115 protein-coding genes and 1 pseudogene (1 of these 116 only partly in view) are annotated in these 111,992 nt (G+C 64.6%); 42 read left to right on the top strand and 74 right to left on the bottom strand.

The features are described 5' to 3' along the window. Positions 1-844 carry the 3' portion of a PLP-dependent transferase gene (locus ACSMXN_RS02180; RefSeq protein ID WP_027139515.1) on the top strand. 269 nt of this gene lie to the left of the window's left edge, so only the last 844 of its 1,113 coding nucleotides appear in the window; its start codon lies off the left edge, out of view; it ends in the stop codon at positions 842-844. Positions 845-851: 7 nt separating this feature from the next. On the opposite strand, the gene ispF is transcribed toward ACSMXN_RS02180, so the two are convergent. The 3 genes from ispF to ACSMXN_RS02165 are packed head-to-tail and all read right to left on the bottom strand — an operon-like array spanning position 852 to position 2,583. Next, entirely contained in the window at positions 852-1,328 is a 477-nt protein-coding gene (gene ispF, locus ACSMXN_RS02175) for a 2-C-methyl-D-erythritol 2,4-cyclodiphosphate synthase (RefSeq protein WP_022913628.1), read from the bottom strand. After that, entirely contained in the window at positions 1,325-2,053 is a 729-nt protein-coding gene (gene ispD, locus ACSMXN_RS02170) for a 2-C-methyl-D-erythritol 4-phosphate cytidylyltransferase (protein WP_022913627.1), read from the bottom strand. The genes ispF and ispD overlap by 4 nt, the downstream gene beginning before the upstream one ends. A gap of 38 nt (positions 2,054-2,091) precedes the next feature. Beyond that, positions 2,092-2,583 carry a CarD family transcriptional regulator gene (locus ACSMXN_RS02165; protein ID WP_022913626.1) on the bottom strand — a complete coding sequence of 164 codons (492 nt, stop codon included), beginning with the start codon at positions 2,581-2,583 and terminating at the stop codon, positions 2,092-2,094. Between the two features lie 410 nt (positions 2,584-2,993). Between ACSMXN_RS02165 and ACSMXN_RS02160 the strand changes: the two genes are divergently transcribed. From ACSMXN_RS02160 to disA, 3 genes are all read left to right on the top strand, one after another. Then, a complete protein-coding gene (locus ACSMXN_RS02160) occupies positions 2,994-3,728 on the top strand; it encodes a hypothetical protein (RefSeq protein ID WP_155958398.1) in 735 nt (244 codons plus the stop codon). Between the two features lie 105 nt (positions 3,729-3,833). Continuing rightward, positions 3,834-5,228 carry a DNA repair protein RadA gene (radA, locus tag ACSMXN_RS02155; protein WP_022913624.1) on the top strand — a complete coding sequence of 465 codons (1,395 nt, stop codon included), beginning with the start codon at positions 3,834-3,836 and terminating at the stop codon, positions 5,226-5,228. Positions 5,229-5,386: 158 nt separating this feature from the next. Beyond that, entirely contained in the window at positions 5,387-6,466 is a 1,080-nt protein-coding gene (gene disA, locus ACSMXN_RS02150) for a DNA integrity scanning diadenylate cyclase DisA (protein WP_022913623.1), read from the top strand. 22 nt (positions 6,467-6,488) lie between these two features. On the opposite strand, the gene ACSMXN_RS02145 is transcribed toward disA, so the two are convergent. Then, positions 6,489-7,139, bottom strand: coding sequence for a hypothetical protein (locus ACSMXN_RS02145; RefSeq protein ID WP_155958397.1), 651 nt, complete (start codon positions 7,137-7,139; stop codon positions 6,489-6,491). A gap of 87 nt (positions 7,140-7,226) precedes the next feature. Between ACSMXN_RS02145 and ACSMXN_RS02140 the strand changes: the two genes are divergently transcribed. Further along, on the top strand, positions 7,227-8,159 hold the full coding sequence (locus tag ACSMXN_RS02140; RefSeq protein ID WP_081649156.1) for an A/G-specific adenine glycosylase: 933 nt from the start codon (positions 7,227-7,229) through the stop codon (positions 8,157-8,159). 66 nt (positions 8,160-8,225) lie between these two features. On the opposite strand, the gene ACSMXN_RS02135 is transcribed toward ACSMXN_RS02140, so the two are convergent. The 3 genes from ACSMXN_RS02135 to lysS all read right to left on the bottom strand — a co-directional run bounded on the left by ACSMXN_RS02135 (position 8,226) and on the right by lysS (position 13,167). Next, entirely contained in the window at positions 8,226-10,733 is a 2,508-nt protein-coding gene (locus ACSMXN_RS02135) for an ATP-dependent Clp protease ATP-binding subunit (protein WP_022913620.1), read from the bottom strand. Between the two features lie 445 nt (positions 10,734-11,178). Next, positions 11,179-11,523, bottom strand: coding sequence for a histone-like nucleoid-structuring protein Lsr2 (locus ACSMXN_RS02130; protein ID WP_022913619.1), 345 nt, complete (start codon positions 11,521-11,523; stop codon positions 11,179-11,181). A gap of 126 nt (positions 11,524-11,649) precedes the next feature. After that, the gene (lysS, locus tag ACSMXN_RS02125; RefSeq protein ID WP_051148902.1) at positions 11,650-13,167 is read right to left on the bottom strand and encodes a lysine--tRNA ligase; all 1,518 of its coding nucleotides are present in this window, start codon (positions 13,165-13,167) and stop codon (positions 11,650-11,652) included. Positions 13,168-13,285: 118 nt separating this feature from the next. Between lysS and ACSMXN_RS02120 the strand changes: the two genes are divergently transcribed. The 4 genes from ACSMXN_RS02120 to ACSMXN_RS02105 are packed head-to-tail and all read left to right on the top strand — an operon-like array spanning position 13,286 to position 16,961. After that, entirely contained in the window at positions 13,286-14,320 is a 1,035-nt protein-coding gene (locus tag ACSMXN_RS02120) for an ABC transporter ATP-binding protein (RefSeq protein ID WP_022913617.1), read from the top strand. Further along, positions 14,317-15,045: an ABC transporter permease gene (locus ACSMXN_RS02115; protein ID WP_022913616.1), complete on the top strand. Its 729-nt coding sequence runs from the start codon at positions 14,317-14,319 to the stop codon at positions 15,043-15,045. The genes ACSMXN_RS02120 and ACSMXN_RS02115 overlap by 4 nt, the downstream gene beginning before the upstream one ends. Positions 15,046-15,076: 31 nt before the next feature. Next, a complete protein-coding gene (locus ACSMXN_RS02110; protein ID WP_022913615.1) occupies positions 15,077-16,324 on the top strand; it encodes a histidine kinase in 1,248 nt (415 codons plus the stop codon). 28 nt (positions 16,325-16,352) lie between these two features. Further along, positions 16,353-16,961, top strand: coding sequence for a response regulator transcription factor (locus ACSMXN_RS02105; protein ID WP_022913614.1), 609 nt, complete (start codon positions 16,353-16,355; stop codon positions 16,959-16,961). 81 nt (positions 16,962-17,042) lie between these two features. On the opposite strand, the gene ACSMXN_RS02100 is transcribed toward ACSMXN_RS02105, so the two are convergent. From ACSMXN_RS02100 to ACSMXN_RS02080, 5 genes are read right to left on the bottom strand one after another with little or no spacing between them, the layout of a single operon-like run. Further along, on the bottom strand, positions 17,043-17,807 hold the full coding sequence (locus ACSMXN_RS02100) for a type III pantothenate kinase (RefSeq protein ID WP_022913613.1): 765 nt from the start codon (positions 17,805-17,807) through the stop codon (positions 17,043-17,045). Beyond that, positions 17,807-18,763: a carboxylating nicotinate-nucleotide diphosphorylase gene (gene nadC, locus ACSMXN_RS02095; protein WP_051148894.1), complete on the bottom strand. Its 957-nt coding sequence runs from the start codon at positions 18,761-18,763 to the stop codon at positions 17,807-17,809. The genes ACSMXN_RS02100 and nadC overlap by 1 nt, the downstream gene beginning before the upstream one ends. Then, positions 18,760-20,511, bottom strand: a complete 1,752-nt coding sequence (locus tag ACSMXN_RS02090; protein WP_081649139.1) for an L-aspartate oxidase — start codon at positions 20,509-20,511, stop codon at positions 18,760-18,762. The genes nadC and ACSMXN_RS02090 overlap by 4 nt, the downstream gene beginning before the upstream one ends. Then, complete coding sequence (panC, locus tag ACSMXN_RS02085) at positions 20,508-21,350, bottom strand: pantoate--beta-alanine ligase (protein WP_022913612.1); 843 nt, start codon at positions 21,348-21,350, stop codon at positions 20,508-20,510. Before panC ends, ACSMXN_RS02090 begins: the two co-directional genes overlap by 4 nt. Next, on the bottom strand, positions 21,343-22,236 hold the full coding sequence (locus ACSMXN_RS02080; RefSeq protein ID WP_035943948.1) for a DUF2520 domain-containing protein: 894 nt from the start codon (positions 22,234-22,236) through the stop codon (positions 21,343-21,345). Before ACSMXN_RS02080 ends, panC begins: the two co-directional genes overlap by 8 nt. Positions 22,237-22,279: 43 nt before the next feature. Between ACSMXN_RS02080 and ACSMXN_RS02075 the strand changes: the two genes are divergently transcribed. Next, a complete protein-coding gene (locus ACSMXN_RS02075) occupies positions 22,280-22,747 on the top strand; it encodes a hypothetical protein (protein WP_155958396.1) in 468 nt (155 codons plus the stop codon). Positions 22,748-22,753: 6 nt separating this feature from the next. Here the strand turns inward: ACSMXN_RS02075 and ACSMXN_RS02070 are convergent, their stop codons facing one another. From ACSMXN_RS02070 to tilS, 9 genes are all read right to left on the bottom strand, one after another. Beyond that, entirely contained in the window at positions 22,754-24,241 is a 1,488-nt protein-coding gene (locus ACSMXN_RS02070; RefSeq protein ID WP_155958395.1) for a hypothetical protein, read from the bottom strand. Positions 24,242-24,388: 147 nt separating this feature from the next. Continuing rightward, on the bottom strand, positions 24,389-24,841 hold the full coding sequence (locus tag ACSMXN_RS02065; protein ID WP_081649138.1) for a DUF3180 domain-containing protein: 453 nt from the start codon (positions 24,839-24,841) through the stop codon (positions 24,389-24,391). Beyond that, positions 24,838-25,359 (bottom strand): 2-amino-4-hydroxy-6-hydroxymethyldihydropteridine diphosphokinase, encoded by a 522-nt coding sequence (folK, locus tag ACSMXN_RS02060; protein WP_027139509.1) that lies wholly within the window; start codon positions 25,357-25,359, stop codon positions 24,838-24,840. Before folK ends, ACSMXN_RS02065 begins: the two co-directional genes overlap by 4 nt. Continuing rightward, on the bottom strand, positions 25,356-25,745 hold the full coding sequence (gene folB / locus ACSMXN_RS02055; RefSeq protein ID WP_035943996.1) for a dihydroneopterin aldolase: 390 nt from the start codon (positions 25,743-25,745) through the stop codon (positions 25,356-25,358). The genes folK and folB overlap by 4 nt, the downstream gene beginning before the upstream one ends. Next, on the bottom strand, positions 25,745-26,587 hold the full coding sequence (folP, locus tag ACSMXN_RS02050) for a dihydropteroate synthase (protein WP_022913608.1): 843 nt from the start codon (positions 26,585-26,587) through the stop codon (positions 25,745-25,747). The genes folB and folP overlap by 1 nt, the downstream gene beginning before the upstream one ends. 52 nt (positions 26,588-26,639) lie before the next feature. Further along, positions 26,640-27,212, bottom strand: a complete 573-nt coding sequence (gene folE / locus ACSMXN_RS02045) for a GTP cyclohydrolase I FolE (protein ID WP_022913607.1) — start codon at positions 27,210-27,212, stop codon at positions 26,640-26,642. A 31-nt stretch (positions 27,213-27,243) separates the two neighbouring features. Then, positions 27,244-29,772 carry an ATP-dependent zinc metalloprotease FtsH gene (ftsH, locus tag ACSMXN_RS02040; RefSeq protein ID WP_022913606.1) on the bottom strand — a complete coding sequence of 843 codons (2,529 nt, stop codon included), beginning with the start codon at positions 29,770-29,772 and terminating at the stop codon, positions 27,244-27,246. 254 nt (positions 29,773-30,026) lie between these two features. Next, a complete protein-coding gene (hpt, locus tag ACSMXN_RS02035) occupies positions 30,027-30,575 on the bottom strand; it encodes a hypoxanthine phosphoribosyltransferase (RefSeq protein ID WP_022913605.1) in 549 nt (182 codons plus the stop codon). A 138-nt stretch (positions 30,576-30,713) separates the two neighbouring features. Next, the gene (gene tilS, locus ACSMXN_RS02030) at positions 30,714-31,691 is read right to left on the bottom strand and encodes a tRNA lysidine(34) synthetase TilS (RefSeq protein WP_022913604.1); all 978 of its coding nucleotides are present in this window, start codon (positions 31,689-31,691) and stop codon (positions 30,714-30,716) included. A gap of 101 nt (positions 31,692-31,792) precedes the next feature. On the opposite strand from tilS, the gene ACSMXN_RS02025 reads away from it, so the two are divergent. Further along, complete coding sequence (locus ACSMXN_RS02025; protein ID WP_022913603.1) at positions 31,793-32,143, top strand: rhodanese-like domain-containing protein; 351 nt, start codon at positions 31,793-31,795, stop codon at positions 32,141-32,143. Between the two features lie 83 nt (positions 32,144-32,226). On the opposite strand, the gene ACSMXN_RS02020 is transcribed toward ACSMXN_RS02025, so the two are convergent. Next, positions 32,227-33,273, bottom strand: a complete 1,047-nt coding sequence (locus ACSMXN_RS02020) for a zinc-dependent metalloprotease (protein WP_022913602.1) — start codon at positions 33,271-33,273, stop codon at positions 32,227-32,229. A 65-nt stretch (positions 33,274-33,338) separates the two neighbouring features. Continuing rightward, entirely contained in the window at positions 33,339-34,769 is a 1,431-nt protein-coding gene (gene dacB, locus ACSMXN_RS02015; RefSeq protein WP_022913601.1) for a D-alanyl-D-alanine carboxypeptidase/D-alanyl-D-alanine endopeptidase, read from the bottom strand. 78 nt (positions 34,770-34,847) lie between these two features. Between dacB and ACSMXN_RS02010 the strand changes: the two genes are divergently transcribed. Beyond that, positions 34,848-35,345 (top strand): inorganic diphosphatase, encoded by a 498-nt coding sequence (locus ACSMXN_RS02010; protein WP_027139506.1) that lies wholly within the window; start codon positions 34,848-34,850, stop codon positions 35,343-35,345. A gap of 66 nt (positions 35,346-35,411) precedes the next feature. Here ACSMXN_RS02010 and ACSMXN_RS02005 read toward each other — a convergent pair whose 3' ends face one another. The 8 genes from ACSMXN_RS02005 to ACSMXN_RS01970 form a co-directional block, all read right to left on the bottom strand. Further along, on the bottom strand, positions 35,412-35,987 hold the full coding sequence (locus ACSMXN_RS02005) for a helix-turn-helix domain-containing protein (protein WP_022913599.1): 576 nt from the start codon (positions 35,985-35,987) through the stop codon (positions 35,412-35,414). Between the two features lie 164 nt (positions 35,988-36,151). Beyond that, entirely contained in the window at positions 36,152-37,828 is a 1,677-nt protein-coding gene (locus ACSMXN_RS02000; RefSeq protein ID WP_022913598.1) for an MDR family MFS transporter, read from the bottom strand. After that, the gene (locus ACSMXN_RS01995) at positions 37,821-38,354 is read right to left on the bottom strand and encodes a MarR family winged helix-turn-helix transcriptional regulator (RefSeq protein ID WP_155958394.1); all 534 of its coding nucleotides are present in this window, start codon (positions 38,352-38,354) and stop codon (positions 37,821-37,823) included. Before ACSMXN_RS01995 ends, ACSMXN_RS02000 begins: the two co-directional genes overlap by 8 nt. 102 nt (positions 38,355-38,456) lie before the next feature. Next, positions 38,457-39,203, bottom strand: coding sequence for a demethylmenaquinone methyltransferase (locus ACSMXN_RS01990; protein ID WP_022913596.1), 747 nt, complete (start codon positions 39,201-39,203; stop codon positions 38,457-38,459). After that, complete coding sequence (locus ACSMXN_RS01985) at positions 39,203-40,108, bottom strand: DMT family transporter (RefSeq protein WP_022913595.1); 906 nt, start codon at positions 40,106-40,108, stop codon at positions 39,203-39,205. The genes ACSMXN_RS01990 and ACSMXN_RS01985 overlap by 1 nt, the downstream gene beginning before the upstream one ends. Before the next feature lie 8 nt (positions 40,109-40,116). After that, a complete protein-coding gene (gene mqnC / locus ACSMXN_RS01980; protein WP_155958405.1) occupies positions 40,117-41,265 on the bottom strand; it encodes a cyclic dehypoxanthinyl futalosine synthase in 1,149 nt (382 codons plus the stop codon). A gap of 77 nt (positions 41,266-41,342) precedes the next feature. Then, positions 41,343-42,371, bottom strand: coding sequence for an alpha/beta hydrolase (locus ACSMXN_RS01975; protein WP_022913593.1), 1,029 nt, complete (start codon positions 42,369-42,371; stop codon positions 41,343-41,345). A gap of 127 nt (positions 42,372-42,498) precedes the next feature. Further along, complete coding sequence (locus tag ACSMXN_RS01970; protein WP_022913592.1) at positions 42,499-43,356, bottom strand: menaquinone biosynthesis protein; 858 nt, start codon at positions 43,354-43,356, stop codon at positions 42,499-42,501. A gap of 76 nt (positions 43,357-43,432) precedes the next feature. Between ACSMXN_RS01970 and ACSMXN_RS01965 the strand changes: the two genes are divergently transcribed. Continuing rightward, positions 43,433-44,239: an inositol monophosphatase family protein gene (locus tag ACSMXN_RS01965; RefSeq protein WP_022913591.1), complete on the top strand. Its 807-nt coding sequence runs from the start codon at positions 43,433-43,435 to the stop codon at positions 44,237-44,239. Positions 44,240-44,267: 28 nt separating this feature from the next. Here ACSMXN_RS01965 and ACSMXN_RS01960 read toward each other — a convergent pair whose 3' ends face one another. Genes ACSMXN_RS01960 through mqnE form a run of 3 tightly spaced genes read right to left on the bottom strand, consistent with a single transcriptional unit; the run spans position 44,268 to position 46,270 of the window. Continuing rightward, positions 44,268-44,711: a DUF1707 SHOCT-like domain-containing protein gene (locus ACSMXN_RS01960; RefSeq protein ID WP_035943947.1), complete on the bottom strand. Its 444-nt coding sequence runs from the start codon at positions 44,709-44,711 to the stop codon at positions 44,268-44,270. A 45-nt stretch (positions 44,712-44,756) separates the two neighbouring features. Then, positions 44,757-45,122 (bottom strand): DUF4229 domain-containing protein, encoded by a 366-nt coding sequence (locus tag ACSMXN_RS01955; protein ID WP_022913590.1) that lies wholly within the window; start codon positions 45,120-45,122, stop codon positions 44,757-44,759. A 2-nt stretch (positions 45,123-45,124) separates the two neighbouring features. After that, positions 45,125-46,270, bottom strand: a complete 1,146-nt coding sequence (gene mqnE, locus ACSMXN_RS01950; RefSeq protein ID WP_035943985.1) for an aminofutalosine synthase MqnE — start codon at positions 46,268-46,270, stop codon at positions 45,125-45,127. A gap of 193 nt (positions 46,271-46,463) precedes the next feature. Between mqnE and ACSMXN_RS01945 the strand changes: the two genes are divergently transcribed. After that, positions 46,464-46,700 carry a hypothetical protein gene (locus ACSMXN_RS01945; protein WP_022913588.1) on the top strand — a complete coding sequence of 79 codons (237 nt, stop codon included), beginning with the start codon at positions 46,464-46,466 and terminating at the stop codon, positions 46,698-46,700. Positions 46,701-46,716: 16 nt separating this feature from the next. Beyond that, positions 46,717-47,460, top strand: coding sequence for an FMN-binding negative transcriptional regulator (locus ACSMXN_RS01940; RefSeq protein ID WP_022913587.1), 744 nt, complete (start codon positions 46,717-46,719; stop codon positions 47,458-47,460). Here ACSMXN_RS01940 and ACSMXN_RS01935 read toward each other — a convergent pair. Both ACSMXN_RS01935 and ACSMXN_RS01930 read right to left on the bottom strand, forming a co-directional pair. Next, positions 47,438-47,866 (bottom strand): VOC family protein, encoded by a 429-nt coding sequence (locus ACSMXN_RS01935; RefSeq protein ID WP_022913586.1) that lies wholly within the window; start codon positions 47,864-47,866, stop codon positions 47,438-47,440. The genes ACSMXN_RS01940 and ACSMXN_RS01935 overlap by 23 nt on opposite strands. A gap of 61 nt (positions 47,867-47,927) precedes the next feature. Continuing rightward, entirely contained in the window at positions 47,928-48,302 is a 375-nt protein-coding gene (locus tag ACSMXN_RS01930) for a hypothetical protein (RefSeq protein WP_022913585.1), read from the bottom strand. A 98-nt stretch (positions 48,303-48,400) separates the two neighbouring features. On the opposite strand from ACSMXN_RS01930, the gene ACSMXN_RS01925 reads away from it, so the two are divergent. Next, positions 48,401-49,735: an MFS transporter gene (locus ACSMXN_RS01925; protein WP_022913584.1), complete on the top strand. Its 1,335-nt coding sequence runs from the start codon at positions 48,401-48,403 to the stop codon at positions 49,733-49,735. An 86-nt stretch (positions 49,736-49,821) separates the two neighbouring features. On the opposite strand, the gene ACSMXN_RS01920 is transcribed toward ACSMXN_RS01925, so the two are convergent. The 4 genes from ACSMXN_RS01920 to mqnP form a co-directional block, all read right to left on the bottom strand. After that, positions 49,822-50,298: a DUF4188 domain-containing protein gene (locus tag ACSMXN_RS01920; RefSeq protein ID WP_022913583.1), complete on the bottom strand. Its 477-nt coding sequence runs from the start codon at positions 50,296-50,298 to the stop codon at positions 49,822-49,824. 75 nt (positions 50,299-50,373) lie between these two features. Beyond that, positions 50,374-50,841, bottom strand: a complete 468-nt coding sequence (locus tag ACSMXN_RS01915; protein WP_022913582.1) for an Lrp/AsnC family transcriptional regulator — start codon at positions 50,839-50,841, stop codon at positions 50,374-50,376. Between the two features lie 162 nt (positions 50,842-51,003). Next, complete coding sequence (locus ACSMXN_RS01910) at positions 51,004-51,645, bottom strand: UbiX family flavin prenyltransferase (RefSeq protein ID WP_022913581.1); 642 nt, start codon at positions 51,643-51,645, stop codon at positions 51,004-51,006. After that, entirely contained in the window at positions 51,642-52,568 is a 927-nt protein-coding gene (gene mqnP, locus ACSMXN_RS01905) for a menaquinone biosynthesis prenyltransferase MqnP (protein ID WP_035943982.1), read from the bottom strand. The genes ACSMXN_RS01910 and mqnP overlap by 4 nt, the downstream gene beginning before the upstream one ends. Before the next feature lie 355 nt (positions 52,569-52,923). Here mqnP and ACSMXN_RS01900 point away from each other — a divergent pair, with 355 nt between their 5' ends. From ACSMXN_RS01900 to ACSMXN_RS01885, 4 genes are all read left to right on the top strand, one after another. Further along, on the top strand, positions 52,924-54,615 hold the full coding sequence (locus tag ACSMXN_RS01900) for a substrate-binding domain-containing protein (protein ID WP_196811300.1): 1,692 nt from the start codon (positions 52,924-52,926) through the stop codon (positions 54,613-54,615). Between the two features lie 3 nt (positions 54,616-54,618). Further along, positions 54,619-55,857: a polyamine ABC transporter substrate-binding protein gene (locus tag ACSMXN_RS01895; protein ID WP_022913578.1), complete on the top strand. Its 1,239-nt coding sequence runs from the start codon at positions 54,619-54,621 to the stop codon at positions 55,855-55,857. A gap of 343 nt (positions 55,858-56,200) precedes the next feature. After that, positions 56,201-56,941 carry a hypothetical protein gene (locus ACSMXN_RS01890; protein WP_455407799.1) on the top strand — a complete coding sequence of 247 codons (741 nt, stop codon included), beginning with the start codon at positions 56,201-56,203 and terminating at the stop codon, positions 56,939-56,941. Between the two features lie 74 nt (positions 56,942-57,015). Next, entirely contained in the window at positions 57,016-57,738 is a 723-nt protein-coding gene (locus ACSMXN_RS01885) for a VWA domain-containing protein (protein ID WP_155958392.1), read from the top strand. Here the strand turns inward: ACSMXN_RS01885 and ACSMXN_RS01880 are convergent, their stop codons facing one another. Next, positions 57,739-59,196 carry a menaquinone biosynthesis decarboxylase gene (locus tag ACSMXN_RS01880; RefSeq protein WP_027139502.1) on the bottom strand — a complete coding sequence of 486 codons (1,458 nt, stop codon included), beginning with the start codon at positions 59,194-59,196 and terminating at the stop codon, positions 57,739-57,741. Positions 59,197-59,380: 184 nt separating this feature from the next. Between ACSMXN_RS01880 and ACSMXN_RS01875 the strand changes: the two genes are divergently transcribed. Further along, positions 59,381-59,773, top strand: coding sequence for a hypothetical protein (locus ACSMXN_RS01875; RefSeq protein WP_022913575.1), 393 nt, complete (start codon positions 59,381-59,383; stop codon positions 59,771-59,773). Between the two features lie 7 nt (positions 59,774-59,780). On the opposite strand, the gene ccsB is transcribed toward ACSMXN_RS01875, so the two are convergent. The 14 genes from ccsB to ACSMXN_RS01805 all read right to left on the bottom strand — a co-directional run bounded on the left by ccsB (position 59,781) and on the right by ACSMXN_RS01805 (position 74,757). Beyond that, a complete protein-coding gene (gene ccsB / locus ACSMXN_RS01870) occupies positions 59,781-60,857 on the bottom strand; it encodes a c-type cytochrome biogenesis protein CcsB (protein WP_022913574.1) in 1,077 nt (358 codons plus the stop codon). 4 nt (positions 60,858-60,861) lie between these two features. Further along, positions 60,862-62,481 (bottom strand): cytochrome c biogenesis protein ResB, encoded by a 1,620-nt coding sequence (gene resB, locus ACSMXN_RS01865; protein ID WP_022913573.1) that lies wholly within the window; start codon positions 62,479-62,481, stop codon positions 60,862-60,864. Further along, on the bottom strand, positions 62,482-63,294 hold the full coding sequence (locus tag ACSMXN_RS01860; RefSeq protein WP_022913572.1) for a cytochrome c biogenesis protein CcdA: 813 nt from the start codon (positions 63,292-63,294) through the stop codon (positions 62,482-62,484). Further along, entirely contained in the window at positions 63,294-63,893 is a 600-nt protein-coding gene (locus ACSMXN_RS01855; protein WP_022913571.1) for a TlpA disulfide reductase family protein, read from the bottom strand. Before ACSMXN_RS01855 ends, ACSMXN_RS01860 begins: the two co-directional genes overlap by 1 nt. 89 nt (positions 63,894-63,982) lie before the next feature. Continuing rightward, positions 63,983-64,621, bottom strand: a complete 639-nt coding sequence (locus tag ACSMXN_RS01850) for a histidine phosphatase family protein (protein WP_022913570.1) — start codon at positions 64,619-64,621, stop codon at positions 63,983-63,985. 4 nt (positions 64,622-64,625) lie between these two features. Further along, the gene (gene hemL / locus ACSMXN_RS01845; protein ID WP_022913569.1) at positions 64,626-66,005 is read right to left on the bottom strand and encodes a glutamate-1-semialdehyde 2,1-aminomutase; all 1,380 of its coding nucleotides are present in this window, start codon (positions 66,003-66,005) and stop codon (positions 64,626-64,628) included. Between the two features lie 39 nt (positions 66,006-66,044). Next, a complete protein-coding gene (gene hemB / locus ACSMXN_RS01840; RefSeq protein ID WP_196811298.1) occupies positions 66,045-67,046 on the bottom strand; it encodes a porphobilinogen synthase in 1,002 nt (333 codons plus the stop codon). Positions 67,047-67,109: 63 nt separating this feature from the next. After that, the gene (locus tag ACSMXN_RS01835; RefSeq protein ID WP_022913567.1) at positions 67,110-67,895 is read right to left on the bottom strand and encodes a hypothetical protein; all 786 of its coding nucleotides are present in this window, start codon (positions 67,893-67,895) and stop codon (positions 67,110-67,112) included. A 34-nt stretch (positions 67,896-67,929) separates the two neighbouring features. Next, positions 67,930-69,483 (bottom strand): bifunctional uroporphyrinogen-III C-methyltransferase/uroporphyrinogen-III synthase, encoded by a 1,554-nt coding sequence (locus ACSMXN_RS01830; RefSeq protein WP_022913566.1) that lies wholly within the window; start codon positions 69,481-69,483, stop codon positions 67,930-67,932. After that, complete coding sequence (hemC, locus tag ACSMXN_RS01825; RefSeq protein WP_022913565.1) at positions 69,480-70,493, bottom strand: hydroxymethylbilane synthase; 1,014 nt, start codon at positions 70,491-70,493, stop codon at positions 69,480-69,482. The genes ACSMXN_RS01830 and hemC overlap by 4 nt, the downstream gene beginning before the upstream one ends. Next, positions 70,484-71,851 carry a glutamyl-tRNA reductase gene (locus ACSMXN_RS01820; RefSeq protein WP_022913564.1) on the bottom strand — a complete coding sequence of 456 codons (1,368 nt, stop codon included), beginning with the start codon at positions 71,849-71,851 and terminating at the stop codon, positions 70,484-70,486. Before ACSMXN_RS01820 ends, hemC begins: the two co-directional genes overlap by 10 nt. Then, positions 71,848-72,609 carry a redox-sensing transcriptional repressor Rex gene (locus tag ACSMXN_RS01815; RefSeq protein ID WP_022913563.1) on the bottom strand — a complete coding sequence of 254 codons (762 nt, stop codon included), beginning with the start codon at positions 72,607-72,609 and terminating at the stop codon, positions 71,848-71,850. The genes ACSMXN_RS01820 and ACSMXN_RS01815 overlap by 4 nt, the downstream gene beginning before the upstream one ends. A 206-nt stretch (positions 72,610-72,815) precedes the next feature. Beyond that, on the bottom strand, positions 72,816-73,064 hold the full coding sequence (locus tag ACSMXN_RS01810; RefSeq protein ID WP_022913562.1) for a glutaredoxin family protein: 249 nt from the start codon (positions 73,062-73,064) through the stop codon (positions 72,816-72,818). Continuing rightward, positions 73,051-74,757, bottom strand: coding sequence for an AMP-binding protein (locus ACSMXN_RS01805; protein ID WP_196811296.1), 1,707 nt, complete (start codon positions 74,755-74,757; stop codon positions 73,051-73,053). Before ACSMXN_RS01805 ends, ACSMXN_RS01810 begins: the two co-directional genes overlap by 14 nt. A 180-nt stretch (positions 74,758-74,937) precedes the next feature. On the opposite strand from ACSMXN_RS01805, the gene ACSMXN_RS01800 reads away from it, so the two are divergent. Beyond that, positions 74,938-75,804, top strand: a complete 867-nt coding sequence (locus ACSMXN_RS01800) for a sigma-70 family RNA polymerase sigma factor (RefSeq protein WP_022913560.1) — start codon at positions 74,938-74,940, stop codon at positions 75,802-75,804. Between the two features lie 169 nt (positions 75,805-75,973). Next, complete coding sequence (locus ACSMXN_RS01795) at positions 75,974-77,278, top strand: DUF5667 domain-containing protein (protein ID WP_022913559.1); 1,305 nt, start codon at positions 75,974-75,976, stop codon at positions 77,276-77,278. A 273-nt stretch (positions 77,279-77,551) separates the two neighbouring features. Here ACSMXN_RS01795 and ACSMXN_RS01790 read toward each other — a convergent pair. The 6 genes and pseudogenes from ACSMXN_RS01790 to ACSMXN_RS01765 form a co-directional block, all read right to left on the bottom strand. Continuing rightward, positions 77,552-78,388, bottom strand: a pseudogene (locus ACSMXN_RS01790) (HAD family hydrolase); the annotation flags it as partial. After that, the gene (locus tag ACSMXN_RS01785; RefSeq protein ID WP_022913557.1) at positions 78,343-79,383 is read right to left on the bottom strand and encodes a lysophospholipid acyltransferase family protein; all 1,041 of its coding nucleotides are present in this window, start codon (positions 79,381-79,383) and stop codon (positions 78,343-78,345) included. The pseudogene ACSMXN_RS01790 and the gene ACSMXN_RS01785, both read right to left, overlap by 46 nt. Position 79,384: 1 nt before the next feature. After that, a complete protein-coding gene (locus tag ACSMXN_RS01780; RefSeq protein ID WP_022913556.1) occupies positions 79,385-80,467 on the bottom strand; it encodes an NAD-dependent epimerase/dehydratase family protein in 1,083 nt (360 codons plus the stop codon). Between the two features lie 271 nt (positions 80,468-80,738). After that, complete coding sequence (locus ACSMXN_RS01775; protein ID WP_012854759.1) at positions 80,739-80,837, bottom strand: 30S ribosomal protein bS22; 99 nt, start codon at positions 80,835-80,837, stop codon at positions 80,739-80,741. Between the two features lie 70 nt (positions 80,838-80,907). Continuing rightward, positions 80,908-81,111: a helix-turn-helix domain-containing protein gene (locus ACSMXN_RS01770; RefSeq protein ID WP_022913554.1), complete on the bottom strand. Its 204-nt coding sequence runs from the start codon at positions 81,109-81,111 to the stop codon at positions 80,908-80,910. A 449-nt stretch (positions 81,112-81,560) separates the two neighbouring features. Continuing rightward, a complete protein-coding gene (locus ACSMXN_RS01765) occupies positions 81,561-82,508 on the bottom strand; it encodes a BTAD domain-containing putative transcriptional regulator (RefSeq protein ID WP_155958389.1) in 948 nt (315 codons plus the stop codon). A gap of 357 nt (positions 82,509-82,865) precedes the next feature. Between ACSMXN_RS01765 and ACSMXN_RS01760 the strand changes: the two genes are divergently transcribed. The 4 genes from ACSMXN_RS01760 to ACSMXN_RS01745 all read left to right on the top strand — a co-directional run bounded on the left by ACSMXN_RS01760 (position 82,866) and on the right by ACSMXN_RS01745 (position 86,949). Continuing rightward, entirely contained in the window at positions 82,866-83,063 is a 198-nt protein-coding gene (locus ACSMXN_RS01760) for a hypothetical protein (protein WP_155958388.1), read from the top strand. Between the two features lie 98 nt (positions 83,064-83,161). Next, entirely contained in the window at positions 83,162-83,362 is a 201-nt protein-coding gene (locus tag ACSMXN_RS01755) for a hypothetical protein (RefSeq protein WP_022913551.1), read from the top strand. Between the two features lie 244 nt (positions 83,363-83,606). Beyond that, entirely contained in the window at positions 83,607-86,156 is a 2,550-nt protein-coding gene (locus tag ACSMXN_RS01750) for an AAA family ATPase (RefSeq protein WP_196811295.1), read from the top strand. A 43-nt stretch (positions 86,157-86,199) separates the two neighbouring features. Next, positions 86,200-86,949, top strand: a complete 750-nt coding sequence (locus ACSMXN_RS01745; RefSeq protein WP_022913550.1) for a hypothetical protein — start codon at positions 86,200-86,202, stop codon at positions 86,947-86,949. Positions 86,950-86,982: 33 nt separating this feature from the next. On the opposite strand, the gene proC is transcribed toward ACSMXN_RS01745, so the two are convergent. Together proC and ACSMXN_RS01735 are read right to left on the bottom strand one after the other, a co-directional pair. Then, a complete protein-coding gene (proC, locus tag ACSMXN_RS01740) occupies positions 86,983-87,873 on the bottom strand; it encodes a pyrroline-5-carboxylate reductase (protein ID WP_022913549.1) in 891 nt (296 codons plus the stop codon). 120 nt (positions 87,874-87,993) lie between these two features. Beyond that, on the bottom strand, positions 87,994-88,920 hold the full coding sequence (locus tag ACSMXN_RS01735; protein ID WP_022913548.1) for a Ppx/GppA phosphatase family protein: 927 nt from the start codon (positions 88,918-88,920) through the stop codon (positions 87,994-87,996). Positions 88,921-89,021: 101 nt separating this feature from the next. Here ACSMXN_RS01735 and ACSMXN_RS01730 point away from each other — a divergent pair, with 101 nt between their 5' ends. Further along, positions 89,022-89,867: a hypothetical protein gene (locus ACSMXN_RS01730; RefSeq protein WP_455407677.1), complete on the top strand. Its 846-nt coding sequence runs from the start codon at positions 89,022-89,024 to the stop codon at positions 89,865-89,867. Positions 89,868-89,953: 86 nt separating this feature from the next. Here ACSMXN_RS01730 and ACSMXN_RS01725 read toward each other — a convergent pair whose 3' ends face one another. Together ACSMXN_RS01725 and ACSMXN_RS01720 are read right to left on the bottom strand one after the other, a co-directional pair. Then, positions 89,954-90,634, bottom strand: coding sequence for a response regulator transcription factor (locus tag ACSMXN_RS01725; protein WP_022913547.1), 681 nt, complete (start codon positions 90,632-90,634; stop codon positions 89,954-89,956). Between the two features lie 28 nt (positions 90,635-90,662). Next, entirely contained in the window at positions 90,663-92,072 is a 1,410-nt protein-coding gene (locus tag ACSMXN_RS01720) for an ATP-binding protein (protein WP_022913546.1), read from the bottom strand. 143 nt (positions 92,073-92,215) lie between these two features. On the opposite strand from ACSMXN_RS01720, the gene phoU reads away from it, so the two are divergent. Continuing rightward, positions 92,216-92,899 (top strand): phosphate signaling complex protein PhoU, encoded by a 684-nt coding sequence (gene phoU / locus ACSMXN_RS01715; RefSeq protein ID WP_022913545.1) that lies wholly within the window; start codon positions 92,216-92,218, stop codon positions 92,897-92,899. A gap of 55 nt (positions 92,900-92,954) precedes the next feature. Here the strand turns inward: phoU and ACSMXN_RS01710 are convergent, their stop codons facing one another. Genes ACSMXN_RS01710 through mshA form a run of 4 tightly spaced genes read right to left on the bottom strand, consistent with a single transcriptional unit; the run spans position 92,955 to position 96,369 of the window. Next, a complete protein-coding gene (locus tag ACSMXN_RS01710) occupies positions 92,955-93,698 on the bottom strand; it encodes a phosphoglyceromutase (protein WP_022913544.1) in 744 nt (247 codons plus the stop codon). Between the two features lie 27 nt (positions 93,699-93,725). Continuing rightward, the gene (locus ACSMXN_RS01705) at positions 93,726-94,451 is read right to left on the bottom strand and encodes a hypothetical protein (protein WP_022913543.1); all 726 of its coding nucleotides are present in this window, start codon (positions 94,449-94,451) and stop codon (positions 93,726-93,728) included. A 23-nt stretch (positions 94,452-94,474) separates the two neighbouring features. After that, positions 94,475-94,993, bottom strand: coding sequence for a type III secretion system chaperone family protein (locus tag ACSMXN_RS01700; protein ID WP_022913542.1), 519 nt, complete (start codon positions 94,991-94,993; stop codon positions 94,475-94,477). Beyond that, the gene (mshA, locus tag ACSMXN_RS01695) at positions 94,990-96,369 is read right to left on the bottom strand and encodes a D-inositol-3-phosphate glycosyltransferase (RefSeq protein WP_081649133.1); all 1,380 of its coding nucleotides are present in this window, start codon (positions 96,367-96,369) and stop codon (positions 94,990-94,992) included. The genes ACSMXN_RS01700 and mshA overlap by 4 nt, the downstream gene beginning before the upstream one ends. 167 nt (positions 96,370-96,536) lie before the next feature. Between mshA and ACSMXN_RS01690 the strand changes: the two genes are divergently transcribed. Next, entirely contained in the window at positions 96,537-97,331 is a 795-nt protein-coding gene (locus ACSMXN_RS01690) for an SDR family oxidoreductase (protein WP_455407676.1), read from the top strand. Positions 97,332-97,365: 34 nt separating this feature from the next. Here ACSMXN_RS01690 and ACSMXN_RS01685 read toward each other — a convergent pair whose 3' ends face one another. Next, complete coding sequence (locus ACSMXN_RS01685) at positions 97,366-98,388, bottom strand: UDP-N-acetylmuramate dehydrogenase (RefSeq protein WP_022913538.1); 1,023 nt, start codon at positions 98,386-98,388, stop codon at positions 97,366-97,368. A 106-nt stretch (positions 98,389-98,494) separates the two neighbouring features. Between ACSMXN_RS01685 and ACSMXN_RS01680 the strand changes: the two genes are divergently transcribed. The 3 genes from ACSMXN_RS01680 to ACSMXN_RS01670 all read left to right on the top strand — a co-directional run bounded on the left by ACSMXN_RS01680 (position 98,495) and on the right by ACSMXN_RS01670 (position 101,457). Further along, positions 98,495-99,316 carry a class I SAM-dependent methyltransferase gene (locus ACSMXN_RS01680; RefSeq protein ID WP_196811311.1) on the top strand — a complete coding sequence of 274 codons (822 nt, stop codon included), beginning with the start codon at positions 98,495-98,497 and terminating at the stop codon, positions 99,314-99,316. A gap of 139 nt (positions 99,317-99,455) precedes the next feature. Then, positions 99,456-100,028: an HhH-GPD-type base excision DNA repair protein gene (locus ACSMXN_RS01675; protein ID WP_022913535.1), complete on the top strand. Its 573-nt coding sequence runs from the start codon at positions 99,456-99,458 to the stop codon at positions 100,026-100,028. A gap of 397 nt (positions 100,029-100,425) precedes the next feature. Further along, positions 100,426-101,457 (top strand): ABC transporter substrate-binding protein, encoded by a 1,032-nt coding sequence (locus tag ACSMXN_RS01670; RefSeq protein ID WP_022915972.1) that lies wholly within the window; start codon positions 100,426-100,428, stop codon positions 101,455-101,457. A gap of 88 nt (positions 101,458-101,545) precedes the next feature. Here ACSMXN_RS01670 and ACSMXN_RS01665 read toward each other — a convergent pair whose 3' ends face one another. Continuing rightward, positions 101,546-102,379, bottom strand: coding sequence for a DODA-type extradiol aromatic ring-opening family dioxygenase (locus tag ACSMXN_RS01665; RefSeq protein WP_081649402.1), 834 nt, complete (start codon positions 102,377-102,379; stop codon positions 101,546-101,548). Beyond that, positions 102,376-102,645, bottom strand: a complete 270-nt coding sequence (locus ACSMXN_RS01660) for an Aromatic-ring-opening dioxygenase LigAB, LigA subunit (RefSeq protein WP_022915970.1) — start codon at positions 102,643-102,645, stop codon at positions 102,376-102,378. Before ACSMXN_RS01660 ends, ACSMXN_RS01665 begins: the two co-directional genes overlap by 4 nt. Positions 102,646-102,799: 154 nt before the next feature. Here ACSMXN_RS01660 and ACSMXN_RS01655 point away from each other — a divergent pair, with 154 nt between their 5' ends. From ACSMXN_RS01655 to ACSMXN_RS01620, 8 genes are all read left to right on the top strand, one after another. Next, positions 102,800-103,564 (top strand): SDR family oxidoreductase, encoded by a 765-nt coding sequence (locus tag ACSMXN_RS01655; protein WP_022915969.1) that lies wholly within the window; start codon positions 102,800-102,802, stop codon positions 103,562-103,564. Next, a complete protein-coding gene (locus ACSMXN_RS01650) occupies positions 103,561-104,439 on the top strand; it encodes a pentapeptide repeat-containing protein (RefSeq protein WP_022915968.1) in 879 nt (292 codons plus the stop codon). The genes ACSMXN_RS01655 and ACSMXN_RS01650 overlap by 4 nt, the downstream gene beginning before the upstream one ends. A gap of 156 nt (positions 104,440-104,595) precedes the next feature. After that, positions 104,596-105,114, top strand: coding sequence for a cupin domain-containing protein (locus ACSMXN_RS01645; protein ID WP_022915967.1), 519 nt, complete (start codon positions 104,596-104,598; stop codon positions 105,112-105,114). Beyond that, positions 105,111-105,614, top strand: coding sequence for a cupin domain-containing protein (locus ACSMXN_RS01640; RefSeq protein ID WP_022915966.1), 504 nt, complete (start codon positions 105,111-105,113; stop codon positions 105,612-105,614). The genes ACSMXN_RS01645 and ACSMXN_RS01640 overlap by 4 nt, the downstream gene beginning before the upstream one ends. A 70-nt stretch (positions 105,615-105,684) precedes the next feature. Continuing rightward, on the top strand, positions 105,685-107,637 hold the full coding sequence (locus tag ACSMXN_RS01635; RefSeq protein ID WP_022915965.1) for an AAA family ATPase: 1,953 nt from the start codon (positions 105,685-105,687) through the stop codon (positions 107,635-107,637). Between the two features lie 27 nt (positions 107,638-107,664). After that, positions 107,665-108,852: an aromatic ring-hydroxylating oxygenase subunit alpha gene (locus ACSMXN_RS01630; protein WP_022915964.1), complete on the top strand. Its 1,188-nt coding sequence runs from the start codon at positions 107,665-107,667 to the stop codon at positions 108,850-108,852. A gap of 1 nt (position 108,853) precedes the next feature. Then, on the top strand, positions 108,854-109,051 hold the full coding sequence (locus tag ACSMXN_RS01625) for a ferredoxin (protein WP_022915963.1): 198 nt from the start codon (positions 108,854-108,856) through the stop codon (positions 109,049-109,051). Then, entirely contained in the window at positions 109,048-110,250 is a 1,203-nt protein-coding gene (locus ACSMXN_RS01620) for an FAD-dependent oxidoreductase (RefSeq protein WP_022915962.1), read from the top strand. The genes ACSMXN_RS01625 and ACSMXN_RS01620 overlap by 4 nt, the downstream gene beginning before the upstream one ends. A 3-nt stretch (positions 110,251-110,253) precedes the next feature. On the opposite strand, the gene ACSMXN_RS01615 is transcribed toward ACSMXN_RS01620, so the two are convergent. Continuing rightward, on the bottom strand, positions 110,254-111,213 hold the full coding sequence (locus ACSMXN_RS01615) for an LLM class F420-dependent oxidoreductase (RefSeq protein ID WP_022915961.1): 960 nt from the start codon (positions 111,211-111,213) through the stop codon (positions 110,254-110,256). Positions 111,214-111,279: 66 nt separating this feature from the next. Between ACSMXN_RS01615 and ACSMXN_RS01610 the strand changes: the two genes are divergently transcribed. Beyond that, entirely contained in the window at positions 111,280-111,486 is a 207-nt protein-coding gene (locus ACSMXN_RS01610) for an RNA-binding S4 domain-containing protein (RefSeq protein WP_022915960.1), read from the top strand. On the opposite strand, the gene ACSMXN_RS01605 is transcribed toward ACSMXN_RS01610, so the two are convergent. Further along, entirely contained in the window at positions 111,479-111,940 is a 462-nt protein-coding gene (locus tag ACSMXN_RS01605) for a YbaK/EbsC family protein (protein WP_022915959.1), read from the bottom strand. The two genes, ACSMXN_RS01610 and ACSMXN_RS01605, sit on opposite strands and share 8 nt — an antisense overlap. Positions 111,941-111,992 lie beyond the last annotated feature (52 nt).

Here is a 111,992-nt window from a genome sequence, read left to right as displayed (position 1 = left end):
GGTCGTCGTGCTGCCGACATCGTTCTACAACGTTCAGCGAACCCTGCTCGACGCTCAGGTCGAACTGGGGCGGCTGAGCCTGCGGGCGGTCGACACCGCGGACCCAGATGCGGTCATCGCGGCACTCGACGGCGCGGCGATGCTCTGGCTCGAGATCCCGAGTAACCCGATGCTCAGCGTGGCCGATCTGCCCGCCCTATCGGCGGTAGCTCGCGAACGCGGTGCGCTCACGATCGTTGATTCGACGGTGGCCACCCCGCTCGGCCTGCGCCCGTTCGACCACGGTGCCGATGTGGTCATGCATTCGGCAACGAAGTGGATCGCCGGCCACAGTGACGTGATCTCCGGCGTGCTTGTCACCCGCGACGCTGCCCTGGCAGACCGGATCTCGGCGCGGCGCACGCTTACCGGCGCCATTCCTGGGGCCTTGGAGTCCTATCTGGCGTTACGCGGGCTCCGAACTCTGTCGGTCCGGTTGGAACGCGCCTGCGCCAACGCCGCGGTCTTGGCCGACCGCCTGCGCGATCATCCAGCAGTCACCCGCGTTCACTACCTCGGTTTCGACGACCACCCGCAGGCCGAACTCGTCGCCAAGCTGCTCAATCATCACGGCGCGATGCTGTCGTTCACCACCGATTCGGTGCAGCGAGCCGATTCGCTCTGCGAACGCGTCAAGCTCATCACGCACGCAACCAGCCTCGGGGGTGTGGAGTCCCTTATCGAACGGCGTGGCGCCTACCCGGGTGAGATCGCCCAGGCGACGCCCGCCGAACTCGTCCGACTCTCAGTTGGCATCGAGCACGTAGAGGATCTGTGGGACGACCTCAGCCAGGCACTTGCCTGACGTGAAATCACGGGGCGCTGATCAAGGCGGTTGCCATGGCCGCGACGCCCTCACCCCGTCCGGTCAGACCGAGTCCGTCGGTGGTCGTCGCTGACAGGGTCACCGGAGCGCCGACCACGGCGGACAACAACTGCTCTGCTTCGGCGCGCCGCGGACCAAGTTTCGGGGCGTTTCCAATCAGCTGGGCTGTGACGTTGCCGATCTGCCAACCGGCGGCGACGACTCTGGCCACCACCTCGGTCAACAGCTCGGCGCCCGACGCACCGGCCCAGCGCGGATCGGAGACTCCAAAAACCGAGCCCAGGTCGCCGAGCCCGGCCGCTGACAACAGCGCGTCACAGGCAGCGTGGCACACCACGTCTCCGTCGGAGTGACCAGAACAGCCATCGACGCCCGGCCAGAGCAGGCCCGCGATCCAACAGTCGCGGCCGGCCTCGATCGGGTGGACATCGACGCCAAGGCCCACCCGGGGCAGGCCCGTCATCGGCCGCCGCCGGCTGCCTGGGCGGGTTCGGATTTGACAGCGGAAGCTACGTCAACGGTCTGAATCAAAGCCTCGGCGATCTTCAGGTCGTGTGCGGTGGTGATCTTGAATCCCAGTTCGGACCCCGCGACCGTCATCACCTCCAAGCCCATTGCCTCGAGCAGGCCGGCGTCGTCGGTGGTTCCAGCATCGCCGAGGGCGGCAGCTTCCGCATGCGCGGACACAAGGGCCGCCCGCTGGAAACCTTGCGGCGTTTGTACCGACCGAAGGGGCGCCCGATCGACAGTCGCAGCGACCTTGCCGTCCGGATCCACCCGTTTGATGGTGTCAGCCACCGGCAGTACCGGAATGACTGCTCGAGCTCCGCCACGCAAGACCGCAATGACGTCGGAGATGACGCTGGACGGCACGAGCGGCCGCGCCGCGTCGTGAACGAGGACGTACTCGACCTCGTCCGGGAGCGTCTGCAGTCCGCGCGAGACGGACTCTTGCCGGGTAGCACCACCGGAAATGACCCGCACCCCGCCGCCGAGACGCTGTTCGACCTCAGCGACCACGGACTCGGGTGCGACGATCACGAGCGAGCTGATGTCGGAATGGTCAAGAAAAGCGGCGGCCGCCCACTCATAGAGTGGACGGCCGCCCAAACTGACCAGAGCCTTCGGAACACCAGCGCCCAAGCGCTCGCCATTGCCTGCGGCCACCACAATGGCGGCGATGTTCATGAGGCGAATCCCAATTGCTGAACGGGAACGTGCGCTAGCTAAGCGACGGCTTCGGCGAGAACCTCGTCCAAGACCAGTTCTGCCTTGTCTTCGTTGGTTCCCTCAGCCAGAGCCAGCTCACTCACCAAGATCTGACGAGCCTTGGCAAGCATGCGCTTCTCGCCCGCGGACAATCCACGGTCTTTCTCCCGTCGCCACAGATCGCGTACGACTTCGGCAACCTTGTTCACATCACCTGAGGCCAGCTTCTCGCCGTTCGCCTTGTAGCGACGCGACCAGTTGGTGGGCTCTTCAGTGTGCGGAGCGCGCAGCACCTCGAACACGCGGTCTAGGCCTTCTTGGCCCACGACATCGCGAACGCCGACAATCTCGGCATTGTCTGCAGGAACGCGCACGGTGAGGTCACCCTGCTGAACCTTCAGAACGAGGTAAATACGCTCTTCGCCCTTGATGATGCGAGTCTCGATTGCCTCAATTTTGGCAGCACCGTGATGTGGATAAACGACGGTCTCGCCGACCTCGAACGTCATAGAGGCAACCCCTTTCGCTGATATCAAGGGTAACACGGAAGGGCGACACGCCCAGATCTTCTTGATCATTTATCTGTTGGCCGGGTTGTGGTAATTACGCCGTAATGGCGGTGCGTTAACCGGGAGCTCCGTGAGCGAAGCCTGTGAAAGATGCGCCCAAGGCTCCCCCTCGGGCGCAATTGGGGTGGTCCATCGGGTGGTCCATGGAGCGGTCGGCTGGGCCGGTCGGCGACGAGATCGGGGCCACCTGCACTGACCCACCGGTGATGCGGTTGGTCGGCAATCGCTAGGCTGTCGCCGACGCTGTAAACGTGAGCAGTACCCACGAGCTTCAGGCCTGAGCCGTACGGGCAGAATGAATTACCGGCACAACCAGATACCTGCGCAATGTGGCTGGAGGAATGACCGTGGTGAGCGAAACGCCGACCCGCTTGCAAAGCCAGCCACCCGGTCGGCCATCGGGCCGCCGGAGATTTCGGTCGGCTGTCACCACTGCGGCCGTGGGTGTCGCTGCCGTGGTGCTGCTTGCCGGCTGCGCAACGGGTGAAGATGCTCAAACGGTCGAGCAACGCCCAGCCGTGGACGGCGTCGCTGCAGATGCGGGCCCGATGGGCATCCGCGACGCCGGCGTGAGCGCACCAACCACCGGCACGAGCTTCGCCGCGGGTGGCGACGCGCCGTTGCAGCTCTACCTGGTCAACAACGGCACGGCCGCGGACCACCTCACCAGCGTGACTACCAGCGCTGCGAAGTCAGTACTCCTGAGCCTCACGGGCATCCCGTCGCCTGCCGCGTCCGTGCTGCCGATCGCGAGCTCGACGCCCGCGCCGAGCGACAGTTCGAGCGCCACCGCAGCCGGTTCCGCCGCTGCTTCTGACTCCGCGTCGGCAACGCCGTCAGCGACGGCACCCACGAGCACGTCGATCCTGATCCCCGCGTATTCGACGGTTGCAGTCGGCTACGCCGACGGCGGCCCCACGATCCTGCTGCAAGGCCTGACCGCCCAGCTCTTCACATCGCAATCCATCCCGATCACCTTCACCTACGCGAGCGGCATCACCCTCAGCACTACAATCGCCGTGAAGCTGACTGGCAGTCCGGTCAACGCTCCTACCGTTGACATCACGCCGCCCGGCGAAGGCTGAGTCCACCACCCGCTCGCAAGCTCCGCGCAGCAACCCCGTTTGCGATGCGCCGGGTCGGGTTCATCCTGACCAGATTTGTCGGTGCCTGCCGGTAGCGTCTGCCTCGTGACCAAGCCGACCGGCAAACCGGCCAAGCGGGCGAGCACCAGCTATTCCTGCACCGAATGCGGTGAGACCTCGGTTCGCTGGGTCGGTCGCTGTCCAGAGTGTCAGGCCTGGGGCACCATGACTGAAGCCGGCATTCGTGCGGCCGCCCTCAGCATCCCTGCTCCGGTCGCGCCTAGAGAGTCCGCCCAGCCGATCAATCGAGTCGACCCGGCTGTCGCGCGGGCCAAGGCAACCGGAATCGCCGAGCTTGACCGCGTCCTAGGCGGTGGGCTGGTCCCCGGCTCGGTGTTGCTGCTCGCAGGCGAGCCCGGTGTCGGCAAGTCAACGCTTCTGCTCGAGGTCGGTCAGAAATTCGCCCAGCTCGGCGGTGCGCCCGCTTTGCTCATCACCGGCGAGGAGTCGACAGCTCAGGTGCGGGCTCGCGCGCACCGGACACACACCATGCACGCAGACTTCTTTCTGGCCGCTGAGAACGATCTGGGCGCCGTCCTCGCTCATCTCGACGAGGTAAAGCCGGGCCTGCTCATCCTCGACTCCGTTCAGACCATTGCCTCGTCGTCAGTCGACGGCGGGGTCGGTGGCGTCCCCCAGATCAGGGCAGTCACCGCCGCTATCAGCTCGGTGGCAAAAGAACGCGGTATCGCTACCGTGCTGGTTGGCCACGTCACCAAGGACGGCTCGATTGCCGGCCCGCGAGCCCTCGAGCATCTGGTCGATGTGGTCCTTTATTTCGAGGGCGATCGACACACGTCCCTGCGAATGCTGCGGGCTATCAAGAACAGGTTCGGCGCGACCGATGAGGTCGGTTGTTTCGAGATGCACGAAGAGGGTATTGACGAGCTGGCTGACCCTTCCGGCCTGTTCGTCAGCACCCGAGACATCCCAGTGCCGGGCACGTGCGTCACCGTCACCGTCACGGGCCGACGCCCCCTGCTTTCCGAGGTGCAGTCGTTGGTGTCCTTCGGCGGTGCACCGTCCGGTTCTGGTCGACGCTCGTTCACCGACCTCGATTCTTCGCGCGTGAACATGTTGCTGGCCGTGTTGGCCAGCAACATGTTGGTACCCCAGCTCTCCGCCTGTGATGTCTACGCGGCAAGCATCGGCGGCATCAAGATCACCGAGCCTGCGGTCGACCTCGCCGTCGCCCTGGCGGTGGCCTCGGCAGGCAACAAGAAGGCGCTGCCGAGCAACTTCTGCGCTATCGGCGAGGTGTCGTTGTCCGGCGATGTCCGGCGCGTCAGCAGCGTGCAACGGCGGCTTTCTGAAGCTGGCCGGCTTGGTTTCAAGCGGGCCCTGATCCCGGCAGGTTCGGACTGGTCGCACGTATCGGGCATGAAGATCTTCGAAGTGCCTACCGTCAACGCAGCCTGGAGCTTCGTATCGGAGTTGTGACCACACACTCGCGGGTATTCGCGCAAAACGCTTCCGGGAGACTTCTAAACTGATGCGGACCAAGGCGGCACTCTAGCGCAGGCACCGTCAGGGCCTTCGCCGACGGCCAGTGTCTACAGCTAAGGTCTTGATCATCAACCCGATACAGGAGTCAGCAAGTGCCGATCAGCGAACGCGATGACACGCTGCGTGCTGTCCTCGCAGTGGTCGCTCCGGGGACGGGCCTGCGAGACGGCCTCGAGCGCGTGCTACGCGGCAACACCGGCGCTCTGATCGTGCTCGGCTACGACAAGGTCGTCGAATCGCTATGCACCGGCGGCTTCCCGATCGACATCGAATTCGCCGCGACCAGGCTTCGCGAGCTCGCAAAGATGGACGGCGCCGTCGTGCTCAGCTCTGACGGCACGCGGATACTGCGGGCCGCGGTGCACCTCATGCCCGATCCGGCGATCCCCACCGAGGAGTCAGGCACTCGGCACCGCACTGCGCAGCGAGTAGCGCAACAGACCGGCTTTCCGGTCATTTCGGTGTCCCAGTCGATGAAGATCATCAGCCTCTACGTCGGCCCGCGCCGGCACGTCATGGAGAATTCCGTGTCGCTGCTCTCGCGGGCCAATCAGGCGGTGGCGACGCTCGAGCGATACAAAACCCGGCTGGATGAGGTCTCGAACACGCTGTCCGCGCTTGAGATCGAAGACCTGGTGACCGTCCGCGACGCGACCGCAGTCTCCCAGCGGCTGGAGATGGTGCGTCGAATCTCCGATGAGATCTCCAGCTACGTCGTCGAGCTCGGTACCGATGGTCGCCTGCTAGCTCTGCAGATGGAGGAGCTCCTCGCCGGTGTGGACTCTGATCGAGAACTGATCGTCCGCGACTACCTGCCGACCACCAAGCGAAACCGGACGCCGGAGACCTCCCTGGAGGAGTTGGGGCAGCTCAGCGCGACTGACCTGCTCGATCCGCTGAACGTGGCCAAAGCGCTCGGCTACCCCGCGACACACGAGTCGATGGACCTGTCGGTCAGCCCACGTGGCTACCGGCTGCTATCGCGAGTGCCGCGCCTTCCGAACCTGATTCTGACCCGAATAGTCGAGCATTTCGGCGGCCTGCAGAAGGTGCTGGCTGCCACTGTCGACGAGTTGCAGGACGTCGAGGGTGTTGGCGACTCGCGCGCCCGTTCGGTACGCGAGGCCCTTTCCAGGCTCGCCGACGCCTCTATCATCGAGCGCTACTCCTAGCCCTACCGGCTCAGCCTGCCCATCAGCTGTCCGTAAACGCGAACGTGGCGGGCTTGCCCTGCTGGCCGCTCAGCAACGCGAACAGGGTGTAAGTCCCTGCCGGCACACGTTGGCGTACGCCCGCGCATCCAGGCATCGACGACAAACCCGACCATTCGATGACGCGAGTCGTCGGGCGCCCGACGGGCAGTGTCTGCTTGCTAGTGCCCGGTTCGACCTGGCAATCGTGACTGCCCCAGATCCTCGCGCTGCCGGAGAAGACCCGCAACTCGATCTGGGCGTCTGACAGATCTGCGATGCAAGGGCGCGGACCCTTGTTGGTCACGACCAGGGCGAGTTCGGGCGTCGCGCCGACTACGTAGGTCGGCGCGTTGGTGGACGCCGTGATCGTCAACTGGGCTGGGGTGCAGTTGACCGGTGCGACGGGCACCGCCGGTGCCGAGCTGGTGGGCTTCACCGATGCCTTTGACGACGTGCTCACTACTGTGCTCGCGCCATGCGAGGTGGGCGTCGGCGGCGGGCTGGTCGTGTGCAGGCTGGACGACGCGGCTGTGGCAGTCGACTTGCCGTCGAAAGCCCGGAAGGCGGCGTACGCACTCAGGCCGACGAGAACGAGGGCAGCAACCAGCAAGATCCGTCGAAACCAGTAGACGGACGGGGCGAGGTCTCCCACCGGATGCAGCATCGTTTGCCCACGTTAGTGGAGCCTTCGGGTTGGTTGCGGAGGCCGCACCGATGAGATGCCAGGATGGTCAGCGTCATGACTCACACCCCTCAGATCAGGCTCGACAGCGCCCCGAAGTCAGCACCTCACGACGTCGGTCAGTCGCCTTTTGTGGATCCGCTGATCAGCTGGTTCGCCGAGCACGCACGCGACTTGCCATGGCGCCGGCCGGGCACCTCAGCCTGGGCAATTCTGGTCAGCGAGGTGATGTTGCAACAGACCCCAGTCAGCCGGGTTCGGCCCGCCTACGAGGCCTGGCTCCAGCGCTGGCCGTCACCGCCGACGCTGGCCGCAGATTCCGCTGGAGAGGCTGTCCGGATGTGGGGCAAGCTCGGCTACCCCCGCCGTGCGCTGCGATTGCACGCATGCGCGGTCGCGATCACCCAAGGGCACGGCGGCGCTGTCCCGGCGACGCTCGACGAGCTGCTGGCGTTACCCGGGGTGGGCGCATACACCGCCCGAGCCGTCCTCGCCTTCGCCTACGGCCGACGTACCCCGGTTGTGGACACCAACATCCGACGGGTGCTGGCGCGAGCTGTCGCGGGCCAGGGCCAGGCTGGGCTGCCCTCGGCGGCACGCGACCTCGCCGCGATGGAGCAACTGTTGCCGGCGACCGACGCCCCGGCCGCCCGGTTCTGCGCGGCGGTCATGGAACTCGGTGCCACGGTCTGTACGGCCGCGAGCCCGTCCTGTTCGCGTTGTCCGGTCAGCGACCTGTGCGCCTGGCGACTGGCCGGATCGCCCACCTACGAAGGGCCGTCGGCTCGTCCGCAGCGCTTCACCGGCACCGACCGGCAGGTGCGGGGGCTGCTGATGGACGTCCTCCGAGCCACTGAGGGTCCGGTCGAGCAGGCGGCATTCGACATCGTTTGGCCCGATGTGGTGCAGCGGCAGCGGGCCCAGGACGGCCTGGTCGCGGACGGTTTGATCGATCCGCTGCCCGATGGGCGCTTCGCGCTCCCCCAATAACCCAAGAATCGTGTAACGCTCGGCACCGTAGCGGTGCCGAGCGTTACACGATTCGCGATGTTGGGCTTACTCGACTGTTCCAGCAACCTCTTCGGTAGGTGGCACGTCCGGGACGACGCCCGGCTTGGCCTCACCGCGGAAGCTGAACTGCTCCTTGCCGTCCTCGCCGATCTCGGTGTCAACCACCACGATCTGGCCGGCGTGAAGCTCACCGAACAGGATCTTCTCGCTCAGGTTGTCTTCGATCTCGCGCTGGATGGTCCGGCGCAGCGGCCGGGCGCCCAGCGAGGGGTCGTAACCCTTCTTGGCCAGCAGCGACTTCGCTGCGGGCGTGAGCTCGAGGCCCATGTCCTTGTTCTTGAGCTGGTTGTCGACTCGCGTCGTCATCAGGTCGACGATCTCGACGATCTCGTCCTGACTCAGCTGGTGGAACACGATGATGTCATCGATACGGTTCAGGAACTCAGGCCGGAAGTGCTGCTTGAGCTCGTCGTTGACCTTCTGCTTCATCCGCTCGTAGTTCGACGAGTCGTCGTTCGAACCGGCGAAGCCGAGGGACCCGACCGACTTGGATGCATCGCGAGTACCGAGGTTCGTGGTCAGGATCAGCACCGTGTTCTTGAAGTCCACAATGCGGCCCTGGCCGTCGGTCAGCCGACCGTCTTCGAGCACCTGTAGCAGCGTGTTGAAGACGTCGGGATGAGCCTTCTCGACCTCGTCGAACAGCACCACCGAGAACGGCTTGCGCCGGACCTTCTCGGTCAGCTGGCCACCCTCGTCGTAGCCCACATAGCCCGGAGGGGCACCGACCAGCCGCGACACGGTGTACCGGTCGTGGAACTCGGACATGTCGAGCTGGATGAGAGCGTCGTCGTCGCCGAACAGGAACTCAGCCAGCGTCTTGGACAGCTCGGTCTTACCGACACCGGACGGGCCGGCGAAGATGAACGAGCCACCGGGACGCTTCGGGTCCTTCAGACCGGCCCGGGTACGGCGGATGGCCTGCGAGACGGCCTTGATGGCCTGCTGCTGACCGATGACGCGCTTGTGGAGCTCGTCTTCCATCCGAAGCAGTCGCGAGGTCTCTTCCTCCGTGAGCTTGAAGACCGGGATGCCTGTCCAGTTGGCCAGCACCTCGGCAATCTGCTCGTCGTCGACCTCGGCAACCACGTCCAGGTCGCCTGCCTTCCACTCACGCTCACGCTGGGCCTTGTCGTTGAGCAGGTTCTTCTCCTTGTCGCGGAGAGCTGCTGCCTTCTCGAAGTCCTGCGCATCGATCGCGGATTCCTTGTCGCGGCGGACGTCGGCAATCCGGTCATCGAATTCCCGAAGGTCCGGCGGTGCGGTCATCCGCCGGATCCGCATCCGGGAACCGGCTTCGTCGATCAGGTCGATCGCCTTGTCCGGCAGGAAGCGGTCGGAGATGTAGCGGTCGGCGAGGCCGGCTGCTGCCACGAGCGCGGAATCGGTGATCGAAACCCGGTGATGGGCCTCGTAGCGATCGCGCAGACCCTTGAGGATCTCGATCGTGTGGGCCACTGACGGCTCGCCCACCTGCACCGGCTGGAATCGCCGCTCGAGAGCAGCGTCCTTCTCCAGGTGCTTGCGGTATTCGTCGAGCGTGGTGGCACCGATCGTCTGCAGTTCGCCGCGGGCCAACATCGGCTTCAAGATCGATGCTGCGTCGATGGCACCTTCGGCCGCACCGGCACCCACCAACGTGTGAATCTCGTCGATGAACATGATGATGTCGCCGCGGGTACGGATCTCCTTGAGAACCTTCTTCAGGCGCTCTTCGAAGTCACCGCGGTAGCGGCTACCGGCAACCAGCGATCCCAAGTCCAGGGTGTAGAGCTGCTTGTCTTTGAGTGTCTCGGGCACCTCGCCCTTGACGATCGACTGCGCGAGCCCCTCAACGACCGCAGTCTTTCCTACGCCAGGCTCCCCGATGAGTACCGGGTTGTTCTTGGTACGCCGGGAGAGCACCTGCATCAGGCGCTCGATCTCTTTCTCACGACCGATGACCGGGTCGAGCTTGCCCTCGCGGGCGGCCTGCGTCAGGTTCCGGCCGAACTGATCGAGCACGAGCGATGTCGACGGTGCGCCTTCGGGCGCGGCGCCGGCGGGCTCCTTGGACTGGTAACCATTGAGCAGCTGGATGACCTGCTGCCGGACCCGGTTGAGGTCGGCGCCGAGCTTGACCAGAACCTGAGCGGCGACACCTTCGCCCTCGCGGATCAGGCCGAGCAGGATGTGCTCGGTACCGATGTAGTTGTGACCCAGTTGCAGGGCCTCCCGAAGCGAGAGCTCCAAGACCTTCTTCGCACGCGGCGTGAACGGGATGTGCCCGGACGGAGCCTGCTGCCCCTGGCCGATGATTTCTTCGACCTGTTGGCGGACAGCTTCGAGCGAGATGCCGAGGGATTCCATGGCCTTGGCGGCCACGCCTTCGCCCTCGTGAATCAGACCAAGCAGTATGTGCTCGGTGCCGATGTAGTTGTGGTTGAGCATCCGGGCCTCTTCTTGGGCCAGGACGACAACACGGCGCGCACGGTCAGTAAACCGTTCGAACATGGCTCTCACTCCCCTTACCGCGTGATCGGGTTCATGAGGGGATTCGCTGAACTCGACCCGCTGGTTTGACTCTAGTCACCCCAACGACCCGGAATCGACTTACATGCCCCCGTCCGCTGCCAGCGAACTTTACGCTGTTCATACATGCAGCGCTAGCACGTTCGGGAAACCGTCCACTAGCGATCGGTTACGCCGATTTACGCGGACCTGTGCGTGGCTAGGTGGTCGAGAGCGCGGAACGGCGCTGGACCAGAACTCTCGAGAATGTCGTCGGAACGTAAGGAGAATACCCTTTTCGGACGACCGCGGAAGCCGAATAACCGCAACGAAGCGCTCGGGAACACGACCAAAGATTGGCCCGATCGTTATCGAAAGTCGCCAACAAGCCGGTGCACACGTGTCGCGGGTCACTTTCGGTGTCGGCGCGACCTCGAACCGGGTCGGATCAGTTCGCCGAGTGATACGCCTCGAAGATGCTGGCCGGGATTCGGCCGCGCTCGGAGACCTTATGACCGTTCTTGCGAGCCCATTCCCTGATGGCTTGTGTCTGCTCGCGATCGGCACGCGCAACGCCACGGCCACCCCGGCCGCCATTGGGAATCCGGGCGGCGCCCCGTGATGGGCGGCGAGCGTGACTCACGAAGAGCGCAAGCGCATCTCGCAATTTAGATGCATTAGCGGAAGAGAGATCGATTTCATAATTCGCGCCGTCAAGACCGAAAGTAACGGTTTCGTCCGCGTCGCCGCCATCGAGGTCGTCCACTAGAAGGACCTGAATCTTCTGGGCCATCGTTCAATCCAATCTATATCCTCGAACGGGCCGTCCCCATCGTTACCCGCGAACACGCTCAGTAAATCACAGGCGGCGCGACCGTGTTATCGAAAATCGGCATGAGTCTGATAACTTTTCGGCGAATTAGAGCGGCTTCAGCAATGGGAAGAGGATTGTCTCCCGAATTCCCTTACCCGTGAGCAGAGAAACCAGTCGATCGACGCCCAGGCCTAATCCGCCAGTGGGCGGCATGCCGTATTCGAGAGCGTGCAGAAAGTCTTCGTCCAGTTCCATCGCCTCTGGGTCACCGGCCGCGGCGGCATGCGACTGCTCCACGAGAAGCTGGCGCTGCTCGACCGGGTCTACCAGCTCCGAATATGCCGGAGCGATCTCGACCCCACCGATGATCAAATCCCACGCTTCGGCAAGGCGCGGGTCGGATCGGTGAGTTCGCGCAAGCGGCTTTACAGAGCGTGGGTAATCGGCTACGAACGTGGGCTGGATCAAGGTATGTTCAACCAACTTCTCGAACAATTCGAGCACGATGTCACCCGCTTCCCATTCTGGCTTTACGGCGACCTCGTGAGCGCTGGCAATGGCGATCAACTCTTTCGTCGAGGTGTCCGGTGTCACGGTGGCGGCGACAGCCTCCGAGACGACGTCGTGAAGGGTGACCCATCGCCATTCCGACAGCAGGTCGATTTCCTCACCGTTGTGGGCCAGTGGGGCGGTAATTCCGACAGCGGTAGCGGCTTCGCGAATGAGCGCTTTGGTTAGTTCGGCCATGCTGTGGTAATCGCCATAGGCTTGGTACGCCTCCAGCATCGTGAATTCCGGAGAATGCGTGGAGTCCACACCTTCGTTGCGGAAGATGCGTCCGATTTCGAATACCTGATCAATGCCGCCGACGATGCATCGCTTCAGCGGTAGCTCAAGGGCGATGCGCAACGACATCGGCAGGTCGAAGGCGTTCAGGTGAGTATGAAACGGCCGTGCCGCCGCACCACCGTGCACCAACTGCAGGACACCGGTCTCGACCTCGAGGTACCCACGGCTCTCCAAGGTGTGGCGCAAAGAGCGAATCACCGCCGCCCTGATCTCGACCATCTTGCGAGCCTCAGGCCGGACTATCAGGTCGACGTAGCGCTGACGAACCCGCGCCTCCTCGCTCATCGGCTTGTGCGCAACGGGCAGCGGATGAAGGGCCTTAGCCGTCATCCGCCAATCGTCGGCCAGCACCGACAGCTCGCCGCGGCGCGATGAGATCACCTCACCGGTGATGAACACCTGGTCACCCAGATCGACATCCGCCTTCCAGCTGGCGAGCAGCTCGGGGCCGACCTTGTCCAGCGAGAGCATCGCTTGTAGCTCCACACCGTCTTCGCGCAAAGTCGCGAAGCACAACTTGCCGGTATTGCGGACGAAGATCACCCTGCCGGTGACCCCGACGTGTTGCCCTGTAAAGGTGTCGGCCGCCAGATCGGGGTACGCCTCTCTGATCTGGGCGAGACTGTGCGTCCGGGGAACGCCGACGGGAAAGGGCGCGCGAGCCGGATCAGCCATCAGCCGGTCGTACTTCTCCCGCCGGATCCGGACCTGCTCAGGCAGATCGTCGGGCAGGCCATCGGAGGAGTCGCTCACGCCGACAACTTTATCGGCCATCTGGATCACCGACTGCCACCTGTGGATCGACGTCATCACACCCAGGCTGACGAATGTCACCGCCGATTCCCACGGCCACGCACTGCCCTGGATCCGCCCGGTCCGACAGGCTGGTTACATGACGATCCGATCTACCCCGCTCCTGCCTGCGACCAGCCAAACCGGAACGGTTCAACCCGCCACGCGCCAGCTTGGCGGCATCAGCCTCAACGGCCTGACGAAGAGCTTTGGTCAGGTCAGAGCTGTCCGCGGCCTTGATCTACACATAGCCCCAGGCGAAACCGTCGCCCTGCTCGGCCCGAATGGCGCCGGAAAGTCGACCACCATCGACATGATGATCGGGTTGAGCGAACCCGATACGGGCTCGGTCGACGTCTTCGGCACCGATCCGAAAACTGCCGTCGCGGCCGGCCGGATCGGCGCGATGCTCCAGACCGGCGGCCTGGTCAGCTTTCTCACCGTCCGCGAACTGATGATCTCGATGGCGTCGCTCTATCCGAATTCGCTCGATGTCGACGAGGCCATGGAGCTGGCCGGTCTCGAGGACTTCGCAAACCAGCGCACCACCAAGCTGTCGGGCGGGCAGACGCAGCGGGTCCGGTTCGGCCTGGCCCTGGTGACCAACTCGGACCTTTTGGTCTTGGACGAGCCCACCGTGGCCATGGACGTCGAGGTCCGCCGCAGCTTCTGGACGACCATGCGACGGGTAGCCGCCAGCGGAAAGACAGTGGTCTTCGCGACCCACTACCTCGACGAGGCAGACAGCTACGCCGACCGGATCGTGCTCATGGCGCGTGGGCGGATCGTGGCCGACGGGCCGCCTACCGAAATCAAGTCGCTCGTCGGCATCAAGACCATCCGCGCGACGCTGGCCGGCGCGTCTATTTCCGAACTCAGCCAGATCGAGGGCGTGAGCTCCGCGGACCTTCGTGGCGAGGCGATCGTGCTGAGCTGCACTGATTCGGATGCGGCCATCAGGGAACTGCTGGCCAGATATCCGGCGGTCCACGACATCGAGATCGCGAGCGCGGGTCTCGAAGACGCTTTTGTGCAGCTCACGAGCGGCTTGGACGGCCTCGATGACGCGGTGGACAGCCTCGACGAGGCGACGGCTGCGACGGCTGCGACGGCAAAGATGGAGATAGCACGATGAACCCGACCTACCTGAAGTACGAAATCCTTCGCACAGTGCGCAACCGCCAGGCGTTCATCTTCTCGCTGGTGTTCCCGATTGCGATGTTCTTCATCTTCGGTACCACGAGCAAGACGGACAGCAACTTCGATCGAGGCATCAACGGCGCTGCTTTCTACATGATCGGCATGCTCGGGTTCGGGACGATCGGCGCCGTGGTTGCCGGCGGCGGCCGGATCTCGATGGACCGGCAGAGCGGTTGGAACCGGCAACTGCGATTGAGTCCCCTCTCCCCGCGGACGTACCTGGCGACCAAGGTGCTACTGGGCTACCTCGTTGCCTTCATGACCATCGCGCTGCTCTATGCGGCCGGTATCAGCCAGGGCGTCCGGCTCAGCGCCGCGCATTGGATCGAGATGACAGTGCTGATTCTGATCGCGCTGATCCCCTTCGCGGCACTGGGTGTGTGGGTCGGCCACCGCTTCTCACCCGATGCGATGGGTCCGCTCATGGGCGGCCTGCTGTCGCTGTTCTCGATCGTGGGGGGCTCGTACTTTCCCGTCAGCGGCACCGTCATCGGCAAGATCGGCAGCTGGACACCGTCCTATTGGCTGAACCAGGCAGGCCGAGTCGGCCTCGGCGGCGATGTGTGGTCCGGCAAGGGCTGGGCCGTCATCGCGGTCTGGTCGGCAGTCTTCGCGGTGCTGGGCGCCCGCGCCTATCGAGCAGACACCAAGCGCGCCTGATCGGGCCTGGCGAATTACATTGAGTCACATCATGCGACAAGCGACCGACACTCAGGCGACCGACACTCAAGCGATCGGCACAGAAGAGATCGGCACAGAAGCGATCGACGCAGACGCGATCGACACAGACGCAATCGACACAGAAGCGGCGCAGAGCATAGACGCGAAACCCGCGTGCGGCGCCGCCGCTATGACGGCCCACGGCGCCCGACCGAACTGGGCCGCCGGCTGGCGCGGTGTGCTGTTCCCCAGCGTTTTTCTCATCTACCTGATTCAGACCGCTCAAGGCGTAACCAAGTATTCGCACGGTCTCTGGCAGATCGTCGGCATCGCGGTGCTCATAGCGTTCTGCGTCTGCTACATCGCCGCGATGATGGCTGGAACTGGACGCTCCTACGGACTTTTCTGGCGCTACTACACCGCGATGCTGGTTCTCACGGCGATCGAGACGCTGTTCGCGCATCAGGACGCCTTCGTCATGCTCGTCTACGTCGCGGTTATGAGCGTCGCGGCCCGCTACCAGAAATCGCTACCGGTCGTCGGCGGGTTCATTCTCATCGCCGCGGCAGTCCCACCGCTGATCCCCTCGTGGCGCGCGGACATCGACTGGAGCATCCCGTTCTCGATCGCCCTCGTCTCGCTCGCCATGTTCGGATTCTTTGGTCTCGTTCGAGCCAACGAAGCCCTCGAAGAAGCCCGGGCCGAAGTCGCCAGGCTCGCCGCCGAAGGCGAGCGGACCAGGATCGCCCGCGACCTGCACGACCTGCTTGGGCACTCCCTGACCACGATCACGGTGAAGGCCGGGCTGGCAGCGCGGTTGACCGAGCGAGATGCCCGACGCGCGGCGCAGGAGATCTCCGAAGTCGAACAGCTCGCCCGGGCCACGCTGAGCGACGTGCGGGCGGCGGTCGCGGGCTACCGCGAGGTGACCCTCGGCAACGAACTCGCCGCCGCACGCGAGGTCCTGCGAGCCGCCGGGATCAGCGCGCAGATTCCGACCGCGATCGATTCGGTGACACAACCGGAATCGGAGTTGTTCGCGTGGGTGGTCCGCGAAGGGGTTACGAACGTCGTCCGACATTCGCGCGCCAACAACTGCGAAGTCCGCCTGAGCCCGCATTCGATCGAGATTCTCGATGACGGCATCGGCAGTATGTGCGAGCCTGGAAACGGCCTCACCGGCCTGCGCGAACGGGTCAGCGACGTCGGCGGCCGGCTCACTGTTGGCGCTGACGCTGCCGGGCCCGGCTGGCGTTTGCTGGTCGAGGTGGACGCGTGATCACCGCCGCTCGTCACAGTGTTGACCGATGACGATCAGATTGCTCGTCGCCGATGACCAAGCGCTTGTGCGATCGGCCTTGGCGGCGCTGTTGAGCCTGGAGGCAGACTTCGAGGTCGTCGCAGAGATCGGTCGAGGCGACGAGGTTGTGCCGGCTGCTCTCGAGCACCGGCCCGACGTCGCCTTGCTCGACATCGAGATGCCCGGTCTGGACGGGCTCGCGGCCGCAGCGGCCCTCTCGCACGCGGTGCCGGCAACCCGGGTCATCATTCTGACCACCTTCGGACGTCCGGGTTATCTGCGACGCGCGATGGAATCAGGCGCCCTGGGTTTTGTCGTCAAGGACGCTCCGGCCGAACAGCTTGCCGACGCCGTCCGGCGAGTGGCCGCCGGCGAACGGGTCGTCGATCCCGCGCTCGCTGCGGCCACGCTGGCCGGCGGGGCCTCACCACTGACCGGACGGGAGCGAGACGTCTTGGTGTCCTCGCGCAACGGCGCCACGGTTGCCGACATCGCGCAGAAGCTGTTCCTGTCCGAGGGAACAGTCCGCAACTACCTGTCGGCTGCGATCGCCAAGACCGGCGTTCGCAACCGAGTGGAGGCTTACCGCGAAGCCGAACATCGCGGTTGGTTATGACCGGCAGGCTTCGAGCGAGCGCGTTGACGAGCCCGCAGCGTGGCGGTTGGCAGTTCTGGCTTCCAATCCGGCCCGCTGGCCTCAGGTGTTGCGCTCGAAGATCAGCCGCAGGCCGATCAGCGTGAGATCGGGCTCGTGCCTGGTGACAGTCTCGGCGTGCTCCACCACGAGCGGCGCCAACCCGCCAGTTGCGATGACCGCGACACCACCGGGGTCAGCCGGTGCCAACACTGCGGCGAGCCGTCGTACCAGCCCGTCCACCTGCCCGGCGAAACCGTAGAGAATTCCCGATTGCAGGGCCTCAACCGTGTTCTTGCCGATCGGTGAGCGGGGTATCACCAGTTCAACCTTGCGTAGTTGAGCCGCGCGTGCGGCAAGCGCGTCCAGTGAGATCTCGATGCCAGGTGCTAGCGCACCACCGAGAAACTCGCCCTTACCGCTGACCACGTCGAAATTGGTGGACGTGCCGAAATCGACGACGATTGCCGGCCCGTCCACCAGATGATGTGCCGCCAGCGTGTTGACGATCCGGTCGGCGCCAACCTCTTTCGGATTGTCGAACAGCAACGCGACGCCGGTCTTGATGCCGGGCTCGACCAGCACGGTTGGGAGGTCCGGCCAGTAGCGGCCGAGCATCGTCCGGAGCTCTCGCAACGCTGCAGGCACGGTCGAACACCCCGAGATGCCGGTAATGGGAATCCCGTCCAGAAGCCCGCGATAGGTGAGCATCAGCTCATCGGCGGTGTTGCGGGCATCGGTCTTCACCCGCCAGGAATGGACCATGCGATCGCCTTCGAAGACACCAATGACGGTGTTCGTGTTCCCGATGTCGATGGCGAGCAGCATCAGCGATGTTCCGATCCCGTGGCAGTAGCGCCAGATTCGGCGCCGGCCGTCGACAGGTCAAGTCCGACGTCGAAAACCTTGGCCGAATGCGTCAACGCTCCGATCGACAGGTAGTCGACACCCGTCGCCGCAACCGCGGCGGCGTTTTCCAGCGTCAAGCCGCCCGAGGCTTCCAGTCGCACGCGTGGATCGGTCCCTACGGCAAGCGCAACACACTCTTTCATCTGCGCCGGCGTCATGTTGTCCAGCAAGATCAAGTCAGCCCCGGCGGCGATCGCTTCGCGACACTGGTCGATCGTATCGACCTCGATCTCGATCGGCAGGTCCCCGGCGGCCGCCTTGACGAGCTCGAAGGCACGGGTCACCGAACCAGCCGCTGCCACATGGTTGTCCTTGATCAGAGCGGCGTCCGACAGCGACATTCGATGGTTTACCCCGCCGCCGCACCGGACTGCGTACTTCTCCAGCGCACGCAGCCCGGGAAGCGTCTTACGCGTATCACGAATTTGCGCGGCGGTTCCGCTCACCGCGGTCACCCACAGTCGAGTCGCCGTAGCCACCCCCGAAAGGTGCGTGAGCAGGTTCAGCGCGGTTCGCTCTGCCGTCAGTAGATCGCGGATAGGCCCGGTCGCGGTAAGCAGAACCTCGCCTGGCTCGACGATATCGCCGTCGGCCGCCTTCAGCTCGACCGTGACCCTGCCTTCGCCAACCAACGCGAAAACGAACGCCGCAATGGGCAATCCGGCTATCACGCCCGTCTCGCGCGGCACCGCGTCGGCGTGGCCCCGCTGATCCGCGCCGATGGTCGCCAGGGTCGTGACGTCCGGTCCGTCGGCGAGGTCTTCGGCCAGCGCGCGAGTGACCACATCGGCCACATTCGCCGGGTCCAAACCAGGTTGGGCGATCGCACCGAGCGCATCGGCCAGGCCTGCGGGATCAGCGGGCGGGTCGATCATCGAGTTGGAACCTCCGTACCGAATTGACGTTCATCGGACAACTGAGCTGACGAAATGCCGATCGAGTCTGCAACCGGCTCGGAAGGACGGTAGTCGGTGGTGATCATGCCGTCCGGACCGAGTCGTGCGTCGAGGTGACCGAGCCACTTCTCGTCGTCGCGATCGGGGTAATCCTCGCGCCAATGCGAGCCGCGGGTCTCGAAGCGGCGCGCCGCCGCGGCGACGAGCGTACTGGCGACGGTGAGCAGGTTCGTCGCCTCCCACGTCTCGGTGCGCGGATCGCTGCTGCGTTGGGCCGATAGCCGTTGGAGCGCCGAGGAGGCCCGGCTCAGCCCCGAGGAATCGCGCAGCACACCAGCGTCCAACGACATTTCCCGTTGCAATTGCTGTCGAGTCGCCGATGCGGACAGCCCGGCGCTGCGGATGTCCACGCCGAGTTCCGGCAGCGAACTGCCGGGCGTCAACCGTGCCAGCACGTCGCCGGCAATCCGGCGACCGAACACCAGCCCCTCGAGGAGCGAGTTCGAAGCGAGCCGGTTTGCTCCGTGCACGCCGGTGCAAGCGGCCTCGCCGCAGGCGTACAGGCCTGACACCGAAGTACGCCCGGACAGATCGGTGGCGATGCCCCCGGACGCATAGTGACTGGCCGGCGCCACCGGAATCAATTGAGTCACCGGATCGATCCCGAGCGAGCGCAGTGTGGCCAGGATGGTGGGGAACCGAACCCGCCACTTCTCTTCGCCGAATTGGCGCGCGTCGAGCCACATGTGATCGGCACCGGTCTCCCGCATCCGGCGCACGATCGCCTTGGCCACCACATCGCGCGGCGCCAAATCGGCAAGCTCGTGCTGGCCTTGCATGAACCGGACACCGTCGTCGTCGACGAGAAAGGCACCTTCACCGCGAACGGCCTCGCTGACCAGCGGCTGCTGCCCCGACGCCGCGTCACCGAGCCACAGCACCGTGGGATGGAACTGCACGAACTCGAGGTCGCGCACCACAGCGCCGGCCCGCAACGCCGCGGCCACGCCGTCCCCGGTAGAGACCGGCGGGTTCGTGGTCGCCGCGTAGATCTGGCCGATCCCGCCGGTGGCGAGCACGACCGCCTTGGCCCTGACGGCGCCGACCCCATCGAGTTGGCCCTCGCCCATGACGTGCAGGGTTACCGCTCCGACGCTGCCGTCCGCGGTCGGTAACAGGTCGAGTACGAGGGCGTGCTCGATCACCTCGATGCCCGGGGTGTTCAGCACCGCTGCGACCAGCGCCCGTTCGATCTCAGCACCGGTAGCGTCCCCGCCCGCGTGCGCGATGCGGTCCTTGTGGTGACCTCCCTCGCGCGTCAGCGACAGCTCCCCCGAACTGGACAGGTCGAACCGGGTGCCGAGTTCGATCAACTCCCGTACAGCCTCGGGGCCCTCGTCCACCAGAACTTCGACCGCGGCGCGATCACAAAGCCCGACTCCAGCAATCAGCGTGTCCTGCAGATGCTCGGCTGAGGTGTCGTCCGGCCCCAGCGCGGCGGCGATCCCGCCCTGGGCCCACCTGGTCGAACCTGCGGCGAGCACATCCTTGGTCACGACCATGACCCTGATGCCCGCAGACTCGGGCAACCCGGAGCCCGCAACTCCCGAGAAGCCGGCCAGTCGCAGGGCAGTCGTGAGCCCCGCGATTCCAGAACCGACAACAACCACGTCGGTATCAACGATCCAGCCCGGCGCGGGGGCCAGCAGCCGCTGGGGCAGATTCATGCGAGTTCCAGGCCGACGTTGTCGATGAGCCGGGTTTGACCGACCCTCGCCGCGACAAGCAACCGCGCGGGCCCGGATTCGGGTACCGGCCCCAAGGACGGGTCCCTCAGTTCTAGGTACTCCACGTCGACTCCTTCTGTAGCGCTGAGACGCTGCCTTGCGGCCGCGAGAACACCGTCGGCATCGGCTCCGCCCTCGGCTGCAGCCTGACCGGCGCGTAGTGCGGCGATCAGCGACAGCGCCTCCTGGCGCTGCTCCGCCGACAGGAACACGTTGCGACTGGAAAGCGCGAGCCCATCGGGATCACGCACCGTCGGTACCAGTTCGATCGAGGTCGGCGTGTCCAGGTCAGCGACCAGTCTCCGGATCAAGCTGAGCTGCTGGTAGTCCTTTTCGCCAAAATAGGCCCGGTCGGGTTTGACTGCCGCAAAGAGCTTGGTGACCACAGTCAGCACGCCGTCGAAGTGGCCGGGCCGATTGGGCCCCTCCAGCTGATTTGCAAGGCTTCCGGCGGTCACCCACACCTCAGGCAGGCCATTCGGGTACATGACCTCGACCGACGGGTTCCAGACGAGCCGGACGCCGAGCTTCGCGCAGAGGGCCAGGTCTGATTCGATCGGACGGGGGTATCGCTCGAGATCGGCGCTCTGATTGAACTGCATCGGATTGACGAAGATGCTCACGACGACCGAATCGCAGCTCGCCTTGGCCGCCTCGATCAGCGCGACATGGCCGTCGTGCAATGCCCCCATCGTCGGCACCAGTCCGACGGTGCCACCCAATGCAGAACGCGCCTCGGCCAAGTCAGCGCGGGCAACGACTACTCGCATGTCAGTCATCCTGATCCTCGGCCTCCTCGATCACCGCTACCAGCTCGGCACATTGCGCCTCGGTCAGGCGTCCGGCGGCGAACGCCCGCTGCATCGTCCTGATCGTCATCGCTAGGTATGGGTGCAGGAAGGCAGTCCCACGCAACGCCTGGACATGGGCCCGGATCGTCGCACTGTCGCCACGCGCAACCGGACCGGTGAGGCCCTCATCGCCCATCCGCAAGGCGTTGTCCAGCGAGGCCGACAACAATGGCCCGAGCAGCCGGCCCGGCGATTCGACCCCGGCGGATTGCAGTACGTCCGAGGCATCGTTCACCAGCGTGACGAGGTGGTTGGAGCCCATCGAAAGAGCCGCGTGATACCTGGCGCGGGCAGCTTCGGGGATCCATACCGGCTCGCCGCCAAGCTCGATGACCAGCGTTTCGGCAACCGGGCGGAACTCGTCCGGTGCCGTCACGCCGAACGCTGCGCCCTCCAAGCGCTGCACATCCTCAGGCCGCCCGGCGAACGTCATCACCGGATGCAGCGCCATGCCGACCACACCGAGCCGGACCGCGGGATCGAAGACACCGATGCCATGTGCACCGGAGGTGTGCACCGCAAGTTGCCCGGCTCGCCAAGTCTCGGTGCGCGCCAAGCCGGCCACCAAATCGACCAGTTGATCGTCCGGGACAGCGATCAGCACCAAATCAGCCAATGCAGCAGCTTCGTCGGCCGGAACCAACGGGACGTCGGGCAACAGGCGTTCGGCCCGGGACCGCGAGGCATCGCTGACGCCGGTCGCCGCCGCCACGAAATGACCGGCTCGACTCAGCGCGGCACCTAACACCGCGCCAACCCGGCCGACCCCGATCACCGCAACGCGCAGCCGCGGTGCACCGGTGGGATCGATCACGGCGTGAAGCCTAGTCGGGCCACTCGAGGTGCCTCCCGGGCCTGTGACGAACGAGCCAACCCCGGGCGAACGCCAGGTGACGGCACACCGCTATGCCTGCGGATACGCCCGCGGATATGCCTGCGGATATGCGGCGCCCGGGGGTGACTACACGGACCAGACACCTCCTGCACTAGTTTTCTCCGCTGTGACAGATCTACAGGCGCAGGTGGCAGCAGCCGCTGACCGCGCCGGCACCCACTCGACCGCACCCGCCCTGCTCCTGCAACTACAGGCAGCCCTCGGCGTGCTGGCCGCGACCGCGGACCGCGCGACCGAGGGCGGCAGGCGTCCCTATCGCGTGAGCGACGACTGGGCGGCGCAACTCAGCGAGTTGGCGTACCTGAGCTATCTGCTCGCCGATCAGACCGGCGTGTCGATCGAGACCGAGGTGTTGGCGTTGGCTGCGCGGCGAAACACCGCAGCCTCGGGCGATGCGGACACGATCGAGACCCAGCGGGACTGGATCTGAGGCTCGCTAGAGCTGATGCAACCGCGACATCAGGTCGTCGGGGGCGTCATCGGGGGCACGCCGCCGTCCGGAAGCCGTAGCTCCGGCAGGTTCGTCCGGTTTTTCGTCATCGGCGGACGGAGCCGACTCGGCTGCATCTGAGCCCGAATCGAAGCCCGCAGCGCGACGCCGCCCGACGTATTTGGGGTCTTCAGCCAGCACAACTTCGGGGTCGGGTGCGCGGCGCTTGCCTGACTTGCGATCCTTCGCGTCCTTAACGTCCTTAGCCTCCTTAGCGTCCTTAACGTCCTTAGCAGCCTTGGCGGCACTGACGTCTTTGAGGTCGCGGGCCCGTTCGTCGGCGGCGATCTCCTCTGCGGAGTCCTTGGCGTCATTGACGGTGCTGTTTGCGGCTAGCGGGCCGCTTGCTGCCAGCGGCGGATCCAGCAGATCTGCTAGTTCGTCCGGCAACGGCGTGAGCCGCGGCAGGTCTGCAAACGGGTCTCGGCGCATCCTCGGCGGTTCAGCTGGCGGCGAGCTTGCCGGCGTGGGGGCGGGGGTCACGGGCGCCGCCGGCGGCGGCGCTGGGCTGGGTGACGGCGTTGCTGGGGCCTGCGCGCTGCGGGCCGATTCTTGCTCGACCACCTCTGGCTGGGCGAGCCGGGCTTCGAACGTCTCTACCTCGACTACTTCGGCGTCGACAATGTCATCGGTGTCGGGTGCGGCCGTGACATTGGCGCGGCCCGATTGGGGTCCGGCAGAACGAGCGGGTTCCGTGCCTGCGCGCCCGGCCTGGGGATCGACATCCAGCTTCGGCGCTTGCGAGCCCCAAGGAGTCGGCTGACCGCCCGCGACGGGACCGGACGGAGCTGATGACGTCCGGGCAAAGTGTTGCGGGGCCGCGAGGCTCTCTTGGCTGCCACCGAGGCGGCGGATCTCGTTCTGCAGGGCTTCAAGGTCCGAGGCGATGACTCGGGTGGTCTCGATCCGCTCCAGCCGTAGCTGACCTCCGAGCTTGTCCACGACCTCGGCACGTAGCGAGGCGACCTCTTCACGTAGCGAACCGAGATGCTCGGACAGGATCCGCTCGACCTCACCGCGTAAGGCGATTTCGAGTCTGAAGTCGGCCTCACGTCTGGCCGCCACCTCGCGCGCCAGCTGTACTTCGCCGAATCGGCGAAGTTCGAGTTCTTGGGAAGCCCTTACCTCGCGGACCGCCTGAAGCTGGGCGTCGTGCAGTCTCGCGATTTGCTCGTGTGCCTCTTGCAGCGTTGCCGCGTGCAACGCCGCTTCGCGCTGCAGGGCAGCTTGTTGCTGGGCTCGGCGGCCACCGAAGATCACTGGTGCAGCGAGGAAAACCGCCCAGGCGCCGAGCAGAATTCCGATCGAGGACTGCTTCGCTGATGTTGAAAATGCAACTAGGTAAACAGCCGACGCACCTAGCGCGACTGCCACACAGATTGCCGCGATACGCCAAAACCCACCTCGGGATCTAGGTTTGTCTCGGCGTGACATGCGGGGAGTCTAGCGAGAGAATGTGAGACAAGGGCCGGTCCGGCACGACGCGCTGAACGATCGGCCACCGGAAACGGTCAAACAGCAACGAGTCAAACGCGCTTGAGCGCGGATTCACCTGGGCGGCTGAGAAGTCCCTCAGCGAATTCAGTCGCGCCGATCGCGATTCGGATCGATACCGGCCCGTTCCAAGACCAAGCCCGCAGCCGCCAGCGCCGCCGACGCGACCAGCAGGACCACTCCAACCCACAGGTCGTGGTTCGCTGCGGTCGTGCGGGACGAATCTGGCTGCACTTTAACGATCAACGCGAAGGCTGCTCCCGCGATGCCCGAGCCAACGAGCGAGGACGCCTTTCCCAGCGCCACCGATCGCGCGATCGCCAGAGCGGTCATCGGCCGCGCGCTGGCCGCATGCCGCACGGCCAACCGCACTCGACGCGCGATCACGAACTCAGCTATCGCCAGGGCACCGATCGGCACCGCGGTGAACCACTCGAAGGGCGGCAACGAGCTGTAGGTCAGTTTCAACAACACGTACACCACGGCCGCCACACCGATGAACGGCAGCAGGATGTCGGACGCGCTCGTACGCCGCATCATGGCAGCAGCTCGATTCCTGGCACCAGCCGCACGGCCTCGACCTCTGACGGGGGCAGGGCCTGCATGAGGTCCAACACAGAGCCGTATCCGACCAGGAAGGCCTCTGGGTCCAACGCCCACCAAGGCACCAGGACGAAGGCTCGTTCAGCGGCTCGTGGATGCGGCAAGGTCAACACCGGATCGTCACTGATCACTTCGTCGGTTGCATCGCCGCTGCCGGCATTGACGCTCACGATGTCGACATCGAGTGTCCGCGGCCCCCAGCGCAGCTCACGTGTTCGTCCGGCCGCCTGCTCGCAGGCATGCCCACGCGCGAGCCAATCGTGGGCGTCGGCCTCGCTATCGGCAACGATGAGCACAGCGTTGAGAAACTCCGGCTGGTCGACCGGGCCCCAGGCAGGCGTGCGGAATACCGGTGACACGCCAACGAGATATGGGGAAAACGCCTTTACCGCGGACTGCAGATAAACCTGCGGATCCCCCTGGTTCGACCCGATCGACAGCACCGCCCGACTCATTGGGTTTCCTCGGCCCGCTCTCGCCGGATGGTCACCGCCACGTCGGAGAAACTCAGCGGGATCGGCGCTTGGGGTTTGTGTACGGTTACCGTCGCGGCCGAAACACGTTGATCGGAAAGGCATACCGCCATCAGCCGTTGTACCAGCGTCTCGAGCAGGTTCACCGGCTCGCCCGAAATCACGGCCGCCAACCCCTCGGCGAGTTCGCCGTAGTGCACGGTGTCACCGACATCGTCGCTGCCTGCCGCCGGGCGGGTATCCAACTCCAAGGCGACGTCCACCACAAAGTCCTGGCCGTCTCGTCGTTCGAAGTCGAATACGCCGTGATAGCCGCGAACCCTCAATCCTTCCAGGCGGATCACGTCGGGAGTCGGTGAGTGCTGCATCATCGTGCACTCCTGATGGCGGCAGCGACGAGAGCCGCGTCGACGCTCGGCAGGACATCGTGCACTCGCACGCCCCAGACGCCGTTGAGTGCTGCGAACGTCGTCAATGCTGTGGTCGCGTCCTCTCGCCCAGATGTCGGTCGGACCTGCCCGTTTGGGTCCGCGAGCAAACGGCCGAGAAAGGACTTGCGCGATGCTCCGAGTAGTACCGGCAGGCCGAGGCCGGTGATCGCCTCCAGATGCGAGAGCAACCCCCAGTTGTGTTCAGCATTCTTGGCAAAGCCTAAACCCGGATCAAGCACCAACTGCTCCTCGCCGACGCCGGCGGCCAAGGCGTCCTCCACCCGCTGTGACAGCTCGCTGCGAACGTCTGCGACCACATCGTCGTAGTGGGCAAGGTCAGCCATCCGGTCCGAGTGCCCGCGCCAGTGCATGATGATCCACGGGCAGCCGGTGTCCTTGACCACTCTGGCCATATCCGGATCGCCGAGGCCGCCGGAAACATCGTTGACGATCGAGGCCCCCGCCGCCAGCGCCAATTCAGCGACCACCGCGCGGTAGGTGTCTACGCTGACCACGATTCCCTCGGCGCTCAGCCGTTCGATCACCGGCAGGACGCGACGGGCTTCTTCCTCAGCGGCGACCCGTTGCGCGCCGGGCCGAGTCGATTCGCCCCCGACATCGACGAGGTCAGCTCCTTCAGCGACCATTGTCTTGGCGTGCTTTACCGCGGCGTCGAGATCTGCGTACCGACCGCCGTCGGAGAAGGAATCGGGCGTGACGTTGAGAACGCCGATCACGATGATTCGATCTGTGCGCCGCGGTACCGCCGTTATCGACATCGGTGCACCGTGCGCACAACGCAGCCAGCTGAGAGCACAGACATCGCGGCGCTTACCTGCCGAGGATCAGGTTCAGCGCCTCGGCGCGGGTCCGGGGATCGCTCTGGAAGATGCCACGAACGGCCGAGGTCATGGTGCGGGAACCAGGTTTGCGGATACCGCGCATCGCCATACAGAGATGCTCGGCTTCTACGACCACGATCACCCCGCGGGGCTCGAGCTTGCGCATCACCGCGTCCGCGACTTGCGAGGTCAGCCGCTCCTGCACTTGCGGCCGTTTGGAGTAAAGGTCGACGACCCTCGCCAACTTCGACAAGCCGGTGATTCGACCGTCCAGACCCGGTACATAACCGACCGCAGCCGTGCCGTGCCAGGGCACCAGGTGATGCTCACAGGTCGAATACAGCGGGATGTCCTTCACGACTACCAACTCGTCGTGGTGCTCGTCGAACGTCGTTTGCAGCACGTCGTCAGGATCGACATGCAGGCCCGCGAAGATCTCTTGATAAGAGCGGGCGACCCTGGCCGGGGTGTCCTTGAGCCCTTCGCGTTCGGGATCTTCCCCGACAGCGATGAGCAACTCCCGAACGGCGCGCTCGGCCCGCTCCTGATCGAACTCAGTCATTGCAAATCTCCGCCGCTAGGGCCAGCAAACGTCAGCGTGATTCGCCGCTGGGCTGATCGTCCGAATCGTTGGGAGGAACGTCGCGAACCACTGGAAGTACCTGGGTCGAGGGGTCGCTCGGCGGATATGGCGGCACGACCGGGTACGACTCGGTCGGTGAGTGCTGCTGCCCGGGCGGCTGTTGCGGGTTGGGTTGCTGGCCGCTCGGTCCGGGTGCGGGCGGCGGCGGCGGCTGATATTGCGAATACTGGGGCGCCGTCGGAGCCTGCGGTGGCGGTGCTTGATATTGGGGTGCTTGGTGTTGGGGCGCTTGGTACTGCGGTGATTGGTGTTGGGGCGCTTGGTACTGCGGCGCTTGGTATTGCGGCGCTTGCTGCTGCGGCGGCGGGTACTGACCTGACGGGGGTGCCGGCGGGTACTGACCTGACGGGGGCGCCGGCGGGAAAGGCTGGCCGCCCGGCATGGTCACAGACTCCTGAGCGCGATCGGCCGGCTGGTCGCCGGGATGTGCCTGGTAGCCGTTGCCATAGCCCGAGCCGTTGCCGGTGTAGCCGCCCACGCCGCCCGCGACCGGAGCGCCGTTGGACGAGCCAACCGGAGCGCCGTTCACCGACGGAACTGGCGTCCCGTTCTGGCCATAGTTGGCGGGAGCCTGTCGGACCGTAGCCGGAATCTCGATCGGCGGACGGTCAGAGGGAGTCCGCTTGCCGAAGCCGGCAAAGGTGTTGTGCGGCGGCCGCTTACGTACCGGCGCCAGAATGCGGTCTAGATCCTCTTTGTTCAACGTCTCACGCTCGGCCAGCTCGAAGACAAGCGAATCGAGCACGTCGCGGTACTGAACGAGGATCTCCCATGCTTCGTCGTGCGCGCCTTCGATGAGGCCACGAACCTCTTCGTCGATCCACGACGCGATCTCTTCGGAGTAGTCGCGTTGATGGCCGTAGTCACGTCCCATGAAGGGCTCAGAATCGGACGTGCCGTACTTGACCGCGCCCAGCCGGGAACTCATGCCGTACTCGGTCACCATCGCCCGGGCGAGGGCAGTGGCCTTCTCGATGTCGTTGGACGCGCCGGTAGTCGGCTCGTGGAAGACCAGCTCTTCAGCAGCGCGGCCACCGAGGGCGTAGACGAGTTGATCCAGGATCTCGGCGCGCGTCTGGGTGTAGCGGTCTTCCAGCGGGAGCACGAGCGTGTGCCCGAGCGATCGCCCACGCGGCAGGATCGTCACCTTGTGCACTGGGTCGAGGTTCGGCATCGCCCACGCGGCGAGGGCATGTCCACCCTCGTGGTACGCCGTCACACGCTTCTCTTTGTCGCTCATCGCACGGGTCTTGCGTTCCGGCCCAGCGATGACTCGATCAATGGCCTCTTCGAGTGCGAGGTTGGTGATCAGCCGACCATTGTGCCGGGCGGTCAGCAGCGCGGCCTCATTGATCACGTTGGCCAAGTCGGCCCCCGTGAAACCCGGAGTACGCCGAGCGATGGTGTCCAAGTCGACGTCCGGGGCGAATGGCTTGCCCTTGGCGTGCACCTCGAGGACGGCCTTACGGCCGATGATGTCCGGCGGTGACACGGCGATCTGGCGGTCGAAACGACCGGGCCGCAACAACGCTGGGTCAAGGATGTCAGGACGGTTCGTCGCTGCGATCAGAATGACGGTGCCCTTGACGTCGAAGCCGTCCATCTCAACCAGCAACTGGTTGAGCGTCTGCTCGCGCTCGTCGTGGCCGCCACCCATTCCAGCGCCGCGGTGCCGACCAACTGCATCGATCTCATCGACAAAGACGATGGCCGGGGCATTTGCCTTGGCTTGTTCGAACAGATCCCGGACGCGGCTCGCACCAACACCCACGAACATCTCAACGAAGTCCGAACCGGAGATTGAGTAGAACGGCACGCCGGCCTCACCGGCGACGGCGCGGGCAAGCAGCGTCTTACCGGTACCGGGCGGCCCATAGAGCAGGACGCCCTTGGGGATCTTCGCCCCGATCGCTTGATATCTGGCGGGATTGGAAAGGAACTCTTTGATCTCATGCAGTTCTTCGATCGCTTCGTCCGCGCCCGCGACGTCAGCGAAAGTGGTCTTCGGTGTGTCCTTACTGACCAGCTTGGCCTTGGATCGACCGAAGCTCATGACCTTGGAGCCGCCACCCTGCATGCTGGACATGACCCAGAACAGGACGCCACCGATCAAGATGATGGGCAAGAAGTTGAAGAGCAGCGTGACGAGAACACTCTCGTGGCTGATCTTGGTGGTGAAAGTGGCGCCGTTGGACTTCAGAAGGTCTTCGGTAAGCGTCTGTGTGAAGTTCGAGGGGTAGGACGCGCTGATCTTGGTCTTGCCGTCGAACGGAGCCTTGAGATCGAGATCTACCGATTGCTCTTTGTCATGGATGGTCGCGTTCTTGACGTTGTTCGAAGTGATCTGCGCGATCGCGTCCGAGGTCTTGACCGACTTGTAGTCGGTACCAGAGCGCAGCGCTGTAGGCAGGACCAGGACGAGGATGACTGCGAGGGCAATCCACAGCATCGGAGAGCGAACGAGGCGCTTACGATCCATAATGCGTCCGTCCAGTCACTAGAGACCGGACGTTTCCTCCTGATCAGTGCCGATAAATGCTGGGTCGGACGGTACACGGGGCTTGCTGTCCTTGCATTTGAACGCTACGCACGCCCCGGTAGTTCCTGATCACCGACCCTGAATCGCCTAAGACACACCCCCAGTTTAAATGGCCGGACGGTATTCGCCACCGAGGTTGGTAAATCGGGTGGTCGCCATGGCCGCTCAGTCGTATACCGGTTCCTGTAAGACGGCTAGCCGCCGTAGACGGAAGGCTTGAGTAGTCCGATATAGGGCAAATCGCGATATCTCTCCGCGTAATCGAGGCCGTATCCGACGACGAACTCGTTCGGAATGTCGAAGCCGATGTATTTCACCGGCACCTGGACCTTGATCGCGTCAGGCTTGCGGAGCAGGGCCACGACCTCCACAGACGCCGGATTGCGGGCCTGCAGGTTCTTCAGCAGCCACGACAGCGTCAGACCTGAGTCGATGATGTCCTCGACGATCAAGATGTCGCGCCCGCTCACGTCCCGATCCAGGTCCTTGAGGATCCTGACCACGCCGGAGGAGGTCGTGGACGAGCCGTAGGAGCTGCAGGCCATGAATTCCATGGCGGACGGGCGCGACAACGCGCGCGCCAGATCGGACATGAAGATCACGGCGCCCTTCAGAACGCCGACCAGCAAAGGTTCGCGATCGGCGTAATCGGCGTCGATCTGGGCTGCGAGCTCGGCGATCTTTGCCTGGATTCGATCGGCTGAGATCAACGTGGCTTCAATGTCGTCGTCGAGGACGGACACGCGTAACTCCTGTCGGTGAAGCGGCGGGCACGGCGCCGCATCAGTTGGCTTCATCATCTGGCTGAACGAGGCTGGCTGCATAGGTGAGGCTGGATGGTTGGGGTGCATCCCTGAGTGAGTAGGTAGGGCCGGTGAGCACTACCGGAATAGCTCCAGCGTGCCAGACGACCGTTTGACCCGGTATCCGCCCGGCAGATCGATCGGACCTTGCCCCCGCCAGTCACTGATCAACTTGCACAACTCCCGCACATGAGGTGCGGTCAGTGGCTGCGCTCCGGCTTGTTCGGCCCATCGCTTCAAGGCTCGCGATTGGATGGCCAGATGCCGGCCGGAGAGGGCGGTCACCGACAACACCTGCGCATCGGCGTCTGAATCGATGGTCGCCGCGGCCAATGCCGCCGCGGCCAGCTCGTCCAAAGCGTCCAGATCTTGTTGCCACTGGCTGGCCGTCCTGGCCAACGCCTCGACGACTCCGCCGGCGAGTACGTCCTCGAGCAAGGGCAGGACCTCGTGTCGCAGCCGGACCCTTCGAAACCGGGTCTCGTGATTGTGCGGGTCGTCCCACACCGGCAGCCCGAGCGCGCGGCAGGCGGCGGCGGTTTCGGCGCGGCGCAGACCGAGCAACGGTCTGAGATAGCCACGATCGTCGGGCCGCATTCCGGCGATCGATCGCGGTCCGGAACCCCGTCCGAGTCCTAACAGAACGGTCTCGGCCTGGTCATCGGCGGTATGGCCCAGCAGCACGAGGGCTGGGGGCTGCGAGGCCGTCCGGGCCCGTTCGAGCGCTTCGTAGCGGGCAGTCCGCGCGGCGGCCTCCGGACCGCCGTCGATGCCGACCGTGACGGCGACGGCCGCCACCGGGTCGAAGCCGAGTTCGTAGCCGATTGCGGCAACGCCCGCGGCGCGCACCGCAGACTCGGCCTGCAGGCCGTGATCGATCGTGATCAATCCAGCAGACCGTCCGGTCTTGGCGCACTCGAAAGCCGCAGCCGCGGCGAGTGCGAGCGAATCGGCTCCGCCTGAACAGGCAACGATCACCGCAACGTCAAGCGGGTGCCGGCTCAGTGCCTGCCGAACGGCCAGCCTGACGGCGGCTACCGCAGGATCGGGGCCCATGTCGCTTATCTTGCTTCATCGATCGGCCCAGGTCAGTCACCGGCCTGCCCGAATCATCGGCCCGCGAGCGCGTCCGTGCCGCATCGCGTTAGCGTGGTGACATGCATCCAGCGCACTCCAGCTCCGATCAACCGACCGAGATTTCAGCACGTGCCGCCGCCGAGCTGACCAGCACTCCAGGCGAGGGCTCACCACGAAACCTGCTGCTCGACGTGCGCGAAGCTGACGAATGGGCCGCGGGCCACGCCCCGCAGGCGGTGCATATACCGATGTCCGAACTCAACTCGCGCAGCAGCGAAATTCCGACCGACCAGACGATCATCTGCGTGTGCCACGTCGGTGGTCGCTCAGCCGTGGTCGCGGACGCGCTGAACCGAGCCGGCTGGACTGCCCTCAATCTCACCGGCGGCATGAATGCCTGGGAAGACGCTGGGCTCCCCGTCGTCCGCTAACCCACAACAGCCACAAAACCCCCGAATCGTGTAACGCTCGGCACCGCATAGGTGCCGAGCGTTACACGATTCGCCAGGTTTGATCAGCCGTGAACGCGCTTGACCCAGTCCGCGGGCGCAGTGATCTCGGCCTTCGTCGGCAGCGTGGACGGCGATGACCACACCGCGTTGAAGCTGTCCAGGCCGACCTGGTCCACCACGGATCGGACGAACTGCGAACCCTGGGTGTACTGCCGAGTCTTGGCGTCCATGCCGAGCATCTTCTTGAGCAACCGATCCAAGGGATTGCCGCCGCGCCTTCGACGCGCTGCGAACTTCTTCTCGATGGCGGCTTGGGACGGTATTACCGACGCGTCCACCGCGTTCATGACGTACTCGGCGTGACCTTCAACAAGCGACATGAATCCGGTGATGCGATCCAACACCGCCCGCGCCTCAGGTGAGGCCAGCGTCGTCATGATGCCGCCGCCGTTCCCGTTTCCCTTTGCAGCCTTGGCCATTTCGCTCATGGCAGCTTTGAACCGATCGAGCAGTGCATCCGGATCGATGTCCAGGGCTTCGGTCAGCGCACCGATCTCGTCGAGCATGTGCTGGCGAAGCCACGGCACCGCGGTGAACTGGACGCGGTGCGTCACCTCATGCAAACAGACCCACAACCGGAAGTCGGACGGATCAACTCTGAGATTCTGTTCTACCGAGACGATATTCGGTGCGACCAGCAGCAATTGCCCTTTGTCTATTGAGAAGAACTCGTACTGACCCAGGACTTTGCCGGAAAGGAATGCAAGGATTGCCCCGGCTTGCGCGCCAGTGGTGCGACCGCCGATCGCACCGGCGATCCGCCCCGGCTGCTTGTGTGCCGTGAGCTTCTCGGTGAGCGGATCCATCACCGTCGACATGCTTGCGATATTCGCCGCGACCCACCCCGGGCGGTCAACCACCAGGGTGACCGCCGTCACCGCAGGCTCGGTCAACCGCGTCAGCTCGGCCACGTGGTGTGCCGCGCGGTCAGTGGCAACCCTCAGTTCGGCAACGACCGCTGCCGCTTCACCAGCGCTCACCTGCGGTGGCGCGGGAGACAGTGATCGCGCCGCGCGTTCGGCGACTGACCAGTCGATCAAAGAAGACATCTGTCCAACCTAGGCGATGATGCGTTCGCAGGTGTGGCGTCCACCGCGATCTATCAGTGGATCTATCAGCGACAGCCACAACCAGCCAGCGTGCTGACCGCCGCATCGAAGGCATCACGGGCGGCTGGTGAATTCACGTCGCCACCGGGCACCTGATCGGCGACGAAGGAGAACACGAGCATCCGCCCATCGGCGTCGGTCACCAGTCCCGCGATGGCGGAGACGCCGGTGAGGCTTCCGGTCTTGGCTCGGACGACGCCCGCCGCGTTGCTGGACGTGCCGGTGAATCGGCCCTGTTCCACCAGCGTGCCGTCCCAACCGGCCACCGACAGCGCGGCCACGATCGGACGAAGTTGCGGCTGCTGTGGCCCGACTGCCTTGAGCAGCACCTGACCGAGGGTGCCCGCCGGGATGCGGTCTTGCGCGGACAGGCCGCTGCCGTCCTTCATCCCGCTGCCAACGTTGATGCCCAGACCAGCGAGCGTGGCCGAGATCGCCGCCGCGCTGTCGGTGAAGGTGGCGGGGCGATGGGTGGCGATGGCTACCTGCCGGGCCAGAACCTCTGCGATGACGTTGTCGGAATCGCTGAGCATCTGCTCGACCAGACTGCCGACCGGAGCCGAACTCACGCTGCCGAGCACCTTCGCTCCGGCCGGGGCGACGCCACGGCTCACAGCGGGGCCGCCGGGCAACGCCGCCGCGAGTGCCTGGCCGGCCGCGAGGTCCGGGGTGCCGGATCGATTGGGCGAATCTGGGCTGTCCCTTCCGGCGTCCACCATTGTCGAGGTGATCGGGCTGGCATAGCTCGAAGGTGCATCGTCACTCGCCCAGCCCAGCGCCGTTTCCGGACCGGCAAACAGCGAGCCGTCCACCAGCACCTGCGTTATCGGTGTTCCGGCCGCTGCCTTCGCCACCGCGGCCGCGAGATCTGAAATTCGCGCCGCCTCGGCGTACTCGGTTGGCTTGCCGGCCGGTGCGGCGCTCAGCGTCGGATCCCCGCCACCGACGAGCACGACGGTGCCTGGAGTGCTCCCGGCCAGGACTCTGGTCACGAATCGGTCGCTGGCCTTGTGAACCGTGAGCAGTGCGGCCGCCGTCAGCAGCTTGCTGGTCGACGCCGGTGCGACCGAGTCAGTAGCGCCCTGGTCGAGCAGTACGCCGCCGGTTGACGCGTCGTACACCTGGGCCGATACCGACGGGCCCAGACCTGCGGCGGCGAGCGCGCCGGTCAGGGCGGCTTTGATGCCGGCCGGCGTCGGTGCGGGGGCGTTCGCAGCCGGCCCGGCGATTGCCGATGGCGGTGCGGTGACCTCTGACAGGGCCGCCTTGCCATCAGCGGGTACCGCGGTCGGCGCCGGGATCGCGATCTCATGGAAGTTTCGGTTCGCCAGATATTGCCGGCTCTGTCCGACACCGACGTACAGACCGGCGCCGATCAGGACGGCCACCATGACCAGCAGCACAACCCTGGTTGCCCGGGCGCCGGAAGCAGTCACGGTAGGTCACACTAATGACTGTCACCTGTATGTCGGCAATGAGGTTCGCCATGGATTTTAAGAGAGGACACCGTGATGGTGGAGTTCGACGTCCTGATCGAGATTCCGAAGGGCAGCCGCAACAAGTACGAGGTCGACCATGAGACGGGCCGGATTCGCCTCGACCGCGTGCTGTTCACCTCGACTCAGTACCCAGCGGATTATGGCTACATCGAAGACACCCTGGGCGAAGACGGTGACCCACTCGACGCCCTGGTGATCATTCACGGCAGCCCGCTGTTTCCCGGGGTGCTGGTGAATTGCCGGGCTATCGGCATGTTCCGGATGACCGATGAGAAGGGCGGGGACGACAAAGTGCTGTGCGTGCCGGCGCACGACCCGAGGCTCGAGCACCTGCGCGACATCCACAACGTCCCGGAGTTCGACCGGCTCGAGATTCAGCACTTCTTCGAGGTCTACAAGGATCTCGAACCAGGTAAGAGCGTCGAGGGCGCAAGTTGGGTGGGCCGCGTCGAGGCCGAGGCCGAGATCGCCGCGAGCCGCCAACGGCTGAAGGACAACCCCGACTACCACTAGCCCCCGATTAGCCCGTTTGCCCTTAACGCGATTGGGCCCCAGCGCGATTTGGCCACAGCGCGGTTGTCAGGTCTCGCTTGACAGTGAGCCCGTGATCAGATCGTCGGCCCGCAGATCGTCGATGAATCGCTCCAGACTCGCATTGTGGATCGCGGCCAGCCGGGGTAGGTCCCGGGCGCGCAGCGCAACGAATCGCCGCCGCGGGCCCTGCCGAGCCTGCTGCACCGCAACGACGAACCGATCCAGACGCGGCCAGCGCTGCGATTCGGCCAGCCGTTGGCTATCGATCGTGATCGAACCGCCATTGCCTTCGGCAACGTTTGGTTCCTCCTGGATGAGATCGATGACCGACACCCGGTAGAAATGTGCCAACGCGAACAGCCCGACGGCTGTCATGACCCGCTCCCCGCGCTCGTAGGTACCCAGCGCGGTGGCAGACCACCTGCCCTCCGATAGCCGGGCGACGTCGGCACGCGTCCAATTTCGGCCTTCGCGGATCGAACGAATCCGTCGGCCCAGCTCCGCAACGTCCAATGATCGATCAGGCTGAGAGGCTGTGCCACCGTCGAGGTCAGCTAGGTCGTCGATCTCTCCCGGCTCGTCCGCGGTAAAAGCAGTGAAAGGGGTGCGCTCGTGCTGCATCGTCACGTTGAATCTTTCGCTGTGGTGTCTAGGTCTCCGTCTAGACGCCGCAGCGTGACTCTGATGACGCCAACGCATGGTGCGGCCCGAGTTTCCGGTCGCGTTGACTCAGACCGGAAACTCGGGCCGCACTATGCAGTGACGGGTAGGGCTAACTGGTAGGGCTAAAAGGCAACGCTTTCCATGCTGGCTTCCTCACGTGCCGCTGCCCGCTCCGCAGCCTGAGCCTCCAGGCCGGATTCGGTTCGCAGCTTCACTTCCTTGAGGAAGAAACTCAGGATGAAGGCGGGTATCACGACGATCGCCGCGATCAGGAACACCTTGTCCATGGCACCGGCGAAACCTGAGAGGAACGGTTCGCGGAGTATCGCCGCGCCGTGCTGCAAGAAACTGGTGTCGTTGAGCTGGCTGGTCGAGCCGGCCTTCATGGCTTCCAGCGCCCTGGCGATCGAGCCGTTAGCCGGATCACGCAACGCATCCTGGAAAGCCGGTGACTGAGACGCCGCCTGAACATTCGTACTGACCTTGCTCGCGGCTCCGGAGAAGAAGATCGTCAAGAACACCGCCGTGCCGAACGTGCCGCCCATCGACCGGAAGAAAGTCGCGGACGAGGTTGCCACGCCCATCTGGGATGCCGGTACCGAGTTCTGCGTCGCGAGCACCAGTGTCTGCATCGACAGGCCCAGCCCAGTACCCACCAGGAACATCAGCGGTGCCAGGTGCAGGTAGCTCGTCGTGTCGGTGATCCGCGAGAGGCCGAAGAGCGCGACTGTCAGGATGCCGGTGCCGAGGATCGGGAATGCCTTGTAGCGGCCGGTCCTCGAGGTGATGAAGCCGGACAACAAGGCGAACGTGATCATGCCCAGCATCATGGGCAGCAGCGAAAGGCCAGATTTTGTCGGGCTGAAACCCTTGACGATCTGCATGTACAGCGGCAGGCAGATGATGCCACCGAACATTCCCATGCCGATGATGAAGTTCATCAGCGACGCCAGCCTGAATACGGGGTGCCGGAACATCCGCAGCGGCAGGATCGCCTCGTCACCGACCTTGCTCTCGACCCAGATGAACGCGGCGATCAGAGCGGCACCGAGCGCGTAGAAAATCAGCGACTGGGTCGAGGCCCAACCCCAGTCTCGTCCCTGCTCAGCGACCAGCAGCAACGAGGTCACGCCGAGGACGAGCAGACCCGCGCCCAAGTAGTCGATCCTGTGGTTCTTGCGAATGTGCGGCAGGTTCAGGTATTTGCTGACCACCGCGAGGGCGACGATGCCGATCGGCAGGTTGACGTAGAACACCCAGCGCCAGCCGTCCACACCGAGCAGATGGTCCTGCCCGGCGAGCAGGCCACCCAGCACCGGACCGGCCACCGAAGACAGCCCGAACACGGCCATGAAGTAGCCCTGGTACTTCGCCCGCTCACGCGGCGGGACGATGTCGGCGACGATCGCGAGGGCGAGCGCCATCAAACCACCGGCGCCCAGACCCTGCAGGGCACGGAACGCGGCGAGTTCAATCATCGAATTCGACATGCCGCTGAGCACCGAGCCGACCAGGAAGATCGAGATTGCGAACAGGTAGAACCGCTTGCGGCCGTACATGTCGCTCAGTTTTCCGTACAGCGGAGTGGAGACAGTCGAGGTAACCAGGTACGCGGTGGTGGCCCAGGCCTGGTTGGTCTGGCCGTTCAGCTTGTCGGCGATGGTTCGCATTGCAGCGGAGACAATGGTTTGGTCGAGTGCTGCGAGAAACATCCCGAGCAAGAGTCCGGACAAGATCAGCATGATCTGCCGGTGAGTGAGCCGACCGGACGGAGCCGGCAGCGTTTGGGTTTCAGCCATGATTGAGTTCCTGTTCCACTTCCTCGGCGTTTTGGGCGCCGTACTTCTCGGTTGCCTCGTTCAGCTGGCCCAAGAGCCGGCCGAAAGTCACGATGTCGTCATGGCTCCATCCACCTAGCAGCCGTTCCATCCGCCGCCGGCGCCCATCGGACAAGCGCTGCATCAGATTCACGCCGGCTTCGGTGGCGTGCAGCTGAATAGCTCGGCGGTCGTCCGGGTCCGGCTCGCGACTGAGCAAGCCGGCCTTCTCCAGGTCAGCGACCTGCCGGGACATCGTGGACGGATCAAAACCCGTCCGCTCAGCAATGGCGCTCAGCCTGGACGGTCCGCAGGCGGAGAGCACGCCGAGCACCATCAGCGCCATCCGGTCGATCCGGTTGCCGTTGATCTGATTCTGGTATCGAGCCAGGCTGGTCATCATCACGGCGAACTGTTGTTCCACCGTCCCGATGGCGTCAGATGAATCAGGTCCACACCCCGCTACCGGGGCTGCGGCCTCTCCGTCAGATTTAGATGCATGCGACACACAAATAAAAATAGATGCATGCTGCAACTAATGTCAAACGCTTACGGCTCTTTGTGATCATGAACGCATTTCAGCGAGCCGGGCTCGACTCGATGCCGTGAATCAGCCGGTTGGCGCCCCGTCTTCCGGCTGATCGGCGCGGTGCATCGCCACTGGCTTCTGGGCCCGGTGCAGTGCCACCACACCACCGGTCAGGTTCTTCACCTGAACGTCGGCCCACCCCGCACCGGCGATGATCTGCCCGAGCTCGCGCTGCTTCGGCCAGGACCTGATCGATTCGGCGAGGTAGACGTAGGCGTCCGGATTGCTCGAGACCTTGCGGGCCACCCACGGCAGCGCCCGCATCAGGTAATTCAGGTAGACCTGCCGGAAGAGCGGAATCACCGGCGTCGAGAATTCGCAGACGACCAGCCGGCCGCCAGGCTTGACGACCCTTCGGAACTCGGCCAACGCGCCCGGAACATCCACGATATTGCGCAGTCCGAACGAGATCGTGACGGCATCGAATGCCTGGTCGGCGAACGGCAGGTGCAAGGCATCAGCGGCCACGAACGGCAGGTGCTTTCGATCACCGCGCTTGTGACCGGCGCGAAGCATGCCCAGCGAAAAGTCACTGGCAACCGCGTTCGCACCAGACTTCGCCAATTCGGCCGTCGAAACCCCGGTGCCCGCGGCGACGTCAAGAACCCATTGCCCAGGACGCAGGCCCAGCGCATCACGCGTCTTGCGACGCCACCGTCGATCTTGGGCAAAGGAGAGCACCGAATTGGTGAGGTCGTAACGCTTGGCCACGCCGTCGAACATCGACGCGACTTCGTGAGGTTTCTTGTCCAACGTGGCTCGAGTCATCAGATGTCCAGTATCCCGGACGTCCCGGCCGGCTGCGCGCGCACACCGGAAACCGCCGCCGGCGGCGGTTGGGCCAGACGGACTGCGGCATAGGCAAGGACTATCAGGCACACGAGATAGCCGAGAACCTTCGCGCCGCCGGTCGGAACCTGTTCACCGAGCAGCACGGCGCCGAGCACAACCGCAGTGACCGGATCGAGGATGAGGTTGGCCGGGAAGCTGGCGCCCAGTGGGCCGATCTGGAAGCCGATCTGCACCAGCAAATACCCGACGACCGCCAGCCCGATCACGCAAACCAGCGGCACGAAACCCTCCGGGTCGCCGAAACCCTCGAGACCCTGCTTCTCCCATACCGAGGACACCGCTTCGATGAGCACGCTGACCAGGCCGAACCAACAGCCCGCTACGACGCCGAACACCACCGCGCGAATGACCGGCGAGCGATGCCGCACCACCAGAATCGCAAGACCACCGGCAACGAACGCTATCGAAGTTGCCCAGGCCGCCGAAGCGGTGCCGATGATCCGGCCACGGCTGGGTTCACCGAGCAAGGCGAAGAAGCCGCTGAGCGCGAGAATCACCAGCGCACAGTTGAGCAAATCGGTACTGGACGGCCGTGGCTCGCCGAACCACGAGCGGATCGCCACCGCTATCGGCAACGCCAGCACGAGCAACGGTTGAACCAGGACGACCGGACCGTTGCTCAGCGCCACGATCTGGAGCAGCGCTCCGAGCACGTCCCCGGCAGTAGCAACTAGCCAGCGTGGATTGCGAAGCAGGTCAGCCAACCGCCCGGCATCGGCCTCACCATCACCGGTGTAGGCCGCGGCGTGCTGGCCGGCAGTTGCCGCTCCGTAGGCAATCGCTGATCCGAGTCCGGCCGCGACTGCGATCGCAGTGGACATCGCCGGAGTCAGCTATCGGCAGCTACGGTAGGCAGTAGCTTCATCGCAGTCGAGGCGAAGTGCGAGTGGACCCGGTCATCATGCGGATCGTCGGCCGGGTCGGTGTGCACCACAAGGTGGTTGTAGAGGGTGTCGCGCTGGGCCGGAATTCGACCGGCTGAACGGATCAGCTCGATGATCTCGGTGCGATTGCTGCGGTGCTTGGCCCCCGCCGAAGACACCACGTTCTCTTCGAGCATCACCGAACCCAGATCGTCCGCGCCGAAGTGCAGGGTCAGCTGGCCGATGTCCTTGCCGGTGGTCAACCACGAACCCTGCAGGTGGTTGACGTTGTCGAAGAAGAGCCGGGCGACGGCGATCATCCGCAGGTATTCCAGCGAGGTCGCCTGGGTACGGCCCTTCAGATGGTTGTTTTCGGCCTGATACGTCCACGGGATGAACGATCGGAAGCCACCGGTTCGATCCTGCACATCGCGGATCATCCGAAGATGCTCAATCCGCTCGGCGTTCGTCTCGCCGGTGCCCATCATGAAGGTCGCGGTTGATTCGACACCTTGGTTGTGCGCGGCCTCCATGACCGACAACCAGGTCTCGCCGTCCTCCTTCAGCGGGGCAATCGCGGTCCGCGGCCGCTTGACCAGAATCTCCGCGCCGGCCCCGGCGAAGGAATCCAGCCCGGCGGCGTGCAACCGTGCGACGACCTCTGCGTGATCGAGACCCGAGACCCGACCGATGTGCACGACCTCCGACGCGCCCAGTGAATGCAGCGTCAGCATCGGGTAATCGCGCTTGATGGCGGCGAAGATTCGCTCGTACCAATCGATGCCGAGCTCTGGGGAGTGACCGCCCTGCAACATGATCTGGGTGGCACCGAGTTCGACCGCCTCGCCGCAACGACGCAGAATCTCATCGTCCGTGTGCGTCCAACCCTCGGCATGATTCGGTGCCCGGTAAAAGGCGCAGAACTTGCAAGCCGTCAAGCACACGTTGGTGTAGTTGATGTTGCGGTCGATGATGTAGGTCGCGATGTCATCGGGGTAGCGACGCCGGCGAACCGTATCGGCCGCCTCACCGAGGGCGTGCAGTGGCGCGTCCGTGTAGAGCAGCAGCGCCTCTTCGGGCGAGATCCGGCCGCCGTCAGCTGCGTGCTGCAGCAATCCGGCGAGTTCGCCGGACTTGGCAGCGGTGGACGCCCCTGCGGATTTCGACACTGAGGACTTCACAGAAGTGGATGTCACGGATACGAGGGTAACGGGCGTTCGGGCGGAGCCTCGGTCGTCCCGCCACCAGCGAGCAGTTCGTGCAGATCCTCGGCAGCCTGGCCCGCGGCTCCGTCAGCCACCGCCGAGACTCCACCGAGGCCGAAGTAGGAGTGATTCAGGGTCGGCCACTCGCGGCTGATCACCCGGACGCCGGCCCGCCGTAGCGCGTCGGCATAGAAGTTTCCTTCAGTGCGCAGCACATCGAGCGTGGCGGTGTGGATGACCGCCGGTGCCACTCCGGTCAGGTCGGCACGCATCGGTGACACCCGCCAGTCGGCAGAATCGGCGTCATCCACGTAGTGGTGGGCGTAGTCGGTCATCCCCCGCAGGGTCAATCCGAAGTTGACTTTCGTGGTGCGGCGCGACATGTAGTAACTGTTCACTTGGTCGTCGGTGTAACGACCGGCCACGTCGGTCACCGGGTACAACAAGAGCTGGGCGCTGACGGGTTGGCCAGCGTCTCGGCGGGCGATAGCCACCGAGGCAGCGAGCTGGCCGCCGGCACTGTCACCGGCAAGGATCAACGACTGCCGGTCGCCGCCAAGTTCGGCCAGGTGTTCGTGCGCCCAGGCAGTCGCGGCCACAGCATCGTCGAACGCAGCTGGGAAGCGGGCTTCTGGCGCGCGCCGATAGCCAACCGATACCACGACCGCTTGGGCCTGCGTGCAGATTCGGCGCGCGTGGCCGAGGTGCGTATCGATGTCACCGATGACCCACCCACCACCGTGGAAGTAGACGACAGTCGGGAACGGCTGAGCGGCCGGATCGGTCGCGCTCTCCGGGGTCGGGCGCAGGATTCGGATCGGCAGCGGACCGGACGGGCCGGCGATCTCGTCGTCCAGCTCGAACGGCGGCACCAACGTTGGATTCATCTTCTCGATGGCTAGGGCATTGTTGATCCGGGAGAGTTCACGGGCCTCGGGAATGCTCGTCGGCTCGCCGCCGGGCGTCGTTCGGACCAGCCAGTTGGCGATATCGGCGTCGATGGTTGGTTCGGTCACGGTGCTGTCCTTCAGGTTGGCTTCACCCAGCAGCCTAGGCGGGGGCCGATTACGCCCGCGTGGCGGAGCGAACTTCGTGCTTCTGCTAACAACGCCAACCCGCTCCAACCGGTCGGCGCCGAATTGCTCAGATCTCGGCGAACCGCGGTATGACCGGGTTGCTTATTGCTCCGACGGCCGCGGCTCGACGGGAGAATTCGCATACGCCGTCGATTTGACGTTCGCCCAACGAGAAGTCGAGTGTCCGAAAGTAGTTCGCCAAGGTTGAGGCGTCGAAGATCTCCCACCGGGCGGCCTGGCTCGCCACTTCGTCAACATGAGCTAATGCCTCGTCCCGGCTCCGAACGAAGGCCGTGTGCACGTCCTTGACGATGCCCGGGTTCGCTTCGGCGAAATCGCGGCGGGTCGCCCACACCGCGAACACCATGGGCAGTCCCGTCCAATCCCGCCATGCCTGCCCAAGATCGTGGACGGCCAGACCACGACGAGGGCCCTCATAGGTGGCGCGCAGTGCGACATCGCCGATGACCACGGCGGCATCGGCTTCAAGCATCATTGCGTTGACGTCTGGCGGGCACGTGAAGTACGCCGGATGCACGCCGTACTTCTCCGCGAGCCACATGTCGGCCAGCAGCACCGACGTTCGCGAGGTCGAGCCGAGCGCGACCGGGCGGCCATCGAGTTCGGCAAGCGGACGCTGGGAAACCAGATTGACCGAGAGCACCGGGCCATCCGATCCGACCGCGATATCGGGCAGCAGCAACAGCTCGTCGGCGTTGCGGAGGTATTCAACGAGCGAAATCGGCCCGATATCGAGCTGGTTGTCCACGAGCATCTGGTTGAGGTTGTCCGGAGTGTCTTTCGTCAATTCGATGTCGAGCAAGGCTCCGGAACGGACCAGTCCCCAATAGATCGGCAGGCAGTTCAGGAACTGGATATGACCGACCCGGGGTCGCGCAGCAGACATTGCGCGCGTGGCAGACATTGCAGAACTTGGCCGGGAAGCGGAAGGATCAGGCACCCATCCGAGGCTACCCCTGAGGGCTCGCTAGGTTTGCCAGGTGACCGACGATCTGACACTGGCCGCTGAACTGGTGCGAGCAGCCGGCCTGTTGGCCAAGCGAATGCTCGCCGAGGGCCTGGAAACCAAACACAAGACGTCCGTCTCCGATGTCGTGTCGGCGGCCGATCACGCGGCCGAAGCGCTTATCGTCACGCGGCTTCGCGCCGAGCGTCCGGACGATGGCCTGATCGGCGAAGAAGGCACCGCGGACAGCTCGAGCGCGCTGGGATCGCGCACCTGGTACATCGATCCGGTGGACGGCACGTACAACTTCCTTTCGGGATTGCCCTATTGGTGTTCAGCGATCGCGCTGGCCGAACGCGAACGGCCCGAGGGCCCGTTGGTGCCGATTCTGGGCGCCGTGTATCACCCCTTCGCTGACGAGTTGTGGCTCGGTGGCCACGGTCATCCGACTACCTGCAACGGCGTGCCCGTCGCGCCACTGCGAGATTCCCCCCTGTCACAGCTCTCGGTGGCGAGCTACCTGCATCCGGCCACCCTGCCCGACGACACCTCGCGGCAGCCGCTGCTGGCGATTCTGGGCGGTGCGGCGACCGTCAGGATGCTGGGATCGGGCAGCGTCGAACTCGCAGCCGTCGCCGGTGGACGGATCGGCGCCTGGGCCCAACACGACTCATTGGACTGGGATTGGTTCCCGGGTGTCGCCTTGGTGACCGCCGCGGGTGGGATTACCGAGGTCGTCGAGGCCAGCGGCCACCGTTGGCACATCGCCGGCAATCGCCAGGCTGTGGCAGACGTCCGGCAAGCCATTTTGGCGAATCGTGTAACGCTCGGCACCGCATAGATGCCGAGCGTTGCACGAATCGCCGGGTTTAGCGGTTTCGGTCCCGATCGTGGCGGTCCTCGCCGCGAATGATTCCAAAGACCAACCCAGGCACCAGGAAGAACACCCACGACCAAGCCCAGCCACCCAGGAACCCGCAGACGAAAAAGAGCAACGTGCACACTGGGCCGGTTATGGCCATCAGCCTGCCGCCGTTGCGGTCGACAAAACCATCCGATTGACGCGTGGCTGGGGCCGGCGCCCGACCAGAAGCCGCCGGCGACTGAGCAAAAGCGGGCGCGCCGGACGGCAGGTCACTGAACAGCGGGGCCAGTTCGTCCGTGTAGCGGGCTACGGACACCTTCTCGGCACGCTCGGAGTACTCGTCCGGATCGAGACGTCCAGCCCGCATGTGCTCACCGAGTGACTTCAACGCGGCGTCGCGGTCCGCATCGCCGATCCGGATTCGGACGGGCTCCTGTGGTGCAGTCATAGTGGGAGTCTTTATCACCCGTCGAGCCAGGTCCAGTGCCGTTTGTCAGGGGTGACCGTCGTCCGAAGGGTCATCGCCGGCGAGTTTCTCGTCGAGATCATGTCCTCGCGCCTTGCGCGCTTCGACCCGTTGTTCGATGTTCTGCGCCAGGCGGGCTCTCGGCCGAGCCAGGAGCACAAAGGACAACGGAATCGAGAGAAACACCGCGATGACGGCCGCGAGAAACACCGGTACGCGGGCCAACCAGAGAATTCCGAACAGGACGAAGAAAACCCCGAAGCGCAACGCCGAATACAGCCACATCGCGCCGAGGGATTGCCGCGCGGACGGCGCAACCGGCTTAGCTGGTTCGGCAGCTGACTGCTCGTCGCGACGGTTGTCCGCGGAGTGGTCAGATCGGGCGTCAGACATCGCTACGCCCAGACCGCCTGAGGTTCGGCGCGCCGCTCGGCCAGCGAAACCGGGCCCTCGTATTCGCGAATGATCTCGTAGCGGGTGTTGCGCTCCTTCGGCTGGAAGCCGGCGTCCCGGATGAGATCGAGAAGGTTGTCGCGCGTCAGCTTGTCAGGCGTTCCGAAACCGTCTGCGTCGTGGGTGATCTTGTATTCGACGACGGATCCGTCCATGTCGTCTGCGCCGTAGTTCAACGCAAGCTGCGAGGTTGACAGACCGTGCATCACCCAGAACACCTTGACGTGATCGAAGTTGTCCAACATCAGTCGGGACACCGCAAAGGTCTTCAAGACGTCTGCAGGGGCGGCCATGCTCAAGTGCGAGAGCCGGTTGTTGTCGTTGTGGAATCGCAGCGGGATGAAGACAGCATGGCCATTCGTCTCGTCCTGCAGGCCTCGCAGTCTCAGGACGTGATCAACGCGATGACGCGGCTCCTCGATGTGGCCATACAACATGGTTGCCGGCGTGCGCAGGCCTTTCTTGTGCGCCAAGCGGTGAATCCGTGACCAGTCTTCCCAGTGGGTGTTGTGGTCCACGACCTGCTTGCGGACCTCCCAGTCGAAGATCTCCGCGCCGCCGCCGGTGAGCGACTCCAAGCCGGCGTCGATCAGCTCGTCGAGAATCGCGTCCGCCGAAAGCCCGCTGATCTCCTCGAAGTAATGAACCTCGGTCGCCGTGAACGCCTTCAGAGCCACATCGGGTAGCACCGCTTTGAGCTCACGCAGCACCCGCGGGTAGTACTTCCACGGCAGCGTGGGATGCAAGCCGTTCACGATATGTAGTTCGGTGAGGCCGTCGTCCTTCATCGCTACTGCGAGCTCGACCGCCTCTTCGACGCGCATCGTGTAGGCGTCTTTCGCACCGGGCTTGCGCTCGAAAGAGCAGTACGCACAGGACGCACGGCAGACGTTGGTCAGATTCAGGTGCCGGTTGACGTTGAAGTACACGGCATCGCCGTTCTTACGGGTTCGCACACCGTGCGCCTGCCCACCCAGCCAAGCCAGGTCGTCACAGTCATACAGATCGACCCCGTCCTGATACGACAGGCGCTCGCCGTTGGCGATCTTCTCCGTGAGCTCGTCTTTGCGGGTTGCATTCCACGTCATGCCGACCAGAGTACGTTCCCCTCCGCTGCTCGGGTTGCCCCTGTCTGGCATATGCAACGGTTCGGTAACGGAAGAACTGTTCGTCCTCGCGCCAAAACCGCGCCCAGCAGGATCGGCACTGTCAAGATCAACTAGCCCGTAGCGAAATGAGGATCAAATGCGTGCCTGTTTCCTCGACACAGACACGCACTGAATGTGGGCGGCGACACCGCGTGCGCTGGCGTCACCGTCAGGTACCCGAACGGCGCTTGGAATCCTGGTCGGCGTCAGCTATCTGGATTTCTCGAGCTATGAACAGCTGAGTGGCTCACTTCGGGGATTCCCGCTCGCAGAGTTCGCCACGTTCGCAGCCGCAGAGATCGCCGCCTTCGCATGCGTGTGCGTCCCGCTCCAGGTTCTCGGACGCCGAGCACTAGGACGAGCTGCCTGAATGGGATGCTGGGACTATGTACGTCCCGAACCACTTCGCCATGGACGAGTCCGAGCTGGCCTCGCTACTCGGTTCGATCGGCGCGGCGGACCTCATCACGCCAACTGAGACTGGGCTGGTCGCGACATTCCTACCGCTGTTGTATGACCCGGACACCGGCGAGCACGGGTCCTTGCTCTGTCACGTCGCACGCAACAACGACCATTGGCGCGCCGGCCAGCAGCCCGACGCGATGCCTAAATCGGAACGCCCAGAATCGGAACGCCCAGAATCGGAACGCCCAGAATCGCTCGTCATCGTGCGCGGCCCGGACGCCTACATCTCGCCGTCCTTCTACGCGAGCAAGCTCGCCGACGGCAGGGTCGTCCCGACGTGGAATTACGTGACTGCGCATATCTACGGCCGCCTTGTCGTGCACGATGACATCAGCTGGCTTCGGACGCTGGTCACGAGGCTCACCGAGCGTCACGAAGCTCAGTTCGACAAGCCCTGGGCGGTCACCGACGCGCCCGAGAAGTACATCGACGGCCAGCTGCGAGCCATCGTGGGGCTCGAATTGCAGATCACCCGGATCGAGGCCAAGGCAAAGTTGAGTCAGAATCGGTCAGAAGCCGATCGAGAGGGCGTGGTGGCGGGACTCACCGCGATCCAAAACGGCGCGATCCAAAACGGTGCGACACCGATGCCTGCTGAGATGGCAGCAGCGGTACAAGCGACGATGCCGGCTTCGACAGAGGTCAGGCAAGCTCGACAATCGTGACCGTTCCATCGTCGGTGACGGTGAACCCGGGATTCCAGGCAACCTCCCAGCGATGCCCGTCCGGGTCAGCAAAATAACCGTGGTAGCCGCCGAACGCGGCGTCCTGCGGCTCCTTGAGAATCTCGGCACCAGCGTCGCGCGCGGTCTCTATCGCCTGATCGACTTCGGCCTGGCTGGCGACTACCTGCGCGAGACTGAAGCCGCTCTCGCTCGTGATCGGCGATCCGACATCGGCGGCGAAGTCGAGCAACGGGAACAGTGACAACAGCAGCCCGTGACCGACCTGGTAGAACACGATTTCGTCCAGATCGAGCCGGGGCTGCCAACCGAGTCCTTCGCTGTAGAACCGTCGGCTGGCTGCAATGTCTTTGACCGCGATCGTGATGAGCTGAACCTCTTGCCGCATACCTTCAATGGTGCTCCGCGATCGGCGCCGCCAGCAGCCCTGCGAGGTGTGAATCGTCGATCTAGAGTCGAGCGGCCAACCTGATCAGCTCGTCTGCGGGGTCGCCCCAACCCTCGCCGAACTGGGCGGCCAGCCGGTACCAGCCTGAACTTCGCGGCCTGAACGCCAGAGCCGAGGCCTGGGTGACGAGCTTGAGCTGATTGTTGATGAGGCAGTCGACCTGTTCGACCAATGGAGTACGCGGTAAACGTGCGAGCTGAGTCTGCAGTGCCACGTGGGCGGATGCGAGCTTGCCGCACATCATGGCCAGTTCGGAGCCGGGGTCGGCCTCGGTCGTGCACCGCTCAACCAGATGCGCCACTTTGGGCACCAGCGTTGCTGCAGCGCGCACCACCGGGCGCAGCTCGCTGTCGGCGAGGGTGACGGTGGTGACCACATCAAGAAGCGTCCCCCGCAAAGCGCGTGACGTCCAGAGGATCTTCGAGTCGCTGAAGACGCAGATAATCGGCGTGACAGGTCGACTACCGTTTAAGGGTGTTCACCGCGCTCCGCTCCCGTGACTTCCGACTGCTCTGGTTGAGCCAGTCGGCAAGCACTATTGGCGACGCGTTGGTCATCGTTGCGATCGGTATCTACGTCACGCGGCTCACCGACAATCCGAGCGATGTCGGCCTGGTGCTCGCGGCCTATTCGATTCCGCTGGTGGTTTTCGTGCTGTTCGGCGGAGTGCTGGCGGACCGTTTGCCCAGACAGCAGTTGATGATCATCACCGATCTCATTCGCGCTGTGCTTCACACAAGCTTGGCAATCCTGATCGCAACCGGACATATCCGGATCTGGCACATGGTCGTCATCGGCGTGCTTTTCGGTACGGCCGAGGCGTTTTTCCGTCCTGCGTACACGGGGTTGGTCCCCCAAACGGTCGCCGAGTCCGATATCCAGTCCGCCCAGGCGCTGGGTGGGGTCAGTCAGGAGCTGGCAGCCTTCGCATCACCGGCGCTGGCAACCGCGCTCGTACTCGGCGTTGGCGGCGCCTACGCCTTCGGGCTCGATGCGCTTACTTTTCTGGTGTCCGCCTCGATGCTCTCCCGAATCAGAGCCAGATCGCGAGGCGTGCCCGGCGAGCGGACGTCGGTGGTCAACGAGCTACGCGAAGGTTGGCAGGCCGTCCGCGAGCGCTCGTGGGTGTGGGGAACGATTGCCGCTTTCTCGGCCGCGATCTTCGTTGCTCTGGCACCGTTCTACGTGCTCGGCGCTGCGGTATCGCGCGACGTCTACGGCACCGAAGCCGTGTTCGGTCTTACCAACGCCGCATGGGGTGTCGGCACGGTCACCGGCGCTGTCATCGGCGCGCGGTGGCGGCCACGACGCCCGATGCGCACCGGCATGATCGCCAGCATCGCCTGGCCTGCGGCGATCTCCCTTTACGCAGCAGGGCCTCCGCTTCCACTCCTGTACCCCGCGATGGCTGCGGCAGGTTTCGGGCTCGGCGTATTCGCTGTGTGGTGGGAGACCGCGCTCGCCCAACGGATCCCGCCGCATCTGCTCAGCCGAGTCTCGGCTTGGGATTGGATGGGCTCGCTGGCACTGCTGCCGGCTGGCTATCTACTCGCCGGACCGATCGCGGACGCCTTGGGTGATGCCCCCGTGATGCTGGTCGGCGGCCTGATCGGCACCGCGGCGTGCATCCTGGGGCTGCTGCCCAAGTCGACCCGGACGCTGGGCCGATACCAGCCGTACGAAGTCGTCGACGGCGCAGCAGCTCGAGGCTTGGGCGCAATAGGCGATGCCGAAGGTGTCGTCGGGCAGGCGATGGTCGCCGGCGAGATGGCCGCAGCGGCGCCGCTGGTCACGACGCCTCGATCCTGAGCCGCCTCGATCCTGAGACGCCTCGATCCTGAGACGCCTCGATCCCGATCTGGCCGCTACAGAGGCCGACTAGCCGTCAAGGTGCGTCAGGCGGCCGGTCTGCCGAGGCGTACCCGAGCGCTGCTCGACCCGGTCAGCGGCACGACGCGACCTGCTTTACCCAGTCCGCGCAGCGGCAGGTTGGCATAGATCGCCTCGTAGTCGCCGGCTCGTACCAGAAAGGTCTCGTGCCAGATTCCGGTGCGGTTCGACGATCCCACCCGCCGCCAGTAACCACGCCAGGCGGCGAGGTGTGGGTCGTCGGTGTCCTTGGCGAAGGCCTCGAGATGTTCGAATGATCGCCAATATTGAACGATCGTCGGAAGTCCCATCTCAAATGCCAGCAGACCCTTCTCAGGGTGCTCGGTCAGGTAGTTGAGCATGTGGCGCATTCCGCGCCGGCCGCCCAGGTCACGAGCGGTTCGTAACGGGTGCAGCGCCCGAAAGCGGGCGCCGATCAAAAAGACCACGAAATCGCCGTCGATTTCGGCGGCATGACGTCCCTCGAGAAACGGCCTCGGCATCTGGGCACCTCCGCTTGCGATCCGCTTGTCACGACGTGCGAACGATGGTGCGCCGTCCAGGTACCGGACGCAACCTCAGCTCGGCGGTTCGGCGACTAGACCCGCAGGCTGCACGCGCCCCTCGAAGCGGGTTGAGAGCACGACCGTCGATCGTGTTCGCGACACGCCGGAGATTTTCGCCAGGTCCCGGATCGCCCTTTCCAGGCCACGGATATCCGGAACGCGGACCTTTACGACGAACGATTCCTCGCCGGCCACGAACCAGCAGTCCTCGATGGCCGATAGTTGCGCTATGCGCCCGGCCACCTGATCTTCATCTGCTATGTCTGACAGGAAAATGCCGACCAGCGCACTCATCGAGTAGCCGAGTGATTCCGGCGCTACGGCCGCGTGGTAGCCGGTGATGACACCCGAAGACTCGAGCTTGCCGACGCGCTCGTGAACGGCGGGCGCCGACAGGCCGACCTCCCGCGCAAGCTCGGCAAAGGTCGCGCGCGCATTGGCTCGCAATGCGTCCAGAATCGAACGGTCCACAGCATCCATGACCCCGAGTCTCCCAGCCGGGGCGCGCGCTCGGGCCGGTAATGGGTGTTTGCTAACTCACGATGCCGTTTGCGGCCAAGACCTGGGACAACCCGGGACAACCTGGGACAACCAACAACCTCGGACAACCAACAACCTGGGACAGCACTGCCGGTTTCGGGGTTACTCGCGGGCGGCACCCAACGTCCCCGACCAGCGGGTGATCAGGTCGTGAGGTACGTCCAGCACGTCGAGGATCTTCGCCGCGACGAAATCGACCAGCTGCTCCACGGATCGGGCTCCGGCGTAAAAGGCCGGGCTGGCCGGCAACACCACGGCGCCGGCATCATGCAATTCGATCAGATGTTGCAGGGTGCTACGGGTGTATGGCGTCTCTCGCGGGACCACCACGAGCGGCCGGCGCTCCTTCAAGGTGACGTCGGCCGCCCGTTGGAGCAGGTCCTTGCTGAGGCCGATCGCAATGCCGGCCACTGCCGCCGTAGATGCGGGTACGACGACCATGCCCCGTGCCGGGTAGGACCCGCTCGCCGGGCCGGCCGCTAGATCGGTGGCACTCCAGTACCGAATGTCGGCAACGGGGTCATCGCGGCCCAGCCAGGACACGAGATCTCGTTCCCAGTGGTTGTCGCGAAAGGAGATCCCGGTTTCGTCCAGGATCGTCAATCGGGCCGCGCGAGACACGACCAGGTCGATCGCCAAACCCGCGTCGGCCAGTGCCGTGATGACCGCGCGGGCGTACGGCGTCCCCGAGGCGCCGGATACGCCGACGATCCATGGCCTGCGCGACGCCGCCGGATCGCTCACGCGCGCAGGCCGTTGACGATGAGATCGGCGAGCGCGAAGAGGAACAGCTGGATGCCGACAAACCCGTTGGCGGTGAAGAAGGCTCGATTGACGCGAGAAAGATCATCGGATCGGACGATGACGTGCTCGTAGCACAGCACGGCTGCCGTGATCGCGAGCCCGATCCACCACAACGTTCCGAGGCCGGCAGCCAGACCGAACCAGACGTAGCAACCAACGGTTACCAGGTGAGTGATCGAGGACCAGCGCAACGCGGCCGGGATGCCGAATCGCGCGGGAAAGGACCGGGACTTGATCTGCCGGTCGATCTCGGCGTCCTGGCAGGAGTAGATGAGGTCAAAGCCGCCGATCCAGGTACCTACGGCCAGTCCGAGCGCGGTGGCCGGCCAGGCGAAACCGCCGGTCACGCCCATCCATGCGCCGATCGGCGCCACCGCCTGCGCCAAGGCGAGGAGCACTTGCGGAAAATCGGTGAACCGCTTGCCATAGGAGTAGAGCACCAGCAGTCCGACTGCAATCGGCGACAGCGCGAGCGGTAGCCAACCCAGGGCGGCGGCCGCCGCGAGGAAGATCACCAGTGCCACGACAAGGCCCCGCCAGGCCACGCTCACCGAGAGCGCACCGGTCACCAGTTCGCGCTTGGCCGTCCGCGGATTCAGGGCATCGAACCGGCGATCGAGAATTCGGTTGGCAGCCATAGCCACCGTTCGAGCCGACACCATGGCGATCACGATCAGGGCGAGTTGCCCCCAATGCACCCGCTGGTCGTCCATCCACATCGCGGTAAACGCCGCGATCAGGGCAAAGGGCAACGCGAACACCGAGTGCTCGATCATCACCAGCCGTAAGAACGCCCGCACCTTGTTCGGCGAGGAGCCCGGACCAGGAACAATCGCAGGCCCGGTGGTGGCGGAGGTAGACACCTCCACAGTTTGCCAGCCGCCGCTGCGGTGGGCGAACCGCGCCGATCTGGGACTCCGCGTAATCGACCAAACACCCTTGGTAGCAAGGCGCGCGGGTGGTGAGACTGGTGCTGACCCGTGAGCGCGAATCTGTTGCTGCTTGATCGTCATATACCTAGCCAAACAGGCGCCGTACCGGGTTACTCTGCACAGGCGCGCAAACGGTTCTCTCGGTAGCGGCGGTTGGCTGCATCGATGATTCGGACGCCAAATCGGGGTGATTATGGCTGGCAGGCATCAGAGTTCCGCGCGGGACGGAAAGGGTCAGCCGCCCGAGCGTGGCCACCGCAGCAGGCGCGGCCGATCGGGATCGCGGGTGCTCGTCGGTTTGCTAGCGCTCCTTCTGATCGCAGTTGCCGGTGGCGTAATCGCATTACTGCGGCACGATCGAACGTCAGTGCAGTCGGCAACAGGCGGCGGTTCATGCGCCTCTGGGCTGTCACTGTCCGTCATCGCCGCGCCGGCCATCGCGCCTGCTCTGACCAACCTCGCGGATGAATGGACGGCCAACAAGCCGGTCGTCGACGGCGTCTGCCCGTCCGTACAGGTGCATGCGACCAAGTCGGCTGACGCCGAAGCGACACTCAGCAAGTCCGGGGTCGCGGTGCCGGATTTGTGGATACCGGACTCATCCCTGTGGTTGCAGCGGCTCCGGCAAGACACCGACGGCCTCGATACGCCTGCCCGGAGCATCTGGAACTATCCGTCTATCGCCAGCACGCCGCTCGTCCTGGCTGGTTCCGCGGCGGCCGCACCAGCCCTCAAGGCCAGTGCCGCCAAGGGCTGGTCGGGGGTTCTCACCGGTACGACCGGCGGCGCCGGAGCCCAGCCGACGGCGGCCGTAACCGACCCGACCGCAAGCACTGAGGGGCTGCTGACCCTGTTAACCGCGCAATCAGCATTGGACGGCGATGGCTCGGCGCCGAGTCGTCAGCTCGTCTCTACTCTGGTCGGCCTTTCGCAATCGACCCTGTCCGGGTCAGATGCGGGCTTCCTGGCCATCGACCAACAAGCGGCGAAGGCGAAGCCCTTTCCGGCGACTGAGCAGCAGGTCGTGCTGGCCAACAGCTCGACAAGTTCCAGCAAGTCGGACACCGCGAAAGTCGTTGCGGTTTACCCCGCTGGCAAAACGCTGTTTCTCGACTTTCCGGTTGCGCAGTTCTCCCCACCCGGAGGCGATCCGGCCAGGCGTGACGTGGCACGCGCCTTCGTGGCGGAGCTGACCAGCGCGGCGGCGCACACCCAGTTCACCGCGGCGGGGCTGCGCGACAGGGCCGGTGATCCGCTGCCAGAGACCCAAGCCACGGTCGGCGCTAGCCCGCAAGTCCTCACCCGGTTGGCCACGCCCTCGAACGATCGGGTCTCGGACAGCCTGCGGGTATGGTCTGCGGCCGAACGCGCGAATCGCACACTCGTCGTCATAGACCTCTCGGGGTCGATGTCAGAGGTCGCCGGCGGCCAGACCAAAATCGCCTTTGCCGCGGCAGCGGAGAAGGCTGCGGTGGACTTCTTTCCCGATTCGTCCTCGCTGGGTCTCTGGGGCTTCTCGGTCGACAGGTCGCCGGGACAGGACTGGCAGCAATTCGTGCCGCTCGGACCGCTCGGCTCCCAGGTTGGCACAACGACCCGGAGGCAGGCTTTGATCCAGGCCTCAGCCCAGCTGCCAAACCTGACCGGCGGCGACACCGGGCTCTACAACACCGCGTTGGCAGCGTATGAGTCCGTCCGGGCAAGCTATGACCCTGCTGCGGTCAATTCGGTGGTGTTGCTGACCGATGGCTCCAACACCGCCACGACCGGCGTTGATCTGAACACGCTGTTGTCACGGCTGCGAAGCGAGACTTCGACCACGAGACCGCTGCCGGTGATCACGATCGCGATCGGCGCCAATGCCGACGTTGCCACCTGCAAGCAGATATCCCAGGCCACCAACGCGACGAGCTATGTGGTGGCCCAACCCGGCGACATTCGCGGGGTATTCCTCGACGCCATCACGAAGTCGGGCTGAGCCATGGTCCTTCCGCGCCACATCAATTCAGCGGCAGCCCCCCAACCCGGCGGCCCGGATCTGTGGCGCGGTCTCGTAAGCCGCCGGACTGCCTTGGTCGGGCTTGCGGGGCTGGTCGGTGTCAGCGTCACCCCGTTGCTGGCGGCCTGCGACCCGTGGCCGGGCAAGAACGCCAAGAGTGGCAGCTCGGCTGGGCAGTCGGACTTCTCAGACAGCGAGCCAGTCGTCAACTGGTCGAACTGGCCCGACTACATCGACGTCGACGACGACAACAGCACCGAGCCCAGCTTGGACGCGTTCACCAAACGAACTGGCATCACGGTCAATTACACCGATGACTACAACAGCAACGACGAATTCTTCGCCGAGGTGCAACCTCAGCTCGCCGCCGGTCAAGACACCGGCCGCGATGTCTGGTGCTCGACCGACTGGCTGGTAGCCAGGCTGATCCGTCGAGGGTGGATCCAAAAACTGGATCGCGCCAACATTCCCAACGCTACGAGGTTGCAAACCTCCCTGCAGAGCATCCAGTTCGATCCCGGCAGGCTCTATTCGCTGCCCTGGCAGAGCGGCTTCACCGGCATCGGCTACAACCCGAAGGCCACGGCGGGCAAGAAGATCGAGACCATCGAGCAACTGCTCAGCATGCCCGAATTGAAGGGTCGGGTGACATTGCTCAGCGAGCTGCAGGACACCGTGGGGTTGGTGATGCTGTCATTGGGTATCGACCCTGCGAAGTTCACCGATGCCGATTTCGATAAGGCAATGGACCGGCTGACCAAGGCCAAGGCGTCGGGCCAGATCAAGGGCTTCACCGGCAACGACTACACCAACGGATTGGCCAGCGGTGAGATCGCAGCCTGTATGGCCTACACCGGCGACATCGTGCAGTTGCAGGCTGACAACCCGGCGCTGGGTTACACGCTACCGAGTACTGGTCACATCATCTGGAGCGACAACTTCGTGATACCCAATCACGCACGGCACAAGAAGAATGCCGAACGGCTCATCAACTACTACTACGAACCGGCGACCATGGCCACCGTCGAGGACTACGTCAATTACATCTCGCCGGTCCAGGGCTCGCAGGAGGCACTGCTCAAATCCGACCCGGACGTGGCAAAGAACCCGTTGATCTTTCCGACCGCTGCCGTGTTGGCTCGGGGACACGTGTTCCGTGGTCTCACCGACGACGAAGAGGCGCGCTACACCAAGGCCTTTCAGCAGCTCATCGCCGATTGAGCAGAACGCCTGAAATCGGAGGCCATGAGCCGATACCCTGCTGACGCGCGCAGCGCGAGCCAGCATCCCCTACGTAAGGCGTGCTGCGATCCACACGTCACTCTTGGGGGTTCACGGCATGGCCGGCAGGCATCACGGCGCGCACGCCAGCACAGCTCGGCGCAGTCATGGGCGACCTACCCGGACGGCCGTCGTCGCAATTGTGCTGGTCCTCCTCGCGGTCGGTGGCTTGTCCGTGGTCGCGCGGCAGCTGTCTTCACGGACGTCAGCCGCAGAAAGTCAACACACGTGCACGGACAGAGTCTCGCTCTCGGTAATCGCCGCGCCCGCGATCGCCCCAGCGCTGAGCAACCTGACCGCAGCCTGGACCGCCTCCAAGCCTGTCATCGACGGATCCTGCGTGTCAGCAGAAGTTCACACGGCGCTTCCAGCTGTCGCGATCAGCGCGATGGGCAAGGCAGCTGGCGTCATACCGGATCTGTGGATTCCCGACTCGTCGTTGTGGTTGCAGCGTCTGCAAGAAGAAACCGACAACGGCATGACTCTGGCCCGCAGTGTCGCGACCTATCCAGCGTTGGCCCGTACTCCCCTGGTGCTTGCTACCTCGGCCGCTACCGCAACCAGGCTCCAGGGCCGGGCGGCGGCCGGCTGGCCTGCGGTGCTTTCCGGTGCAGCCGGTGGAGACATCGCGATGTCGATCGCTGATCCGACCAGCAGCACCGAAGGTCTGCTGACCTTGCTCGCGGCCCAATCCGCCCTCGGCACAACAGATGCCACACCCAGCAAGCAACTTCGTGCTGCCCTGGTTGGCCTTTCTCGCTCGGTTGTGCCCAATCCGGTTGCTGCACTCGGCACGCTGAGCCAGCACCCCGACGCCGTCGTGGCGGTACCTGCATCTGAACAACAGGTCGCACTGGCGAACCGCGCAGCTGACACAGCCAGCCCCGGGGCTTCCTCGGGCGCCGCTTCCGCCAGAGCCGTTGCCCTTATCCCAAGGGGCAAACTCCCAGTCTGGACTTTCCGGTCGCTCAGCTCTCCGCTCCGGGTGCGAAGCCGGCGCTGCGCGATGCCGGCGCAGCTCTAGTTGCCGAATTCAACAGCCAGGGTGCTCAACGGCAGTACCGCGATCTCGCTCTGCGCGACGCCCAGGGTGATCCCTTGGCCGCGGGGAACAGCACCACCGAAATCGACCCGCGACCCGTGGTGCCGCTGGCAATGCCGGCGAACGTGGACGTATCCAAGAGTCTGCAGCTGTGGGCGGCCGCCAGCCGTCCCTTTCACACCCTGGTGGTCACCGACCTGTCCGGATCGATGTCCGAGGTTGCGGCCGGTCAGAGCAAGATTCAGTTGGCGGCCGCAGCCGAACAAACAGCGATCGATTTCTTTCCGGATTCGTCCTGGCTCGGCCTGTGGGGGTTCTCGTCCAACCGATCATCCGGGCAGGACTGGACCGAGTACGTGGCCCTCGGCCCGGTCGGCTCGAACGTGGGTGCGAGCACTCGCCGGCAGGCGTTGATCCAAGCTGCAGCGCGGCTCCCAGCCCTGACCGGCGGCGACACGGCCTTGTACAACACTGCATTGGCCGCCTATGAATCCGTCCGCAAAGACTATGACGCCAAGGCCGTCAACTCAGTAGTTCTGATCACCGACGGCGCGAACACGACGAACTATGGGGTCGGACTGGCTACCCTGCTTCGGCGATTGCGCACCGAGACCAGCCCCGACCGGCCGTTAACGCTCATCACGATCGCTGTCGGCACCAGTGCGGATGTGGCCACCTGCAAGGAGATTTCGCAGGCCACCAATGCGCCGAGTTATGCGGTGGCCAAGCCCAGTGACATCAGGGCGGTTTACCTCGATGCCATCACGAGAGCGCCCTGATCAGCGCCCGAGGCCGTATTCCGACCACCGTCGCTCCACCAGATCGAGCGTGGCCTGATCGAGTACGCACTCAGCAGGCCAGCCGCCGGCTCGATGGTAGCCCTCGGTTTCCCACTTCGAGGTAGCGTCGATACCGAGCTTCCCGCCGTAGAACTGTTCGTAGGACGAGTGGTCCAGATGGTCGACGGGACCAGTCATGTGAACGACGTCCCTCGAGTAATCGACGTTGCCGAACGCTCGCCACGCCACCTCGGTGTAGTCGTGCACATCGCAATCTGCGTCGACCACCACGATCAGCTTCGACAACGACAACAGGCCAGCCCCCCAGATCGCGTTCATCACCTTGTGGGCGTGTTTGGGAAAGCGCTTGTCGATCGAGACGATGGCGCAGTTGTGAAAGACCCCCGCCTCCGGCAGGTCATAGTCGACGATTTCTGGAATCGTGAGCCTGATCAGGGGTAGGAAGATCCGTTCAGTCGCCTTGCCCATCGGGCCATCCTCCTGCGGTGGTCGCCCGACGATGATGGATTGATAGATCGGTGCCTTCTGCATCGTCATCACGTCGACGTGCATGAACGGAAATGGCTCGACCGGCGTGTAGAAGCCGGTGTGGTCGCCGAACGGGCCCTCGTCCAGGCGCTGTCCCGGTTCGACCCAACCTTCGAGCACAATCTGAGCGTTGGCCGGTACCTGCAGTGGCACGGAGATGCAGTCCACCATTTCGACCCGCTCCTTCTGCAGGAAACCGGCGAACAAGTACTCGTCGATGTCCGCCGGCAGCGGTGCGCTAGCAGCGTAGGTAACTGCGGGCGGGCACCCGAAGGCGATGGCGACCGGCAACCGCTCGCCACGCCGCTCAGCGATCGCCGCATGCGACGTCGAGTCCTTGTGGATCTGCCAGTGCAGGCTCACCGTCCGAGCGTCCTGCTGCTGCAATCGATACATCCCAAGGTTACGAACACCGGTATCTGGATGCTTCGTGTGGGTCAGGCCCAGGTTCAGGAAGACCCCGCCGTCCTCAGGCCAGGCCAGCAGACCCGGCAGCTTGTTCAGGTCCACCTCGTCACCGCGTAAAACCACGCTCTGGCAACCCGCGTTCTTCACCTGCTTTGGCGGCGCGGCGCGTAGCTGAGAGACCTTGAGGAGCGCGTCTTTGAACCCACCGATGCCGTGCGGGAGTTCGGGCTTGAGCAGGTCAGCAATCCGCGCCCCGATCTCATCGAGGTCCGAAACTCCAAGCGCGCGGCACATCCGGGCGGTCGTCCCGAAGAGGTTCATCAGCAGCGGCATCGACCCGCGGGTCGGGTTCTCGAAGAGCAGCGCGGGGCCGTTGGCCCGAACCACGCGCTGCACGATGCCAGTCACCTCCAAATGCGGGTCGACCGGCGCGCTGACCCGCACCAGATCTCCCGACCGCTCAAGATCTCTGACGAACTCGCTCAGATCGCTGTATGCCACCGCCCCAGTATTGTCGGCGTACCTCGAGCACTCGATCAGCCCCGGCCTGCGGGGCGCGCCGCGGCCATTTCGAACCTGAAATCCACGTCATTTCGGGTTCTGTCAGGCGTCTCCAGCAGCGTCGCAGGCTGCAGGTCGGCTGGCTTCTGATGAGACACTTGGCTGAGCGACCTAGACTCGATGAATGATCAAGCTCGCTGGGTTGCTCTCCCTGGCCGGAATTATCTTCTGGTTGTGGGCCATCTTCGACTCGGTCACGTCGGACAAGACCCGCGTGCGCAACCTACCCAAGGCGGCCTGGGTCGTATTGATCATCATATTCATCGAACTCGCGCCGGTCGCGGCGCTGGCATGGGTCCTGTTCGGTCGACCACGCGGCGGCGAGCGACCAGCCCGACCGGGCGGGCCGACCGGAGGTATCTTCGGCGGTCCGAACGTCGGAGGCGCCTTCGGGGCCCTGCGTGACCGTGCGACGGGCCGCCCAGGCGGTGGTTCAGGCGGTGGCTCCGGGGGCCGATCCGGTGGGGGCCGGCCAGTCGGCCCGGACGATGATCCGGACTTCCTGCGCGGGATCTAACGGAAGCTCAGCTCAAACCCGCGTAGGAATGCAGTCCGGAAATCACGATGTTGACCACGAAGAAGTTGAACGTCATCGCCGCGAAGCCGAGCAGGTTGATGTAGGCGGCGCGGTGGCCCTTCCAGCCGGCGGTGGCGCGCGCATGCAGGTACATCGCGTAGATGACCCACGCGATGAACGCCCAGGTCTCCTTGGGGTCCCAGCCCCAGTACCGTCCCCAGGCCGCTTCGGCCCAGATCGCGCCGAAGATCACGCCTGCGGTGTAGATCGGAAACGCGAAGGCGACGGTGCGGTACGCCGCCTTGTCCAGCGACATCGCAGGCGGAAAGTTCGCGCCGAGATCGGCGAAGCGCTTCGGACCAGGCAGACCAGCCTCGATGGCGGCGGCCGTCCGCTCGTACCGCGCCCGTAGCAGGTACATCGTCGTGATAGCCGCCGAGGTAAGCAAGATGCCCTCGGCGACCGCGATCGACGAGACGTGAATGGCCAGCCAATAGGACTGCAGTGCCGGAACCAGCTTCGAAGCCTTGGTGTAAAGCGTGCCGGCGAGGAACATCACCAGCAGCACCGGCAGCATCACGAACAGCCCGAGGTAGCGCATCTGTGGCATTCGGGTCAACGTGGCAAGCCAGGCGATCGTGGCAATCAGGCCGACGACGAGGGTGAACTCGTACATGTTGCCCCACGGCACCCGGTCGACCGCGATCCCGCGGATGAGCACACAGGCGATGTGGAAGGCCAACCCGAGCAGGGTCAGGCCGATCGCAGCCTGCCCCCATCGGTGACCAGCGTCGCGCTTGCTGATCCGTCCCGTGCCGTACGGGGTCGAAGCGGTCGAAGCGGTCGAGGCGCCGTTCCCAGTCGAGGGCGGCTGCGCTGGGGAGACCGTGGACGAACCGCCGGCCGCGCTGCCCACCATCGCTGGTTCCCGGACTGCCGCAGAGACGGGGGAGGTTCGGGCGATGCGACCGGACTTACCGAAGGCGTACTCACCGGTGTAGGCCACCACGGCCAGCATGTACGTACCCGTCGCCGCCGCCCAGAGCCCTTCGGACAGCTGCGCAAGCCCGGTGTTGATCGCCATCGAATCAGTCCTTTCCGGCGCCTGCTCCGACTGCCGCCGAGGGTTGCTCGACGACGCCGGAATCGACGTTCAGTGCGGTGTTCAGATTGGCCACGAGAGAGGCGAATTCATTGCTGAATTCGCCGGAGTCGCTGCGAGCCAGGCCGCCCACTGCGATCAGAGTACGAGACTGCTCGCCAGCGACCGAACCCGCGGCGCCCGATTCCGACAACGCTGGGGTGATCCTCAGCCAGATCCGCCGGCGCCGGACGACGAGGGAGCCGAGCAACCCGAGCACCATGGCGATGGCCGCGATGAGCAGGTAGCCCTGAGTCGGGTCGTGCGAGACCTGCAGAGTTGCCCATTGTTTGAAGCCATCGAACTTCACCGTCGTGCCATCGGGCAGCTTCATCGTCTGCCCGACGCTGAGATTCTGCATGCCCACTTGCGTCATCTTGGATTTGTCGAGCACGTAGACCGACTGAGGCCCGAGTTGGAGCTGGTCGTCGCCGACATAGGCGACGACAGCCAGTACCGGATTGTCAGCCTGCGGTGCCGCCGAGGTTATGACGCCGTTGCCGTTGTCCTGCGGGGTAGGCGCGAACAGCGCTTCGATGCCGAGATCGGCTTTCTTGCCGTCCGGGCCCTGCACCTTGTAAACGCCTTCGCTGGTGAGGAAGCCGTCTTGCGGCAGGAACGCATTGCTCTGGGTGATCGGTTTGCCACCCGGACGGGTAATCGTGACCGTCGGCGAAAAGCCATGGTTGAGCAGATAGACCCGATCACCTTCGAGCCGAAGCGGATGGTTGACGGTGATCGCATCATGTTGCGACGGGCCGTCCACGCCCTTGTGGTACGTGACATCAGCCTTGAACTGGGATGGGCTGCCATCGTCGCGATAGGTCGCGGTGAACTTGTCGAGGCTGTCGATGCAGAACTTCTTGATGTTCGTCGGGTTGACCGCACTGCCTGCGCGGTAGGAGTCGTAAAGACCGGTGTTCTGGCTGCAGAAACCCTCGCCCTCGGTCACTACGGTGGATCCCTCGTAGCTGTAAAGGCGCCCGATCGCGATCAGGACCAGGGCAACAAGCAACGAAACGTGAAAGAGCAGGTTTCCCGCCTCGCGGCTGTAACCCTTCTCAGCCGACACCGTGACCGACGCGGGCCGGGTAGCGGTTGCGTCCTCGGTCCGCACGATCGTGCGCCAGCGTGGCCGCAGCTCACCGCGAACCCGCTCAGCCGCTTCGGACGGGCTGAGGTTGGTCTGCAGCGTGCTGTTCTCAGCGAGACGCGAAAGATTCGCCGGAGCCTTGAGCGGTTTGGACGCCAATGCCCTGGCGTAGACGCGGATCCTCGGGATCAAGCAGCCGATCAGCGACACGAACAGCAGCAGGTACACGGCCGCGAACCAGAACGAACCGAACACGTCGAAGGCGCCGAGGGAATCAAGCAGGCGGCCCCAAGCGCCGTGAGTGGCGAGGTACGTCTGGACCTTGGCGGGGTTCAGCGGACGCTGCGGTAGCAACGATCCGGGCACGGCTGCCAGCGCAAGCAGGAAGAGTAGGACGAGTGCGGTCCGCATCGAAATCAGCCGGCGCCACGCCTGTCTGACGATGGATCGCGCCCTCAACAGCAGAGTCGGCATCTACAGACCCGATCCGATGAACTTGCCTGCGAACGCTGCGTTCAATCGCAAGATCCAGTCATCCCAGGTGCCGGTCAGCAACAAGATGCCGAACACGATGAGTACACCGCCACCGATTCGGCTCACCAGCGCCGCGTGCCGACGTAGCACCGTCAGAGTGCCCGTCACCCAGCCGATGCCCATCGCCACCAGGATGAACGGCACACCCAGACCCAGGCAGTAGGCAGCCGAAAGGACCATTCCCCGGCCGGCGGTGGCCTGCGAGGTCGCCAGGCCGAGGACCGCGCTCAGCGTCGGCGTGAGACACGGCGTCCAGGCCAGCCCGAATGTCAAGCCCAGCAACGGAGCACCGATCAGACCCGACTGCGGTAACCGATGGACCTTCAACTCCCTTTGCATGAAAGGGATCTTGCCGACGAACACCAAACCCATGAGAATCGTGATAACGCCGAAGGTTCGCTCGAGGGCTACGTGATGCACCGCCATCTGCGAGCCCAGCGAGCCGAACAGGGCACCAGCGGCGACAAATACCGTGGTGAAGCCGAGTACGAACAGCAATGCGCCAGCGATCATCCGACGCTGTCGAACGAGTACCCGGGTCGATCCGCCGCCGGCTGCTGTCGAACCAGCCGCGGCGGCCTCGGAGCCGGACAAACCTGCGACATACGAGAGATAACCGGGTACGAGCGGCAGCACACACGGCGACAGGAAGCCGATCACGCCCACCACTAGCGAGACACCGATCGCGGCTATCAGCGGCCCGCTGTTCACCGTGCTGACGAGCGTGTCAGCAGCGAGCGGCGAGCTGGCCATCAGACCTCTTTGGCCAGCGTGTCGAGTACCGGAGTCAGATCCGCGGGCAGGGTCGAGCCGAAATACACCGCGGCCACCCGTCCCTGCTTGTCGATGACCACGCTCATCGGGATCTGGGTCGGTATGTTGCCGAGCTCCAGAGCGGTCTTGCCGGTCTGGTCGTACACGATTGGGAAGGTCAACGCCTTGTCCTGAACCCAGGACTGAGCCGCGCTCTTGGACGGGTCCTTCACATCGATGCCCACGAACTTCGTCCCGCTGGCCTTGCGCTGCCGATACAGCGCGTCCAGTTGCGGGGTCTCGGTCTGGCACGGGCCGCACCAGGAGGCGAAGTAGCTCAACACGACTACGTTGCCGGCGTCCTGCTTCAGCGCGTATGCGCCGTCACCGGGCAGCAGCGGACCATTGAAGTCGCCAGCGGCCTTGCGCTTGTCGACCGGAATCACGCTGCCTCGAGTCGTAGACTGGACGTAGCGGTACTGGCCGTTGGCATTCTGGTCGACGGCATTCTTGCCGCCGGTACACGCCGCGAGCAGAGTGGTCAACAGCGCGGCTACGCACAGCGCAGCCGCGGCTGATCCTCGGTGGCGAGTCCTCATCTGCTCCAGTGTGCAGCGTGCCTCAGGCCACATCGACACCTACCCCAGATTCTGAGCACCATCTGTGTCCGTAATAGAACTGGATGGGCTTACGCGCCTGATTGCTGGTTGGCCAGATCGTTCGGCGTCGTGCCTGCTGGCTCGGCGTAGTCCACCCGAATGACCGCGTCGTCCTCGAAGACCAACGAGGTGATCGAAGCGAGGGAACACTGCCGTTTGCGAGGGTCGTGCCACAGGTGCTGGCCTTCGGCTGCGCGCCGCAGACAGACGATCGGAAGCTGATGTGAGACGCAGACAGCCTCGTGACCCAGCGCCTGGTCACGTGCCTTGAGCGCGGCGGCGAACATCCGATCAGCTACTTGGTGGTACGGCTCACCCCACGAGGGTTTGAATGGATTGACGAATCGCCGCCAGCTTCGCGGGTGTTTGAGCACGCCGCCCCGACCGGTCACGCGCTGGCCCTCGAAGGCGTTGGCGGCCTCGATCAGCCGGTCGTCGATTGCCACTTCGAGCCCGAACTGCTCGGCCATCGGACGCGCTGTTTCCCGAGCTCGTTGCAACGGCGAAGAAACGACGTGCGTCACGTCGCGTCCAGCGAGGTACGCCGCCGCCTTCAGCGCCATACCCTCGCCCGCCTCCGACAACCGAAAGCCGGGCAGCCGCCCGTACAGGACCTTGTCCGGGTTGAAGACCTCGCCGTGGCGCAGCACGTGCACGATCGTTTGCACGGCGTTACTTCGCCAGCTTCTCGGTGGCCGCATTCTCGGTGGCCGGCTTCTCGGTGGCCGGCTGCGCAGCGGCGGCGGCCCTGGCGGCGGCCGGCAGCGCAGCGGCTATCTTTGCGATCGCCTCGTCGTCGTGAGCCGCCGTCACGAACCAAGATTCGAAGGCGCTCGGCGGCAAGTAGACGCCAGCACTGAGCATGGCGTGAAAGAACGGGCCGTAGCGGAAGGTCTCCGTAGCCTGTGCCTGCACGAAGTTGGTCACGGGTTGATCGGTGAAAAATACCGAGAACAGGTTGCCGGCGAATTGCAGGTGGTGCGCGACCCCTTCGGCCGTGAGCGCGTCCGTGACCAGCCGGCCGATCGTCTGCGCGTTCTGATCGAGCCTCGCGTAGACCTCAGGGGTGGCGTTGCGCAGGCTGGCCAGTCCTGCGGCGACCGCGACCGGATTGCCGCTCAGCGTGCCTGCTTGATAGACCGGGCCCGCGGGTGCGAGATGACCCATGATGGCGGCTTTGCCACCGAACGCGGCTGCCGGCAAGCCACCCGACATGACCTTGCCGAAGGTGAACAGGTCGGCTTCGACCGGATCCAATCCGTACCAACCGGCGTCGCTGACCCGGAACCCGGTCATCACCTCGTCCATGATGAGCAAGGCGCCGTACTGATTGGTGATCGCGCGCAGGCCCTGGTTGAAGCCGGGGAGCGGCGACACCGTGCCCATGTTGCCAGCCGCTGCTTCGGTGATGACGGCCGCGATATCGGTCCCGTCCTCTTCGAAGGCAGCGCGGACGGCGTCCAGATCGTTGTAGGGCAGGACTATGGTTTCGCCTGCCTGCGCACCCGTCACGCCGGGAGTGTCCGGCAGACCGAAGGTCACCACGCCAGAGCCTGCACTGGCGAGGAGGGCATCGACGTGGCCGTGATAGCAGCCCGCGAACTTGATGATCTTGGCTCGGCCAGTGGCGCCACGTGCCAGCCGGATGGCCGACATGGTGGCCTCGGTCCCGGAATTCACCAGCCGGATCTCTTCGAGCGGGCTGGCAGCGCCCCGGCGCCGAGCACTCGCGGTGAGCTTGTCGATGATCTCTTCAGCCAATTCGATCTCACCCAGAGTAGGCGTGCCGAAGCTCAGTCCGTGGGTAGCTGCTTCACGGACGGCCTCCACCACGGCGGGATGCGCATGACCCAAGATCATCGGGCCCCAGGAGGCCACGAGATCGACATAGGTGACGCCGTCCGCATCGGTCAGATACGGGCCGGTGCCGCTCACCATGAAGCGTGGAGTGCCGCCGACTGCTCGAAACGCCCGCACCGGCGAGTTGACGCCACCAGGGGTGACACGTTGAGCGCGAGCGAACAGTTCGGCAGAGATGGGAGCGTCAGTCACGGCGCTCAGTCTCCCACGATCGACTGCACGCGCAGACGCTCAGCTCCGCAATGAGTTAGCAGCCTCGACGGCCCAGTAGGTCAAGATCATCGATGCGCCGGCTCTGCGGATCGACAGCAGGGTCTCAGCAATCGCACGGTCTCGATCGATCCAGCCGCGCTCGGCAGCTGCTTCGACCATCGCGTACTCCCCCGAGACCTGATATGCCGCCACCGGCACTGGAGAGGCTGCAGCAACAGCGGACAGCACGTCCAGGTAGGGCAATGCCGGCTTGACCATCACCAGGTCAGCCCCCTCGGCGACGTCGAGAGCCACCTCGGCCAGCGCCTCGGATACCCCCCGAGCGGGATCCTGCTGGTACGTCAGGCGATCACCGACCAAAGACGAATCGACAGCCTCGCGAAACGGTCCGTAGAACGCTGAGGCGTACTTCGGGGCGTAGGCCAGGACTCCGACCTCTGACCGGCTGACGTTGTCCAGTGCGCGACGAACGACACCGACCTGGCCGTCCATCATCCCGCTCGTGCCGAGCAGATCGGCGCCTGCTTCGGCCTGGGCCAGCGCCATCGAGGCGTAACGCTGCAGCGTCGCGTCGTTGTCAACGGAACCATCGGTAGACAGCACACCGCAGTGGCCGTGGTCGGTGAATTCGTCCAGGCACAGGTCGGCCATCAAGACGGTCGCGTCGCCGAGCTCGAACTTCAGACGGGCCAAGCCTGCGTTGAGGATGCCGTTCGGGTCGTCGGCGCCAGAACCGACCGCGTCCTTCGAGGCCGGAATGCCGAACAGCATCAAGCCGCCGACACCGGCTTGAACGGCCTCGACAGCGGCCTTGGCCAGCGTGTCGAGGCTGTGTTGGACGACCCCCGGCATCGAGGTGATCGGACGCGGATCGGAAATACCCTCTGCGACGAACATCGGCAGGATCAGGTCGGACGGGTGCACCGATATCTGACCGGTCAGGCGCCGCAAGGCCGGGGTTCGGCGAAGCCGCCGCGGGCGACTTATCGGAAAGTCAGGCAGGGTGGGAAGTTCACTCACGGTACAACCGTACTCACCCGTTGTTGATCGTTCAGATCACAAATCGCTGAGAGCCATCACAGCTCAGCGCATGCGCAGTCCACGACGCCGAACCAGCTGCGCTGCGAGCACCGTGCCCGCGACCCAGATCAGGATCCCGGTCAGCGCGAGGAGAAACCCCCTGAGCTCCGGCGTCCGATCATGACGCGGAAAGTCCCTGAAGATCGTGCTCGGGACGTCGCCGACAGGGTCCACCAGGTATAGCAGCGCGTACGGCAAACCCAGATGCACCAGCCAGCGGAGCGTGGGCAACACTTCGTGGCGTTCCCGCCAGCGTTGCAGCATTGGCTTGGTCGCGACTGGCAGCAGTACCGACACCACGTTGCCGACGCCAAGCCACGCCAAGATCGGCAACGCCACCCCGGGAAGCGTCAGGACCAGTCGATACGGGGTCTCGCTGTAGATGGTCAACGCAGCAGTCGCTGCAAGGGTAGGGACCCCGACGATGACCAGCAGGGCGAAATTCTTGGTCAGGAGCATCCGGCCGATAGCCACGCCGCGAGCGAGGTTGAGGCGCACCCGAGCCGCATCGGCGCCGAGCACATTCGTCGTAGTGACATCGGCTAGCACGAAGATGGCGAAGTACGTGCCCACCACGATGACCCAATCGCCGTGGCTATGGCCGGTCAGGGGAAACCAGATCAACCACAGCACCGAGAGCACCAGGTTGATCGCTACACCGAACAACCACGTCCACGGCGGTGTGAAAGACCAGAGCACTTCGGCCGCGACCTGCGCGACCGGATTGCGGTCGGCCAACAGAACGTGATCGTGCGAGGCCTTCCGGCGACCAGCCGACAGACCTCGCACGATCGCTGACCCTGGTAAAGGCCGCTCTGGCTGCTTAGCGAACTACCCGTGCCCGCGAGGTCCGTGACCGCCGAGCCGGTGCGGTCGCAGCTTTTTCGCGCTCCTCCTCGGCGCGCTTGACCGCGAACTCGGCCAGCGCATCGATCAGGGCCGGCACGTTGGCCGACTCGGGCTGCACGTCGACCCGCAGGCCGAACTCGCGAGCGGTCGCGGCGGTCGCCGGGCCGATGCAAGCAACGACAGTCCGGTTGTGCGGCTTGCCCGCGATACCGACGAGATTGCGCACCGTCGAGGAGGACGTGAAGCAGACGGCCTGGAACCCGCCGGACTTGATGGCGTCGCGAATCTCGGCGGCGGGGGGTGCGGCCCGAACCGTCCGGTAGGCGGTCACATCGTCGATCTCCCAACCTCGCTGGCGCAAGCCTTCGGCCAGGGTCTCGGTCGCGATGTCAGCGCGCGGCAGCAACACCCGATCGATCGGATCGAGCACGTCGTCATACGGCGGGAAGTCGGCCAACAGGCCCTCGGAGGACTGCTCGCCCGACGGCAGCAGCTCTGGCCGGATACCGAAGGCACGCACGGCGTCAGCGGTTGATTCGCCCACACAGGCGATCTTGACACCGGCGAAGGCACGCGCGTCCAGGCCGAACTCCTCGAACTTCTCCCGGACCGCCTTCACCGCATTGGTCGACGTGAACACGATCCACTCGTAGCGTCCGGTGACCAGGCCCTTGATCGCGCGTTCCATCTGGGTGGGCGTGCGTGGTGGTTCCACAGCGATCGTGGGGACCTCGACCGGAACTGCACCGTATTCACGCAGCCGCTCGCTCATGGCACCGGCCTGCTCCTTGGTACGGGGCACCAGGATCTTCCAGCCGAACAGAGCGCGCGATTCCCACCAGGCGAGCTTGTCCCGCGCGCTGGACGCCTTGCCGATCGTCAACACGACCGGGCCATACATGCCGGCAGCCGCCAGTTCGGCGTCGCCGATCGAACCGTTGACGGTGACCTGGGCGGTCGTCGTACCAGAAGCGGTAACGCTCAGCGGGGTGTCAGGCTTCACACCCGAGGCCACGAGCTGTTCCGCGGTCGAACTGACCTCGGCCGCGTCCAGCGTCAGCACCAGGGTGCCGGGGAAGGCGGCGAGTGCCTCGAAGTCGACCGTCAGGCCACCACGCAGGTCTACCGCGGTGTGCACCGGACCCACCGGCACCCCGGCGTAGGTCGCAGTGACGATGCCTTCTGAGAGCGCCGGGACGATCTCGTACGGCACCACACTCTTGGAGGCAGCGAGGGCCTCTTTGATGACCGAGTCCGAGGTGAAGGGGTCGCCGCTGACCACGCGGGCCACGATCGCGCCGTTCTTCGCCTCGCCGAGTGCCGCCTTGCCGCCCTCGCCCGCCACCGTTTCGACCTCGTGGATCTCGCCCGTGATCAGCGCTCTGATCGCCTCAGGAACCGAGGCGTCGACATAGGCCATCTCGACCGTCGACAGCAGCTCCGTCGCTCGAACGGTCAGCAATCCAACGTCGCCGGTGCCGGTACCCACAAAGGTAAGACGGCCAACGGACTTGCGTGCTCGGGTCATTTCGAGCTCCCCATCATCGTGGTTGCGCCAAGTTCGATCAGGTCCGCGGCGAGCCGCTTGCCGATCTCGGTGGCAGTGTTGAGCGGTCCGGAGGCCGACAATCGAACGGCATCGCTGCCGTCGATCGCGGTCACCGAGCCGCGAAGGAAAATCTCGAGCCCGCCTGCGAGGTCAGACGAATCGTCGGCCTCGCTGACTTCGGCGAGTGCCCCCACCGGGGCGGTGCAGCCAGCCTCCAGGGCGGCAAGCAACGACCGTTCAGCGGTGACAGCCGCCCGGGTCGCGTGGTCATCAAGGGGCGCGAGCAGCGCCCGGATCTCCGCGTCATCAGCGCGGCATTCGATCGCCAACGCGCCTTGCGCGGGGGCAGGCAGCAACTGGATCGGATCGAGCAGTTCAGTGATGAGCTCGGACTTCGCCAAGCGCTGCAGGCCCGCCGCGGCAAGTACCACCGCATCGAGGTCCGCACCGTCAGTGGTCGCGCCGGCCGCGTTGGAACCGCGCACCCGACCCAGTCGGGTGTCGACGTTGCCCCGGATAGCAACGATCTCGAAACCGAGATCAAGAGCCCGGAGCTGAGCGGTGCGCCGCGGCGAACCGGTCCCGATCCGAGAGCCAGCCGGCAACTCGAGCAACGTCAGGCCATCCCGGGCACACAACGCGTCCCGCGGGTCTTCGCGCAGCGGCACTGCTGCCAGTGCGATCGATTCCACAGTTGCGGTCGGCAGATCCTTGAATGAGTGGACGGCAACATCGATCTGCCCGGCCAGCAGGGCGTCGCGAAGGGCGGAGACGAAAACGCCGGTGCCACCGAGCTGATCGATCGGCGCAGCCGTCCGGTCGCCCTCGGTCGAGACGAGCACTGTCTCCACGGGCACGCCGGGGTTTGCCCGGTTGAACGCTTGCACCACCAGATCGGTCTGGGTACGGGCGAGCAGGCTGGCTCGGGTGCCGACCCGGACCGTACCGGTCGCAGAATCGCTCGCTTCGCGCAGCACGGTCACCGCCAATCACCTGCCGCGCCAGCTGCCGATTCGCCGCCGGTCGATTTCCGCAATGCGGTAACCGAACCCGGGGCCGCGGGGTCGAGGTCGAACAGCTCCCGTAGGGCGGCCGCGTAGGCATTTCCCTCCGGAGTGGCAGCAAGTTCTTTCACTCGCACGGTGGGCGCGTGCAGCACCTTGTCGACCGCGCGTCGCACTGCCGATGCCAGTTCAGCACGCAGAGCTGGGTCCAGACCAGGTAGGCGATGGTCCATCCGGGTGAGTTCGCCCTCGACAACCTGAGCCGCGCGGGCGCGCAGCGCGGTAACCGTCGGAGCCACCGCCAGCGCCTGCTGATTCTCCAGATATGCCCGCAGCTCAGTCGCCACGATGGCGCCCGCAGCGGCGACCTCTTCATCGCTGACCATCGCGCCGGACGAGCGCAGCACTTCCAGATCGACGTAGTGGACATCGGCCAACAGCGACACCGAAGGGTCGACGTCACGCGGCAATGCAAGGTCGAGAACGACGAGTGTTCGCGAGTCACGCGGACGGATGTCAGCCGCCTCGACGACCAGACCCGTTGCTCCCGTGGAGGAGATCAGGATGTCAGCTTGAGCAACCTCATCGGCGATCGCGTCCAACCGGCCCGCCCGACCACCGAGGATGCCTGCCAGCCGCTCGGCACGCTCGGGACTGCGATTGATCACGACGGCGTCGAGATCGCCGCCACCTACCAGTTTCTGCAGGGTGGACCCAGCGAGTGCGCCCATCGACCCGGCACCGAGAATGACGATTCGCTTGCCGGCCAAAGTAGGTGCCGGATCGATCTGCGCTGGGTCGGACTCGGCAGCGAAGACATTGACGGCGTGCGCGAGCGCCACGGACACGACCGAGGCGCCGGCGCGGTCGATGCCAGTTTCGGTATGAACTCGTTTGCCGACCCGCAACGCCGTCTGGCTCGCCTCGTGCAGTACCCGACCTACGGTGTCGGCTTCGGTGCCTACCGCGTAGGCGGTTCGCAGCTGGCCAAGGATCTGAGATTCGCCAACCACCATCGAATCCAGGCCGGAGGCAACCTGCAGCAAATGGTTGGCAGCGGCCTCGGCGAAGTGGACGTAGAGGTGTTCACCGAGCTCGTTGACACCCATCCCGCCCAGCCGCGCGAGGACTGTGGAGATGTCGACCACGGCGGGGTGGAAGCGGGCGACGTCGGCGTAGACCTCGATGCGGTTGCAGGTCGACAGCGCCATGACCTCGGAGATCGATTCGCTGCGGTAAAGCTCGTCCAACACCTTGTTCATCGTCTCGGCGGGGATGCTCACCCGCTCGAGCACGGGAACCGGCGCGGAGTGATGTGACAGTCCAACTACCAGCAAGCTCATCGGTCGACCCCCGTCAACGCGCTGCTCAGCCCGACGCCAACCACTTCAGGGGCACAGTCTGCGCGACTGGACTTGCGATTGTCATGAAAGCTCAGGATCTGCAATTCAGCGGCCAGGTCGACCTTGCGCACGTCGACATGCCTTGGCACGTTCAGCACGACCGGCGCGAAGTTCAGGATGGACGTCACACCTGCCGCCACAAGTCGGTCGCAGACATCCTGCGCGGCGCTGACCGGGACTGCTATTACGGCGATGGCGATCTTTTCTGAGCGGACGACCTGTTCGAGGCGGTCGACGTGCTGGATGACCAGGCCGCGTACCTGATCGCCGACCAGGCCGGGATCGGTGTCGATCAAAGCCGAGATCCGAAAACCGCGAGAGGCGAACCCGGCGTAACCGGCGAGCGCCTGGCCCAGGTGGCCCAAGCCGATCAACGCCACGGCACGATTCTCGTTCAGGCCGAGCGTCGCGCGGATCTGTTCGGTGAGCAGCGCCACGTCGTAGCCGACGCCGCGGACGCCGTAGGAACCGAGATGAGACAGGTCCTTACGGAGTTTCGCGGAATTCACTCCGGCTGCAGTAGCAAGCGACTCGGAGGAAACAGTGGCGGTGCCGAGCTCGGCAAGCCCGGTAAGGGCCCGAAGATAGATGGCAAGGCGAGCGACCGTAGCCTCGGGAATGGTCCGCTCGGTACCAGCGACCACACGCTGGTCAGCGGTATCGCTGACCGCGTTCAGCTGATCTCGCTGCGCGGTCATGTGCTCCTCTAGACGGAACCCGGTTGGGCCACTTTCGTGATCCACTCGTCGCGCAGTCGTGCCTAAATGTGGCCCATTGCACGACGAGGGTGACCGGTGTGGTAGTGGGTGATTCAGAAACCGACCGTACGCCCTTGTGAAGGCATTCACAAAATCGAGAGAGCGTGTGATATGACGCAGAAATTAACGTCCTATCAAGAATCAGGTCACTTCCGCAGCGCAGATCGAAAGCGGCTTTCTTCGAGCTGCCAGTAGCCATGTTCAGCGCCGTCGATGAGAATCACCGGCACCCGATCGGAATACTCGTTGGCCAGTGCCCGGTCGGAATCCACGTCGAGGGTCGCCAGCTCGAAACCGAGTTCAGCCTGCAATCTGAGCAAGCCGGACTCGGCCGTCTCGCACAGATGGCAGCCGACGCGCGTGATGAGCGTGACGCGGTGATCAGCGGCCGCCATCAGACGTCCTCCGATCTGGCGGATGGCCCGGTCGCTGCGCGTCAGCCTCAGGCGGTGGAAGCCGCCACTTCATGACCTTTCCGGTCGCGGTATGTGGCGGCTCCTCGACCTCGACTACGTAACTTGGGAGCTTGAAACGAGCCAACGAGATAGCAGCGCGGGCGATGAGCTCATCGGGGTCGAGAGTGACTCCGGGTTGCGCGACCACATAGGCGATGACCGCTTCCGAAAGTGCTGACGCGGTCGCCAGCGATGACCCAGTAGAGAGTGACAGCCCAGTCCCGGCAGCGCTCGTCCGGCCAACCACGGCCACCTCGCTGACACCCGGCAGCCGAGCCAATACCGACTCGACCTCGGCCGGATAGACGTTGAAGCCGTTGACCAAGATCAAATCGCTGCGACGACCGACGAGATAGAAGTCACCATCGTCATCGGCCACCGCCAGATCCCCCGTCGCGAACCAGCCGTAGCTGGCTGGGGCCCCGGCGTCAGCGCCGGTATTTTCGGCCTGTCGCGGGCCATCCGCGCCGTCGGGCCAGTAGCCACTGAACAAGTTGGCGCCGCGAACCTCCAAGGTGCCCAGATCACCAACCTCGACGATCTCGCCGTCGGCATCGAGCAGCTGCACCTCCACCCCGGGCAACGGGCGACCGATCGAGCCGGCCTTCGGTGCCAACCAGCCGACTGGCTGATGAGCGTCCGGGACGAGGTTGACGGTCACCACGGGTGCGGCCTCGGTGAGGCCATATCCCTCGAACAGCGCGACCCCGGCCGCGTCATATTCGCTCACCAATTCCGCAGGCAGCGGCGCCGACCCGGACAGTCCGAAACGCACACCGGCGAACGCTCGGCGAAATGATTCGGATGCGGCCCAGACCGCGAATTCGCGTGGCGCACCGACCACAACGGTGACCTTCTCATCGGCGATTGCAGCCAAGCTCGCCGCTGGGTCGAACCTCGCCGAAAGGATCACGGTTGCTCCGAAATACAGGGCGATACCGAGGCCGCCGTTCAGCCCAAAGATGTGAAAGAGCGGCAGCGGCAGATACAGCACGTCGTCGCCGGACACCGGGGCGGGCCTGAGCTCGCCGAACTGCTCCAGATTTGCCAGCAGCGCGCGGGCAGACAGCATCGCGCCTTTCGGCTGACCGGACGTCCCCGACGTATAAAGCAGGACGGCCAGTTCTTCGCCGCTGCGATCCCGACGAACGGACCCCGCGAGCGCGTGCTCGCCGCGGCCCGCGAACTCGGTCACGGTGAGTACGTCGTCGGAACCGGACCTGGCGGCCACCACGATGCGCGCCAGACCTGGATGGTCGGACCGCAACCTGGCTGAATCGGCAACGGTTGCCACCGAGCCCGCCACCAGCATCCGGGCACCCGAATCAGACAGGATGTGATCGAGTTCGGCGGAGGTGTAACTCGGATTGATCGGCACGATCACGAGCCCGGCCTGTAGACCGGCGAGGTAGACCTTGACGAAGTCGATCGAGGTCGGGGCCTGCAGGGCGAGACGGTCCCCCCGGCCAAGTCCCTCGGCCATCAGCGCCCCGGCCAGCCGGTCAACTTCGTCCTGCAGCTCGGACCACGAAAGACGGATCGGCCCGTCCACCAGGGCGGTCCGGGCGGGATGGGCGGTTACCGCCCGGCGAACCAGGCTGCCAATTGAGGTCGGGCGATCGGAGGCGGGCACCAAATTCTCCTCGTGAATGCCTCGGGTGGCCGGCCGGGCGGCGACCCTGCGTACTCGCAATGCCAGCATGTTAGCGGCTCACGGACAGCCGGTTGCTCGTCACTGAGAGCAATCGCAGGTACGGTTCACGCAGAACTGAATTCACTCAATTCGACTAGTCCGCAACTGGAAAGACAGGATATGACGCACCCGCGCGTCAGCACTGTCGCTGCCCTCGGTTTCGATGTTTCCACGGGCACCGCGGTGGTGGCACAGCCCGCGTGCTGGCGTGCCCTTCGTGAACTCGTCGCACTGGTCGTGGGGTCTAACGACATGGCCGCCCATAGGTCACTCGGCCCGATCGACATCGATCCCGAAGCGGCCGATCGCGGCCATGCTGAGAGCGTTCACGTCGAAACGGTTGACGTCGAAACGGTTGACGCCGAAACGGACGATCCCGAGGTCGGCTCAGGACACGGGCTCGGACCGGACCGGAACGGCCTTGAACGAGTCGACGCCGAGCACGTCGAGATGTGGGAGCTGGTCAGGGCCGCAAAGGATGGCGACGGGGAGGCCTTCGGCAAGCTCTACGACCGCTATGTCGATGCAGTCTTTCGCTTCATCTTCTATCGCGTGAACGATCGCGCGCTGGCCGAGGATTTCACCTCCGAGACCTTTCTGCGCGCACTCCGCCGGATTTCCACGATCAACTACCAAGGTCGCGATATCGGCGCCTGGTTCATGACAATCGCCCGCAATATCGTGTTCGACCACACGAAGTCAGCCCGCTTTCGGCTGGAGATGACCACCGGCGATCTCATCGAGGGCGACGAGAAGGTTGCCAGCACCGAAAGCGCGGTGCTCACCCATCTGACGAACGAGCGCCTGATGCGAGCACTTGACTCACTCGGTGAGGAGCAAAAGGAATGCCTCGTCCTGCGCTTTTTGAATGGCCTATCTGTCGCTGAGACCGCAGAAGTGATGGGCAAGAACGACGGAGCAATCAAGGCCTTGCAGCATCGCGCAGTCAAGCGATTGGCGGCCCTGGTCGCAGATGAGCTCCGATGAGCGGCATCGACGCAGTGCGAACCGTAACCGCAGACCCCATGGGCTCGTTTACCTCGGTGCAAGGTTGCCGCGTTGGGAGTGGCGCCTCCCGAACTGTCCGAGAATCGAGCATGGAACGGCACATGTTCAGGGCAACGGCGATCCAGGAGACCGCTGGGCAGGGGACCGAATGAGCACGGGCCGCTTCGCGTCCGGGCGTCGGCGGACGTCGGCCTTCGAATCCGAGCTCATTGCCCGATTACGGGTGCTGCCCGCGGGCCCAGTTCCGGACGCCACCTTCAAGTCCGACCTTCGAGCCCAACTGGTCGCCATCACAGCGCGCATCGTTTCCGAGTCGACGGTTTCTGGATCGGCGGTTTCTGGATCTGCGCTGCCCCAATCCAGCGGCTCGCACCGCACAATCGCCCAGCGTCCCGCACCACCGGGACTCCGAACCGGACGCGGCCGATCGCGTGGCGCGATCCGGGCAGTGCGCCGTCCGATCCTGGCTTTCGCATCGGCCGCAGCGGTTCTTGCGCTGTTGCTCGGCATCGCTGTCTGGGTGTCCGGCGGCGCGCTGCCTGGTGATTCGTTGTACGGGGTTAAACGAGCGAGCGAGAACGTCAAGCTGTCGGTCGCCGGCAATGACGTCGACAAGGGCTACGTCTACCTGCGGTTGGCCTCGAAGCGGGGCAACGAGGCCAAGAAACTGCTCGGTCGACCGTCCGCTCTCGGCGCTGGCCACGGTGGGGTGGTCGCAGCTGGCCAGATCAGCGAGCGAACAGCCTCGTTGGTGACCGACACCCTCGGCAGCATGGACTCCGACAGCCGGAGCGGAATGCAACTGCTCGCGCGGGCCGCGGTCTCGCAGAAGTCGGCCAGCCCATTCGACAAGCTGGGGCGCTGGACGGCTGCCCAGCGGGCCCAGCTAAGCGAGATCTCGTCTCGAATCCCAACCGCGAACGTGGCTCTGACAGCGCGCGTCCAGGCATCGCTGACCTTGGTGACCCGAATCGAGACGCGTGCGGCTCAGTTGAAGGCTGAGATCGGCTGCTCGTGCCTGTCCCAGGCTTCCTCTGACGATCTGGGTCCCGTGCCGTGCTCACCGTGCACGGCCACCCCGGGCAAGCCAGGGGCACGGTCGGGCCCGACCAGCGGGACGGGACCGGGTGGGCAGCCCGGTATCTCCGGTTCTGCCGGCAACTCCAGCCAGGGACCCGCCGGCGGCGCATCGGCATCGGTTGGCGGCTCCGCTGCGATTGGCTCGGATGGATCAGTTGGCGCTTCCGGCGGCGCAACGGTCGCGCCGCGAGCACCTGGTCTCTCCGGTATCTCCTCAGCGCCGAAGGCCCCGATAACGCTCGATTCAAACGGCCTGCAGGTCACTGTTCCGGGCGTCGGGGCGAGCGCGGGCGTCGGTACCGGCGGGGTGAGTGCCAAACTTCCCGTGCCCGTGACGTCGGTCAAGGTGCCCGGCCTCATCAAGATCAACTAATCAACGGAGGCGGCGGCGGCGGCGCGACTGTTTCGGCCCCAGCTGTTTTCGCGCCGGCTGCTTCCGGCCCAACTGAATCCGGCCCAACTGAATCCGGGCCAACTGCTTTCGGGCCACCTGCTTTCGGCCCAACTGCTTTCGGCCCAGCTGATTCCGGGCCGACTGCTTTCGGGCCACCTGCTTTCGGACCAGCTGATTTCCGGCCGCGGCCCTGCGAAGTGCCTGCCTGCGACCCAGTTGGTTTCGGGCCGCCGCCTTGCGCGCTGTCTGCGTTCGGCCGATCGCCCTAGCGGCCGCGACCGCACCAGCACCCGTCCCCAGCGCGAGCGCCGCAGGAATCCCGATCTTCGCGGCCTTACGACCGGTTCGAAAATCTCGGATCTCCCAACCACGACGGCGCGCCTCGTCCCGTAGCGCCGGGTCCGGGTTGACGGCTACCGGCCTACCGACCACTGATAACAGCGGAAGATCGTTGATCGAATCCGAATATGCGGAGCACCGGGTCAGATCGAGGCCGACTCGCGCAGCAAGTTCCCGGACTGCGGCGGCTTTGGCTTCACCGTGCAAGAGATCGCCGATCAGATGACCGGTGAAGACACCGTCCTGATGCTCGGCCCGAGTGCCGAGCGCCCCAGTCAGGTCGAGGCGCAGCGCGATGATCCGGGCGAGCTCCACTGGTGTCGCGGTCACCAACCAGACTTGCTCGCCGGCGTCCAGATGCTGCTGAGCCAACGCACGGGTGCCGGAGTAGATCCGCTGAGCAATGGCTTCGTCGTAAATCTCCTCCGATAGCGCGACGATCTCGCTCACGGACTTGCCGGCCACGAAGGCCAGCGCCGATTCTCTCGCCCTGGAGATGCTCGCTGCACCCTCACCGCCGGCGCGAAACTTCACCTGCTGCCAGACGAACTTTCGCATGTCGGCAGCGGAGAAGAACTTGCGAGCGGCGAGACCCTTCGCGAAGTAGAAAATGGAGGCCCCGACAATCATCGTGTTGTCGACATCAAAGAAGGCGGCCGACCCTGCGGATTCCTCAGGCAATTCGGCCCCCTTTGCGCTCACCCTCAACGCCAGATCGAGCGACGCTGCATCAGCAGCCGGTACAAGCTGCCCTGAATCTGCTCCCGGACGCGGTCGGTCAGTTCGAAGACCAGCATCGGATCTTCGGCCGCCTCCGGTCCGTATTCTGCGGTTTCGATTGGTTCTCCGAACTCGATGTACCACTTCGACGGCAACGGGACCACACCCAGTGGTCCCAACCAAGGAAACGTCGGCGTCAGCGGAAAGTAGGGCAATCCGAGCAAGCGGGCCAACGTCTTGGCGTTGCCTATCATGGGATGAATTTCTTCCGATCCTACGATCGAAGTCGGGATGATCGGCGAGCCGGTGCGCAAGGCGGCCGAGACGAAGCCGCCGCGACCGAATCTCTGTAGTTTGTAGCGCTCGCTGAACGGTTTTCCGATCCCCTTGAAACCCTCGGGCCAGACGCCCACGAGTTCACCACCGGAAAGCAGCCGCTCGGCATCGGGATTGCAGGCAAGGGTGGTTCCGGCCTTGCGGGCAAGAGTGCCCAGCACGGGGGTGGTGAACAGCAGATCCGCCCCCAGCATCCGCAGAAAACGATGGTTTGGCGTCTCCTCGTGAACAGCGGTCGCCGTCATCGCGGCGTCGAGCGCCCAGAGTGCACCGGCATGGTTGGCCACGATCAACGCGCCAGAGTCGGCCGGCAGGTTCTCGATGCCGATGATTTCGGTCCGGAACCAGGTGCGGTAGAGCTGCCGCATCGCCGGCAGTACGACCGTTTGAGTCAATTCAGGATCGAAGCCGAACTCGTCGACGTCGTATTCACCGGTTATCCGTCTACGCAGGAAAGCCAACCCGGCCGCAGCCTTGCGCTCCCAGCTACCGTCGGAATGACTTTCGGTGGCCGGCTCTGCGGGAGCTGTGGCCGCCTCAGCGGGAGCTGTGGCCGCCTCAGCGGGAGCGATGGTCGGCTCGATCGGCACTGCCTCGGGCTGGATCGGCACTGCCTCGGGCTCGAGAGGAGCTGCCTCGGGCTCGCCGTTGGACGGCCCGTGCAAGCGGATGATCTTGGCTTCAGCCATTTCACACCACCTTCGGGACGGGCCTCGGTAGCCTCGCCGCGGCAGGATCTGGCTCCGCCTCGACGCCGAGCAGCCTGTCGATTGCGACCTCCGCCCTACGGACCAAACCAGGTTTGACGATCGGCTCGACCGGACGCTGATGGATGAACGAACTGAATGCCTCGCTCGTGGTAAATGTCGGTCGGTAGCCGAACTCCGCCTCGAGCTTGGCGCTTGAAACAACCCGCCCGAAATTCAGAAACTGCATCTGTTCCGGGGAGAAATCCACCCGTCCCGAGCGCCGCACGGTCCGCCCGACCAACGGCACCAACGACATCGGAACCGGCAGTGACAACCGTCCGGCGCGGCGGATCGCCTGGCTCAACAGCAACGCACCGGCACCGGCGGCATTGAAGGTGCCCGGACGAGGGCTGAGGGCTGCCAACCGCAGAATCTCTACCGCATCGGTCTCGTGGAGCAACTGCAATCTCGGATCAAAGCCCAGCGCGGTGGGAATCACCGCCAGCTGAAAATAGCGAGTCAGCGGCGTATCGATGAATGGGCCGATGAAGTTGGCAAATCGAAGCACGGTGACGTCGATATCTGGGCGGCGGCGACTGAACCCCCGCACATAACCCTCGACCTCGACCGCGTCTTTGGCGTAGCCGCTTGAGGGCAAGGCGTTCGCCGCCATCTCCTCGGTGTAGATGGCGGGGTCACGCGAGGAAGCGCCATACACCGCGGTCGTCGATTTCACGACGAGACGCTGGACGGTGTCGGACTTCTGGCAGGCCGCGAGCAACTGCATCGTGCCGATGACGTTGAGCTCTTTCATCGGAGTTCTGCCGCCGGCGCCGCCGGGCGTCGCCGTGACCGAAGCATGGATGACGGTGTCTATCTGCGCCTGCCGCATTACTTTGCCGATAAGCGGATTCCGGATATCTGCGCGGACGAATTCGGTGCGTCCGAGCAGGTCGAGATCGGCCCGGCCGGGTGGGATCGTGTCTACTCCGATGACGCGCTCAACGGCGGGGTCGGCAGCCAACCGGCCTGCGAGCCGACTGCCCAGAAAGCGATTGACGCCAGTCACCAGAATGACGGTCATTGGTCTTCGCCGCCAAGGCGCTCATCGGGAATCATTGGTCTTCGCCGCCAAGGCGCTCATCCGACATGTGCTGCTCCCGGCGACTCGTGATCTGGCGATCTCAGAGGTCTTGGCCGTCGATACCACGCTACTCACCATCGAGCGTGCATTGCCTGCCGTGCCGAATTCTCGACGCGCTCGGCCCTCCTCGCGGTGCGCGAAAAGGGCCGAGGCGAACGACTCGAGTTGCGGTTGCTGCGTGCACCAGGAGCGCTGCACTCAGCACCGCGCCTTACTTCTTGTTGCGTCGCTGAACGCGTGTCTTCTTGAGCAGCTTGCGGTGCTTCTTCTTCGCCATCCGCTTGCGCCGCTTCTTGATGACAGAACCCATTTACCCGACCTCGCTCGCACGATTGATACGCGTGAGTACACGCGTCACTAGCCAGGCAGCCTACCGTGCGTTACCCCGCCTCGAAGAACGCGCCCTTCAGGTAGTCCTGAACCGCCTTTTCAGGAACGCGGAACGAGCGCCCCACCCTGACTGCGGGCAGCTCACCAGAGTGCACCATCCGGTACACCGTCATCTTCGATACGCGCATCACCGCGGCCACCTCGGCCACGGTCAAGAAGCGCACCTCATGCAGCCCCTCAGAGGACTTAGTCATTCGTCACACACCTTTGGCACGTGACAGTGAGCCGGCTTCCCCTCCGGCAACCTGACACGCACGTGCTCGGGTGAGAGTAGCGGTACACGTGGGGCTAGTGCGATGGGTGTTCTTCACGAAATGGTCACTATTTTCTCAGGTTCGGCGTTCCCACCTATCGGACGGTAATTTTCCGCTAGCGTCCGCCGCCCACCCAGGTAACGCGTACATCAGCTAGAGGGTCCTAATTTGCTGGCCTGCTGGCCGCTGCAGCGGACAAATCGACCCTGCCGTACCAGGCCCGAAGTTACGCTGCGTGAAGAGGGGATCCAGGAAAAAATTGTTGCCGAATTGACCACTCCTGCCACCCGTCTCTCAGTTTCGTGAGCTGAATCAGATGGCCGTGAGCCGCTCTGCACCGGCGGCCCGGGGTTCACCCGCCAGTTCATCGGCCGGTGCTGGACCGACAGTCAACCAGCGGCCCGAAAGGCCGGACGCGACGATACGCCGGATTTAGCCGGATGCGATGCGGTCCGGGGGGATCCAACCGGTTCAAGCCGCTGCATCAGCGGACGGATCAGGGCGTCCATCTGCGGTGACGGCCGCACACCGAGCTCGGTCATCATGCGGCGCCGGAAGGACCGATACTCGCGGATCGCCGCGTGGAAGTTCCCGTCATCCAGATGCACCCGGATCAGCGCGCGGTGAGCGCTCTCGCGAAGCGGTTCGATAGCAGTCGCGCCGAGCGCCGCGGTCAGCGCCGCGGCCGTGAGTCCCCGGGTTCGCAGAGTTGTCGCCAGCGCCTCGAGGGCGCACAGCCGCAACTGTTGCAGCCGTTCCCGCTCGTAAATCACCCAGTCGTCGTACCAGCCTGACAACAGCTCCGCGCGCAGGAGCACTCTCAGACTCTGCAGGCAGCGCTGGTCGCCGGGACGGTCCTCGGCATCGTCGCCATCGGGGACGGCATCGGCGTACATGCTGAGTTCATTCGCGTGCGCCTGGAACTCATCCAGATCAACCGACACCGACGGGCCGAAGCCAACCTGCCGATCCTCCACCCGAAGTAACCCGGGCGCGGCGCGTTCGATTCGGCATACTGCGGCGCGGAGGCTCCCCGCCGCCCGCGCCTCGGTGGTTTCGGGCCACAGGCGGCCGGCCAGATAACTTCTGGGACGGTAGCCCTCCAACGCCAACAACGCGATCAATCGTTGCTCGCGAGACTTCAGCACGACTTCGGCGCCGCCGCGGTAGAGCCGTAGCGACCCGAAAAGGTAGACCCGATATAGGTATTCAGTGGCCGCCTCGGGACGGCATCCGGCCGAATCGGCCTGAATCCCTCCGAACCGTAGGTCTCTCTCGAGAGCTTCCGAACCACCCGGTGCCCAATCTGCCTGACCGAGGCAAAGTTCTACGGTCATGACGACGACCCCCACTCGACCGGAATGTCGGCTACCTGGATCACGACCGCCCGCACAAGTATGGGCAATCCCGCGATGGCAAGGAGATTCTCACCGACACTGACATTCCTTCAATCTCTTCCTGAGGAGCACACCGCGCTGCGGTTGATACTCCGACAGCCGATGATTGTCCCGCCGCCGATGAACATCTGGAACGGAACGGCAGTTTCGGACAATCTTGCGACAGTCACGGGGAAATCACGGAGCAATCACGCTGCAGTCACAGGACCACTGGCGTAATGGCTGGGCACACAAGAACGAACCAAGTGCACGCCAGCACAACAACGAAGTACCACCACCTGGGGGGAGGTGAACATCATGCGGAACGAACTTACTTACAGCGAGTTGGACATCGAGAGTGTCGAGCTGCTTCCAGCGCGGGAAACCCTTTTCTTCAACACCTACAACTGGGCAGGCATCTACGCCTCGAACTCGTCACTGGCCGTCAACGCTGCCACTCTGCTGTCGCAGGCGAACAGCGCGGCTCTCCAGAGCATCTCGGTTAGCCAGCACTGACCAGCAGGCACCTAGGGCGTGCAGATCCACAACAGCGCTCGCCGTCAGGCGATCGTCCAGAACTGGATCTGCACGCCCTCAGCAGAAAGGGGAACGTTGTGAACCAACGATCAGTAGTCGAGTTCGCAGAACTCGACGCGCAGTCCCTGGAACTGCTGCCGGCAAAGGAGACGTTGTTCAACATCAACGTCATGCCGATCATCGGTGTGAACATCTCCTTGGCGCTCAATGCCGCGACCGTCGGTTCAACGGCGAACTCGTATGCAGGGCAGCAATTCCTTGCCCTTCAGCACTTCTGACAAAGGGCATCGGCGGGTGGGTCCGACCATTCGGCCGCATAGCGGTCGAATACCGGTCGTACCCACCCGTCTCTTGCCAAACCAGCCATCGCTTGGACATGAGATGTCAATGCACGCAACGACGGACGCTGGCTCAGCGGCCGCACGATCAGACACTGCAAGTCAAACCGCTGCCGAAGCATCGCCAGTCCGCTGGTGCCGCACAGCCGGATTGAAGAATCTGGGCTGCGCGCAAGGCTCAGGGTTGCGCGAGTCCCGATACCTGCTGCAGCGAGCCGACGGCCAGGTTCTGCAGCTGTCGGAGTTGCTGCATCTGGTTGTTCACGAGGTGTCCGCCGAACGCGATACCGCACAGATTGCCGAGGCCGTCAGCAATGCCTACGGGCGCACTCTTACTGTCGAAGGCCTCGAACACGTTCTCACGCGCAGGCTTGCGCCCCTGGGACTCGTCCAGCAAATCGCTGACCGCACGCCGATCCGCCCGGCCGAAGAACAGCAAGGAGAGGCTGTCGACCCGCTGCTCTCACTGCGCCTGCGGCGGACCATTCTTACCGAAGCCAATGTACGAGGCCTCGCCCGAACGGTGTCGTTCCTCTTCAAACCAGCCGTCGTAGTCGCCGCCCTCGTCTCAGTCATCACGCTGGACGTTATGGTGTTCGGTCGCGGAAGTCTCACCGCTGCGCTGAACCAAGTACTCGCGACGCCGACGTTTCTCTTGGCACTCATGGGTGTTCTTACGTTGGGAGCGCTCTTCCACGAACTCGGGCATGCCGCCGCCTGCCATTACGGTGGGGCGCGGCCCGGGGTAATCGGCATGGGCGTCTACCTCGTATTCCCAGCCTTCTTCACCAATGTCACCGACTCGTATCGGCTCGACCGCGCTGGGCGGATCCGTACCGATCTAGGCGGCTTGTATTTCAATACCCTGTGCCTGATCATCCTCGACGCCGGCTATTTGCTTTCGGGTAATGGGTTCTTACTACTTGCTGCGCTGCTGATGCATGTCGAGATGGCACAGCAGCTCATTCCAACCGTCCGTTTCGACGGTTACTTCGTGCTGGCCGATCTGGCTGGTGTACCGGATCTTTTCTCGCGGGTGGGGCCCGTTCTGCTGAGCCTCTTGCCGGGTCGACCGACCGATCCACGAGTAGCAGAGCTGCGACCTGCGGCCCGACGGCTGGTTACGGTGTGGGTCTTCCTCGTCGTACCGACTCTGATCGGGGGCTTGGTCTGGTTCGCTTACAGCGCACCGTATCTGATCTCGCACACCGTTGACTCCGTCCAGCAGCAGGGCGAACAACTCGGGCGGGCTTGGGGCCAGCACGACCTCCCCTCGCTGCTCCTCGCCGGTTTGTCGATCCTGCTGCTGACCATTCCTATTGTCGGTTTGACGATTCTTCTGCAACGCATGCTGACGAGCCTGATCAAGATAGTGCTCCGGCTGGGACAGCGGCTGATCGTGACCAAGAAGCGACCAACGCCTGCCCCAGCTCAGGTTCAGCCAGCACGCGATCAGGGACCGGTAGCCACCGCACCTGTTGACAAGACCGCCATTTCCGAGAGCATGGAACGTACCGAAGGGCCGAAGATGAATGATTCTGACGCAACTATGGGCACGACGACACTTGCTACGAGACTTGCGATGCTCCCTGCCGAAGGCGATTCGCAGCCTTCTGAAACAGGATTCGGCATCTCCGATCAAGAACCGGTGGCCGCCAAGCCAGCGACCGACACCGCGGAGCCTGCGGAGCCCGCTACCGACGCGACGCTGCCAACCGATGGCGAAGCCCCGGAGCGGCGGCCTGTTCCCACGTTCGACCGGGAGTCCGAGCTGTCGAAGGGTGAAACCCGCAACACCGACGAGCTGTCCGCCAGCGCATTCACCGACGCGATTCTTGGTTCCACTCGCGGATCTGCCCCTACCGGAGGCTGGCGTCGATCGGTGTTCCGCGTAAGTGGCGGCGCCATCAATCCCGGCCCGAGCGCACAGGAGCGCCGCGAGGCCGCCGTCCTCGCTCGAGTGACCGCTCCGATCGCCGGTTCTCGTCGAGTCGTTGTCATGAGCCGCAAGGGCGGAGTAGGCAAGACCACCACGACCCTCGCTCTCGGCAGCATGTTCGCAATGTTGCGTGGTGATCGGGTGATTGCGGTCGATGCCAACCCCGACGCCGGCAACCTCGCGCATCGCGTCTCGCAACCGTCGGAACGAACCATCACCGACGTCCTGCGCTGCCTCGAACTCATTCAGAGCTACTCCGATCTGCGCGAGTTCACCTCACAATCTCCGGAAAGCCGGTTGGAAGTTCTCGCCTCGAACGACGACCCGAGGATCGGTCTCGCTCTGAATCGCCGCGCCTACCACCGAGTGATCCAGTTGCTCGACCATTACTACAATCTCATTCTGCTCGATACCGGAACGGGAATCCTGGACAGCGCGAACCAAGGCTTACTTAGCGAGGCCGACCAGCTCGTACTCGTACTGAGGCCCGCAGTGGATGGCGCCCGCGCCGCGGCACTGACGCTGGATTGGCTTTCGCAGCATGGTCATGGAGAACTGGTTGCCCGAGCGGTGGTTGTCGTCAACGGCTGCCACGAAAAGGCCGGGGTGCCCTACGAGGCGATTGCTGACCACTTCTCCAGGCGCTGCGCCAAGGTCGTAGCCGTGCCGTGGGATCGAGCGCTCGAAGCGGGCTCGCAGACCAGGTTGTCGGAATTGAAACCGGCGACCCGAGCGGCCTTCGTGGAATTGGCGGCCTCGGTAGCTGACCACTTCGCAGTTCAAGAATCGTTCTGATCGCTCGAGGACATCAACTCAATCACAGAATGCGGAGCGCACCATGAACAGATCCCGAAGGTTGTTGAGGGCCGGCGTCATCCTGATCTCAGTTGCGCTGGTCGGCGTTACCGTCGCGGGCGCCGCAGACGCGCAATTCGGCTCTTACAACCGCAACCTCGAGGCTGCTTCGGCCGCGATCCCCGCGCAGGCCGGTGATTCGCTCAACGATGTCTCGATGCACGTCGAACATCCCTCCGGACGGACCCTGCGCGCCAGCGCGGTGGCTACCAGCTCGCTCACCTGCGACGGATGCCACGCCAACGCCGTCACCCTGCAGGTCATCTATTCGCGGGGTGTTAGGGCGCTGCAGGCAGACAATGTGGCCGCAGCATGGTCCTCGTGCACCGGCTGTCAGGGCTCGGCCCTGTCACTGCAGGTTGTCATCGCCCGCCGGGCCGGGACAGTCGTCGCCGGCAACCGATCCTTGGCCGTGAACGCGACCTGCGTGAACTGCCTCACCGCGGCGGCCGCCGTCCAGATCGTGGTGATCTCGAACAGTCAGCGCGAGCTGTCCAAGCAGGCGCTCGCACAGATCGTGGCGCTTCGCGATCAGCTCAACGCCCAACTTCAGGCGCAGATCACCCCGGCGCCCCCGGCCCCTGCGGCTGCGCAGAGCGCCCGGCTGCTACCGCTGGCGGCACCCATGGTCAAGAACAGCCTCGCGGCAGGTGTCGGACAGATCCAGAAGGTTCTGCTGACGGATCTGCACGCAACGCTAGGCAGTCAAGACATCCAACTTCGCACCGGCTGATCTCCGGGGCTGGGGCCGCTGACGGATCGGTGATCAGGATCCGTCAGCGGCTCGTCCCAGTTCGACCGAGCGGTCGTGGGCGGCCTCGATGGCAGCGATGAGGGCAGCACGGACAGCGTGGTTCTCGAGCTCGCGAATGGCGGAGATCGTGGTGCCCCCGGGACTGGTCACAGCCTCTCGAAGCTGAACCGGATGTTCCCCCGAGTCGCGCAGCATCACCGCCGATCCCACCGCTGTCTGCACGATGAGGTCGGCGGCCAGAGCACGCGGCAGGCCCAGCAGGATGCCGGCGTCGATCATCGCCTCGACCAAGAAGAAGAAATAAGCGGGCCCGCTGCCCGACAGAGCAGTGACCGCATCCATCTGCGACTCAGGTACCCGGACGACCCGTCCGACTGCCTCCAGCATCGATTGAGCGCGTTGCAGGTGCTCCTCGTCGGCGTGGGTGCCCGGACTGATCGCGGTCATCGCCTGGTCGACCAAGGCGGGGGTGTTCGGCATGCATCGGACGACTGCCGGGCCACCGGGCAGCCCCCGCTCGAGTCGGCTGATGGTGATCCCGGCGGCAACCGATACGACGAGATGATCGGAGGTGACATGTTCGGCAAGTTGCTTGAGTACCAGGTCGATGTCCTGTGGCTTTACTGCGATCAACAAGGTGGACGAGATCTGGACGGCGCTGGCGATGTCAACGCCCTTGATGCCGTACTTGGACTGTAGGTAGTCGACCCGGTCGGGATAGTGCTCCACCACAACGATCTCGTCCGGAGTGAAAAGCGGCTCGGTCCCGCGTAGCAGACCTGACAGCAGCGCCTCACCGATCTTGCCGCCACCGATGATCGCCAGGCCACCTGGTCGTGCTGCACCGCTCGCAGCGGCCGAGTCGTTGGAATCGCCAGCCGTGTCGGTCGAACTCGTCGTCATGGGCGCCAATCATTGCACCTGGACGGTCCGTGACGGCGGGCAGTCCGCGAGGTTGGTATACCGCTGAGCGGCCATGGCGACCCGCCCGTATACGAACCTCGATGATGGCGTCGCGCGGCGCTAGCCGATGTGATCGAGTCTTCGGAGGATGACACCCTCGCGAAGCGCCCACGGGCACTGCTCGAACTCGTTCACCCCGAGCGCCAGCATGGCCTGCTCAGCCACGATTGCGCCAGCCAAGGTCTGGTGGGCCCGACCTGGCGAGACGCCGTCCAGCTCCGCCAGATCGGCTGATGCCATCCTCGAGATGAAACCAATGATCTGGCGCAAGCCGTTGATGTTGATGCTGCGCGGCGCTCTCGGACCCTCTTTCGAGGGTGCTGCGCCGGCAAGCCGAGCCAAGGTCCGAAAAGTCTTGCTCGAGGCTACGACACGGTCCGGGCGCGAACCGTTCAGCAGCTTCTTCGCCGGACCAGTGAGCTCACTGTGGACGTACTCGCGAAGACGTTCGACCGCCTGTCTGGAAGGCGGGTCCCCGTCGAGCCACTCCCGGGTCAGCCGACCGGCACCCAGCGGCACCGACAATGCGACCTCGGGGCTCTCGTGGTCACCCACGCCGAGTTCGAGGGAACCTCCACCGATGTCGAGGCACAGCAGGCGACCTGCGCTCCAGCCGAACCACCGTCGCACCGCCAGGAACGTCAGCGTCGCTTCGTCTGCCCCGGTGAGCACCTCGAGGGTCACGCCCGCGTCCTGCTGAACCCGTGCCAGTACCTCGGCGGAGTTGCGTGCGTCACGGACCGCCGAGGTTGCGAATGCCAGAAACTCATCACACTCGAGTTCGGCTGCCTGGCGACGGGCCCCCAGCGCTGCGCCGACGAGGGCATCTGCCCCCTCCAGAGCCAGATCCCCCCGCTTGTCGATGTGTTCGGCCAACCGAAGCACGCTCTTGCGGGACAGCTGCGGCGTCGGCTGGCCACCACGATGCGCGTCAACCACGAGCAGATGGACCGTGTTGGAACCTACGTCCAATACTCCTAGCCGCATGACTCAGACCGTAGTCGATGCTCGTTGATCGAACTGCCGAACTGTCCGAGATCTCGGTGACGGCAACGCGCCCGACCAACTGCCCGACTACAGTCGCGCACGTGCCCGAAAAAGTTCGCCAGCTTCCCGATCGCCAACTTCCCGTTATCCAGCCGAGCCCGCCGCAACCGCGCGATAGCGAAGTGTCGCTCGACTTTGCGCGCGAGTGGATCGAGTTCGAAGACCCGGCCAATGTCGAACATCACATCCGCGCGGATCTGACGTGGCTGTGCTCACGTTGGACTTGCATCTTCGGTCGCGGGTGCCACGGTGTCATCGAAGGCCGGGCTTCCGACGGCTGTTGCAGCCACGGTGCGTTCTTCTCCGATATGGCTGACCTCAAGCGCGTCAAGAAGTACGCGCGGCAGCTGACGCCAGAAACGTGGCAGTACTACAAGGTTGGCAAGAAAAAGGGAATCACCGAGAAGGATTCGGTCGGTGACGAGGAGGACCGGGTCCGAACTCGCCGCGTCGACGGCGCCTGCGTGTTTCTCAACCGGCCTGGCTTCGAAGGCGGCGAGGGTTGTTCACTGCACGCCCTCGCGTTGCGTGAAGGCCTGCATCCCTTGGACACAAAGCCAGAAGTCTGCTGGCAACTACCTGTGCGCCGAGAGCAGGAATGGATCACCCGGACGGACGAGACGAAGATTTTGCTTTCCACCGTGACCGAGTTCGACCGCCGGGGCTGGGGCGAAGGTGGGCACGATCTCTACTGGTACTGCACCTCCGCGCCTGAGGCACACATCGGCGCCGAACCGCTCTACGTCAGTTACGCCCCAGAGCTGGCCGCTCTGATCGGTCAGCCTGCGTACAACGAACTCGCGCGGCTGTGTGCGCGGCGGCTGGCACAGGGCCTCATCGCCGAACACCCGGCGACCACGGCTGCCCGAGAGCAGGCGGGCAGATGATCATCTCCACGTGTGCGGCCACAATTGAACGCGCAACGGGCTAAAAGCGGGCCGCTGTCGCGGAGATGATCACCTGCAAAACGATTTTAGCCTTCGAATTTGTAACCCAAACCGCGGACCGTCAAGAGGTACTTGGGGTTCGCTGGATCGGGTTCCAGCTTTGAACGCAATCGCTTGATGTGCACGTCGAGGGTCTTGGTGTCACCGACGTAGTCCGCCCCCCACACCCGGTCAATCAGCTGGCCGCGGGTCAGCACCCGGCCGGCGTTGCGGAGCAAGAGTTCGAGTAGATCGAATTCCTTCAACGGCAACGAGATCGTGTCACCATCGACGGCCACGGTATGGCGCTCGACATCCATCCGGACCGGCCCGGCCTCCAGCGTGGCGGTGATGAGCTCGTCCGCCTCGCCGCCTCGGCGCATGACCGCCCTGATCCGGGCGATCAACTCCCGGTGTGAGAACGGCTTGGTGACGTAATCGTCGGCACCGAGTTCGAGCCCGACGACCTTGTCGACCTCGGAATCCCTGGCAGTCAGGATGATGATCGGCACGGTCGAGCGCTGCCTCAGCGACCGGCACACCTCGGTGCCCGACAAGCCGGGAAGCATCAGATCGAGCAGGACGATATCGGCACCGGTGCGGTCAAATGACCCGAGGGCATCGGGGCCGGTCGCAGCGACCGTTACCTCGAAGCCTTCGCGGCGAAGCATGTAGGACAGCGGGTCAGAAATCGACTCTTCGTCCTCGACGACAAGAACCCGGGTCACGGGGATGTCCTTTCGTAGGCAATATGCATCATTTGGGTAGTTGGCTGGTGTTGGTTGGTTGCAGGGTTGGGGCAGGTTTCGGGGTCTGGGCTGATCGTTGAAGTTGGACCTGCGGAAAACTCTGGTGTTCAAGCTCTCCCTGTTCACGAGATGATTCGCGCCCCGCCTCGGCGTCGGAGCTGCCGCCGTCCCGTCCGGCCAGCGGCAGCCTGATCGTGAAGGTCGAACCCGAACCGGACACACTCCACACGGACACCGCGCCGCCGTGGTTCGACGCGATGTGTTTGACGATGGCCAGGCCCAGGCCGGTGCCGCCGGTCGCGCGGGACCGAGCCGGGTCGACCCGGAAGAACCTTTCGAATACCCGGTCGAGGTCGGCCTCGGCTATTCCAATTCCTTGATCGGTAACCGCAATCTCGACCCATTCCGAGCCGTCTGCGTCCATGACGGCCCGCGCTGAAACTCCGACCTTGGTCCGTTCCGGGCTGTAGGCGATGGCATTGTCGACCAGGTTCGACAAGGCGTTGGTCAACTGCGTTTCGTTGCCGCGGACTTGCAGGTACGGCTCGGTTCGGTCGACCACGGTGATGCCCGATTGCTCGGCGAGCAATCGACTTCGATCGACCGCTTCGGACACGATGTGCTCGACATCAACCAGGTGCGCTCCCGGTAGCGGTTCAGCCCCCTGCAACCGGGACAACTCGATCAACTCCTGGACCAGGCGGCCGAGCCGGGCACCCTCGCGTTGCATTCGGTGCGAGAACCGTTGCACAGCCTCGGGATCGTCGGCGGCGTCCTGAACAGCTTCGGCCAGCAAGGTCAGGGCACCCACCGGTGTCTTCAGTTCGTGTGAGACGTTCGCCACGAAATCCCGCCGGACACGCTCCAGACGCCGCGATTCAGTGATGTCGGTGAACCGAAGCAATACCGTGGCAATTCGCTCGTCCCGCAAGACCGGCCCGAGCGGCATCGCCGTGACGAGAAAGGTCAGCGACTCCGGGCCACCCCTGCCCTGCGCCAAGTCGAGCGTGACCGAATCGGCAACACCGGAATCCGTTACGGCGCGTACCAGTGCGCTGAGCACCGGAACCGTCAGCCGGTCGTCCTCGACTGCCCGTATCTGGCGAGCGGCGGGATTGGCGAAGATCGCGATTTCGTCCCGATCCACCACGACCACGCCGACATCGATGGCTCCCAGCACCCGCAAGGCCAAGGACGGGGTTGTTGCAGGGCCCTCGGTTGCTACCTTCGCGCTCGCAGCCGGGTTCGCAACCGAGCCGGGAAGCGCACCGACTCGGAACTCGATCCCGGACGAGCCAGGGCCACTCGGGGCGCTCGTGCGATTGCTTCGCCTCGAGTAAGCGCGCATCAGTAGTGCGGCGACGCCCGCTCCTGCGAGGAACGCAAGAGCAGCCACGACGGCCGCTGTGAAGGTCACGGCCAGATCGTACGGCTGATTCCAAGCCCTTCAGCCCCCGAGTGTCCCGGGCAAACCTGCCGTCACGTCCTGTTCACCCAAAGACTGCCGAGCATTCACCTAGTGGGCCAGGTTCGGGAAGGGCTGGGCCTTACTCTGTGAGCATGCGCGATCTATATCACGACGAACTCGACGACATCGGCAACTCGTTGGTGGCCATGACCTACCTCGCCGGTACGGCGATGGAGCGTGCCACCAATGCGCTGCTCGACGGCGACCTCAACGGGGCTGAGCGCGTCGTCAGCGATGACACGGCAATCGATGCCCTGCGCGCAGATCTCGAATCGCGGACCTTCCAGTTGCTGTCGCTTCAGCAACCTGTCGCGACGGATCTGCGGGTACTCGTGACCACGCTGCATCTGGTTGCCGATCTGGAGCGGATGGGCGACCTGGCGTTGCACGTGGCCAAGGTCGCACGGATGCGTTATCCCGATATCGCGGTTCCTACCGAGCTTCGCGACGTCATCTCGCAGATGGGCGAAGTCGCGCTGTCGCTGGTCGACAAGGTCGCCGAGGTGATCAAGGGCCGCGATGTCGAGCTGGCGAAGGCCATCGAGGCAGAAGATGACTCGATGGACGCCCTGCACCGCAAGTTGTTCACCCTGCTGCTGTCGGACAACTGGTCCCACGGCACCGAATCGGCCATCGACATGGCGCTGCTCGGGCGCTACTACGAGCGGTACGCCGATCACGCGGTCGGGGTTGCCCGCCGGGTCGTGTTCATCGCCACCGGCGAGATGCAGACGGGATCAGCAGCGCCGCGGCAGGCCAACAAGGAATCAACCTGAGCCGGTTTCGATAGACCGTTGTCGGGCAGTCCCGTCTGCCCGGCAACGGGAGAACCTACTTCTTGCCCTGGTTGGCGACAGCTTCGATCGCGGCCTTCGCGGCATCAGCGTCGAGGTATTCGCCGGGCTTGAGCGGCAGCAGCGTGGCGTCGTCCAGTTCGTAACGCAACGGAATGCCGGTTGGCACGTTCAGGTTCACGACTTCATCGCCGGAGAGCTTGTCCAGATGTTTGATCAACGCACGCAGGGAATTGCCGTGCGCGGCGATCAACACGACACCGTTTCTCAGGTCAGGCACGATCGCGTCGTACCAGTACGGAAGCAGGCGGTCGACCACGTCGGCCAGGCATTCGGTACGCGGGACTGACTCGAGCAGGTCGGCGTACCGGGGATCGCCCACCTGGCTGAACTCTGAATCAGCCTCGAGCGGCGGTGGCGGAACATCGTAGGAGCGCCGCCACAACATGAACTGCTCGTCGCCGAACTCAGCACGCACGGCCGCTTTGTCCTTACCCTGCAACGCCCCATAGTGGCGTTCGTTCAGCCGCCACGATCGGCGCACCGGTAGCCATTGCCGGTCGGCGGCGTCGAGAGCGATCTGGGCGGTTCTGATCGCCCGCCGTAGCAGGGAGGTGTGCACGACCTGTGGCAGCAGATCATGCTCGAGAAGCAGCTCACCGGCGCGCTTGCCCTCGGCCTCGCCGGCCGTTGTCAGATCCACATCGACCCAGCCGGTGAAGAGGTTCTTCTGGTTCCAGTCGCTCTCACCGTGTCGAAGCAGAATCAGCGTTGCACTCATGCGCGCAATCCTGCCAGACGCTCAGATTCAGCGGAGTTCGATCCAGGTCTGCGCGGCCACTCCCAGCAACTCGCCGTCCCCGCCGTAGAGACTGACGCGGGTCGAGGCCTTGCGCGCCTGCCAGCCGTCGCACTGCGCGACCACCACGCACGGCTCGCCATCGTTCGGGACGCGCAGAACTTGCGCGGTCATCCGGCCGAGGACAGCCCGCCGACCGGTTAGTCCGATCGACCAGCCGCCTGGGCAGTCCAGGGCTGCCCACACCAGAGCCACCGCGTCGAGCTCCGTTTCATCCGGTGTGAACGGTGCCGCGACCAGGCTCGGTTCGCCGGGCACCACGGCGCCGGCCCAGATCGCGAGCCCGTCCTGAGGGACTCGGTCGGTGCCACACACGAAGCAGGTCGGAAACGGATGCGCGCGGTAGCCGTCGTAGCGGGACATGGCATCGACCGCGGTTGCCAGATCCACCGCTGCTACCGGAATGAGCTCGGGCTCGCCGGTTGCCGCCACCATCGCGTCCGCGACGAGGTCGGTGCCGCGGAACGCCCGCAAGGCGGTTTCGCTCTGTTCGACGCGAAGCGGCACATCAAGGGGTGGCGGCAAGCGCAACGTGACGGTGACCGGCAGCGCCGCGGGCGGCCTGCTGGCGAAGCCGAACCGGGCCGCGATCAGGCCGGCGGTCACTCCGCCGTTACCTGAATCCGGCGGGCCGTTGAAGCGTGCCGGAATTTCGAGGTTAGCCAGTTCGATCATCAACCGAGACTAGCCAGATCCGGTCAAGAAGATGCGGGGTTTCGCTTCACAAAACCTTCGAAGGCAGCCAGGTTCGCCATCGATTCGCCGCGACGTTCGCGCCAGGCCCACTCCCGCCGTATCGAGGACCCGAAACCTAGTTCGAGAAGGGTGTTGAAAGAGTCGTCGGCGTTGTCGAGCACCGATCCGAGCAACGTGTCGATCGCCTCCGGCGTCACCGCGCTCAACGGCCAGCGCCCCGTGAGATAGATGTCGCCGACCTCGTCGATCGACCACGCCACCCCGAACATCCGGGAATTGTGCGAGAGCAGCCAGTGATAGACCTGCTCGGAGTTCTCGTCCGGCTTGCGCACCACGAACGCCTCGATGCTGAGACTGCTCGCGCCGACAATCAACCAGCACCCGGTCTTGAGGCGCCGTTGTCCTGGCAGGTTGGCGAAGAACCTGCCCGGGGTCGGCTCGGCGAAGTCGATCTCAGCGTCGGCGAGGGTCTCGCGAATGGTGTCGGCGACGGCAACCAGCTCGGCGGGTGAATGTGTCATCGGTCATCCGATCCGGTCGCCAGCAAAGCCGGAAATCCGGCAATGGCATCTCGGTAAGCGACGAGCAATCCGTCGGCGGTGTGTCGCCATGAAAAGCCCTCCGCATGCGTTCGGGCAGCGCGTCCGAACTCGGCGCGCTGAGCCGGCGCGCACAACAACTGCCCGATAGTGCTCGCCCAGTCCTCGGTGCGATGGTTGCCGATGAGGATGCCGGTTTCTCCGTTGCGCACGGCTGTTGACAGGCCGCCGACATCAGCTGCGACGACGGGGGTTCCGCAGGCCTGCGATTCAAGCGCTACCAGTCCGAAGGATTCGTTGTAGCTCGGTACCACGGTCAGGTCGGCCGCGCGGTAGAAATCGGCCAACCGCTCGCGGGAGGCGGGCGGCTCGAAACGAACCCGGTCGGCGATGCCTAGCTCCTTGGCCAGGGTCTGCAGCCCGTCCGGGTCGGCGAGACCGGTACCGCTGGGCGCTCCCACCACGAGGACTTCGAGCCGATCGGCCAGTTCGGGGAGCCTCTCCACGATGCGCGCCGCCGCCCTGATCAGCACGTCAGGCGCCTTCAACGGTTGCAGGCGGCCGACGAACAGCAGCACGAGCGCACCGTCTGCGACGCCCACTCGGGCCCGGGCATCCAGGACGCCAGCGCGACTGTGGTCGGCGGCAGGAACGTCATGAAGCTGGGAGTCCAGCGTTGCTGAGACCGGCGAGAAGACTTCGAGATCGACCCCAGGCGGGACGACACGCACCCGCGCCGGGTCGGCGCCATACCAATCGATCAGCTGCCGAGCCTCGGCATCGGTGTTGGCGATCAGCCGATCGGCTTCGGCAACCACCTGCTCCTCGCCGACGATCCTGGCGTATGGCTCGGGCGTGTCACCCTCGGCGAGCTGATCGTTCTTGGCCTTGGCGAGGGTGTGCGCGGTGTGCACCAACGGCACACCCCAGCGATCACGGGCCAGCCATCCCACCTGACCGGACAGCCAGTAATGGGAGTGAATCAGGTCGTACCAGCCTGGTTCCTGCTGTGCCTCGGCCCGAAGTACGGTTGCGGTAAAAGCACACAATTGGGCGGGTAGGTCCTGTTTGGACAGGCCCTCGAACGGCCCTGCGATGACATTGCGCACCGTCACGCCAGGTGCGACCTCGACCACTCGGGGCAGGTCAGACGACGTTGCCCGGGTGAAGATCTCAACCTCGACGTTCGACTCGGCCAGCCGCTTCGCGGTCTCGAGAATGTAGACGTTCATGCCGCCCGCATCGCCGCCACCCGGCTGCTCAAGGGGCGAGGTATGCACGCTTAGCGTCGCGACGCGGCGGGGCAGTGCCGGTATAGAAGCCCTTATGGAACCGTCGTGACGACTGGTCCGACCCATCGCTGCGGCGCCCCTTCTGACGAGTCCGGTGGCTGAACTGGTTGTTCAGGTACCACGATCCGACTATCCACTGTCTGACCATCAACCCGCCGAACCGGTATCGGGGGTTGAACACGGTACCGCCCCCGATCATGCCCCATCTTGGCGAATCAACGACAATCACCGACGTGAGGACACGAAGCCGAGGATTGGCAGTGGTAACCGGCGGCTCGAGCGGAATCGGTGCCGCCACGGCGCGCCGGCTGGCCGCAGAGGGCTTCGAGGTGTGGGCGGCAGCACGGCGGCCAGACCGGCTCGCCGACGTTGCCGGTTCGGATCCGAACATCCAGGCCGTCGAGCTGGACGTGACGTCGCCGGATTCGGTGGCCGAACTGGCGGCTCGAATTGCCCAGCGCGGTCCGAACCCTGCGGACGGCTCGCCCGGCGACGTCGCGTTGCTGGTCAACAACGCCGGTGGAGCCCTCGGGCTCGACCCGGTGGCGACCGCTGATCCGGACGACTGGCGAACGATGTACGAGACGAACGTCCTCGGTGCGATGCGAGTCACCCAGGCACTCCTTCCGGCACTCGAAACGGGTGACGGTGGCCATATCGTGCTCACCGGCTCGATCGCCGGATACGCGGTGTACGAGGGCGGCGCCGGGTATTCGGCAGCAAAGTACGGCGCCCGCGCGATGATGGAGACGCTGCGGCTGGAGTTGAACGGTCGGCCGATTCGGGTCTCCGAGGTTGCCCCCGGCATGGTGGCCACCGAGGAATTTTCGCTGGTGCGCTTCGGCGGCGACGCCGACCGAGCGGCTGCGGTGTACGCCGGCGTCGACAAACCCCTTACAGCTGAAGACGTTGCCGACGTCATCGCCTTCGTCGCCACTCGGCCGGCACATGTCAACATCGATTTGCTGGTCGTGAAGCCGCTTGCGCAGGCCGCGTCCTACAAAGTCGCCCGCAATCCTCACCCGTGACGTCCTGATGACCTCACCAGTTGCCATGATGCGCTCAGAACGAGCAGTTACGCAGGTGAGCTTCCGGGCCCAGCGTGATGCCGAACTTCGTTTCCACACCAGCACGAATCTCAGCCGCCAGCTCGAGCAATTCAGCGGTCGTTGCACCACCACGATTGGTCAACGCCAAGGTGTGCTTGGTCGAAACGGACACGGTGCCACGTCCGGAGTCGAGGCCGTAACCGCGCTCGAAACCGGCCTGTTCGATCAGCCACGCGGCGGAGAGCTTGGTCTTGCCGTCCGTTTCCCAGTGCGGGCAATCAGCGGCCGCAGCGGGCACTTCGTCCAGTAAAGGATTGACGAAAAACGATCCGACACTCCACGAATCATGATCTTCGGGATCGAGAATCATCCCTTTGGAACGGCGGAGTTCAACCACCGTCGCGCGCACCTTTTTCGCGGGCGCGTGCTGGCCCTGTTCGATGCCGAGCCGGCGCGCCAGTTCGAGATAGCGCACCGGACGTGACTGTTTCGAGGCCGCCAACTGCAGGCTGACGTCAAGGACGACGTACCGGTCGGTGTGCTTGAAACTCGAGGTCCGGAAGCCGAAGTGGCACTTTGCTGGTGACCACGGCTCGATGACCCGTCTCTTGCGGTCATAGACCGTGAGCGAGGTCAAAAGGTCTGACACGTCGGCCCCATAGGCGCCGACGTTTTGGACGGGCGTCGCACCGACCAGGCCCGGGATGCCGGACATCGTCTCGAGTCCGGACATGCCGTCGTCGATGGTCTGCGCGACCAACTCGTCCCACTCGACCCCGGCGGTCGCTCGGATCTCCCAGCCCTCGCGATTGTCGAACCGTTCGATCTTGTTGCTGGCTACCTTGATCACCAGCCCAGGCCAACCGTCGTCACCGACGACCAGATTCGAGCCGCCACCGACCAGCAGCACCGGTTCGTGATCACGATCGGCGGTCGCGATGAGTTCCACCAGCTGACTCGTCGTCGAGGCAATCTCGAACCGGGAGGCGGGGCCGCCAAGTCGCAGGGTCGTCAGCTCGGCGAGGGAGGTGGACACGCCTGATCACGCTACCCGGCGCAGTGACCGGATACCGGCGATCATGGGGTTCGGATCTGCGCTGGACGGCATCCCGCTACGGTTTTCCCGTGACGAGGTCGAGTCCATGAAGCAGCCACCGCCGGCGAAATTGCCCCGCTTGGCAGCGGGGCGCGCCCGGGCGCTCGGACTGCCCACCCGCGGCACGACCAACCCCAATCGGTTGCGGCGGATGGACAACTGGATCGCCACCCGGCTGCGCGAAACACTGCGTGCCGCGCCAGATCCGCTGGTCATCGATCTCGGTTATGGCGCGAGTCCGATAACGGCGGTTGAGCTCCGTTCTCGGCTGCTGGCGGTTCGTCCTGACATCGAGGTGCTCGGCCTCGAACTCGACCCGGCACGGGTGGCGGCCGCCAAGGGCGCCGAAGGACCCGGTCTCAGTTTCGCCGTCGGCGGCTTCGAGCTGGCTGGCCGGACGCCGTCGATAGTGCGTGCTGCCAACGTGCTACGCCAATACCCCGAAGACGCGGTCGCGCCGTCGTGGGCAGCAATGCAACGACAGCTCGCGCCAGGCGGCATGATCGTCGAGGGCACGTGCGACGAGATCGGCCGGCGGGGCAGTTGGGTTCTCTTGGACGCCGACCGGCCACTGAGCTTGACCTTGTGCTGCAAAGTCGATGCCATCTCGCGCCCGTCCGAGCTGGCCGAGCGGCTCGTCAAGGCCCTCATTCATCGAAACGTCACGGGCGAACCGATTCACGAGCTGCTCACCGCAATGGACGCAGCTTGGGACGTACACGCCCCACTGGCATCGTTCGGACCTCGTCAACGCTGGCAGGCCATGGCCCGGACGGTCGCAGAAAGCTGGCCGGTACTGGATCAACCCGCACGCCATCGGCTCGGCGAACTCACCGTTGCCTGGGACGCCGTCCGGCCGGTCGGTTAGCTATGAATCGCTCGGCGCCCGCAGCGAACTCGCTACTTGGGTTCCCGCGGGGCCGTCGATCGATCCGCAATCTGGCTGGATCGGTTGATGGGTCAAGCGGCTCGCACGATCGGTCACCTTGCTGCCACAATCTGCTGTCATGAGCCTGCACCTCGCGACAACACCGCAAGCGAACGAGTTCTTGGCCGACGACCCGTTGGCGCTGCTCGTTGGCATGCTGCTCGATCAACAGATCCCGATGGAGAAGGCGTTCACCTCGCCGCAAGTACTGGCCGAACGCCTGGGGGTGACCGCCCTGAACGCGGGCCAGATCGCCGACTACGACCCCGCGGAGTTCGAAGCGATCTTCCGGCAGGTGCCGGCCTTGCATCGCTTTCCGGCCGCGATGGCCAAGCGGGTTCAGGAACTGTGCCGCGGACTCGTCGAGATGTACGACGGCAACGCCGCCGCCGTCTGGACTACGGCCGCCACTGGCAGCGAACTGGTCGCGCGCATCGCGGGCCTTCCCGGCTTCGGCGCCCAGAAGGCCAAGATCTTCACCGCCTTGCTGGGTAAGCAGTTCGGGGTGCGGCCAACCGGCTGGCGGGCCGCGGCCGGTGCCTACGGCGAGGCGGGATCGTTTCGCTCGGTCGCCGACGTGACCGATGCCGGCAGCCTGGTCAAGGTCAGGACGTTCAAAAAGGAGCAGAAGGCGGCCGCTAAGGCCGTCTGATCCAGGCTGGCACCGACCCGCCGACCCGCCCACCCGCCGACCCGCCCACCCGCCCACCCGCCGCACCGCCGACCCGCCGACCCGCCGACCCGCCGACCCGCCGCACCGCCGACCCGCCCAGTAGTTCGATGCCCGCGAGCCTGCTTACCAGCGCACCCTTTAGGTACGGATTGCCGTCAGGTTTCGGGCAAAAGTCCCGTTTGTTACGGCATTTATCGGTGCACAGCAAATCTTAGGGTTGCCAATGAATACAGTTGCCGGAATACTGACCGCACATCGAGCTGAGCAACTTACCGCCGCTCGTGCGACGAGTTGCACGGCCTAGTCCGCACCGTGAATCACACAGGTAACCGACAAGAACCGACCACCTATACGCACTCGACAAGTGAGGGATCTGATGACTCCAAAGAAGTGGCACGTCCTAGCAGCAGGCGCCGCCGTCCTGCTGGTGGCGACCGGATGCAGCTCGTCTGCGAGCAAGCCCGACACTCCCGCTTCGGCCGGGAGTGGAGGCAGCACGGGCCAGTCGACCAAGGTGACCATCGCGATTCCCGCCAACTCAGCCGCCGCGTCGTTCATCCAACTCGCGGTGGCGGCCGGCCTGACCAGCAAGAACGGTCTGGACGTCTCGCTCAATACCTCGATCCCACCCGCGAACACGCCTGCGGCGCTGGTTTCGGGAAGCATCCAGGCGGCGGCACTGACATCGACGGCAACGCAGGCAAATGGTAAAGGCATTCCCGTTATCAACGTGGTGAATACCGGAACCCACGCGCCTTTCGTCATGCTCGGAGCGCCAGGCCTCAAGCAGATCAGCGATCTTGCCGGCAAGTCGGTCGTGACCAGCGCGCCAACGGATACGCCTGGAACCGAAACGCAACACATCCTGCAGAACGCCGGCATCGTCGACCAGGTGAAGATCATTCCAGTGGCCAGCGTCACCGGCAGATCTGCTTTGTTCAACAGCGGAAAGGCCGACGCGATCTACGAAGCCCTCAACCTGGCCCTGCAGGACGCGGCGAAGCGACCCGGATCGACCATCATCGGCGACAACCAATCGCTGCCTGACACACCAGCAGACGGCCTCTCGGTCACCAAGGCCTTCCTTGCCTCGAACCAGACGACGGTGATGGGCCTGGTGAAGGCGTGCATGCAGGCCTCGAACATGATGAAGAACCAACCCGCGACGGCGACGCCCTACCTCGAGAAGATCTACAACCTCAATGCTGATCAGGTAAAGCAATTCCTGGATCTTCAGGCGAAGATGCTGGTCGTGACTGGCCAACCAACTGAAGCCGCGTACGCCAACCAGGCGGACCTGTTCAACAAGCAGCCCAATCAGAAGATCCAGTGGACCGAAGCCAAGGTTGCCGCGTCCTGGGACACGACGCTGGCTGCCCAGGCCGACAAGGATCTCAACTTCAGCTAGCAACGCCGGCAAGGAAATCACCGTCGCTCCGATTGGGGCGACGGTGATTTCCATTGCGGTTGGGGATTTGCCCAGCTGAGTTGGAGCGTTAGGAGACGGCAGGCACGGGCACTCGCTGCAGATCGACGACGGCACAGCCGGTCGCCCAGGCGTCGACGGCCTCGTAGGCGAGTACCTCAGCAGGCCCGTCGGGCGCTGCTGCGCCCACCACCGCCCACGCACGGATCTCCTCCGCACCTGGCCCAGCTTCGGCCCAACCGACCGACGGTGGGTTCCACAGCGTGTCGCGGCGGCCATCCACGAGATCGGCAAGCAGGGCGCGATCCCATTCCGGACTCATCTTTCCGGCCTCAGCCATGCCCGGCCAATGCGAGAGGCCACCCGCGCCGATCAAGACCACTCGCTGGTCAACGGCTCGGAGCGTCTCGCCGAGTACGACGCCGAGGCGACGGCAGCTGTCGAGGCTCGGTAGCGGATCGACGAGGGTGTTGACGATCAAGGGAACGATCGGCAGATCTGCCGGCACCTGCATCAACTCCAACGGCACCATACTGCCGTGATCAAGCAACAATTCGTGGCTGAACGCGAGGTCGCGCCCGGCCGCGAGCGCCGCACGCAAGATCGTGTCGCCGAGCGAGCCATCGGTGGGAATCGTCCGCCGCGTCAAGCCCAACCAAGGTTCGATCGGCCCTTCGGACCGCTCACCGATGTGGATGCAGAATGGCGGAATCACCGAGAAGAAATTCGCGAAATGCTCTCCGGTCACCAGCACCACCACATCGGGATTCAGCGCCCGCAGCCGCTCGCCGGCACGACGGTACCCCTCGACGATCAACCGTTCGTGTACACCTGGATCGACTGCGTCCGGCCAGGCAACCATGCCGGGGGCATGGCTCACTGCAAATGATCCGACAATGCTCATCGAACTCTCTCTCCAATTGCTGGGGCGAGGGCTGCCCGGAAATCTGCCTGCTCGATTCCGAAGAAGCGACTCGCAGGTGCGAGGAGCAGCGGGTGAACCCCATAGCGGTAAAGGGCGAGAATGTCGCGCTCTTGCAGCCAACCGCGCTCATCCTCGGTGAGATCGAAGCGGCCGAGAATCTCGGTTGGCTGAGAGCGGAACTCGGCCACCTTCGCTGGGTCACGGTTGAGCTCGTAGAGCAATCGCTCAACGGCATGCAGGCTCATCCGGCACACGTCCCTTCTTGTTGCACGGCAGGCGGCTCGGTTGCGCCCCCTAGGTGTATACGTTATACATGTGCCCGAGGTGATAGACCATGACTCGGACAGAACCGGTCGACGAGATTCGCCAACTTCGGGCGAACGCTCGACTGGCCGGCCGATGACCAGCGCACGCGACCTGGACGGCAGGGTTGCCGTGGTTACGGGCGCGGGGTCGGGCATCGGTCAGGCGAGTGCGCTCCGCTTTGCCGAACGCGGCGCCGTGGTGATAGCTGTCGACGTGGACCAGACCGCCCTGGCCGAGACGTGCGAACAGGGATCGATCCGCGGCACATCGCGCCTGATCGCGACGCCTTGCGACGTCACCGCCGCGAACGCGGTCGCCGACCTGGCCTCGCGGGTGCTGGCCGAACGCGGCGCACCAGCCGTCCTGGTCAACGTCGTGGGCGGCGCGAAGCTGGCTGGGATCGAAGAGCTCGACCCAGTTCAGTGGGACGACCAACTCCGATTCAATCTCACCAGCACTTACCTGATGTGCCACGCCTTTCTGCCCGCGATGAGCACGTCGGGCTACGGCAGTGTCGTGAACACCTCGTCCGGTTTCGGCTTCATGCCAGCCGCCGGCCGGTCCGCGTATGCCGCGAGCAAGGCGGGCATCGTCGCCTTTTCCCGGGCGCTGGCCAGCGAGGTCGCCGGCGCGGGGGTCCGAGTCAACGTGGTGGCGCCGGGGCCGATCGAGACGGCCAGAATGCGCGAACTTACGCGTAATGACCCGCTGACCCAGGGCAAGCACAGCCAGGTACCGCTCGGCCGCTTGGGCCAGCCGGACGAAGTCGCTGCCGTGATCTCCTTCCTTGCCTCAGACGAGGCGTCCTACGTGTGCGGACAGGTCATCCACGTCAATGGCGGGGTGTACATGCCGTGACCGGGCAAGGCGCAACACCCGGCTTCGGAAGCGGCCGCAGTGCACTGCACGGGGCGAATTTAGTTGGCGCGGACCTCAGCGGGGCAGACCTGAGCGGTGCCGACCTGAGCGGTGCCGACCTGACTGGCGCAGACCTGAGCGGGGCGGACCTGAGCGGTGCCGACCTGAGTGGCGCAGCCCTCGGCGGCGCGAAACTTGCTCACGCCAGGCTTGTCGGGGCCGACCTGAGCGCGGCAGACCTCACGGCTGCAGTATTCGTCGATCCGGCGTATAGCGCGGACTACCTCGTGCAGGTTTTCCTATCCGGCCGCGAGGCGGCCGGCGTCAATCCCACTGCGGCCGACCTGCGCGATTGCGATCTGAACGGCGCAACGCTGATCGGTGCGGACCTGACCGGCCTGGAGCTCACCCGGACCTCGCTCGCCGGGGCCGACTTGCGGCACTGCAACCTCTCCGCTGCACTGATCTCCAGCCCGCGCGCGGTGGCGGCTCTGGGGGGTGCGCGGCTTGCGGGCGCCCGACTGCAACTCACCGTGCTCTTCTGCGCAGACCTGACCAGGGCTGACCTGTCCGATGCCCTGCTCCTCGACACCGAGTTCTACCTCGCAGACTTGCGCGAAGCCAATCTCTCACGAGCTCAGTTCATCGGAACGCTCCTACTCGAGGCCGACCTGCGAGGCGCCGACATCGAGGGCGCGCAGTTCGTACGCGCCGAACTGTCCGGGGTGCGCTGGCAGGGCAGCCGGGGGTCCGCCCTCAGCTGGGTGGGCACGCGTTGCCCGGACGGACTGCTGGCTACCGAACATGGCGGTTCCTGCTCCAACGTGCTGTCTGCTCCGGAGTCGTCCGCTCGAATTCGGCACCGAAGGGCCTAGAGCCGGAAGCTGCTCCCTGCTAGTGTATGCAGTACGCACTTCGGCGCTGAACCGCTGGAGCAGGCTTTGGCTCGCTGGCTTTGGCTCGCTGGCTGGCCGGTACGACAGAGGTTGGGCCGACGAGACTTTCCGAAGAGATAGTTCGACAGGAGATCCATGGATTCCGAACGAACGGCCGAGCGGGTCCGCGACCGCGACGCCCGTGAACAGGGTTACTACGAGACCGTCTTCTCCGGCCTGGCCGAACGACGGAAGCGCGCTCATGACGGTCGCATCGTGATCAAGGCATCAGATGCGAACTGGGAAGAGAATCGCCAGGGAAAGATTGGCTATTACCTTCACGAACTGGTCAAAGACTCTGCCCTGCAGGACTGGCGGGTCTTCGCGCACGAGATCCACACCCATTCTGGGCGACACACCCATCAGGGTGGCCTGGTCCTTTACGTTACAAAGGGTTCCGGCTACACAGTCGTCAACGGAGTCCGAGAGGACTGGTCGGCCGGCGACTTGATTGTCTTGCCCGTACTGCCTGGTGGCTGCGAACACCAACACTTCAACGAGGATCCAGACCAGGCGAGCGAATGGTTCGCCTTCATCTTCGTGCCGCTGCAGTACGCGACCGGAGCGCTCTTCGAGCAAAAGGAAAACAGCCCGAACTGGAAGGACGCCCGATGACCGCCGCTCCGCCCGCAACGCTCTGGGACTCGATCCTGCAGCGCAGTGCTGCCGAGCGCGAACGAGTCCGTGCCGGACGGTCCACCGTGACCCGGGCAGAACTCGAACCTGAAGTAACCCCGTTCGGAATCCTGCGATGGTACTTGCACAACGACCTTCAGAGTCCGGTCGCGCACGCGCTCTACTTCTGCGAGCTCGAGATACCTGCCGGATCACGCTCAGGGCAGCTTCGTCATCAGGGTGGCATCGTCCACCTCGTGGTGGAGGGCAGCGGCTTCACCCGGTTCGACGGGGTCGAGCACGAATGGGAGAAGAAGGACGTCATCGCGATACCGGTGCGGCCCGAAGGCGTGGTTTTCCAGCATGTGAACAACGGCACCGGTCCGGCCCGGCTCGTGATGTCCTGGCCCAACCTCGATTCGGCGCTAGGGCCCGAAGGCGGAGTTCTGATGGAGATTCTGGAGCCCGCCCCGGAATATTCGGCGGTCCACAATTACTGACACAGCATCAATCCCAGCCATAGCAGCCCGACCGGCGCCAGGACGCCCGGTCAGCGAAGTTGCCCTCGAGGTGCCCGACGCCCTGCTCGCACAGCTCGAGGTACTGCCGGGTGAGCTCGTAAAGGTTCGTTCTTATGTCGGCCGCGAGGTGTTCCTGCGGCCCGTCGCGCGCGCGTCCGACGATGGCACAGATGCGGCGCTGGTACGACTCGGTCGGCTGCTCTGGACCCAGCTGAAGATCAAGCCCGGCGATCGGCTGGACTTGATCCGCGAGCCCGCGCCCGGTGAGGCATCTGCAGTCAACATCCGACCGGCATTCCACCTCTCCCACCATCTGGGCGACCACGTCATCGAGTTCCTGCGTAAGGACGAAACCATCGTTTGGCCCGGGGCGAGGATCTTCGCACCGATCTTCGCCGGCGGCGCAGGCGTCATCGTCGCCGCCGAGGGCGGGGCACCAGAGCCGGTATTCGTCAGCCACCAAACCAGAATCGAGTTCCTGGAGCCCGACCCGGACATCGCCCGGCGCGGCATGACTTTCGCCGAGGTGGGCGGCCTGGATCTTGCGATTTCCCGCCTGCGGGACCTGATCGAGCTTCCCCTGTTACGACCGGCCCTTTATCACTCGCTGGGAGTGCGAGCCCCGAAGGGAGTCATCCTGCATGGGCCACCCGGCACCGGCAAGACCCTGCTCAGCCGGGCTGTTGCCGCCGAACTCGGCGCCAACGTCCTGAAGATGCCGGCCACCGAACTGGTCGGCACGTACTCAGGCGAGACCGAGGCCAACCTTCGCTCGCTGTTCAGCGAAGCCGCACACCATGCACCGACGTTGATCATCATCGACGAGATAGATGTGATCGCCACCAGTCGCGGCAGGTTGGCCTCTCAAGGCGACATTCGCGCCACCACCCAACTCCTCACCCTGATGGACGGACTGGACCAGGTGGACGGCGTTGTCGTGCTGGCCACGACGAATCGATTGGACGCGATCGACGAAGCCTTCCGACGACCCGGTCGCTTCGACGAGGAGCTGTACATCGGGCCGCCAGACCCGGCCGCGCGCCGCGAGATTCTGTCGGTGCACACCCGAGAAATGCCCCTGACCCGTGACGCGGAAACAGCGCTGGCCGAGGTCGCCGCGAACGCCACCGCGGGCTTCACCGGGGCTGATCTGATGCATCTGTCCCGCGAGGCGGGCCTGGCGGCCGCCCGCCGGCTGACCTCGGGCGGCAGCGGGGTCGAGATCGCCGAATCAGCAGCCGGCACCGAGATCTCCATCCTTGCCTCGGACGTACGCGCCGGTCTGGCGCGCGTCACCCCGAGCGCGATGAGGGGGCTCCCGGTCGCCGACGTCCAACTGAAGTGGGACGAATTCGACGGCCTTGTCGAGATAAAAGAGTCGCTGCTCGCGGCCGCCGACAACGCGCTCAGTCCCGGTTCGGGGCGCCGCGAGGGCATTTTGCTCACTGGCGCATCGGGTAACGGCAAGAGCGCGCTCGTTGCGGCGCTGGCCGAGCGCGCCGGAGCCAACCTCGTCGTGGTAGACGGCTCGACGATCTTCACCCAATGGCTCGGCGAGTCCGAGGCCGCGATCCGGTCCCTGTTCGGCAAGGCTCGCGACGTCGCACCCGCGGTCGTAGTGCTCGAACACCTGGACTCGGTGGCACCTCGCCGCGTAGCCGGCCATATCGAGAGCGCCAGCAGCCGTGTCCTATCGGCGCTCCTGTCGTCCGTGGACGACGCGCTGGCCCGCCCAGGGATTCTCGTCATCGGGGTCACCGACCGCAGCGACATCATCGACCCGGCCCTCACCCGCGCGGGTCGCCTGGGCCTGCACCTGCAGGTCGGAGTGCCCGACGAGTCGCGTCGGCGGCAGTTACTCTCTCGACTGCTCACTGGGCGGTCCGGAGTCGAACTCGAAGAACTGGTGGCTCAGACCGAGGGCGAGACAGCCGCCGAACTCGATCGTCGCGCCCGCAATCTGGCTGGACGTCAAAGTCCGCCTCAGCACACAACTCAGTGAGATCAACCGCGACCAGAAGGATGTTCCATGGAGCAGACAACGACAGCGACGTCGACCGCCGGCGAGGTATCAGGCATCGACGACGAGCGTTTGGTGCACAACTCCGTCTATCTGGATGAGAAGCTCTATGCCCACGAGCAGCGAAGCCTGCTCGGTCGGGTCTGGAACTTCGCCGGCCATGACTCCGATCTTCCCGAGCCCGGCGACTATCTGACGCTGCAGGTCGCCGGAAATCCCGTGCTCGTCATCCGCGACGAGGACGGCAAGGTCAATGGTTTCTACAACGTGTGTCGTCACCGTGGCGCGCAGGTGCTCGAGGGCTCGGGCCAGTGCGCGGTCATGCGCTGCCCGTACCACTGGTGGACCTATGACCTTTCCGGCGAACTCAAAGGCATTCCCGGCAGTCCGGCGTACGAGAACACCGGCTTCGTCAAAGAGAAGTTCGGCCTCGTCCCGATCCGGACCGAGTCGATCTTCGGTCTGCACTTCGTGTGCGTGGACGAGAAAGCACCGAGCCTGGTGGACTTTCTCGGACCTCGCATTGTCGAGGTACTCGGCACCCCGTTGGCAACGGTGCCGATGGAGGTCATCCACAAGCAGGAATGGACAGTGCCGATCAACTGGAAACTGGTCGCCGAGAACCAGCGCGATGGCTACCACGTGCCGTTCGTCCATCCGATCTTTCGTTCCGCGAGCCCGGCAAGTCCATACGAAATCGTGGACAACGGCCATGCTGTCCAGTGGACGAAGCTGGACTACGATCGGCTGCCGGAGGAGCTCAAGGGCGCAACCGACTTCGCGCTGCCCGGCTTCGAAGGCGGCGGTGGCTACATCATGACGCTCTTTCCCGATCTCATCTGCCAGGTCCGCAACAACTACTTCATGATCTCGAGCTCCGTTCCAGAGGGCGTCGACAGCACCGTGGTCACACGGCGAATCTTCGGCGTGGTCGGTGATGATGAGGCCAGGCGCAAGGTGCGGATGGCAGGCGCCGAAGCAACCGCCCTCGCCTCCTACGGCGATGAGGACGTGCCGGTGCTGCTGCGCCAACGCGTTGGTCTGGCGAACTGGACCGTGCCTTACAGCTTGATCGCGCGCGGCCAGCCTGCGACAGAGGGAACACGGGGCGATGACAACCGGCTTCGGCAGTGGTGGCAGTTCTGGCGCGACTACGTAGGCGCGAAGTCAAACGTGAGCCCATTCTGGGAGGCCTGACATGCGTATCGAGCTCGACACTCAGCTCTGCCAGGCCTACGGCAATTGCCTATTGGCCGCCCCCGACGTCTTCGAGCTGACCGACTCCACGCCGGTCGTCGTCCTGCTTCAGCAGAGTCCCGCTGAGGAGCTACGCGCCGAGGTCTCTGAAGCCGTCCTGAGCTGCCCGGTGCAGGCCCTGACCTTGATCGACCAATGACCAGCGATCTGCGCGACATCGTCGTCGTCGGCGCATCCTTGGCCGGGCTTCGCGCTGCTGAAACCCTGCGCAAACAGGGCTTTGCCGGCCGCCTGACCCTGATCGGCGAGGAAGTCCACCAGCCCTACGATCGACCGCCGCTGTCCAAGGCGTTTGCCGCTGGTGCCGTTCACCAGGAGCAGATTCAACTCAAGCAGTCAGCGAATCTGGCTGCGAACTGGCGGCTTGGGCGACGGGCGGTCAGCCTGGATCCTGAGCGACACGAGGTAAATCTCGACGACGGAGCGGCGGTCGGCTACGACGGCCTGGTCATCGCAACGGGCGCCGCACCGCGGCGGGTCGCTGGCATGCCCGAGCGTGCTAGTGGGCTGCACCTGCTGCGCACGCTCGACGACGCCTTGGCGTTACGGGCTGAACTCCGACCTGGCGCCAGAGTCGTCATCGTCGGCGGCGGGTTCATCGGCGCCGAACTGGCGTCGACCTGTCGCGACCTTGGCCTGGCTGTGACGGTGGTGACGCCATTGCCGATGATGGTCACCGCCCTGGGCCAACTGTCCTCTTCGGCCGCGAAGCGGGCCCGAGAACATGGCGTCGAACTTCTCGAGGGCGTTGGAGTATCCGGCTTGGACACCGAGACCGACACCGACACCGATCCTTCAACAGGTAGTGGCCGGGTGCGAGGCGTGCATCTCGACAACGGTGACTACCTTGGCGCCGACGTGGTGGTGATCGCGATCGGTGTGGTTCCGTCCACGCAGTGGCTCGCTGGTTCTGGGGTGGTGATCAATGGGGGCGTGGTGTGCGATGAAACGCTTGCCGTGCAGGGCATCGCCGATGTTGTAGCTGCCGGCGATGTTGCCAGCTGGCCGCACCCAGCGCTCGGGGGCGGTCTGTTGCGGCTGGAGCACTGGACGAATGCTGCCGAGCAAGCCTCAGCTGCGGGCGCGCGACTGCTGCACGGTTCTGGCCCGCGGTTCGCTCCAGTGCCGTCCTTCTGGAGTGACCAATTCGGCGTGCGCCTGCAAGGTGTGGGGTTACCAGGTCTGGCTGATGAGGTCACCGTCGTCGACGGTGATGCGTCCGGTGATCGGTTCCTGGCCGAATACCGCCGCGACGGCGACCTGATCGGGGCGATCTGTGCGGGCAGTGTCAAGGATCTCTTGCCCTACCGCAAGAAACTGGTGGCGGCGTTCGCCTGACGCTCAGGCGAACCGTTTGACAATCGCTTCCGAACGCGCGACGAGATCGAGATCGTAGGCGACCCCTGGCACGTAGAAGATCACGTAATTCGCTCCAGCATCAAGTGCCGCCTCGACGCTTGACGCGATCTCGTCCTCAGTGCCGACGATCGCCTGGGACGAGAACGACTCCCACGAGGCACGGCCGCGCGCCCTGGCGGTCGCCTTTTCAGGGTCCTCCCCCGCTTCGATCGGGAACACGTTCAAGCTCGTCGACTTGATGATCTCGTCGTAGTCACGGCCGAGCGCATCGCAATGCCCTTTAAGAATGGCCGCTTTCTCGCGGATCGTGTCCGGGTTGCCGCCCCCGATATTCGCGGCGTCGCCGTACTTTGCAACGAGCTTGAGCGTAACCTTCTCGCCGCCGCCACCTATCCACAACGACGGGTGCGGCTTGCGAACACCCTTCGGCTCATTAATGGGTTTGTCGACCTGGTAGTACTTACCGCTGAACTGGACCTCGTCCTCGGTCCAGAGTCGATAGATGATCTCGGTCGCCTCGCGGAAGGCTCCCATCCGGTCCTTCAACTCCGGCCATTCGTAGCCGTAGGCCTTCCACTCCTGCTCATACCAGCCCGCGCCGATGCCGGCATAAAGGCGTCCATTGCTGGCCACGTCGACCGTTGACGCCATTTTGGCGTAGAGGGCCGGGTTGCGGTAACCGTTGCAGCCCACCATCTGGCCGATATTCACGCGCTTGGTGTCACGCGCAAGAGCGGCAGTCGTAGTCCAGCATTCGAAGGTTGTCTCGGTGGAGGGCTTCGGGATCGTATGAAAGTGGTCATAGATCCAAATCGAATCCCAGGAGCCCTCGTCGGCTGCCTTGGCAACCGCTGTCATCGCTTCCCATTGTTCGACCGGATCGCCGATTCCGACGAGATCCATACGCCAGCCTTGCGGAACGAAGATGCCGAAAGATGTCATGCGAGGAGTCTGCTCCATCAATGTGCACGGTCGGCAACCCGGTCACAAATACGTCATGATGTGTTCATGCGAGATGTGGCGATCCGGGACTCCGATATCCGACTGGGGCAATTCCTCAAGCTAGCGGACGCGGTCGAGGTGGGTTCGGACGTGAAACTGTTGCTCGCAGCCGGTCAGGTTGAGGTCAACGGGGTAGCCGAGGCCCGCCGTGGCAGGCACTTGACCAAGGGCGATCTCGTGACCGTCAGCGGCGAGACGCTCCGAGTCAGCTGATCGTGACGTCGGCCGGTATCGCGCCGAGGGCCGCGATCAGGTCACTCCCGTCAACCGTGAAGGCAACACCGTGGCCGCCAGCACCGATGGAAACGGTGCGCCCAGCTACTCGCTCATCGGCGATCACCGGCCAGGCATTAGTCGAGCCGAACGGCGTGATCGTGCCCCGCTCATAACCTGTTACCTGTCTGGCTACCTCTTTGTCGGGCATCGACAGCCGACTTACTCCGAGCACGTTCCGCAATTTCGGCCACGAGATCGATCGGTCGCCCGGGACGAGCACGAACACGAAGTCGTCATCACCGCGTCTGATCACCAGGGTTTTGATGATGTCAGCTGCGTCTACGCCGCGGGCGGCCGCCGCTTCTGCGAGGCTGGCCACCTGGCCATGCCGGGTCAGCACAAATGCAAGCCCGGATGCCGTGATGGCCTCGATGGCAGTCTCCTCAGACACCCAAACCCCTCCTCGTCGGCTGCGTGATCGTCGGCTGCGTGATCGTCGGCTG

Source organism: Parajatrophihabitans canadensis (assembly GCF_053764775.1).
This window is presented reverse-complemented; position numbering and strand designations above follow the sequence as displayed.

Coding starts and splice junctions, on each gene's coding strand:
- proC (WP_022913549.1), bottom strand. CDS start 87,873: ATGACGACGAGTTCGACCGACACGGCTGGCGATTCCAACGACTCGGCC.
- ACSMXN_RS01735 (WP_022913548.1), bottom strand. CDS start 88,920: ATGCGGCTAGGAGTATTGGACGTAGGTTCCAACACGGTCCATCTGCTC.
- ACSMXN_RS02000 (WP_022913598.1), bottom strand. CDS start 37,828: ATGGCTGAAACCCAAACGCTGCCGGCTCCGTCCGGTCGGCTCACTCAC.
- ACSMXN_RS01705 (WP_022913543.1), bottom strand. CDS start 94,451: ATGATCGAACTGGCTAACCTCGAAATTCCGGCACGCTTCAACGGCCCG.
- ACSMXN_RS01795 (WP_022913559.1), top strand. CDS start 75,974: ATGAGCACGGGCCGCTTCGCGTCCGGGCGTCGGCGGACGTCGGCCTTC.
- ACSMXN_RS01665 (WP_081649402.1), bottom strand. CDS start 102,379: ATGAGCATTGTCGGATCATTTGCAGTGAGCCATGCCCCCGGCATGGTT.
- ACSMXN_RS01830 (WP_022913566.1), bottom strand. CDS start 69,483: ATGACCCGAGCACGCAAGTCCGTTGGCCGTCTTACCTTTGTGGGTACC.
- ACSMXN_RS01645 (WP_022915967.1), top strand. CDS start 104,596: ATGGATTCCGAACGAACGGCCGAGCGGGTCCGCGACCGCGACGCCCGT.
- ACSMXN_RS02025 (WP_022913603.1), top strand. CDS start 31,793: ATGCATCCAGCGCACTCCAGCTCCGATCAACCGACCGAGATTTCAGCA.
- ACSMXN_RS01670 (WP_022915972.1), top strand. CDS start 100,426: ATGACTCCAAAGAAGTGGCACGTCCTAGCAGCAGGCGCCGCCGTCCTG.
- ACSMXN_RS02135 (WP_022913620.1), bottom strand. CDS start 10,733: ATGTTCGAACGGTTTACTGACCGTGCGCGCCGTGTTGTCGTCCTGGCC.
- ACSMXN_RS01780 (WP_022913556.1), bottom strand. CDS start 80,467: ATGACCGTCATTCTGGTGACTGGCGTCAATCGCTTTCTGGGCAGTCGG.
- ACSMXN_RS02100 (WP_022913613.1), bottom strand. CDS start 17,807: ATGCTGCTCGCCATCGACATCGGGAACACGAACACCGTCATTGGTGTC.
- ACSMXN_RS01895 (WP_022913578.1), top strand. CDS start 54,619: ATGGTCCTTCCGCGCCACATCAATTCAGCGGCAGCCCCCCAACCCGGC.
- ACSMXN_RS01855 (WP_022913571.1), bottom strand. CDS start 63,893: ATGAGGACTCGCCACCGAGGATCAGCCGCGGCTGCGCTGTGCGTAGCC.
- ACSMXN_RS01960 (WP_035943947.1), bottom strand. CDS start 44,711: ATGACTGCACCACAGGAGCCCGTCCGAATCCGGATCGGCGATGCGGAC.
- ftsH (WP_022913606.1), bottom strand. CDS start 29,772: ATGGATCGTAAGCGCCTCGTTCGCTCTCCGATGCTGTGGATTGCCCTC.
- ACSMXN_RS02140 (WP_081649156.1), top strand. CDS start 7,227: ATGACTCACACCCCTCAGATCAGGCTCGACAGCGCCCCGAAGTCAGCA.
- ACSMXN_RS01680 (WP_196811311.1), top strand. CDS start 98,495: ATGAAGCAGCCACCGCCGGCGAAATTGCCCCGCTTGGCAGCGGGGCGC.
- panC (WP_022913612.1), bottom strand. CDS start 21,350: ATGACTGACATGCGAGTAGTCGTTGCCCGCGCTGACTTGGCCGAGGCG.
- ACSMXN_RS01815 (WP_022913563.1), bottom strand. CDS start 72,609: ATGACCGCGCAGCGAGATCAGCTGAACGCGGTCAGCGATACCGCTGAC.
- ACSMXN_RS01990 (WP_022913596.1), bottom strand. CDS start 39,203: ATGACTCGAGCCACGTTGGACAAGAAACCTCACGAAGTCGCGTCGATG.
- ACSMXN_RS01775 (WP_012854759.1), bottom strand. CDS start 80,837: ATGGGTTCTGTCATCAAGAAGCGGCGCAAGCGGATGGCGAAGAAGAAG.
- ispD (WP_022913627.1), bottom strand. CDS start 2,053: ATGAACATCGCCGCCATTGTGGTGGCCGCAGGCAATGGCGAGCGCTTG.
- ACSMXN_RS02005 (WP_022913599.1), bottom strand. CDS start 35,987: ATGCAGCACGAGCGCACCCCTTTCACTGCTTTTACCGCGGACGAGCCG.
- ACSMXN_RS02130 (WP_022913619.1), bottom strand. CDS start 11,523: ATGGCCCAGAAGATTCAGGTCCTTCTAGTGGACGACCTCGATGGCGGC.
- ACSMXN_RS02105 (WP_022913614.1), top strand. CDS start 16,353: ATGACGATCAGATTGCTCGTCGCCGATGACCAAGCGCTTGTGCGATCG.
- ACSMXN_RS01820 (WP_022913564.1), bottom strand. CDS start 71,851: ATGAGCTTGCTGGTAGTTGGACTGTCACATCACTCCGCGCCGGTTCCC.
- folK (WP_027139509.1), bottom strand. CDS start 25,359: ATGAGTCGGGCGGTGCTGTCGATCGGGTCGAACCAGGGGGATCCGCAG.
- ACSMXN_RS01945 (WP_022913588.1), top strand. CDS start 46,464: ATGTGGGCGGCGACACCGCGTGCGCTGGCGTCACCGTCAGGTACCCGA.
- ACSMXN_RS01760 (WP_155958388.1), top strand. CDS start 82,866: ATGCGGAACGAACTTACTTACAGCGAGTTGGACATCGAGAGTGTCGAG.
- ispF (WP_022913628.1), bottom strand. CDS start 1,328: ATGACGGGCCTGCCCCGGGTGGGCCTTGGCGTCGATGTCCACCCGATC.
- ACSMXN_RS01700 (WP_022913542.1), bottom strand. CDS start 94,993: ATGACACATTCACCCGCCGAGCTGGTTGCCGTCGCCGACACCATTCGC.
- folP (WP_022913608.1), bottom strand. CDS start 26,587: ATGTCGATAACGGCGGTACCGCGGCGCACAGATCGAATCATCGTGATC.
- ACSMXN_RS01800 (WP_022913560.1), top strand. CDS start 74,938: ATGACGCACCCGCGCGTCAGCACTGTCGCTGCCCTCGGTTTCGATGTT.
- mqnE (WP_035943985.1), bottom strand. CDS start 46,270: ATGACGTGGAATGCAACCCGCAAAGACGAGCTCACGGAGAAGATCGCC.
- ACSMXN_RS01860 (WP_022913572.1), bottom strand. CDS start 63,294: ATGGCCAGCTCGCCGCTCGCTGCTGACACGCTCGTCAGCACGGTGAAC.
- folB (WP_035943996.1), bottom strand. CDS start 25,745: ATGCAGCACTCACCGACTCCCGACGTGATCCGCCTGGAAGGATTGAGG.
- ACSMXN_RS01610 (WP_022915960.1), top strand. CDS start 111,280: ATGCGAGATGTGGCGATCCGGGACTCCGATATCCGACTGGGGCAATTC.
- folE (WP_022913607.1), bottom strand. CDS start 27,212: ATGACTGAGTTCGATCAGGAGCGGGCCGAGCGCGCCGTTCGGGAGTTG.
- ACSMXN_RS01875 (WP_022913575.1), top strand. CDS start 59,381: ATGATCAAGCTCGCTGGGTTGCTCTCCCTGGCCGGAATTATCTTCTGG.
- ACSMXN_RS01620 (WP_022915962.1), top strand. CDS start 109,048: ATGACCAGCGATCTGCGCGACATCGTCGTCGTCGGCGCATCCTTGGCC.
- ACSMXN_RS01630 (WP_022915964.1), top strand. CDS start 107,665: ATGGAGCAGACAACGACAGCGACGTCGACCGCCGGCGAGGTATCAGGC.
- ACSMXN_RS02070 (WP_155958395.1), bottom strand. CDS start 24,241: ATGTCACGCCGAGACAAACCTAGATCCCGAGGTGGGTTTTGGCGTATC.
- ACSMXN_RS02090 (WP_081649139.1), bottom strand. CDS start 20,511: ATGAATCTGCCCCAGCGGCTGCTGGCCCCCGCGCCGGGCTGGATCGTT.
- ACSMXN_RS01640 (WP_022915966.1), top strand. CDS start 105,111: ATGACCGCCGCTCCGCCCGCAACGCTCTGGGACTCGATCCTGCAGCGC.
- lysS (WP_051148902.1), bottom strand. CDS start 13,167: ATGGCCGATAAAGTTGTCGGCGTGAGCGACTCCTCCGATGGCCTGCCC.
- ACSMXN_RS01955 (WP_022913590.1), bottom strand. CDS start 45,122: ATGTCTGACGCCCGATCTGACCACTCCGCGGACAACCGTCGCGACGAG.
- tilS (WP_022913604.1), bottom strand. CDS start 31,691: ATGGGCCCCGATCCTGCGGTAGCCGCCGTCAGGCTGGCCGTTCGGCAG.
- resB (WP_022913573.1), bottom strand. CDS start 62,481: ATGCCGACTCTGCTGTTGAGGGCGCGATCCATCGTCAGACAGGCGTGG.
- ACSMXN_RS02110 (WP_022913615.1), top strand. CDS start 15,077: ATGCGACAAGCGACCGACACTCAGGCGACCGACACTCAAGCGATCGGC.
- ACSMXN_RS02020 (WP_022913602.1), bottom strand. CDS start 33,273: ATGTCTTCTTTGATCGACTGGTCAGTCGCCGAACGCGCGGCGCGATCA.
- ACSMXN_RS01675 (WP_022913535.1), top strand. CDS start 99,456: ATGAGCCTGCACCTCGCGACAACACCGCAAGCGAACGAGTTCTTGGCC.
- ACSMXN_RS01770 (WP_022913554.1), bottom strand. CDS start 81,111: ATGACTAAGTCCTCTGAGGGGCTGCATGAGGTGCGCTTCTTGACCGTG.
- ACSMXN_RS01810 (WP_022913562.1), bottom strand. CDS start 73,064: ATGGCGGCCGCTGATCACCGCGTCACGCTCATCACGCGCGTCGGCTGC.
- ACSMXN_RS01745 (WP_022913550.1), top strand. CDS start 86,200: ATGAACAGATCCCGAAGGTTGTTGAGGGCCGGCGTCATCCTGATCTCA.
- ACSMXN_RS02165 (WP_022913626.1), bottom strand. CDS start 2,583: ATGACGTTCGAGGTCGGCGAGACCGTCGTTTATCCACATCACGGTGCT.
- ccsB (WP_022913574.1), bottom strand. CDS start 60,857: ATGGCGATCAACACCGGGCTTGCGCAGCTGTCCGAAGGGCTCTGGGCG.
- nadC (WP_051148894.1), bottom strand. CDS start 18,763: ATGATCGACCCGCCCGCTGATCCCGCAGGCCTGGCCGATGCGCTCGGT.
- ACSMXN_RS01765 (WP_155958389.1), bottom strand. CDS start 82,508: ATGACCGTAGAACTTTGCCTCGGTCAGGCAGATTGGGCACCGGGTGGT.
- ACSMXN_RS01785 (WP_022913557.1), bottom strand. CDS start 79,383: ATGGCTGAAGCCAAGATCATCCGCTTGCACGGGCCGTCCAACGGCGAG.
- ACSMXN_RS01625 (WP_022915963.1), top strand. CDS start 108,854: ATGCGTATCGAGCTCGACACTCAGCTCTGCCAGGCCTACGGCAATTGC.
- ACSMXN_RS01615 (WP_022915961.1), bottom strand. CDS start 111,213: ATGACATCTTTCGGCATCTTCGTTCCGCAAGGCTGGCGTATGGATCTC.
- ACSMXN_RS01660 (WP_022915970.1), bottom strand. CDS start 102,645: ATGAGCCTGCATGCCGTTGAGCGATTGCTCTACGAGCTCAACCGTGAC.
- mshA (WP_081649133.1), bottom strand. CDS start 96,369: ATGGGTCGGACCAGTCGTCACGACGGTTCCATAAGGGCTTCTATACCG.
- ACSMXN_RS01970 (WP_022913592.1), bottom strand. CDS start 43,356: ATGTCTGCCACGCGCGCAATGTCTGCTGCGCGACCCCGGGTCGGTCAT.
- ACSMXN_RS01710 (WP_022913544.1), bottom strand. CDS start 93,698: ATGAGTGCAACGCTGATTCTGCTTCGACACGGTGAGAGCGACTGGAAC.
- ACSMXN_RS01985 (WP_022913595.1), bottom strand. CDS start 40,108: ATGTCCACTGCGATCGCAGTCGCGGCCGGACTCGGATCAGCGATTGCC.
- ACSMXN_RS01655 (WP_022915969.1), top strand. CDS start 102,800: ATGACCAGCGCACGCGACCTGGACGGCAGGGTTGCCGTGGTTACGGGC.
- ACSMXN_RS01940 (WP_022913587.1), top strand. CDS start 46,717: ATGTACGTCCCGAACCACTTCGCCATGGACGAGTCCGAGCTGGCCTCG.
- ACSMXN_RS02120 (WP_022913617.1), top strand. CDS start 13,286: ATGACGATCCGATCTACCCCGCTCCTGCCTGCGACCAGCCAAACCGGA.
- ACSMXN_RS01920 (WP_022913583.1), bottom strand. CDS start 50,298: ATGCCGAGGCCGTTTCTCGAGGGACGTCATGCCGCCGAAATCGACGGC.
- ACSMXN_RS02115 (WP_022913616.1), top strand. CDS start 14,317: ATGAACCCGACCTACCTGAAGTACGAAATCCTTCGCACAGTGCGCAAC.
- ACSMXN_RS01915 (WP_022913582.1), bottom strand. CDS start 50,841: ATGGATGCTGTGGACCGTTCGATTCTGGACGCATTGCGAGCCAATGCG.
- ACSMXN_RS01935 (WP_022913586.1), bottom strand. CDS start 47,866: ATGCGGCAAGAGGTTCAGCTCATCACGATCGCGGTCAAAGACATTGCA.
- phoU (WP_022913545.1), top strand. CDS start 92,216: ATGCGCGATCTATATCACGACGAACTCGACGACATCGGCAACTCGTTG.
- ACSMXN_RS02065 (WP_081649138.1), bottom strand. CDS start 24,841: ATGATGCGGCGTACGAGCGCGTCCGACATCCTGCTGCCGTTCATCGGT.